We start from the raw sequence: 89168 nt of genomic DNA, 5'->3' as shown, positions 1-89168 counted from the left end.
ATTGACGCGTTCCGCGGGATATGCCGGTGAAATAGGCACATAAGCGCCACCCGCTTTCAGCACGGCCAGAATACTGATCACCATTTCCAGACTGCGGTCAAAATAAAGGGCGATCAGTGTGCCGGCTTGCAGCGGTGCATTTTTTTGCTGCTGGTAATGTTCGCGAATAGCGCTTGCTAGCTGGTTCGCCCGTTCGTTGAGCTGGCGGTAGGTCAGTGTTTCTCCCTCAAACACCAGGGCCACGTTATCCGGCGTGATTTCCACCTGTGCTTCAAACAATTGTTGCAGGGTTTTGTCCTGCGGGTAGGAAACATCGGTCTGGTTCCATGTATGCAGCAAGGTATGGCGCTCTTCTTCACTAAGGAACATGATTGACGTATGCGGCTGATGTGGGTCACAGGCCACGGCGTGCAGAATGCGCTCAAGCTGACCAAGCAAACGCAGCACTTGTTTATCTGTCAGCCAGCCTTCACCATAACCCAATTTTATGATTAAACTGTCGCCCTGCTCGTAGGCCATCAATGACAACGGATAATCCACTTTTTCGATGGCTTGGCGGAACTTCTGGGTATTTTCAATCCCTTTCTCGTTTTCGCTCACCACAGGAACCGGGTAGTTTTCAAAGACGAACAGGCTATGGAATAACCGTTCTCCGTCTGGCTGCAAGCTGGCGAGTGATACGGCACTGTGGCTGTTGAGTGCGGCGATATCCTTCTGTATGTCTTGTAAAACCGCAGAGATATTGTCCGCCTGAGTCCACTGCACCATCAACGGCAGGGTATTAATATACAAGCCGACACTGGACTCAATGCCCGCCACCGGTACATCACGGCCGGAAACGGTGGCGCCCACGATGGTCTGTTCATCCCCGGTGTAACTGTGCAGTAATTTATGCCAGGCAAATTGCAGGACCACATTGAGCGTAACACCTTGCATCCGGCACATGCTCCTCAGTTGTTCATAAAAATCTCCCTGTACAGTGAGCATCTGTTCGGCGGGTTTTTCAACGGTTTTAATCTGTGTTAAATCAACGTGATGGCTTAACAGGACTGACAAATCATTAGGTTCCCGGAAATGCGTTTTACGCTCAGCCCAATAAGCTTCAGATTCAGCCTGATGCTCCAGATAGTATTGCTGGGTTGCCAGATAGGCTTTATCTACCACTACTTGGGGGATGCGCCCCTGCGTGAGTTCGTTGTAATACTCATGTACGGTCTGCAATAAAATCGGGCCACTCCAGCCGTCGATAATCGCGTGGTGTTGTGTAATCAGGATTGTCGCCAACTGTTCATGTTGCTTGATGAACGTAAAGCGGGTTAAACCGGGCTGACTAAAATCAAAAGGCAGGGTACGGTCATGTTGTTGGATCGCTTCAATTGCCCGATCCTTCTCTTCTTCTGGTAATTGACTGATATCCTTGATGGTGAAATTAGCCGGACCAAGACTTGGACCCTCAGTCACAATCTGTAAAATTTCCCCTTCCCAATCAAATGCGGTTCTGAGGATAGGGAAGCACAGTGAAGTCAGCGCCCAGGCTTGTTGATAGGCGGCAAGATCGATATTGGTGTGATAATCCAACAATAGTTGCACACGATAGGCATCATCCTGTGGTTGAGCCAGATGGTGATAAATAAGTCCTTGCTGCAAACTGGTGGCAGGGTACAGGGTTTCCACCTGATAGCTTTGCTGCAAACGTTTTAGGCGTTCAATTGAAACGGCTTTAAATTCATAATCACTGGGTGTTTTCATTCCACCCGATTGAGCCTGTTTCTGACCGGCAGCGATGACATGATTGAGGGCTTGCTCAAAAGCCGTGATAAACATTTGTGTCTGGTCTGATGGCAATCGGGACATTACGCTGAATTGCAGTTTTCCCGCCTGAACAGCACCATTGATATCCAGCAGTAAATGACTGCCGTTCTCATTGGCGATCACTGAACCACAGCTATCGTCGATCAGCGTCCAATCCTGATGGTTGGCTTGTCTGGTCTCACCGCCGAATTGGCCGAGGAATTGGCCAAGATAGTTAAAGCTGATGGCAGGTAAATCTCCGGTCAGATATCCCGCCTGATGTAAGACACCGTAGCCAATGCCCCTATTGGGAATAGCACGCAGCATCTCTTTGGTGTGAATAATGGTTTCTGCAATATCATCCTGCACGGTCAGGCAAACAGGATACACAGTCGTAAACCAGCCAACGGTTTCGGAGATATCCAGCGTATTGTCGATGGTTTCCCGTCCATGTCCTTCAAGAATGATGGCGTTCATCGGTTGGGAGAAGGTTGTCTGCAATGCCAATGTGAGGGCGCTGAGCAATAGGTCATTGATTTCAGTGTGATAACCTGAATTGGCTTCACGCAGCAGGGTGCTGGTCAGTTCGGATGATAAGCTCAACTGTTGCGAGTTGATTTCTCCCATCACCGGATAGCTTTTTTTCCCTGTCATGACGCCCTGCCAGTAGGGCACTTCGTCTTGATGCTGTACTGCATAACGTTGGACAGCAGTGACCCATTGCCGGTAACTACTGGTTTTCGGTGGCAGCGTTGTGCCTTGTAGTAGCAGGCGCATATCTTCGGCGATAATTCGCCACGATACGGCATCAATAATCAGGTGGTGAAAGGCGAAAAATAATCGGGCACTGCCGTCGGCATATCCGGTCAGGTGAGCGGCTTGCCATAAAGGCCCCTCATAATAATCAAAACCACTCTGCCATTGGGTCAGTTGCTGGTATCGTTCAGCTTCATCCAGCTCTCTCACATCACAATGCAGTAATTCAGGCAACCGGAACGGCATTCCTGCGGGGTAACACTGACGATAGCCCTGTGCTGTGTTGATAAAACGGGCACGTAACATATCATGTCGCTCTGCCAGCGCTATCAGGGCCTGTGCAATATGTTTGTGCTGAATATTCCCGGGAAGCCGGAACATAAATGCCTGATTCCAATGGTGCGGATATGGCAGATTTTGATTGAAGAAATCTTGCTGGATAGGTAATAAATCAAACTCCCCGCTTAATAATCCCTGCTCAGCAACCACGGTGACTGCGGATGTTGTTTGTGTCAGGAGTTGCGCCAGACGCGATACTGTTGGTGCTTCAAAAATCGATTTGACCTGAAGAGAGAAACCTGCCTGCCGCAGTTTGGAAACCAACTGGATACTGATAATCGAATCGCCACCGATACGGAAGAAGTTGTCCTCAATGCCGATCCGCTCTAATCCCAAAACATCTTGCCAGAGTGCACACAATTGAGTTTCCAACTCCGTACGCGGTGCTATATAACGATCCCGGTTTTCCCATACTGGCGCTGGCAAGGCATGACGGTCGAGTTTGCCATTGGTGGTCAGGGGGATGGCCTCAATGCGGGTAAAGCTGGCGGGTATCATATATTCCGGCAAAAGGGCTGAAAGATATTCCAGCAGAGTATCATTGGTCAGCGTTTCGTCTGTCACCAGATAAGCGGCCAGTGCTTTATGGCCCGCATGCTCCTGGTCAATCACCACGGCTTGTTTCACCTGTGGGTGGGAGGATAAAGCCGTTTCAATTTCACCCAGCTCAATGCGGTAACCGCGGATTTTGACCTGAAAATCATTGCGCCCCAGATATTCGAGGTTGCCATCCGGCAGCCAGCGCACCAAATCACCGGTTTTGTACAGACGGGTATAACCGTTAGCCTTATCTTCAGCACTGGCAAACGGATTTTCGACAAAACGCTCAGCAGTCAGTTCCGGACGGTTCCGATATCCCCGTGCCAGTCCGGCACCGCCGATATACAACTCTCCGGGCGCACCAATAGGAGACAGTTTGCCATTACGATTAAGGACATACAGATGGGTATTATGATGTGCCTTGCCAATGGGGACATGGCCACTAAATTCATCAGTGACATCAAAGTGAGTGATATCATTTGTCGTTTCAGTTGGGCCATAGAGATTAATTAAAGTACTCGAACCCCTATTTATGGCTCTGAATGCGCTGACATGGGACATCGTCAACGCTTCTCCGCCGCATAGCACATAACGGATAGTGTCAGGCAATTGCTGGCCTAAATCCCGTATTGTCTGGCAGAAAGCACCTAACATGGATGGGACAAACTGCACAACCGTCACGCCGGTTTTCTGTATCAGTTGATGCAGGACTTCGGGTTGTTTATGCACATCCGGTGAGGGCATCACAATACTGGCACCAAACCAGTTAGCTGCAATCAGCTCCCAGACTGAAGCATCAAAGGTATAAGGGATTTGTTGCAGGACTTTATCCGATGCACTTAAGGGATATTGAGCCTGCATCCAACACAGGTGATTGATGACGTTCTGATGGGTCAGCTCAACACCTTTCGGCTGCCCGGTCGTTCCGGAGGTGTAGATAATGTATGCCAGATCTGTACTTTTGTTTACCGGCACTAAATTTTCCGCTGGTTGATCTTTGGTGATTGTACTGTCATCTGCGGCTATCAGCGCAGGTTGGATGGGTAAAATATGCGCACATTTTTCCAGTGTCGTCAGATATCGTTGCTGGGTTATCACACACGGGCTTCCGGTATCTTCCAGAATAAACTGGACTCGCTCCGGTGGATATTCGGGAGAAATCGGCACATAGGCACCGCCGGCTTTCAGCACCGCCAGAATACTGATCACCATTTCCAGACTGCGATCGAGGTAGAGGGCTATTGGTGTATCTGCCTGCATTGTTGCGTTATGTTGCTGTTGGTAACATTCGCGTATCACAACAGCGAGTTGATTTGCCCGTTCGTTGAGCTGACGGTAGGTCAGGGTTTCCTCTTCGAATATTAACGCCACATTATCGGGTGTTGCTGCGGCCTGAACCTCAAACTGCTGTTGTAGAATCATCTCTTGCGGGTAGGGGACGTTGGTCTGGTTCCAGCAGTGCAATAGGGTATGGCGCTCTTGTTCTAATAAAACAGGTAAGTCACTGACTAATACAGAAGAGGAGTTAAGCAGAGCAGTCAATAAGTTTTGCAATCGTTTAAATATTTTTTTTATATCTTGAGCGCTAAAATATTCCTGTAAGTAATCTATCGTTATTGTTATTTCCTGATTATGTCCAAAATCTTTTAATCGAAAAGCGATAGGATCAATATTAGAGAATCCGTCGATAACATGATATTGTGCCTGGCTGATTTCAGGTGTTGACCCTGCAAGTTTTTCATAGAATATAAATATATTGGGTAAAGCAATTCCATAATGATTAGCTATTCTGACCAAATGAGAACGAGGGAATTGACCGTGGTGATAACTCTCTTTTAGCGCTGATTCGGTTAGTTTAATCTGCTCAATCATACTGATTTCGTCAGAAACATGGCAATGTACGGGGTATATATTTGCCAGCATCCCTACGATATTTCTCTCTGATTTTGTCTTTCTTCCATGAGTGATGGTATTAAATGTTAATTCTTGCTGTCCTGTCAGTTCTGACATCATAATGGTGACCAGACTAGAGAAGACAGCGAGAAGATTCGTCTTATTTTCTTCACAAAAAGCGCGTAAATCTGCTTTAATTGACGATGGCAATACCAACTCATCGCTACCAGAACCCTTATTTTGATAATAAGGCGTTAATTGATGGATGTCATTTTTTGCTAAAAAATTATACCAGTAGCTTTTATCTTCTTCGTAATGGGAAGAATTCAGGTATTCTTTTGCTTTCTCTATTACATCTAAATATTGTGGAATTCCTGATAACCAAGTTGTTGATGTTCCATTTTTCAGGCATGAGTACAACTTAAAAACATATTCATGAAGTCGCAATAAACCGGTCCCATCAATGATAATATGGTGGAATTTATTGAAAAAATAATACCTTTCACTCGCAATGCGAATTAATGAAATCTGATACAAGATCTCATTTGGGAAGTTGATGGGCTGGCTTACCTGTTGCTGCATCCAATGCCGGGCTTTTTCTTCAGGATCAGGCTGCGTTGAAAAATCATGGAATAAGATTGACTCTGGATTGCTCTGATTTTCAAGATATTGCGTTGCTTCATTATCCGAATTAATCGAGAAACGTAATCTTAGGATATCAATATGTTGGTGCAGTAATTGCCAGGCTTGTTGCAAGATGACGATATCAATCTCACCTTCCATCAAGGTATACCAGCCTATATTGTGTAATGGAGTATTTTCATGAAGGGTTTGCTCGTAAAACACATCTTCTTGAGCGGGATGAAGGTCATATAAGTTCGAATTTAGCGAACCTTCAGTTGTTTTCATAATAAATTATACGAACGCATTCCGCTTGCAAGTTATTTGTAATCTATGATACAAATGGGTAAATTTCAGCGAGTGCCTAACCTTAATTTATTTATGTTTTTAGTATTAACATAATTTAGCAAACTATATTTTGTTCCTGATGGTTTAAATATTAATTTGTTATTTTTATTCAATAAGTGTTAGCATTATTCACCATGGTATCATTACAGCCAATCTTGCAACCTTTCAGCATTCTTCCTTATGCAAAATAGTTGATATTTATTTTCAGTCAATAGTTAGCCAATAGTTAAAGTCTTATTTCTGATTCTTTCAAGTATACATCCTTGTCACCCATCCTGTTCCGCCCAGATTCTTTTTATTTTCAATGATAATCATTGTGTTTCACTCATCATTATTGCATGGTAATAATTCTTTGTGCTGTAATAGTGATTGTCATTTGGATTGAAGTCTATATTATTTTTTATTTAATATGGTTAATTTTTTTTAATGGCCTATAAATCGCAAAATGATATAATTTATATTGTTTATGGTTTCAAGTTTATATTTTATTTGTATCGTTTTGTTTTTATTAAGGTAAACAGCCTTTCATTCTTTTTTATATTGAAGTAAATCGCTAGTGTAAGTAATTTTACCATTGGATTATTAATTCTTTTTAAATATATTTTTTATCAATCATGGGAAGTATTTTGATTAAAATTGTTGTGAAAGTGGTGTTATTTGTGATGAGGGAGGTGATGTTGATACATGTGGATAACTTAATAAAATAAATTTATAAAACCCGGCCTTATAACTGCATGATTTTACACCAATAATGATAGATAAAATGGTGTTTTTCGTTAAAGCGTTACACCCCGAATTGTGGTAGATTAACCCGTTTTTTTGGGAATGTGGTCTATCTTATTTTTAGGTTGGTGAGCAATATGGGCGTGTGGGGTTACTTATTTATCGCAATTTTGTCTGAAGTGGTAGCAACAACGATGTTAAAAACTGCGGATGGCTTTACTCGCTTAGTACCTTCGATTATTGTTGTGCTTGGGTATTGTTTATCTTTTTGGGCGTTATCACAAGTTGTTAAAGTAATGCCCTTGGGGATTGCTTATGCCGTTTGGTCTTGTCTTGGCATAGTGTTAGTTTCCATAGCAGGTATATTTTTATATCAACAGAAACTTGATTTACCCGCAATTATTGGAATCCTTCTAATTATTGCCGGCGTTTTAGTTATTAATTTGTTTTCTAAAAGTGCAGGACACTGATTTATATTGATCTATAGATTAACTCGATGATTCAACGGGAGAAAATATGCTTTTAAGGCGGAGAATTATTTTGTGTAGTTTGTTGTTGGTTTTCGGCATATTGGCTGGTTGCAGTGGGCAGCAAACAAATGCTTCATTAAATCGATACAAACATTATCACTACTCTGATCTGGGGATTCACTTGAGTAAAGATGCAAGTGAAACTTGCACTGACGCAGGAGGGATTCAGACACTGACTAATCAATTGAATGGTCAGAAAGTGCCTGTGTGCCAACTGGCTAATGGCCGTCGCTGTAATGAACAGGCTTTGCTGGATGGCGGATGTGCGTCAATTTAATTTTTTATGACAGAAATATGTCACTGCCAATATAAACATATTTCTGTCAACTTTTAATCCGCAGGATATTCATCCTTATAATGTTTTTCCTTAGTAAAAATGAAAGGCATTATCCAGTCTATAAAAATATTTATTTTTTTCTCTCGATAACTGACACGATACAGCTATAGAAGTTATTGGGTCAAATGACAATTATTTTTTAGCCACACAAATCTTATTTACAGAAAAATCATCAGATTATTCTGTGGTTGATATTGCAGTCTGAAAATAATGAGCAAGAATAATTAAGGTATTCCTTATAACTTCTTTTCAATTAATTATCGGGAGATAAAAAATATGCTAAAGCGAAAATATTTGACCCAGTCTGAAATTGATGTATTGCTCACTGCGTTGGATAAATATCCTCACGCAGCACGTAATATTTGTATGATATTTATGGGATTTATTCATGGTTTCCGGGTATCTGAATTATTGAATTTGCGAATTTCTGATGTTGACTTGGAAGGAAAAAGCTTGCGAGTACAACGATTAAAAAATGGTTTTTCTACTATTCACCCAATGGTATCCCGTGAAATTCAATTGGTACGTCGCTGGTTAGCTGAGCGTTCGAAGTATTTGCCGAAGAAATCCGCATTATTAGATGGTCAGGCAATTGATAGTAAAGAACCCGATTGGTTATTTTTATCTCGTAGTGGTCAACGTATGTCACGTCAGCAGATTTATAAAATTCTTCGGCAAACCAGCCAAAAGGCAAAATTGTCGATTTGCGCGAATCCGCACATGTTGAGGCATGCCTGTGGTTATGCGTTGGCAGACAATGGGGTAGATACCCGCTTGATTCAAGACTATTTAGGTCACCGGAATATTCGCCATACAGTCCGCTACACCGCGAGTAATGCGGGAAGATTTGAGACAATATGGGACGATAAAGGAAAACGAAAAAAGTTAACAATTAGTACCAAACTGTTAACTAAGGATTTTTCATCCGAAAAATAAAAAAATCGGCCGAATAAACCAACTTAAACAGACAATTAAGCAAATGAGTCTTTCGAATTTGAGTGACATACAAGATTGGGAAATTGTATAGAAAAAGTTGGAAAAAAATTTCAGGCTATAGAAATGGGATTAATCAAAAATCAATAATTTATTAATATTTTAATATCAATATGTTATTTGGCGTTTTGCAGATAATAAGAAAATGAACTACGTTTAAAAATAGCTGTTTTAGGTGACTTGACAGTTTGGTACTAATTGTCAATTCGCCGAGGGGATAGTCACAACGCTCCGGGATGAGTCAATAGCACCGGCGCCTGATGGTGTCTGGTGGGAATAATGTTGATTCGGAAGGTTGATAAATATGCTAAAGCAACAAAACAGGCAGTGGACAAAAAGACAACGCTACCGGCTGAAACAGGTGGCGTGGGTGAATATCGTTGCCCAGATTTTATTTCCCGTGGCGGGGGCGTTTACCCCTGCCGTGGCGGCCACCAGAACCGGCGATGAAATTGATGTGCCTCCATCCCAATCCCGTCAGATACTGGCGGACAGCCTGAAACAAGCCGCCAGCCATGACGACCCCCCCGCCAATACCGGAGACAATACCGAGCGCTGGCTGGCGAGTGCCGCTTCCCGTGCTGCGGGGATGCTGAAAAGCGGCAATCTGGTGGACAGCACCAAGAGCCAGTTACGCGGTATGGCGGTCAGTGAGGCCAATCAGGCGGTGCAGAACTGGCTGCAACGGTACGGTACTGTTAAATTACAGGCCAATGTGGATGACCGCGGGCGGCTGGACGGCAGCCAGTTTGATATGCTGTTGCCGCTGTATGACACGGAAAAACGGATGGCCTTTACCCAGTTCGGCCTGCGCCATATTGACAGTCGCACCACCGCCAACTGGGGACTGGGGCAGCGCCATTTCCTTGATGGCGGCATGTTTGGCTATAACGCCTTTCTTGACCACGACATCACCCGTGACCACACCCGTTTCGGGGTGGGTGCCGAATATGCCCGTGACTTTATGAAATTCGGGGCGAACGGTTATTTCCGTGCCAGCGGCTGGAAAGACGGCAAGAAACTGAAAGATTACGATGAGCGCCCCGCCAACGGGTTTGACCTGCGCGGCGAAGGGTATATTCCTGCCTACCCGCAACTGGGGGGCAAACTAATCTATGAGCAGTATTTTGGGGATGAAGTCGGGTTACTGAGCGAAACGCGCCGGCAGAAAAACCCGGCGGCCTTTACACTGGGGATGAACTATACCCCCATCCCGCTGGTGACACTGGGGCTTGACCGTAAACAAAGCACCTCTGGCGGCGGGGAAACCCTGTTTAACCTTGGCCTGAATTATGAAATTGGCACACCGTGGTCAAGGCAGGTTGACCCGTCTGTAGTGGCCTTCAAACGCAGCCTGCAAGGCGGGCGTTATGATTTGGTCGAGCGCAATAACCAAATCGTACTGGAGTACCGCAAGAAAAACCTGATACGCCTGATGATGGAAAATCGGATTAGCGGGCGTGGCGGTGCGGTCATCCCGCTGAATATCAATGTCAGTGCCAAACATGGCCTGAAAGAGATTGTCTGGGATACCGCCGGTCTGGTGGCAGGCGGTGGCAAGCTGGAAAGCGTGAATGCTTCGGCGCGGACAGCCGGTTTCGCCGCTGAACCCGTTCGCGGCGGCACCCATTACCTGCTGACCCTGCCACCGTTCCATGAGAAAGGTAATAATACTTATACCTTATCCGGTATCGCCTATGATACACAGGGTAATGCCTCTGACCGGATGGAAACGCAGATACAGGTGCTCTCTTCCGCGGTCAATCCGGCGGGTTCGGGATTCGAACCCGCCAATAAATCGATGGTGGCTGACGGAAAAACCCAGACGGTTATCCGCCTGAAACTGACCGACAAAGACGGCAAGCCGGTGACCGGGGCTGCGGGCAATATCAAACTGACCGATGACAAGACCAAACTGACCGGTGACGGCAAAGACCCGGCGCTGGGAACAGAAGTGAAAGAAGTGCCGGAAGGCAGCGGGATTTATGAAGTGACCGCCACCGCCGGGACTAAACACGGTAAATGGACTATCAAGCCTAACGTTGACGGCCATGCCCTGACGCCCACGGTCATTGATTTCGGTGATTCACTGGCGAACATGATAGATACCGACCGCACTGAGTTTAAGCCGGAAGCGGGCACCCTGAGCAAGGAAGGTGACACAACCGACATCATCTTGAACCTGAAAGACAAGGACGGTAACCCCATTACGGGTGCGGCCGATAAAATCACACTGGATAAGGACAACAGCGAACTGTACGGTGAACCGCCTTATCCTTCTTTGGGTGAGGTGAGAGAAGATCCGACCGGCAGCGGTATCTATAAAGCCAAGGTGACTGCCGGCAAGAAAAAAGGCACCTGGAAAATTACGCCGAACGTGGACGGCAAGGCGCTGAAACCCGCCATCATCACCTTTGGTCAGTCTCTGACGGACATTGTGGATACTAAAGGCTCACAGTTTACGCCGGAAACCAACGTACTGGCGGCCAATAACGAGGACAGCACCGTCCTGACCCTCCATCTTAAGGACAAATCCGGCAACCCTATCCCGAATGCGAAGGACAGTATCACATTCGAAGACAACGGCGATACGCTGACGGGTGACGGCAAAAATAAACCCACCATTGATAAGGTCTGGGAAGAGCCGGCAGGCAGCGGCATTTATAAGGTGAAGGTCAAAGCCGGCGATAAAACCGGCTCGTGGAAAATCACGACCAAAGTAGAGGGCAAGCCGCTGGAAACGCCGACAGAAATCACCTTTGGTGCGTCAAAGGCGGAGTTGGTTGACCCGGATAAATCCGAGTTTGTAGCGGAAAAAGGTGATCTGCCTAATGAGGGGGATACCACCATCATCAGGCTGAACCTGAAAGACATCAATGGTCATCCCATTACCGGGGCAGAAAACAGTATTAACCTGATACCGGATAATCATGAGTTGTATGGCAAAGGTGAAACCTTGCCGGCTTACGGCAAAGCCAGAGAAGTCCCGCCGGGCAGTGGCCTGTATGAAGTGCCTGTCACCGCCGGCGCGAAAAAAGGCAAATGGACGCTGACCCCCGAGGTGTTCGGCAAGCGGCTGAAACGCCCTGCCACCATTAACTTCGGGCAAACTCTGGCGGATATATTGGATAGCAACAGCCCCACCGTTGAGCCGACAGACGGCAGTAATGCACTGGCAGCGGATGGTGTTTCCACCAAAACCTTACGGGTTGTGCTGAAAGATAAACAGGGCAAACCGGTCACGGGGGCAAAAGACAGCATCAGGGTTTCTGCATCAGGGCAATTGCAGGGGGAAGGTAAAGATCCACAGATAAGTGACGTCAAGGAGGTGTCAGACGGGGTCTATGAAGTTGTCGTGACCGCTGGGCGGAAAACCGGTAACTGGACACTGACCACGGCCGTGGACGGTACGGACAGAAAGCAGGAGACGGTGATTGAGTTTGATGAAAACAAAGCCCCCGGCATCAGTGGCCTGCAACTGGAAGGGGTTTTGCATGTCAACGGCGTCCTGCATGCTCTCTATCAGTTTGAGGCCAAAGGCGGCAACACCACTGATCGCTCGTTCTATGTCTGGGGAGAAAAAGGCACGACAGCGAAACGGGTGATGAAGTTAGCCGATGAGGCGGGGGTAAAAGAGCCGATAGAATTGGTGCAGAAAAACGGCGAAGGGCGGGTTGCCACCGGTGCGGCTGATAAGGACAAGGTGAAATACACCATTGAAAGCAGCGATATCGGCAAGGTACTGGAGGTGTCGATACTGGCAGCGAATGAGGCGAATTTACGGGCTAATGCACCGCTGACTGCCGATGTGAATGATCCGAAATTTAACCAAGGCATTACCGGGAGCAATGGCAATGGCGGCGTGGCTGATCCGAAAGCCAAACCCGGCATCGAACAGATTGTGTTGAGCGGGGAGTTGGAAATCAATAAGCCTCTGACGGCTCAATACACTTTTAAGGATAACGGCGGGGATGCCACTGATCTCTCCCAATTTGCCTGGCATGAAAAAGGCACCACAGTGGCGGAAGCCGATTATCAGGCCGTGCCGGACAGCGGCAAAAATGCCCAAAATAAAACCGGTACCTTAAGTAAAACATTAGCGCAGGATGATGCCGGGAAAACCCTTGCGATTACCGTTAAGCCCATTAATGGAAACAGCGATCAGGGTGAGCCTAAAACGGTGGATATCAGCATGACTGACAGTGCCGTGAATAAAACGACCTCCATGGGCGGAAAACCGGGCACTATCCTTGATCCGGCAGCAAAACCCTCCATTGATAAACTGTTGTTGGAGGGCAGGCTGTACCTGAATGAAACCTTAAAGGCCAAATATGAATTTAATCCCAACAACGGGGATGTCACAGATAATTCCACCTATGTCTGGAAGCGTTTAAGGCCGGAGAATAAAAACGGCGGGCCAAGAGAAGAGGTACAGGACCCTGAAGCCAAAGGCACGGTTGATGGCAAAAAAATCCTGAGTGGTGATATTCCCTCTTACACACTGGGTAAAGAGGATACTGGCAGGCTGCTGGAAATTACCATCACACCGAAAAACGGTCTCAAGGAAATCGGGACTGATGCAGTGATAAATACGGGACAAGACCATACCCTTATCGGAGGAACCGATGACGGGGCAATCATTGATCCAAACAGAGGGCCCATCATTGAAGGATTAACGATTAACGGCACACTGGAAGTAGGGCAGTCCCTGACCGGTTCGTACATCTTTAAGAAAAATGATAAAGATGATGTGGATAACTCAGTGTATCTCTGGGGTATTAAATATTCCGATATTGATGATCCGAATGCTCCGACATCACCAGAGAAAAGGATCAACGACTTAGTTAATGATCCTGACCACCACATCACAATTTCTGAAACAGTGCCACCCTATATTCTGGAAGCAAAAGACAGTGGCCGGATTATCCAGCTCGCCATGGTTCCCCGCAGTCCGCTGAAGTCAGATGGTGATAAAATGATGTTGGGTAAGACAGTGGCGACAGATTCTGAGCAGGAAGCCAAGAAAGGTAATGTCACAGGGGGTAATCAGGATGGCACGGTAAAAGGTATCGCAGATGATTTTAGCGTAGATGCGGATAAAACCACCGCCAAAGCCAAAATCGATCTGGTTGATAATATAGCTGAGTCGATTGAGTTAACGATCAAAACCCAAAAGGATAAAAAACCGATTGGTGGTGTACCGGTGACCATTAAAATGACAGCGACCAACCGTCAAAATGGTAATGAAACACCTACCGTAAAACTGGATATTGAAAAAGGTATTTTATATGACAAAGGCGGCGTGCTGAGTGGTAATACGAAGACTTACAGCGGTCATACGGATGAGAATGGTGACTTCATTATCAAGGTAACTGACCCTAATGGGAAAGGAGTGAAAACGACATTGAAAGTGACTGCTGAAGGTGCTAGTGGTGCGCTTACTGAGCAGACAAAAAATGTTACCTTTACTGTGATTACCAGCCCTGATGTGTCTGTGGCTAATTATTGGGGGCATATGTTTAACACTATATCTGCGGGTGGGATGACTTTTAATCGACCTACATTAAAAGCGGAACTAGCCGGGGATACTCCTAGTGATCATGGTCTCATCAATAACGAGGAATGGACAACTGTTGCTACTGATAATGTTATCAAATTTTGCTCTGATCGAGGTCTACGGACGCCATACGCTTCCGAGTATCAGACATTAGCTAACCAATATAATGCAGGAGCAGAGAATATAATATACAAAAAATATGGATGGCTTAAAAATTGGAGTTACTATGCATACGATAAATTTACTTCAGGTGAACACCCAGGATACCGAAAGAAAGTCAATCTTGGGGATGGATCTCTTACCTATGGTTATCTGGATAATCCTGTAGCATGCCGTAACAAGTGAGAATATCAAAGCCATTAAATTTAATTTACAGGCTCTAATGGTCAGATAAAATCACCGAAACCAAACTGTCCCAAGTTATCATCTCCAACAACAAGGGGCAGTTTTTATTCTCAGAACCTATTTCTATTACGAACCTGAAAAACCTGACTGACCAGCACCAGTACGCCTACCACCAAATAAGCCGCAAAAATGCCAATCAACCATTGCGGCATATCCAATGTTAAAAATTCCCACTGTTTCACCGAGCAATCCCCATAGGCCTGAAACACTGAAGGCAGCCACTCATGCAGCGGTAACCAGGATGGGAAACTGACAAAGAAATCGCAGGTATTAAAGGGAGAAGGGTATAACTGCATCATGGTGTGATCCCATGCCAGTTGCAGTCCTTGCCATGCGCTGTAAATCCATAGCAGGATCGCCAGCCAGCGCAAAGGGGTTTTAGGGGCAATGGCACCAAGCAATGCAGCGCCTAAAATACCAAACAGGGCAACACGCTCATAAATACACATAACACAGGGCTGTAACTGCATAACATGCTGAAAATAGAGTGCGGTGGCTTCTAAGATAAGAGCTGTCAGCGCCATTAATAACCATGCACCTCGCCCTTGGGAACACTGTTTTAAAAATTGGAACATTGTTGTTTTCCCCATGTATGAATTAATTGGCTTATTGTGCCGTTTCATCCGTCATAAAAAAATAAAATTAAAGTTAACTGCGCTATTTTTTCAGGAAGAGCATTAACAAAAAACCGGATAGTGTGTAAAGCCACACTATCCGGCAGGATACAACAGTTAATTCTGTTAACAGTTATAACGGAGCAACCAAACCCAGTTTGGTGAGATATTCAGTGGCAGGAACCAACCAAAACTCAACGCTCAGAAACCCGACTAATGTCATCACAATAGTATAAGGCAGTGCCATCATCACCATGCGGCCATAAGAGAGGCGAATCAACGGAGACAGAGCAGAAGTCAGTAAGAACAGGAAAGCCGCCTGCCCATTGGGTGTTGCGACAGAAGGCAAGTTGGTTCCTGTATTGATGGCTACCGCCAAATATTCATATTGTTGTTGTGAAATCAGACCGTTTTTCAGGGCGGTCAGAGCTTCACTAATATACACCGTACCAACGAAGACATTATCAGAAACAGCAGAAAGCAAGCCGTTGAACAGATAGAATAAGGAAAGCTGTGAAGCCGGCGAAGACTGTAGGACAAATTGAATGAATGGCGTAAACAGTTGTTGGTCAACAATCACGGCAACCACAGAGAAGAATACCGTTAGCAATGCAGTAAACGGCAGGGCTTCTTCGAATGCTTTACCCAAGGCGTGTTCTTCAGTAATACCGCAAAATGCCGTGGTGAGAATAATCACTGACAGGCCAATCAAGCCCACTTCGGCTAAATGGAAAGCCAGTGCCACAATCAGCCAAATACCAATTAACGCCTGCACAGCAAGCTGGGCTTTTTCCTGACGGGTACGTTTTTCACTGGCTTTCTGGTCATAGTCTTCTAACACTGAACGAACACGTTCCGGTAATTCAGCGCCGTAACCAAACAGTTTAAAGTGTTCAACCAGCACACAGACCAGCAAACCGCAAACAAATACAGGAATAGTGACTGGCGACATACGAATAAAGAAGGTGACAAAATCCCAGCCAACATGCTTGGCAATAATCAGGTTTTGTGGCTCACCTACCATGGTCATTACGCCACCCAGAGCAGTACCAATACCCGCGTGCATCATCAGGCTGCGCAGAAAGGCACGAAACTGTTCCAGTGTCTGCTTTTTATCTTCGTTATCAATGAACTTATCGTCATTGAGTTCAGAATTGCCATTTTGGGAAAGGAATTGATGGTAGATGGCATAAAACCCGACTGAAACACTGATCACAACGGCAATGACGGTCAGGGCATCAAGAAAGGCAGATAAAAAAGCACTTGCCAGACAGAAAGCCAGTGCCAGCATTTTCTTGGAGCGGATGCTTAATAACAGCTTCGTAAAAACAAACAGCAAGAGCTGTTTCATGAAATAAATACCCGCAACCATGAAAATCAAGAGTAAAATGACTTCCAGATTGTTGCTGATTTCATGGCCTATCTGGTTTGGCGACGTCATTCCGATGATGACGGCTTCAATGGCAAGTAACCCGCCGGGTTGCAAAGGATAGCACTTCAATGCCATTGCCAGAGTGAAGATAAACTCAACAACGAGCATCCAGCCAGCAATAAAAGGGCTGACAAAAAAATAAACCAGTGGATTGATGATAAGAAAAACAATGATAGCCAATTTGTACCAATCCGGCGAATTGCCGAGAAAGTTTTTCACCACTGCACGTCGTATACTGATTTCCATTATTGTTAACTTTCCTCTTTAGTAGATACGTGGAATAAGTCTAAATAGCCAAATCTGGACAATCCAAAACTAAGCCATAGTACGCTCAACAAGATAGCAATTTAAGGGTATCAGCGCATAATTAATCCGTGAATGACTGAGTTTTTTATGAGCCCTTTCACTCTTTCACGGTTTATTTACCAGGTAACTATGTCGGACAAACACATTCTGGTATGATCAACAGCTATTATTAGCCAAGAAAACTGCTTTGGAATAATTAAAATTATGGTAATTAAGGCTCAAAGTCCTGCGAGTTTTGCGGAAGAGTATATCATTGAAAGTATTTGGAATAATCGCTTTCCACCCGGTTCCATACTGCCAGCAGAACGTGAATTATCTGAATTGATCGGTGTCACCCGTACGACTTTGCGTGAAGTGTTGCAGCGCCTTGCCCGTGATGGCTGGTTGACTATTCAGCATGGAAAACCAACAAAGGTCAATAACTTCTGGGAAACATCCGGTCTTAATATTCTGGAAACCTTGGCGCGTCTTGATCATGATCGCGTTCCCCAGTTAATCGACAATTTATTGGCGGTGAGAACGAATATCGCCGCTATCTTTATTCGTACTGCGTTCAGACATAATCCTGAAAAATCACTGGAAGTTCTGGCAGAAAAAGAAAATGTGGAAGATACCGCCGAGTCTTTCAGTTCTGTGGATTATAATATTTTCCGTGGCTTGGCCTTTGCATCAGGCAACCCGATCTATGGTTTGATTATTAATGGGCTGAAAGGGTTATATACCCGTGTTGGTCGTTATTATTTCTCCAGCCCTGAAGCACGTAAGCTGGCAATGAATTTCTACCAACAGTTGGGTTTACTGTGTCAGGAACAATCGTATGACAAGATCATGGATTGTGTGCGTAATTATGGTAAAGACAGTGGGATTATCTGGCATGGTATGCAAAGTGCCATGATCAATGAATTAACAGAAGCACATTTCGGCTGATTATACTTTTTATATTATTCTTTGACTTGATGCGTTGTTGACGCTTGTTCTCCCCAGTGACATAGTCATGTTCTATAAAGTTTTCTATGTTTCTGGGGATGTTCCTTTATCCCATCATTTCTCTTATCTTGGCTCAAGACGAGACAGTAACCCGGTAGCTGTGATAACCGCCAATAGATGCTTGACGTTTTCTCAATAATGACCGTATCGCCTTTAGCTAGCTTAACGAACCGATTATCGTATTGGCTCGCAAAGAAATTGCCCGTACCTCCCATCAATATGCGCTTGTTGCACACGGCTGGTCTCGTTTACCTTTTTATTTTTAGCAAATCAAACCCCATCTGCAATTTCTATCATTTTTATTGCGTTGACCATGGTCATAAACAGCTTGCCCTTTTCCCGAGGAAACTCATCAAACCCCATATTTATGTACAACCTTTTTACTATGTCGTTCTTAGCGTCAACAATAATCATCGGAGTGGGGATGATTTTTGATGACTTTATGGCTTTGCGAATTGCATCTATCAGCAAAATTTCGCCAAATCCTTGGCGTTGAAATGACTTACTTACAGCTAATCGACCAATAAGAGCACAATGCAGTGCTGACGGGTATTTTTTCGCTATTTTTTCTGGTAGTTCATCTAATTCTATAGTGCAAAGTGCCAAGGAATAGAATCCCTTTATTTGATGTTCATTCTGGCTACTGGTGAGGACAAATGTTCTTGATAGAGCTTTTTTATCATGCTGCCCTGAAACGGTTTTCAAGTAATTGTTTAGCTCAGGCTCACCACAATCAAAATTATTTCTATCATGTTTGTTTTTATCTAGAGGTTTTATCTGCATCTATTGTTTCCTTATGTCTACGAGCAGCACGAAGGAAACGCTCATTGATTGGTTTTTCGTTTTCCAATGCATTAACAAATGCCAGTGCATCCTCCTGACACAATCGAATACGCATGTTCTGTTCAATCAATCGCTTTGCCTCCGCAATAGCTGCATTGGCAATAAAACTATTCAGGCTTGCATACCCTGATAATGACAGTGCTATTTCTAGTAGCTCTTTGGTTTCTGAGCTCACCCTAGTAGTGATTCTCTCATTGATTAATGTGGCCATGTGCCTACTCCTCTGAAATACGAATCTTCACTCACTGTTTAATTTAGCATTGTTTTTAACAAAATTCAATGGATGTGCCAAAATGGCGTCATATTTGATTGTGGAATAAATCAAATTAAGTGGGACCGTGATCCTTCCTTTATGTTTTTGGCTCCTTAATTAACGCTGAAAATTCATCCAAACTGTATAATTCAATTTTTTAAATTATTATTCTACCCAATGAATATTTAATCGAAATTTTATTTTGTATTTTCTATTTTTGTTGGTTTTTTATGTAAATTCGTGTTGTGAATTTAATGTTTATTTTTTACCGCAAAAATCACTTTGAAAGATGAAAATCAAAGGGGGTTGGCAGAATTTAATCCCATCTTATTTCATTGATTTAATTTAAAATTTATTAATTTCTGCATTTATTTTAAATAAATGCCTTATCTTGAGTTTGTAATGGAGTTGTGACTTGAATCCTAAAAATTGATTAATTATGTTACAGCCTATTATTCTGTATTGGATTTTTATCTTTAGCATATTATGCTTGTGAGGATGATTCACCAACGGAGTACAAAATGAAGGTTCTTATTTTAGGCAGTGGCGTTATTGGCGTAACCAGTGCGTGGTATCTTGCGCAGGAAGGTCATGAAGTTATTGTAATTGATCGCCAGAATAGTGCCGCTGAAGAGACGAGTGCCGGTAACGCTGGTCAAATATCACCAGGGTACGCGACACCTTGGGGAGCACCTGGGATCCCACTTAAAGCCATAAAGTGGATATTTCAACGACATGCACCTCTGGCTATTCGTCCTGATGGTTCATTGTTTCAATTACGCTGGATGTGGGAAATGCTGCGTAATTGTGATGCAAGCCATTACGCTATGAATAAAAGCAGAATGGTACGTTTGGCAGAATATAGCCGGGACTGTATTAAGCAATTAAGGGCTGATACCGGTATCCAGTATGAAGGGCGTCAGGGTGGAACGCTGCAACTGTTCAGAACAACTAAGCAATTTGATAATGCTGCCAATGATATTGCTGTGTTAGAGCAGGAAGGGGTGCCTTATCGGTTATTGACTGCCGAACAATTAGCAACTGTGGAACCTGCTCTTGCCCATACTTTCCATAAACTGACCGGCGGGTTGCAATTACCAAATGATGAAACCGGTGATTGCCAGATTTTTACCAAGAGATTGGCAAAAATGGCAGAAGATGCTGGTGTGAAGTTTATTTTTAATAAGCACGTTAAGCAGATTTTGGTGGATGGGCATAAAGTATCGGGTATTCAATGTGATGATGGCATCATGACTGCTGATCATTATGTGGTCGCGATGGGTTCTTATTCCACAGAGATATTGAAAAATCTCGTCAAAATTCCGGTTTATCCAATGAAAGGCTATTCATTAACGATGCCGATTATGGATGAATCAAGGGCACCTGTATCAACTGTGCTTGATGAAACGTACAAAATTGCTATTACCCGTTTTGATGATCGTATTCGCGTCGGAGGTATGGCAGAAGTTGTCGGTTTTAATTTGAACGTTCTTCAAAATCGCTGTGAAACATTGAAGATGGTTGTGCAAGATCTTTACCACAATGGTGGCAAGATTGAAGAAGCTTCATTCTGGACGGGGTTACGTCCGATGACGCCAGATGGAACGCCTATCGTTGGCCCAACCAAATATTCGAATCTATATTTAAATACCGGGCATGGAACACTAGGCTGGACAATGGCTTGTGGTTCAGGAAAGTTATTGGCTGATTTAATTTCAGGCAAGAAACCTGATATTGCGGCAGATGATCTCTCTGTATTTAGATATATCAATGGGTTCAATATAAAAGTGTTTCCAATGAATCCTCATTTACATACTGCATAAACCATAGAAAAGGAGTCGTTATGCCACGTCCTATTTTGGCAACGATCCATCTCGAAGCATTCCACCATAATTTATCGGTTATTCGCCAAAGGGTTGGTAACAGTAAAGTCTGGTCGGTAGTGAAAGCGAATGCGTATGGGCATGGATTGGACCGAATATGGCAATCACTCATACAGACAGATGGGTTTGCACTGCTCGACATGAATGAAGCTATTTATTTAAGAGAACAAGGATGGCAGGGACCAATCCTATTATTGGAAGGTTTTTTCAAATCATCGGATTTAGACATTATTAATGAGTACCGTCTGACAACCGCAGTACATAGTCATTGGCATCTTGAGGAGATAGAAAAAACCAGGTTGGACAATCCCATTGATATCTATTTGAAACTTAATAGTGGTATGAATCGGTTAGGATTCACGCCAGAAGAGTTTCCGCAGATAGTTTCAAAAGCGAGAGGAATTAAAAACGTCAATTCAGTGACTTTAATGACCCATTTTGCCAATTCTGATAATGGAGTTGGTGTTAATGAGCAATTTGCGGTTGTTGAACGCTTGCAAATGAACTCACTTCCTCATTGTTTGGCGAATTCTGGCGCTGTTTTGTGGTATCCGAAGACACATGGCGATTGGGTTCGTCCGGGCATTATTCTCTATGGTGCATCCCCAAGCGGAAAGTGGTGTGATATTGCGGATATTGGATTGAAACCAACTATGACGTTGCAAAGTGAAATCATTGCGGTCCACGAGCTTCCCAAAGGAGAAAAAATTGGCTACGGCAGCCGCTATACAACTCAGAAACCCATGCGTGTAGGCACAGTAGCATGTGGCTATGCGGATGGATATCCGAGACATGCTCCAACGGGAACCCCTGTCATGGTTGATGGTATCCGTACTCAATTATTGGGCGCTATATCAATGGACATGATGACCGTTGATTTGACTCCATGCCCACAGGCAAACATAGGCAGTACTGTCGAATTGTGGGGAACAAAACTACCAGTGGATGAAGTTGCAGAGTCGGCAGGCACTATTGGATATGAACTTCTGTGTGCTTTAGCGAAAAGAGTCCCTGTCACTGTTACTTAATTTCTTATTCTTAACGGAATACCCTCTTCTGAGGAAGTCATGTTGTTCGGTTAAAGTATTTTGAATAGTCTTATGTCGCTGAAGTAATCCAGAGGATTTTGCTTTCTCTGGATTATTCTATGCCTAATTATTTTATGCCTAATAAATTGTCTTGTTGGGTAGTTCTTATTTTTGAGTAACTGTGCTGATCACAATATTTGATATGATTTTTTCAGAGTGGCGGGCAGTACAAAATATATCTAATACTGTATGATTAATCGTTAAACTGAGATGCCGTGGGAGCTTTTTCAGCCCCTGCATATTGGAGTTTGTTTTTTTAATACGAATGTTTTTTAGCTATTTGTTTTACAGGAAACTAAATTAACAAAGACTCATTAAAGTGGAAATAACTTAATATGAATAAAAATAAGGTATTTGTTGCTGTAGCTGGTCTGTGCTTATTTTCTTCTGTGACATATGCTGGTGAATGGTCTGTTGGTTTGTCGGCAGTGTATGAGGCTAAACCTTACAAGGGCGCGAAAGCGCAGGATAATTTCCTGCCTGTTCCTATGGTTTCTTATGAAAGTGAAAACTTTTATTTTCATACGTTGACTGCTGGTTATTACCTCTGGAATCAACCCAAAGACGAACTTTCTGTTGATGTATTTTATTCTCCGCAAGCCTTTCATCCCAAAGATAGTAAAAATGAACAAATGAAAAAGTTGGATCGCCGTCGTGACACGATGATGGGTGGCTTTACTTATCAGCATCATGAAGACTGGGGAACACTGCGTGCTTCTGTTGCTGCTGATATGTTAGGAGAGAGTAAAGGGATCCGAGCTGACTTTTCCTATTTATATAATATTGAGCAAGGTGATTGGGTATTGAAGCCTGGCATTGGTGTGATTTGGGATAGTAAAAAACAGAACCGCTATAGCTATGGCATAACAAAAAGAGAGTCAGTACGTAGTGGGTTAGCTGAATACACACCAGGAGATAGCTGGAGCCCTTATTTTGAATTATCTGGTTATTATTCTCTTAATGAAAGTTGGACAGCCTTCATGGCAGGGCGTGTTGAATACTTACCCAATCAAATTAAAGATAGTCCGATGATCAATCGTTCATACTCCGGTATTATCTGGTCCGGTATTACTTATACATTTTGATTTTTCTTCCAGATAGCTACTGAAAAGCTGAATGTTTGCAATTGTTATGGCAAAGTTCAGCTTTTCATTACCTTGACCTAATAACCGTCAGGAATTTTTCGGCAGCGAATAATAACGGACAACCTATCTGGATCGCCATTTCTGGGGCGCAATGGGTTATTGATACGAGCAGTTTCGATACAGGCCATGTTTTTATAACCTTCCCGGCTCATGTCTTTCATATTATTGGAAAGTTCAGCGCCAGGGTTCCAGCATACTACATCGCTATGGTGGTAGTGGTGTATTTCAATTGTTCGCTTCCACATGGAGTCTCTCAATAAGCTGAAATCGTCCGGCTCTGTATAAATGCGGTCTGTTCGTCCCTTAAAAATTAAATCTTCATGGGCGTACATTTCTCTGTCTGTAACAGTATCAATAAAATGAGCACCAAGCCCACTGACTCGAATTTGATTGATGTCACTGACATTGAAATAAGAGTGAAGGGCGCCAGTCGCTTGATATTCACCATGACACTCCAGCTCTATTTCGCAGGTTTCCCCTAATTTAAAGCGGGCAATTAGCGTGAATTCATGTGGCCATAATTTATGAGTATAAGCGCTACTCTGGAGAGTAAATGTCAAAATAACGCCATTTTCGTTTTCATGGTGTGCTTTGAGCTCCCAGGGCAGTATTCGGGCAAATCCGTGGCTGGGAGCCGAAACTGGACCGAACCAGGGCCAACAGATGGGAATCCCACCCCGAATTGCTGTACCTGCCCTAAAGGCAGTTTGATCACTTAACCATAAGACGGGTTTTTCACTATCAGGCTGCCATGTGAGCAAATGTGCCCCTTGAATGCTAATCGCACCGCGTACTTTAGGATGGGAAACAACAATCAAGGGAAAGCCGTCAATGTTTCGTTGACTGATATAAGGGGATATCTGTTCTACAACCGGTAATGAAAAAATTTTATCAAGCATTTGTCATAACCTTATGTAAACCTGAATAGGTAACATCTTGAATGAGTAGTGGTGATAAGGCTCAAGAATAGCTCAATGTTCTGAAAATATAAATTTTGGGATAAAAAAACCACCCGTAAACAGGTGGTTTTTGAATATGGAGAAAGCTCGATTATTTAGAAATATGAGCGATCAAATCCAAAACTTTGTTTGAGTAACCTGTTTCGTTGTCATACCAAGAAACCAGTTTTACAAAGTTGTCGTTCAGGGCAATACCTGCTTTTGCATCAAATACGGAAGTCAGTTTTTCACCGTTGAAATCGGTAGAAACAACGTCGTCTTCAGTATAGCCCAGGATGCCTTTCAACTCGCCTTCTGCTGCTTCTTTGATTGCGTCACAGATTTCTGCGTAAGTTGCTGGTTTTTCCAGACGAGCAGTCAGGTCAACAACAGAAACGTTAGGAGTAGGAACACGGAAAGACATACCCGTCAGTTTACCGTTCAGTTCTGGGATAACTTTACCTACTGCTTTTGCTGCACCGGTAGAAGATGGGATGATGTTCTGCGCTGCACCACGGCCGCCGCGCCAGTCTTTCGCAGAAGGACCGTCAACAGTTTTCTGAGTTGCGGTTGTTGCGTGAACGGTTGTCATCAAACCTTCAACGATGCCAAATTTGTCATTGATAACTTTAGCCAGTGGAGCCAGGCAGTTAGTGGTGCAAGATGCGTTAGAAACAATATCCTGACCTGCATAAGCGCTATGGTTGACACCCATAACGAACATTGGCGTGTTGTCTTTGGATGGGCCAGTCAGAACAACTTTTTTCGCGCCCGCAGCGATGTGTTTACGTGCAGTTTCGTCAGTCAGGAAGATACCTGTTGCTTCTGCAACAACATCAACACCCACTTCGTTCCATTTCAGGTTAGCTGGGTCTCTTTCAGATGTAACGCGGATGGTTTTGCCGTTAACAACCAGCTGACCTTCTTTAACTTCAACAGTACCGTTGAAGCGGCCGTGGGTTGAATCGTATTTCAGCATGTAAGCCATGTACTCTGCATCTAACAGATCATTGATAGCAACGATTTCAATATCTGAACGCTCTTGTGCAGCACGGAAAACAATACGGCCGATACGACCAAAACCGTTAATACCTACTTTGATAGTCATAGTATTCCACCAGCTATTTTTTAGTGAATTAAAAGTTGTTTCTAAAGTTACCAAAATCTTGCCAGCCGTCAAGCGGAATCGTGTCAACAATTGAAAAAGATCAATTTAATAATCACTATCTGAACGCTTGTTATACAGCCGGGACAAGCTCTACGCACACCATTATCGGGGTATAGGGAGATATTTAAAGTTACCATCGGTTAGATATGTGAGACTTATCACAATTAGTAAGGTAAATTGCTGTGTTGAATGGGTTAGAATGCGTTTTAACATGTTTATGTTGATTTTTTGTTGTTTTCGATGATTTTTTTATTGAAAATATTGGCCTTAAAAGGTGGTCATCATGGCTAAAAGTCAAAATATTTCCCTTTCTATAGAACAGCTTAGTACAATGCAGCGTCATGTTACGCAAGAAGCAGGCACTGAGCCGCCGTTTTCAGGAAAATTACTGCACAACAAAAAAAGTGGTATTTACCATTGCCTGTGTTGTCGCCAGCCATTATTTGTTTCAGATACTAAATTTGATTCTGGATGCGGATGGCCGAGTTTTTACCAGCCAATCGATGATGATTCTATCACTTACCTTGATGATTATTCACATAATATGCACCGGATAGAGGTGCGTTGTAGCCATTGTCAGGCCCACTTAGGGCATGTTTTTCCCGATGGCCCCAAACCGACAGGGGAGCGTTTCTGCATTAATTCAGCAGCATTGCGTTTTATCGATAAAGAAACAAGCGAAGAAACAGCAGGTTAATGTCATTTAAGGCTGTTTTTTGAACTCAGGTGAAACTATTGGGTTTCATAATGTAAAAGAAACGATTCAGCTCTGGTGTTAAAATTAAGCTATTAACTTGTGATGATATTGATTGAAATAGTGTCGGCTTATAGTCATTCTCAGTGTCATCGTGTAAATAATATAAATAGCCATGTAGCCGCTAAGGAATATTAATGAAGTTGGATGATTTAATTTCTGCCATGACACCCGAAATTTATCAGCGATTGGTTCAGGCTGTCGAATTAGGAAAATGGCAGGATGGCGTACCACTTACGCCAGAACAGAAAGAACATAGTTTACAGGCGGTGATGCTTTGGCAGGCCAGGCATAATCATGATCCTGAACATATGACGATTGGCACAGATGGTCAAATTACTATCAAAAGTAAACAAGAGCTAAAAGCGACATTCCAGTCCGAAATACGGTTCATTAATCAGCTTTAGTTATTAATAGTCAGTAATAGTTACAAACACACACCTTGTGTCACGAGAAATATGTACATCTTGCTTGTTGCTTGGTGTACATAAACTACAATCACCGCACCAAACCTGATTGGGTTCGGTGACCGCGAACTGCTGGTTGAGATGATTAATGTGCTGGCTGTTTCGGATCTGGTGTTGGAACTGGATAAATGTGTGCAAAAAGAAACCGTTAATCAAGTTGCTTAATTACAAAAGTCAGTATATTGTGATAAGGGTGATAGCAATGTCACATAGCTTATCGAGTGTTTAAAGTTTCGCGATTGCGTTTTTTTGTTTCTAGTCTATTTAATAGCAATACAAAATAGATTTGGAAATAAATTTTACATAAAACAAACAATATCAAATCAATATCATTAAAAATATTTAATTGTAATTTATTTTCCTTTGTTATTATATTTTTTTGATATTTCCATCTTGATTTATTCTGATATGGTTAAATCTGTAAGCAGTTTAGTGTTTAAATATAGGCCTGTTGTTATTTTGGTTTGCGAATAAAAAATAATAATACTATTAACTAATGAGGGTACTATAATGGCGAATGTGATCGATATATTAGTTACTGTGGACGCGCAATCTATTATGGAAGATTATGGTAAGATTAGTAATAATATTAATGCACCTACTTTCCTTAGTAATGGAAACAAATATATTCATATGTTAGCTAAGTCAAAATATGTTATACAGGGTCAGGGTGGAAGTGACTTACAAGTTAAAGCTAAGAATGGTGATACTATTCGTTGGCGTGGGGTTACTTTGTCTAAAGATTCAGAGTATTCAGCTGCATTATTGAAACTTTACCCGGTTTTTCAGACACCAACTGAAGCAAGTTATTTTTTCGTCCCCCCAGAAGTAAAGCCGATACATTCTTATGTCCCTGTGTTGAAGTCAGATAATCCAGTACCAAACCCAAATCCGCTTGAAGTAGATCTTCAGGAAATATTTAGCTACTATTGGGATATCACCGTTAAAAACATGCCTCCTCCTGGAAATGCAGCTACAGAATATTATGCGTTCATTGTAGGTATATATGATAATGGTAATTTCAGGGGATATGTTAATTGGGATCCAGCTATTATTCTGGACAATAGATGATCCATTGTGTAATTCCCAATTATAAATAAAGCCTCACTAACCATGTGGGGCTTTTTCATTTTCTTGACCTCTTCTGTTTTGTGACAATAACGACAAACCACATTAACTTTCGCCATAACTCACCAATAATAAAAAAGAGAGGCATCTATCACAATATCTAATTATTGGAATCATGGCCTGAATATTATTCAAATAAGCATGCTATACATGATTCAATAAATTGATGTCATGGCCGCTAATTTATAGAAATGTGATGAAAAATATATTTCAAATAAAAACTGTTTCCATTTTTCCTATTTGGTATGAATAATTAACCCGCAGAAAGTTGCGGGTTAGAGTTTTAATTATTTATTTTATTTCTTCGAGAAGAGAATAACGTGACTCTATTTTAACATTAACATAAAAGTCACCTGAGTTATCACTGTAGTTGCTATCAAAACTCAGCACAGTAAAAATCCCTGTCCCTGTGACAGAAATAAGCAAAATCAACAAGTTTTATAAAGGTGAGAAATCTCACCTTTAACCCTCCAATCTTCTGCATGATGCAGAAGATTGGAGATTAAAACTCAATCAACATTATTCAAGTGGGATTTCCGCAATGATTGAGTCAACGTGACGGTCTCGGATAAATCAATGAGTTATAAACGACACAGGAGAGCTTGAGTTTAAGCTGTCCAGTACATGCAGGGTTATCCCGTATGTTAAAGGGCAGATTGCTGCCCTATAGTGATAGTAACTTCCTTCTTATCCTCACCTTGAAACCGATCTCAATTTTCCCTATCTAACCAATGTAAGATCAATTTTTATGTACAACATTGTGTACGTTTTTAGTTTGTACATAAAAACCTCGTCCTGTTTGCTAAAAATAATTTTAGCCAAGGACGAGGCGATTTTTGGTGTTTACAAAATCGATACTATTTCGCTTTGTGAGATTAATTTAGCACCCTTGGATGCCATTTCCTCAAAAGCATGCTGGCTGTCATCGGGCTGAATATTGACACCACGACAACCATCTGTAATCACATAGGTTTCGTAGCCGAGAGCCAGAGCATCAAGTACAGTAAATTTAACGCAGTAATCAGTAGCAATGCCCAATACAAGTAAGCGCTGTATATTATGTTCAGTCAGCCATCCATGCAGTTGAGTTTCGCTTTTATGGTCATTGTCGAAAAACGTACTATAACTATCTATCTGGGGATTTTCGCCTTTTTGAAAAACTTCCTGGATAGCTGATTGATTCAATAAAGGATGAAATTCTGCTCCAAATTGCCCCTGTACACAGTGAACCGGCCACCATATTTGGGGAATGCCATTAAGTTCGCCTAATTCCCCCATTTTTTGCCCGGAATTTACGGCAAAACTCATGTGGTTTGTTGGGTGCCAATCCTGACTGGCAATAATAGCAGTATGATTCTTCTGGCTATTATTTTCCTGACAGAGGGCGATAACCTCATTCGCTACTTTAATGACAGTCTCACTCTCTTTAACCGCCAGTGCGCCCCCAGTACAGAAATCATTTTGCAGATCGATAAGTAATAATGCTGTTTTCATCATATTTCTCGATTTACCTTTTTATTAATCATCTGAATAGCTCAATTCACCGCGCAAATTCTGCTGCATCAGGTAGCGAATTTCTTCGGGTGTGTAAGATTGGCTCAATAAATAGTGCAATTTCGTCAAGGCGGCCTCGAAAGTCATGTCATAACCGCTGATAACACCTGATGCGGCCAGTGAGTGACCGGTAGCATATCCCTCCATATTGACCCGGCCAGAAATACACTGAGTCAAATTAACCACGATAATTCCTCGCTCGGTCGCTTCTCTTAATGTTTTTAGCAAAGAGGCACATTGCGGGGCATTGCCAACTCCATATGATCTTAAAATCAATGCCTTAACCGGTTGCATCAGGATGTTTTCTACCACTTGGCTGGATAAGCCTGGGTAGATGGTTACAACACCAATCGGTTGTGATGTGATCGGATTGACGACAAACTCGCTGTGCTTGGCAGGTATGGGGCTTGTTTTGAAAGTGCGAATATTGATGCCTGCTTCCATTAATGGTGAACAGTTAGGGGATGAAAAGGCATCAAAACCATCAGCGTGGGCTTTAACTGTTCTGTTTCCACGAAACAATTTGTTGTTGAAAAACAGGCTGACTTCGTTGATAGGGTAGTTTGCAGCAAGATACAAGGCGTTAAGTAAGTTTGTCTGACCATCAGAACGTAATGCTTCTAAAGGTATTTGTGACCCTGTCACAATAACCGGCTTGTTGAGGTTCTCAAGCATGAAAGAAAGCGCTGAGGCAGTGAAAGCCATGGTGTCGGTGCCATGCAGAATAACAAAGCCGTCATAGTCATGATAATTCTGGTGGATATCATTTGCGATAATGCCCCAGTCATCAGGACTCATATCAGAAGAGTCAATCAGGGGTTGATGTTCACGGATCGTAAATGTTGGCATTTCTGGTCGGTGGAATTCAGGCATTTTTGCGAGTTGCTGTTGCAAATGGCCGGAGACAGGAATGTACCCATTAGGAGAATGCTGCATCCCGATTGTGCCGCCAGTGTAAACAACATAGATAGATTTCTTCTGCATGATCACGTCTCAATAAAAATATTTAGCCGGATTATAGGGAGTATGGGGAATAAAAAAAGCCTGATCGTGAAATCAGGCTTCAAATTTGAGGTATACCCGTCGCGACACAACTTGAAATCTATTGGGTATAGATAAGTCGTTTTTAACGGATATCGACACAGTTCAGACAGAATGTATAAATATGCTGCGGATCATTCATATTGTTATAAAACACAGCCTGTTTTTTCATGTCTTGAGCAACCTGAGAAAACGGAGCTGGCAACATTGACTGTAATACATTTGGCAGCAGGGCTTGTGCTGATGAAGTGAAACCTAACATCATTCTTTCAGAGAATGAGAGTTCAGGCTGCATCCAGTTCAGTGATACGTTTTTAACGCCTGCCAGTTCAGAGGCTTTTTTGACAGCATCATCAAAATCACCCAACTGATCGACTAAACCCAGTTTTTTGGCATCAAAGCCGCTCCAAACACGTCCTTGAGCAATTTTATTGGTTTCATCCAGCGACTTATTACGTGAATGTGCAACCAGTTTGATAAACTTACTGTAGCCATTTTCGATAGACAACTGTATTACATCGGAGGCGATTTGGTTAATGCCTTTGGTTGCGGAGATATCTGCCAGTGGCGTTGTTGAAACACCATCAGTATTCACACCGATATAATTTAGGCTTTTTTCAAAAGTTTGAAACAGACCAAAAACACCGATAGAACCTGTTAATGTATTTGGATCTGCAATGATGTAGTTGGCCGGGGTGGATATCCAGTAGCCGCCTGATGCTGCTAAACCTCCCATTGAAACCACAACAGGTTTAGCGCCTTCACCATTATTTTTTCCATTGCCATAGCGGATGGCTGCGATTTCGCTACGAATAATCTCTGATGCACCGATACTGCCACCAGGGCTGTTTACCCGCAATACGATCGCTTTTATGTCAGGATTATTGCGTGCTTCACGTAGCTGCTCCACAATTGTGTCACTTCCTACTACGCCTGGCTCTTCTTTACCATCCAGAATCGCGCCTTCAGCAATAATAACGGCAATATTACCTTGATTATTGCCCAGGGTTTGTACTGGTTTCAGGGCAATATAATCATAGATGCTGATGTAGTTGAAATGCTTTCGTTCCGCATCCCAACCGAAGATTTCCTTCATTTTGTTTTCAATAGTACTGCGTGGCTCAATATAATTGACCAGCTTGTTTTGATACGCATACAGTGCGGCATCACCATCTGCTTTACGAAATTTTTCAAGGAAGTTAGTTGCAGCAGGGGATATTTGTTCGGCAGAAGTCTTCCTGTTAGCGGCAATGGTATTTAAGTAATTATTCCAAAGCTCGTTGAGCCACAGGCTGTCAGCTTGACGTGCTTCTTCTGACATATCATCCCGTAAAAAGGGCTCCACTGCCGATTTATAGGTTCCTACACGAAAAATATGGTTAGAAACTTTCAGCGTGTCCAATAATGATTTGTAGTACAAATGATTGGTCGAGAAACCATGGATATCAACGGTTCCTTGTGGGGACAGGTATATTTCATTTGCATAACTGGCTAAATAATATTGTGATTGACTGTAAGTATCACCTATTGCAAAAACAGGTTTGCCCGCCGCTTTAAATTCGCTGATGGTTTTGCCGATATACCTCATGGAAGGCTGATCTGCACCGATAAAGTTATTCAGCTTTAATACCATTCCAGTAATTTTGGGATCATTTTTGGCACGACGAATGCTGTCAACAATGTCAAATACAGAAGTTTCCTGTGAACTTTTACCGGAGGAGTCGAAAAGGCTTTTTCCCAATAGATCAAGCGGGTTGCGAGAGGATACTCGGTCAAGAACTATACCAGATAGATCTACATATAATGCGCCTTGGTAGTTATCGTTAGAATTAGATTGGTGCTGGTAAGCGATTATGCCAACGGCAACGACAACAATCAGCAGGATAAAGATAAAATTAGAAATAAGTTGGCGAACGAAATTTAGCAGCTTCCAACTCCATTTAAATAATGACGCTATAAACTTCCATAAAGTACGCATATCGTCTCCAGTTATGGTATCAAATGGGGTTATCCTAATCAGCTTATTTGTAAATGTCAGCCAGAAATCACGTGAGTGGTTGAAAAAACGATTTCTGTGCTTTCATTCATTAACAAATAAACAGAGAATGTTGGTTTGTGACAGATTATCTTATTCAGGAGGAAATCATGAATGCTTTGGAACTTTTGTTGAATCGTCGTTCAATTGCCCGCTTAACGACACCCGCCCCAGAAGGAAACGAATTACAACATATTTTGGCCGCAGGGATGAGAGCACCTGACCATGGGGCATTGCGTCCTTGGCATTTTGTTGTGATGCAGGGAGAAGGCATTGATAAATTTAGCGCACTTCTTGAAAAAGCGGCTATTGAGGGAGAATTAGGCAAAGAGGTTGAAGCAAAAGCAAAAAATGCACCTTATCGTGCTCCGATGATCATCACGGTTATTGCTAAAGTGGTTGAACATGCAAAAGTACCTGCATGGGAACAAGTTGTTGCTGCGGGCTGTGCCGTTCACGCCATGCAGATGGCGGCTGTTGCCCAGGGTTTTGGCGGCATATGGCGCTCAGGCTCATGGACAGAAGATCCTATTGTCAAAGCGGGTCTGGGATGTAATGAGAATGACAAAATTGTGGGGTTCCTCTATTTAGGGACGCCGGAACTCAAGGCTCCAGTAAAAGTAGCCACGCCAGACTTAACACAATTTGTCAGTTACTTCTAACGGAGTGAACAACAATGTCAACAGAAATCCGTCTGACTCAGTATAGCCATGGCGCCGGATGTGGCTGCAAAATTTCTCCTAAGGTATTGGAAACTATTTTGCATAGTGAACAAGCAAAATTTTTCGATCCTAATTTGCTGGTGGGTAACGAAACCCGTGATGATGCTGCTGTGTATGATATTGGCAATGGCACAGGCATCATTAGCACTACGGATTTCTTTATGCCAATTGTTGATGATCCATTTGATTTTGGTCGTATTGCGGCGACTAATGCCATCAGTGATATTTACGCGATGGGAGGCAAGCCGATAATGGCGATCGCAATTCTGGGGTGGCCAATTGCTAAATTGCCCCCGGAAATTGCCCAAAAAGTCATTGAGGGGGGGCGGGCTGTTTGTCAGGCGGCAGGTATTTCCCTTGCTGGCGGGCATTCGATTGACGCCCCTGAGCCCATTTTTGGTTTGGCAGTGACCGGTATCATCAATATTGAGCGTGTGAAGCGTAATAATCAGGCAAGGGCAGGCAGCCACCTGTTTTTGACTAAGCCTTTAGGTATTGGCGTATTGACCACCGCTGAAAAGAAAGGTTTGCTTCGGCCTGAACACCAAGGTGTTGCGAAAGAAACCATGTGCAGGCTGAATAAAGCAGGCGCAGATTTTGCAGGTATTGAAGGTGTCACGGCGATGACGGATGTAACAGGTTTTGGCCTGTTAGGGCATTTAGGTGAAATTTGTGAAGGCTCAGGCGTTCAGGCAACGGTCAAGTTTTCGCAGATACCAAGATTGCCGGATGTTGATGTTTATATTGAAAAAGGTTGCGTACCTGGTGGCACGGGGCGCAACTTTGACAGTTATGGGCACTTAATAGGAGAAATGACTGTTCGTCAACGCCATCTCCTGTGTGATCCACAAACGTCGGGCGGTTTATTGCTGGCTATTTTGCCGGATGCCGTGAAAGAGGCGGAAGCCATTGCACGCAACCACGACATTGATTTGATAGCGATTGGTGAATTGTCTGAACCAAGCTCAGACAGGGCATTAATTGAAGTTGTTGAATAAATAACCACAATTACTCATTTAAAAGCCATTATCCGAGTAAGGAAGCTTAGAAAATTTGTTGAAATAGTATGATGTATTTAAAGTATATTTTTTACAGGTAAATATTGAATAATTCCATGCGTCTTTTTATTGCAGAAAAACCCAGCCTAGCGAGAGCTATAGCGGATGTGTTACCGAAACCTCATCGGCGTGGGGATGGGTTTATAGAGTGCGGTAATAATCAGTTTGTTACCTGGTGTGTTGGTCATCTATTAGAGCAGGCTGAGCCAGATGCTTACGATACCCGTTATGCCCGCTGGGTATTGGCTGATTTACCGATCATTCCTGAAAAATGGCAGTTAAAGCCACGGGCTGACGTGGCTAAGCAGCTCAATACAATTAAATCCCTACTGGAAAGGGCGAACGAAATTGTCCATGCAGGTGACCCGGATCGTGAAGGGCAATTGCTGGTGGATGAAGTACTGGATTTTTTAGCGCTGGATACGGAAAAAAAGCAAAATGTCCAACGTTGCCTGATTAATGACTTGAATCCTCAGGCAGTCACAAAAGCGATTGAACGTCTGAGAAGCAACAGGGAATTTGTTCCTTTGTGTGTTTCTGCACTTGCCAGAGCGAGAGCAGATTGGCTTTATGGCATCAATATGACCCGTGCTTATACGTTATTGGGCCAGAATGCAGGTTATCAGGGGGTGTTATCTGTTGGGCGTGTTCAAACACCCGTTTTAGGGTTAGTTGTTCGTCGTGATGAAGAAATAGAGCATTTTGTGCCGAAAGATTTTTTTGAGGTTAAAGCACATATTGTCACGCCAAATGAAGAGCGGTTTACGGCATTATGGCAGCCAAGTGAATCATGTATTGATTTTCAGGACGAGGAAGGAAGGGTAATTCACCGTCCATTAGCAGAGCATGTTGTAGCGCGTATTACAGGGCAACCTGCCTATGTCGCAGCCTATCAGGATAAACGGGAATCAGAAACTGCACCATTGCCATTTTCGCTTTCTTCCTTGCAGATTGAAGCAGCCAAGCGTTTTGGTTTGAGTGCCCAAGAAGTACTGGATATTTGTCAGCGGCTCTATGAAACCCATAAATTGATTACTTACCCACGCTCGGACTGTCGTTATTTACCAGAAGAACATTTTGCAGGGCGTCATGCGGTCCTGAATGCTATTTCAGTGCATGCTGCACATTTGCTTCCTCAAGATGCTTTGGATGTGGATAAAAAGAATCGTTGTTGGGATGATAAGAAAGTGGATGCGCATCATGCCATTGTTCCTACTGCCCGCAGTAGCCAAGTTAATTTGACAGATAATGAAAGTCACATTTATGGCTTAATTGCCCGGCAATATCTGATGCAATTTTTCCCTGATGCAGTATTCCGTAAGTGTACGATTGAACTCGATATTGCAGGTGGAAAATTTATCGCTAAAGCACGTTTTTTAGCAGAAGCGGGCTGGAGAACTTTGCTTGGTAACAAGGAGCGGGATGAAGAGAACGAAGGTACTCCATTACCGATTGTTGCTAAGGGCGATGAGCTTTTGTGTGAGAAGGGGGAAGTGGTGGAAAGGCAGACACAACCACCACGACCTTTTACCGATGCAACATTATTGTCTGCAATGACGGGTATCGCCCGATTTGTCCAGGATAAGGCATTGAAAAAGGTTCTGAGGGCAACAGATGGTTTAGGTACGGAAGCAACCCGGGCAGGGATTATTGAGCTGCTATTTAAACGGGAGTTTTTATATAAAAAAGGGCGTTATATTCATGCCACACCTGCCGGGCGAGCGTTGATCCATGTATTGCCGGATATGGCTGTATTACCCGATATGACAGCACATTGGGAATCCCGGCTGACGCAAATCAGTGAAAAGCAATTCCGCTATCAGGATTTTATGTTGCCTCTTCAAGAGACGTTGCAACAATTAATCTGGCAGGCAAAACAATACCGAAATTTGAAGGCGTTCAGGGACTTACCTCCTGCTCCTGCAAAAGGTAAAAAAGGGAAACAGACAAAATCCCGTCAGAATAAGACAAAGACAGATAAAGTTAATCGGACGTAATAAATGTGATAGCACAGCACCATAATTCATGGTGCTGTGTTTCATAATTTGGTAATTATATTTCAAATTCTGTCCAGACAGGAGCGTGATCAGACGGTTTTTCCATGCTGCGAATGGCATAATCAATGCCTGAAGAGATACACCGTTCTGCTAAGGATTGGCTGGCAAGCAACAAATCAATGCGTAATCCGCGATTATCATCAAACCCTTTTGAGCGATAATCAAACCAAGAGAATTGGTCATTGATTTCGGGATGTTTAGCCCGGAATGTATCGATTAATCCCCAATTCTTAAGGCGTTCCATCCATTCTCTCTCTTCTGGCAGGAAAGAGCATTTCCCCGTTTTTAACCAGCGTTTTTGATTGTTTTCTCCGATTCCTATATCAAGATCAGTAGGGCTGATATTCATATCTCCCATGATCAGAATGTGTGATTCTGGGGTATGGTGATTGACTAAGTAGGATTGCAGATCCTGATAAAAATTTTCTTTTGCCGGAAATTTGACTGGATGATCACGACTTTCTCCTTGAGGAAAATAGCCGTTGATTACAGTTAATAAACCGAGAGGTGTTTCGATATCAGCCATAATGATACGACGTTGTGCATCTTCACCATCTGTAGGGAAACCCTTGCGAACTTCTACGGGTTGCTGGCGGGTAAGCAAGGCAACACCATAGTGTGATTTTTGGCCGTGATAGAAGACGTGATAGCCCAGTTTGCTCACTTCTTCTAAGGGAAACATTTCATCGTGAACTTTTATTTCCTGTAATCCGATCACATCTGGTTGGTGTTGTTCAACAATGGCAGCAAGTTGATGGGGGCGTGCTCGCAATCCATTAATATTGAATGAGATAAATTTCATATCGTTATAATCACCTTGAGAATGTACTGGTTTTTAATGTTAACAGATATAAATAAAGATGTAACTATTTATTAAATAATAAATTTTACCTAACTAACTTGATATTTCGCTACTTTACTCCTATATGTAATACTATTATGAGTATAATACTCTTGCTACCCCAAATTTATAGTGTCGAATCGTTTTATAAATAATAATAAAACACAAAGATAACAAGTAATGAATTAAAGGATATATGATAATTCACTAGTTTTAATATGTTATATTAAACGAGTGATATTATAATCCTTGTTAGGTTTTTTATGCTTTGAATTTATTTTATGTTGTGCGTTACAAAAATTAATTAATGAAAAAGTAGAAGAGTTAATCAATCTCTGATAGAAATTTGGACTTGTAGGTCATGGTTATATTTATTAATGGCTTACAATCACGGTGGAATATTCATCATGATATAGATGAATTATATAGTTCATCTAAACCGCATTATTGCATCAGGGGCTGGCATTTTATATAAATGTCATTTGAAAAATATCTATTTTTATTGTACAAAATTGTACCTTCATAATATCAAGTTTGATTTAGCGGTTACCTGATGAGAAGGCCATTTCAAGGAAATTATTTTAGCCACAAGTTACATAGGAACGGTGAATTATGTTTTTTTCTCGTAAATTAGAAGCATTCATGGCGGTGGTGGAAATGGGTTCTTTAAGCAAGGCGGCAAGAGTGATGAACCGTACTACTCCCCCAGTCGCTAAATCAATTAAAGACTTTGAAGCGACGTTAGGAAAGCGCTTATTTAAAAGGGAGAAGTTTGGGATGATTCTGACCAAAGACGGAGTGGAGTTATATAATGACCTAAAAGAGCTCTATTTGAAAGAGAAAGAAATTACAAAGAAACACATCAGCGGGAGTATTTGTAATGTGGTAAATATATACCATGATTGGGGTAAGAAAAAGCATCTGATTTCGCTTTATAAAGCAGCGGACAGAAATAATGCTCAAGTAAATATATTACGCTTCAGTTATGATAACATTGATGAAATAGTTGACTATGAGGGTAATACGATAATTTTAAGCTCAGAAAAAGTACTTAGTGATAGATTCAGTCTTGTACGGAAAATTGATGGGCCAAATTTAGGGATCTGCTGCCGTAAAGAGTTATTGAATGAAGTGAATGGGGACTTTACTCAATTACTGAAAAAGAGAACATGGTTATGTGATCCCGTACTCTACAAAGGTAATTTGATAAAGAATTTGGAAGAGGAAATGATAAAAAATGGAGAGAAGGTCAATATTCGACAGATGGACAATATAGAATGCTGTCTTAATTTTATTCAGTCAACCGATTATATTTGTATTACAGATTCCCACTCCGGCGCATTGGAAGAGGGAGAAAGCTTAGGCTTCATTCCAATATCACGACCTGATGCAGTGAATCAGTGTTATGTCTACAAATCAAAGTCTCATTCAAGCGTGTTAAATCGTTTCATCGACTCTGTTAGCGATATGGAGTAGCCGATTACATAAGCGGAGCGAACTCCAGATTTCCCAGCTCCGCTATTGGTACTTATCCAAAGGCATTTATTGCTTTTGTAATGCACTCAGGGCTTGGGGTAGATTTTTGATGGTGGTGAGGAAGGGTGATTCGTCATTTTGTTCCTCACCTTCGGATTAGCACATCACGCACGCCACACTATATCCATACCTATACATTTCATTATCTCATTCCGTGTAATTCTATACGCTATAGGCATTATCATTACGCTGTATTCATTCGAATTTTGCTCAAAGGGTTTTGGAGCTTCTCTAAAGCAGGATATGTTGAATTATTGGGTGATGTAAAGTAAGGGTGATTCTTTGATGGTGGTGGGGGAAGGATTCGAACCTTCGAAGTCTGTGACGGCAGATTTACAGTCTGCTCCCTTTGGCCGCTCGGGAACCCCACCAGATTTTTGAATTGTTCGCTGTCGTTAGCAGCGGACGGCATAATACCAAATAAGCCGCCGCTGTAAAGTAGTTTATTGAAAATAAAGTATCGAACGATGTTTTTTTAAACCTCATGAGCAGATTATGCTCTAACGTCCAATAACTTCTTACTTTTTAAAGGATAATAGTGCGGTTACCATATACAAAGACTCGTTGAGAAAAAACAGAGTGCAATGCCTGACTCAAAACATTTTTTTCAACATCTCGCCCTGCACGCATCATCTCTTCCGCAGTATAGGTGTGATCCACATTAATTACATCCTGAGTAATAATTGGGCCTTCGTCTAAGCTATCGTTTACATAATGAGCAGTGGCGCCAATGATTTTTACACCACGCTCATAAGCCTGATGATAAGGGCGTGCACCGATGAATGCCGGTAAGAATGAATGATGGATGTTGATTATTTGGTTTGGATAATGCTGAACAAATGCGGGTGTTAAAACACGCATGTATTTAGCGAGCACAACATAATCGGGTTCATATTGATCAATTTGAGCCATGAGAGCTTCATCATGTTGCTCACGAGTTAAACCTTCATGGCTAATGTAATGGAATGGAATACCAAACTGTTCAACCAAATGTTGCAGGGTTGTGTGATTGCCGATAACAGCAGCAATTTCAACATCCAATCCACCATAGGCGCTTTTTACTAAGATATCGCCAATACAATGTGCTTCTTTTGTCACCATGATAACGATACGGCGGCGACCGGCTGTATTTAATTCGCGGTTTGAACCGACTGGCAGGGCATCATCCAAATCTGCCAGAAGTGTTTCATCGTTGAAAATACCCTCTAGTTCTGTGCGCATAAAAAAACGTCCAGTACGATGATCTACGAACTCATTGTTTTGAACGATATTTAATTGATGTTTGTAACAAATATTTGTGATTTTTGCGATTAATCCTTTAGCGTCAGGACAGATTGTACGCAAGATTTTTTTTTGTATGTTTGTGTTTTGCATGGATTACGAGATCCCCGAATATTCTTCACTACTTGTGAATTGTTATGTTTAATACTTAGATACTGATTTATCCACAGCACTTCTTGTATTTTTTGCCTGAACCACACGGACAAGGGCTATTACGGCCTGTCTGAGGGCGAACGCCATCGATATAAAACCAACGTTGTTCAATGCGCAAAAAACGCGAACGCTCATGAATCAATTGTCTATCTTGCTTTCCTTGTTCAATAAAGCAAGCTGAAAATTCAACATAGGCCTCGTTATTATGTTTACCTTCGCTCGTTTCGAGGACGTTCAGTCCCAGCCATTGTACGCCCGCGAAACTTTTCTCTATTTCTGTACGCCAATTTTCAGCCTGACAATCAGGATGCCAAGTAGCGATAAGATAGTTTGCATTTTGCGTCACATAAGCACTATATCTGGAACGCATCAAAGATTCGGCATTTGGAGCAAGACGATGATTTTCGAGATAGGGGCTACAACAATGAGTGAAAGGTGAACCACTGCCGCAGGAACACATGTTTGTCAAAATAACTCCAATTATTCAAAGTGGTTGCTGTCAATATGAGCAATATTGCAAAGATATGTAAGACTATAATAAATGTAAGAATATAATAAATAGTACAGGTCTATCGAGCTATCATTGGCTGATGATACTCGAATATGGGCAACCGTCGCAACGCTTGCTAAGTGTCCGCTATGGTGGAGCAGGGTTCGAATATGATTATCATGAATGATTTTGAAATTATGAGTTATATCACTCTTTACAGAGAAAACATTTTATTGTTGCCAACCAGATTAAATACATATATTAAGTTCCGTAATTATTAGATGCCGTGAGATAACAAATTGTCTTCTCTGTATTGAAGAATATTCATTCAATTTAAATCGCTGAGCACAGTCCTTTTGGTAATACAACTCTTTTGCTAATACAGCGTATAGCATAATAGAAATAAAACTGATGTTTTTTTCATCTCTTTATCAGTTGGTTTATAACATTTATGTATCATTTTATCGTGATACTAAATATTGAATCACTGAAGTGCGATTAAATGTTTTCGTACTGTATATCTAGTTGAATTAACTGGTATACTCATGCGCGTTATTTTTTTGCAAGTACGATTTTCTTCACACATACCATTTTTTTAGAGAGTTAATGCTATTGTTTAAGCTGTAAAGGATTTTGTCAGTGACAACAGAGCAGTAGGAGACAATGTAATGTCAGTAATAAATAAAAAGGTAAAAAAGGCTGTTATACCCGTTGCCGGTTTGGGAACTCGGATGTTACCAGCCACGAAGGCCATTCCTAAAGAAATGCTCCCTCTTGTGGATAAACCACTTATTCAGTATGTCGTCAATGAATGTATCAAAGCGGGCATTAATGAAATTATTCTGGTTACACATTCATCCAAAAACTCGATAGAAAACCATTTTGATACCAGCTTTGAACTGGAGGCGATTCTTGAGAAAAGAGTGAAACGCCAGTTATTAGATGAAATACAGTCTATTTGCCCAAAGCATGTGACCATTATGCAGACCCGCCAAGGGATTGCAAAAGGGTTGGGGCATGCCGTGCTATGCGCCAAGCCGCTTATTGGTAATGAGCCATTTGCAGTGATTTTGCCCGATGTTATTTTGGATGAATATAGTACTGATTTGTCAAAATATAATTTGAGCGAAATGTTGTCACGCTTTAATAGTAGTGGCGCAAGCCAAATTCTGGTTGAACCTGTTCCTGTAGAGAGTGTTTCGGATTATGGTATCGTCGATTGTTTAGGTGAAGAACTAAAACCGGGTGATAGCAAGCCTATTGTTCGCGTTGTTGAAAAGCCAAAACCAGAAGAAGCACCCTCAAATCTTTCTATCGTTGGGCGCTATGTATTATCTGAAAATATTTGGCCGTTATTGGCAAAAACTGCACCAGGTGCAGGAGATGAAATACAATTGACAGATGCAATTGCCATGCTGATGGAAAAAGAACCTGTTGAGGCTTATCACTTGCAGGGGCGTAGCCACGATTGTGGTAATAAATTAGGTTATATGCAGGCATTTGTTGAATATGGCATGAAACATAAGGAACTGGGTAAATTATTCACGGATTGGGTCATGACTTTGCAAAATCGGATTGAAAAATAATCTACTGGTGATTTAAGGTGTGATATGAAAGTTACTGTATTTGGTATTGGCTATGTGGGCTTAGTTCAGGCAACCGTGTTTGCAGAAGTTGGGCATGATGTACTTTGTGTTGACGTTGATGCAAAAAAAGTCGAGAACCTGAAAAATGGTCAGATCCCTATTTTTGAACCGGGTTTGACGCCTTTGGTAAAGAAAAATCATGCAGAAGGGCGTTTAAATTTTACAACGGATGCCAAAGCCGGTATTGCTCATGGCAAATTACAGTTTATTGCAGTAGGAACACCTCCCGATGAAGATGGATCAGCCGATCTTCAATATGTCACTGCGGTAGCCAGAACCATCGCGGAAAATATGGATGGCTATAAAGTCGTTGTTGACAAATCAACAGTACCCGTGGGCACGGCTGATAAAGTCAGGGCAGTGATGCAGGCAACACTGGCAGAACGCAATGTAGAACTCCCGTTCGATGTTGTCTCTAACCCTGAATTTTTGAAAGAAGGTGCGGCAGTTGCCGATTGCATGCGACCTGAGCGCATAATCATTGGTTGTGATAACGATAATGTAGTTGATGTAATGCGTGAACTCTACGAACCTTTTAATCGTAACCACGATCGCATGATAGTCATGGATATTCGCAGTGCTGAGCTGACTAAATATGCAGCTAACTGTATGTTGGCAACCAAAATTAGTTTTATGAATGAAATTGCTAACCTGGCAGAGATATTGGGAGCGGATATTGAGAATGTACGTCAGGGAATTGGTTCTGATTCGCGCATCGGATATCATTTTATTTACCCTGGATGTGGATATGGTGGTTCATGTTTCCCGAAAGATGTTCAGGCATTGATTCGTACTTCTGAACAAATTGGATATACGCCAAAAATTCTTCAGGCCGTTGAGCAGGTTAACGAAAAACAGAAAACAAAATTGCCTACTTTTGTAAAACGTCATTTTGGTAATGACTTATCTGGCAAAACATTCGCTATTTGGGGGTTATCGTTTAAACCTAATACGGATGATATGCGTGAAGCATCAAGTCGTGTCTTGATGGAAACATTATGGGAATGTGGCGCTAAAATACAGGCATATGATCCCGAAGCCATGCAGGAAGCCCAACGTATTTATGGACAGCGTGACGATCTTTCTTTAATGGGTACCAAAGAGGCAGCATTAAAAGGTGCCGATGCTTTGGTTATATGCACAGAATGGCAAAACTTCAGAGCGCCTGATTTTGATGTGATTAAGGATTCATTGAAAACGCCAGTGATTTTTGATGGACGTAATCTTTATGATCCTGAGCGCCTGCAATCGCGTGGATTTACATACTATGGAATTGGGCGCGGGGCCTCAATCAATCCGGTTATTTGAGTTATTATATGAAATTTTTAGTTACAGGTTCCGCTGGTTTTATTGGTTTTCATGTTAGCCAGCGATTATTGAATATGGGGTATGAGGTTGTCGGTATCGATAACCTCAATGATTATTATGATGTTAATTTAAAACAGGCGAGATTAAATTTATTACTCCCTTATTCGAATTTCAAATTTGAAAAATTAGATTTGGCCGATAGAGTTGCCATCCCGGAATTGTTTACTAAGCATCAATTTCAGCGAGTTATCCATTTGGGTGCTCAACCTGGCGTGCGTTATTCTATCCAAAACCCAATGGCATATATTGATGCCAATATCATCGGTCATATCAATATCCTTGAAGGATGTCGCCATAATCATGTGGAACACTTATTATATGCGTCTTCAAGTTCAGTATATGGTTTAAATAGAAAGCAGCCATTCTCTACTGATGATTCTGTTGATCACCCTGTTTCTTTATATGCAGCCACGAAAAAAGCTGATGAGCTAATGTCTCACAGTTATTCGCATCTTTATCACCTTCCTACTACCGGGTTGAGATTTTTTACCGTATATGGGCCATGGGGACGCCCTGACATGGCTTTATTTAAATTTACTAAAGCTATGTTAGAAGGCAAACCAATCGATATTTATAACCATGGGAATATGGTGAGGGATTTCACATATATTGATGATATTGTTGAATCTATAATCAGATTGCAAGCTGTCATTCCTGCTTCCAATAAAAATTGGTCAGTTGAAGATGGTCAGATATCTGCCAGCTCTGCGCCATACTGTGTTTACAATATTGGTAACGGCCAACCGACAAAGCTGGGGGATTTTATTGAAGCCATTGAAGATTCATTAGGAATTGAAGCAAAGAAAAACTTTATGGAAATTCAGGATGGCGATGTGTTATCAACATGCGCAGATTCTAGTGAGCTTTACGCTAAAATTGGCTTTTCACCTGATACTCCGGTGAAGGAAGGGGTAAAACGCTTTGTTGATTGGTACTTAAACTTTTATCAGGCAGCGTAATGGTGAAATAAAAAAGGAGCGATTAGCTCCTTTTTATCAGTTTATGTTAATAAAAAACTAAGTTAGTGTTAAGTTCTTCTTTAGCACATGAGAATATGAAAGCGACTTAGTCGTTAATATAAATCTCGGTGTTTTTTTACATCAGCCAGTAATTAACCTAGTTAGTTGTATTAAGCATAAAAACAAAAATACCCGATAAGGGGTATTTTTGTTATTGAGTCTACAAGACAACTGATTAGATCAGGAAATCTTCCAGTTTTTTGCCTTGTTCATCAATTGCTTTTTTGATTACAGCTGGTGTACGGCCTTGACCGGTCCAAGTTTTAGTTTCACCTTCGTCAACGTATGAATATTTAGCTGGACGTGCTGCACGTTTAGATTTACCAGTAGATTTACCGCTTAAAGCATCTACTAAATCACTTAATTCAATGCCGTCTTTTTCCAGCATTTCACGGTATTCTTGAAGTTTACGTGTACGCTCTTCTATTTGTGCACGAGCATGGCTTTCTTCATCGCGACGTTCTTCAACAACAGTCGTAAGTTTTTCCAGCATTTCTTCTAAAGTAGTAAGTTCACATTCTCTTGCTTGTGCGCGCAAGGTACGGATGTTATTTAAGGATTTTAAATTTTCGCTCATTGTCCTGGTCTCAAATTATAATGATGATGGCTGATGTAGGGATAATAATAGAATGCTATTTTATTTTCTGCAATAGTGAATTTACTTTCTCAGGCTAAAACATGTCATTTTAAAATGCAATTTTTTTGATAATCGATATATTGCGTTTTAATCACGCTATTCAGATTGCCATTTTTCAATAAGCATTGAGGACGGATTACTGTAAAGTTGAGTAAGGGATAAACTGAGACGTATAAAACTAATTTATAGTCAATCCGTAAGAAATGTTAACTGTTCTTCTGGAAATAAGTTGAAGAATTTAGTGTGAGCTGAAAGTTTTTTATGGGTAATCTATTGGTTATGATTATAGTGACCGAATTGAGCAAAAGTAAACCGCTATGATTATTAATATGCAAAGAGTGGAAGGATAAATAACTATTTCTTTTTGATGTTAATTTCGTTCATTTGTCATGCAGAATGTGCTTGTGTGCTGATTTTATATGCTCAAATGTGATGATTATCATGAAAATAATATTTTCTTATTTGTTCTAATTTGTTTCTGCTACTCCACATTTAGCAATAACAGGGAGCAATCTCAATCAGAGTTTGTGGTAAACTTACCGCGATATACCGACTGATTAAATTTGACAAGAGGATGGACGGGCCAATGGCTCAGCTTTATTTTTATTATTCTGCCATGAATGCAGGGAAATCAACTTCCTTATTGCAATCATCCTATAACTATAACGAAAGAGGAATGAGGACGCTGATTTTTACAGCGGAAATCGACACTCGGTTCGGTAAAGGAAAGGTAAGTTCCCGTATTGGTTTATCCGCTGAAGCTTTGCTGTTTTCACCCGAAAAAAATATTGCCGAGCTTATCAGAAGTGAAAATGAGGCGGAAAAAGTTCATTGTGTTTTGATTGATGAATGTCAATTCTTGACGAAAGAACATGTCGAACAGCTATGTGAAATTGTAGATTATGATGATATCCCTGTTCTTTGTTATGGTCTGAGAACCGATTTTCAAGGGGAGTTATTCAGTGGAAGCGAATATCTTCTCGCATGGTCAGATAAGTTGGTGGAGTTGAAAACAATTTGCCATTGTGGGAGAAAAGCCAGCCGTGTATTGCGCTTTGGCAGCGATGGGAACGTTGTTTACGACGGGGCTCAGGTTGATATTGGTGGTAATGAAAAGTACGTCTCTGTGTGCCGTAAGCACTATAGTGACGTTATTCGTGAGGCTAAGGCAAAAAAAGCTTAATACGACAAACGTTGCGATCTAAGAATGGGCATAAAGTTATTAAACCAGGTAAATGTAATAATAGAAAAAGGCGTTAGGGTAACCTAGCGCCTTTTAAATTACATCAGCCTATCATTTATTATTGTTTCTTATTATTTTTTCTATTTGGTCTTATTGCCTCCTGAGGTCCGCTTTGTTCTGCGAACTTACGACCATAAAAAGAATCCAATAGCAATTGCTTCAATTCAGAAATTAATGGATAACGTGGATTGGCCCCAGTGCATTGGTCATCAAACGCATCTTCTGCGAGTTTGTCAATTTTTGCCAAAAAATCAGCCTCTTGAACACCTGTTTCGCGGATAGAAGCGGGAATGCCTAACTGGGATTTTATCTCTTCTAGCCAGGTCAACAGTTTTTCAATTTTTGCCGCAGTACGATCACCTGATGCGGTTAGTCCTAGATGATCTGCGATTTCCGCATAGCGACGTCGCGCCTGTGGACGGTCGTATTGACTGAATGCGGTTTGTTTCGTTGGGTTGTCATTCGCGTTGTAGCGAATCACATTGCAGATTAACAGCGCATTGGCTAAACCGTGTGGAATATGGAATTCGGAGCCAAGTTTATGGGCCATAGAGTGGCATACGCCTAAAAATGCGTTGGCAAAAGCAATGCCGGCAATGGTCGCTGCGTTATGGACACGTTCGCGGGCAACGGGATTTTTTGCCCCTTCGTGGTAACTGGCAGGCAGAAAATCTTTCAATAGCTTCAGTGCTTGCAGGGCTTGTCCATCAGAATATTCATTAGCCAGAACAGAAACATAGGCTTCCAGTGCGTGTGTTACTGCATCCAGACCACCAAAAGCACACAGGGATTTTGGCATGTCCATAACTAAATTGGCATCGACAATCGCCATATCAGGAGTCAGTGCATAGTCTGCCAATGGGTATTTTTGCCCGGTTATGTCATCAGTGACAACCGCAAAAGGCGTTACTTCTGAACCTGTTCCTGACGTCGTGGTAATAGCAACCATTTTGGCTTTTACGCCCATTTTCGGGAACTTATAGATGCGTTTACGGATATCCATAAAGCGCAGGGCCAGTTCTTCAAAATGTGTTTCTGGATGCTCATACATCACCCACATAATTTTGGCCGCGTCCATGGGGGAACCGCCACCAAGAGCAATAATGACATCCGGTTTGAACAGATGCATTTGTTCAGCGCCTTTACGGACGATACTCAAAGTAGGGTCTGCTTCAACTTCGAAAAAGACTTCAGTTTCTATACCGTAAGATTTCAACACATTGATAACCTGATCGGCATAACCGTTATTGAATAAGAAGCGGTCTGTAACAATAAAAGCACGTTTTGCGCCGTCTGTAGCGACTTCTTCCAACGCAATCGGCAGAGAGCCGCGTCGGAAATAGATTGATTTTGGAAGTTTATGCCACAACATATTTTCGGCTCTTTTAGCGACTGTTTTCGTATTGATCAGATGTTTTGGCCCCACATTTTCGGAAATGGAGTTACCGCCCCAAGATCCACAACCCAGCGTAAGAGAAGGGGATAGCTTGAAGTTATACAAATCGCCGATTCCACCTTGGGATGCTGGTGTGTTAATCAAGATACGGGCAGTCTTCATTTTATCGCCGAAATATTTAATGCGCTCAGCCTGATTATCTTGTTCAGTATAAAGGCATGAAGTATGCCCGATACCGCCCATTTCAACTAATCTCTCAGCTTTTTCAACGGCATCTTCAAAGTCTTTACCACGGTACATAGCAAGTAGCGGCGATAATTTTTCATGAGCGAAAGGTTCAGTCTCATCGACCAGCGTGACTTCACCGATAAGAATTTTAGTATTTTCAGGTACATTAACCCCAGCCATTTCAGCAATGTTTGTTGCTGGCTGGCCAACAATTGCAGCATTTAAGTTACCATTTTTTAAAATAATATCTTGAACCGCTTTCAGTTCTTTTCCTTGCAGAATATATCCACCGTGAGTTGAAAAACGTTCACGAACTTGCTCATAAACAGCATCAACAACAATCACTGATTGTTCCGAAGCACAAATCACACCATTATCGAAGGTTTTTGACATCAGAATTGAGGCGACGGCACGTTTGATATCTGCTGATTCATCAATGACCACAGGGGTATTACCGGCACCGACACCAATTGCAGGTTTGCCGGAACTATAGGCTGCTTTCACCATGCCAGGGCCACCGGTTGCTAAAATCAAATTAATATCAGGGTGATGCATTAAAGCATTTGAAAGCTCGACAGAAGGTTCATCTATCCAGCCAATGATGTCTTTTGGCGCCCCTGCTTCAACTGCTGCCTTTAAGACGATTTCGGCTGCTTTATTGGTTGCCTTTTTAGCTCGTGGATGGGGGGAGAAAATAATGCCATTTCGGGTTTTCAGGCTGATAAGTGCCTTGAAAATGGCTGTAGATGTCGGGTTTGTTGTTGGAACGATACCGCAAATTAGGCCAATAGGTTCCGCAATAGTAATAGTACCGAACGTATTATCTTCAGATAAGATGCCGCAGGTTTTATCATCTTTATAGGCGTTATAAATATACTCAGAAGCAAAATGATTTTTGATCACTTTGTCTTCTACTATTCCCATTCCAGATTCAGACACCGCTAATTTTGCCAGTGAAATACGAGCATCTGCGGCAGCAAGGGCAGCAGCACGAAAAATTCGGTCAACTTGTTCCTGAGAAAAGTTAGCAAATTCGTGTTGGGCTTTTTTTACGCGAGCAACTAATTCGTTGAGTTCAGCAAGTTGAGTTACAGCCATAAAAATTACTCCTGATAAATGTTAAATTTTTTAAGGTAATTAGCTGCGAGATTATTAAATTATCAAATAGTGTAATGAGATTAATTTTTTAGATTTAATCAAAAATACGGCTAATTGCCTTAAAAAATTGCTTAATGAAATGATCGATATAGGAATAATTCCTTGTCTTGAAATTTTACGTTGAATACAGATTACCATTTACAGGCTTTTATATTGTGATTTAGATCATGAAAACATTAAGCTGACACAATTCAGCTTTTGTTTTGGAGGGCAATTACCAATTGATATATTGGTATAAATTTACATTTTCAATTAACCAATTTAATACAATTCATTAACTTTATTTTTATTGTATTTCTTATTGATAGGCTGAGCTTATTGATAAAAATTTCCGAATTAGTTGATTTAACGTAACGAATTGATTTCGATTTACTGTATTGTTTAGTTATTGCTATAAGTTTTATTTATTTGTATGAGAAGGGGTTGATTGTGGGTGAGTCATTACTGGGATTTTCTGGTTATATTAAATTTTTTATGGGATTGTTTGCATTAGTCAACCCGATTGGCGTTTTACCTGTTTTCATTAGTATGACTAATTATCAGACACCTGCGGGACGTAATAAAACCAATTTCATAACAAACTTATCTGTTGCCATTATCTTATGTATTTCCTTATTGGTTGGTGATTCGATCCTCTATGTGTTTGGTATTTCAATAAACTCGTTTCGTATAGCAGGTGGGATGTTGATAGTTACAATTGCAGTAGCGATGATTAATGGCAAATTGGGAGAAGATAAACAAAATAAGCTGGAAAAATCGGAGGCCGCAGTGAGGAGTAGTGTTGCTGTTGTGCCATTGGCGTTACCCCTTATGGCAGGCCCAGGGGCGATTAGTTCTTGCATGGTATGGAGCGCACGTTATCAAGGATGGCAAAATTATTTTGGATTGGCATTAACCAGTGTGCTGTTTGCTTTTTGTTGTTGGTTGTTATTCCGTTCAGCATCTTTGTTGGTGAAATTTTTGGGGCAGACCGGCATTAACGTGATTACCCGAATTATGGGATTATTGTTAATGTCGTTAGGTGTTGAATTTATTGTCACGGGAGTAAAAGTGCTGTTTCCAGGATTATTATGATACAGTCAAGATCACTTATGTATTTATTTAAATCATTAATGTAATAAGATGAAATTTTTTACTCAAAAAGAGAGTAAATCAGCCAAAACTCAATCAACAGGTGACCAATTAAAATACAATTGGTCAATAACACCATTTCGAATAGTTTCTTAAATATCTTTGCTCATATTTTATTCTTTTCTAGCCTGACTACCTCAAAATAATACTGTAATTTTCCACACTATTTTACTTTTTATAATCTTATTTAATTGGTAGCTTGCTTAGCTATTTTGTGATGAAGGTGGATTTTTACTCTGTGGTGATTGCATTTTGTTAAAATAATGTTTATTTTCTCTCGTAATCGCATTTTATGATCATTGCCTTGGGGTAACAAAATAAAAACTAATATTATTAATGCGTTACATTGGTATTGTGAATGGATTGTATACAAGGGAAATGAATAACCTTAATCCTTTAATAAATTTATTATAAAAACTATATAACAATTATTATGTGAGCATAGCTTTTTAGTAGGTTAATTACCACTTGTTAACGCGATAAGTAAATTATTGGGGTTAGTAGATTAAAAACGATTCATTTGCTGTTTATCGCTTGGAGGAAAAAATGGGGAAAAAACCATCAAAGTTGAGTCGGTTGATTTCGAGTATCGTTTTATTATCGGTTCCTGCCGTACAAGGAATTGCGGCGACCGTACCAGCAGGGATCACGCTAGCCGAAAAACAAGAACTAACCGTTAACAATGGCGTTGAAGTCACTTCACTGGACCCACATAAAGTTGAAGGTGGTCCAGAAACGGCCGTTATCCGTAATTTGTTGGAAGGGTTGGTCACGACAGGCCCAAATGGCGAGACAATTCCGGGGGTGGCAGAAAGGTGGGAAAATGAGGACCATAAGCTATGGACATTCTATTTACGTAAAGATGCCAAATGGAGCGATGGTAAGCCTGTGACTGCGCAGGATTTTGTCTATAGTTGGCGTCGCTTGGCTGATCCAAGCACAGGGTCACCTTATACCAGTTATTTACAATATGCCTATATTCAGAATGTCGATGAGATTTTAAAAGGAACAAAATCACCGGATCAATTGGGTGTTAAGGCGTTAGATGATCATCGTCTTCAAGTCACTCTCAGTCACCCAGTTTCCTATTTTGTTGATATGTTGAGCCATACGGCAGTGAAACCCGTCAGGCAGGATGTGATCGAAAAATGGGGTAATAAGTGGACGTTACCAGAAAACTATATTGGTAATGGGGCTTATATTTTGAAAGACTGGGTAGTTAATGAGCGGATTGTGTTAACGCGTAACCCTCAGTATTGGAATAATAAAGAAACCATTATTGAAAAAGGGACTTTCCTGCCGATTGTTTCAGGAATCAGCGGTGTTAACCGCTATCGCAGCGGAGAAGTGGATATTACTGACAACGCTATTCCACCCGATCTGTATAAAAAAATGAAACGGGATATTCCCGACCAACTGCAAATTTCACCTTACCTGTGCACATTTTACTATGAAATCAATAACCAAAAACCGCTGTTTAAAGATAAACGGGTACGGGAAGCCATAAAACTGAGTCTTGACCGGGATATTATTGTTGAAAGGATTATGGGGCAGGGACAAATTCCTGCGTATGGTTTCAGCCCGACTTATATTGGTAGCGGCCTGACGATTAATCCCGAATGGGCAAGCTGGACACAAGAGCAACGCAATCAGCGGGCAAGGGAATTATTGAAAGAAGCGGGTTTTGATGCCCGTAATCCCCTGAAATTTACCTTGCTATACAACACATCAGAACAAAACAAACAACAAGCCATTGCTGCGGCTTCTATGTGGCAGAAAAATATTGGTGCAAAAGTCACTCTGCAAAATCAGGAGTGGAAAACCTCTCTCCAGAATCGTCATCAGGGAAATTTTGATGTCGCAAGAGCGACATGGTGTGGCGACTATAACGAACCTTCTTCTTTCCTGAATATGTTGTTGTCAACGAGCAGTAACAACACCACTTTCTATCAAAGTGAGGTTTTTGATAATTATCTGAGTCAGGCACTTGTCGCTAAAGACGAAGCAGTGCGTAAGAAACTTTATCAGGAAGCTGAGGCTCAACTCGATAAAGACTCTGGGCTGATACCGGTTTATTACCGTGTCAGTGTGCGCCTTATTCGTCCGACGGTTGGGGGAATGACAGGAAAAGACCCCCTTGATTATATCGATTTAAAGAATCTGTATATTAAAAAAGCGATTAACTGATCGTTATCACAAAATATTATCTTGCTGTAAACAAAATAGTTCCTTTAGGGTACGAATAACAACCATTCTAATGCGTGGATATCGCATTCATGGATCAGATGATATTAATAGGAGTAAGAATAAAATGGTAAACACAACAAAGAAAAAACTTGCTACTGGCATTGCTGTAGCATTAGGCATGTTGATAGGGGGGCAGGCATTTGCAGCACAAGTACCGGCTGGTGTGCAACTGGCAGACGCTGCAAAACAGGTACTGGTTCGCAATAATGCCTCTGAACCGCAATCACTGGACCCGCATAAAATTGAAGGTGTTCCTGAATCCAACATTGCCCGTGATTTGTTTGAAACTTTGGTCATCAATGAGCCTGACGGTAAAATTATACCAGGAGTGGCAGAAAGCTGGGAAAATAAGGACTTTAAAGTTTGGACATTCCATTTGCGTAAAGATGCAAAATGGTCAAATGGTGACCCTGTCACCGCACAGGATTTTGTTTACAGCTGGCGCCGAGTAGTAGATCCCAATACGGCATCTCCCTATGCAAGTTTTATGCAATATGCCCATCTTCTTAACGTTGACGATATCATCAAAGGCAAACAAAAACCTGAATCTTTGGGGGTGAAGGCATTAGATGATCACACATTACAGTTAACCCTCAGTGAATCTATTCCTTATTTAGTTAGATTGTTTGTTCACCCGACCACATCTCCTGTCCATCGTGCAACCGTAGAAAAATATGGTGATAGATGGACACAACCGCAAAACTTTGTAGGTAATGGCGCTTATAAACCGAAAAGTTGGGTGATCAATGAGCGACTGGTTCTCGAACGTAATCCCCAGTATTGGGATAATAAAAACACCATCATTAATCAAGTCACTATCTTGCCAATTTCCTCTGAAATTACAGATGTTAACCGTTATCGTGCTGGTGAAATTGAGATGTCCTATGACAACTTACCTGTTGAGTTGTTCCAAAAACTGAAAAAAGAGATCCCTGAGCAGTTAGTTGTTAATCCGAAACTGTGTACCTACTACTATGAAATTAATAATGAAAGGCCACCCTTTAATGATCCACGAGTACGTACCGCGCTGAATCTGGGTATAGATCGAGATATTATGACTAATAAGGTGAAAAATCAGGGGGATATACCCGCTTATGGTTATACACCACCTTATATCGCCGATTTTAAAGATGAAAAACCGGATTGGTATACCAAGCTAAATCAGCAACAGCGTAACGACGAAGCGAAAAAACTTTTGGCGGAAGCCGGGTTTACCAAAGATAATCCCCTGAAAATTAAGTTACTGTACAACACTTCCGATCTGCATAAAAAATTAGCTATTGCTGCTGCTTCCCTTTGGAAAAAGAATATCGGTGTTGATGTTTCCCTCGAAAATCAGGAATGGAAAACGTTTCTGGATTCTCGCCATCAGGGTAATTATGACATTGCCCGTGCCGGATGGTGTGCTGATTATAACGAAGCCTCTACCTTCTTGAATTCAATGTTATCCAATAGCAGTAATAATACCGCTCACTACAAGAGCAAAGAGTTTGATGCGTTATTGAAACAATCACTTCAAGCAAAAACTGATGAAGAACGTGCGGAAATTTACGCCAAAGCGAATGCTCAATTAGATAAAGATTCTGCAATTGTTCCAATCTTCTACTATACCAATTCTCGTTTAGTGAAGCCTTATGTTGGTGGCTATACCGGCAAAGATCCATTGGATAACTTCCATGCGAAGGATATGTACATAATAAAACATTAGGAATCAGTAGGTGGCTCAATCTATTGGGTCGCCTGCTTGTCAGATAATTTAAGGCTATGGTTTGGCTAAACAATAGGAACGGGCAATGCTAAAGTTTATTTTACGCCGCTGCTTAGAGGCGATCCCGACACTTTTTATTCTTATTACTATTTCGTTTTTTATGATGCGGCTTGCACCGGGTAGCCCATTTACAGGGGAAAGGAAGCTACCGCCGGAAGTTATGGCAAATATTGAAGCGAAATACCATTTGAATGACCCTATCTATAAACAATACTTCAATTACTTAATCCAACTTTCCAAAGGGGATTTTGGCCCCTCATTTAAATATAAAGACTACAGTGTCAATGATCTGGTTGCAGAAGCGCTGCCAGTTTCGGCCAAATTGGGATTTGCTGCTTTTATTATGGCAGTCATATTTGGTGTCAGTGCAGGGGTTATTGCAGCATTAAATCAGAATACAAAATGGGACTATACGGTGATGGGGTTTGCCATGACGGGGGTTGTTATCCCCAGCTTCGTGGTTGCCCCCTTATTAGTGCTTATATTTGCCATTACCTTAAAATGGTTGCCGGGTGGGGGCTGGAATGGCGGGGCACCTAAATATATGCTTCTGCCGATGGTTGCACTTTCCCTTTCTTATATTGCCAGCATATCCCGTATTACCCGCGGTTCTATGATAGAAGTTCTGCACTCCAACTTTATTCGCACAGCACGAGCCAAGGGTTTGCCATTGCGAAAGATTATTTTCCGTCATGCGTTAAAACCCGCCCTGTTACCCGTCATTTCTTATATGGGACCTGCATTCGTAGGTATTATTACAGGTTCAATGGTCATTGAAACTATTTTCGGTTTACCGGGCCTGGGTCAATTGTTTGTTAATGGCGCATTAAATCGTGACTACTCACTGGTACTCAGTTTGACGATTCTGGTGGGAAGTTTAACCATCATGTTTAATGCTATCGTTGATGTGCTGTATGCCGTCATTGATCCGAAAATTCGTTACTGAGACTGGAGCACGCAATGTTACTGAATAAAAAAAATAGCGAGGCTCTGGAAAATTTTTCTGAGCAGCTCGAAATTGAAGGCCGCAGTTTGTGGCAGGATGCCCGTCGTCGTTTTATGCATAACAAAGCAGCGATTACGAGCTTATGTATTTTATTTCTGATTACATTATTTGTGATTTTAGCGCCAATGCTGTCTCAATTTGCCTACGATGATACAGATTGGAACATGATGACGATGCCACCGGATTTTGAATCCAGCCACTATTTTGGCACCGACTCATCAGGGCGTGATTTATTGGTGCGTGTTGCCATCGGCGGACGAATTTCGTTGATGGTGGGCATTGCCGCAGCCTTGATTGCCGTGTTATTCGGCACTCTGTATGGTGCAATGTCAGGCTATCTTGGCGGTAAAGTTGATATGGTCATGATGCGCTTATTAGAAATCCTCAACTCTTTTCCATTCATGTTCTTCGTTATCCTTCTGGTCACTTTTTTTGGTCAGAACATCCTGTTAATTTTCGTTGCGATAGGAATGGTGTCATGGCTGGATATGGCACGTATCGTCCGTGGTCAGACATTGAGCTTAAAGCGCAAGGAGTTCATTGAAGCCGCTTTGGTTTGTGGTGTTTCTACCCGCCATATTGTTTTACGTCACATCGTGCCAAACGTATTAGGTGTTGTGGTGGTTTATGCCTCATTGCTCGTACCCAGCATGATCCTGTTTGAATCCTTTTTGAGCTTCCTTGGTTTGGGAACTCAGGAGCCGCTCAGTAGTTGGGGCGCTTTGTTAAGCGATGGCGCTAATTCTATGGAAGTCGCTCCATGGTTGTTGTTATTTCCGGCAGGCTTTCTGGTAATGACCCTGTTTTGTTTCAATTTTATTGGTGACGGCCTGCGAGATGCCCTCGATCCGAAAGACCGTTAAGGAGAGCCTATGAATAGCGTAGAAACTGCAAAAAATACTGAGTCACTCTTGTCGGTGAAAGACCTGAATGTGACATTCAGCACTCCTGATGGCAACGTGACAGCCGTGAACAAACTGAATTTTGACTTACAGGCAGGGGAAACACTGGGGATCGTGGGAGAATCTGGCTCTGGTAAATCTCAGACTGCATTTGCATTAATGGGATTATTGGCCAGTAATGGTTCTGTCAGTGGCTCTGCTAACTTTAATGGGCGAGAAATTCTCAATTTGCAGGAAAAAGAGTTAAACAAAATGCGGGCAGAAGAGATCTCGATGATATTTCAGGATCCCATGACTTCCCTCAATCCTTATATGCGAGTTGGTGAGCAATTAACGGAAGTGCTGATGCTGCATAAAAATATGAGTAAAAGCGAAGCCTTCGAAGAATCTATTCGTATGCTGGATGCGGTTAAAATGCCAGAGGCGCGTAAGCGGATGAAAATGTATCCGCATGAATTCTCTGGCGGTATGCGTCAGCGCGTCATGATTGCCATGGCATTATTGTGCCAGCCTAAGCTATTGATTGCAGATGAACCGACAACGGCATTGGATGTGACGGTTCAGGCGCAGATCATGACGTTACTTAATGAACTGAAAAAAGAATTCAATACCGCCATTATTATGATTACCCACGATTTGGGTGTAGTGGCAGGTATCTGTGACAAAGTATTGGTGATGTATGCAGGGAGAACGATGGAATATGGCACGGCGCGTGACATATTTTATCATCCCACACATCCGTACTCCATCGGGCTATTGAACGCTGTTCCTCGTTTGGATGATGATGAAGAATCACTGACAACCATTCAGGGTAATCCTCCCAACTTGTTGCGTTTGCCGAAAGGATGTCCATTCCAGCCACGTTGTCAGTTTGCCACTGAGCGTTGTGTTCACGAAGAACCACAGTTGGAAAAATTTAACCTTGGGCGTTTGCGTGCCTGCTTTAAACCCCAGGAGGAATTAGTATGAGCACAATAGCTGAAAAACGTGTCCTATTGGAAGTCGATGATCTCAAAGTTTATTTTGATATTAAAGATGGAAAGCAATGGTTCTGGCAACCAGCTAAAACCTTAAAAGCCGTAGATGGTGTGACCTTGAGATTATACGAAGGTGAAACACTGGGCGTCGTAGGTGAATCGGGTTGTGGAAAGTCAACGCTTGCCAGAGCCGTTATTGGGCTGGTGAAAGCCTCTGGCGGGGCAGTGACGTGGCTCGGGCAGAACCTGTTGGAAATGGGTGACAAGCAATGGCGGGATATTCGCAACGATATTCAGATGATTTTCCAAGATCCTTTGGCATCGTTGAACCCGCGTATGACCATTGGGGACATTATTGCTGAGCCATTGAAAACTTATTACCCCAAAATGAAGGATGGGGAAATAAAAGAAAAAGTGAAACAGATGATGATGCGGGTGGGGTTATTACCTAATCTGATTAACCGTTATCCTCATGAATTTTCAGGCGGTCAGTGCCAACGTATTGGGATTGCCCGTGCTTTGATCCTGGAGCCTAAATTAGTTATCTGTGATGAACCCGTTTCTGCACTGGATGTTTCCATTCAGGCGCAAGTTGTTAACTTATTGCAGGAATTGCAACGGGAAATGGGGCTTTCCCTGATATTTATTGCGCATGACCTGTCGATAGTGAAACACATATCAGATCGGGTATTGGTGATGTACTTGGGGAATGCGGTAGAGTTGGGAACGTATGATGAGGTTTATCATAATCCGTTACATCCTTATACCCGGGCGCTGATGTCGGCAGTACCGATTCCTGATCCAGACAAAGAACGTAATAAGCATATTGAATTGCTGGAAGGGGAACTACCTTCACCGATTGATCCCCCATCCGGGTGTGTATTCCGCACCCGCTGTCCAATGGCAGATGCGGAATGTGCTAAGACCCGTCCATTGCTTGAAGGCAGCTTTAAGCATGCAGTGTCTTGTCTCAAAGTTGATCCGCTATAGTGAGTGATGCGGAAAACATACATTATGTGACGCTGTCACTGATTTAAACTAACATAAATAAAATGCCCTCATCCTGAGGGCATTTATCTGTTAATAATATCCTGAGGAGGAAGTGAATTGTTATTTTTTCCACAAGATATGGTAGACAGGGTGAGACTTTTCCCGGCAAATCAAAATGCGGGCAAAAACATCATCAATTTCAGCATTTTCTGATTCTGCCAAGCCAATAATGACTTCTGAGAAAAAATCTGGATCCAATTTGAAATCAACATGCTCAAACCAAATATCAGAAGGTTCCAGTAATTCTGCTCCACCCCGTTCTTCAAATTGCAAATTAAACAATAGACTATCAGCCGGATCGAGATTAGAGAGCGCTTCTTCCAGAAAGATATCGTAGGCTTTTTCAAGCGCCTCATCCTCAGTCATTCGGTTGTTAATATCTAATTGCATAGAATGTGTCGGTTGATTTTCCATGATGGCAGTATCCGAGATTAATAACAGAGTGAAATTAAAACATGTTCTATATTGCATGAATACTTTTTCTGTCACGAATTATAAGAGAGGACTGAAAAAGTAGCATACACGTTCAAGAATACGGCTCCAAACTGGGCGCTTTTCCCACTGATTGCTGGCAAGCAGCGTTGAACGCATAATATAGTCTTGTTGAACCAGCGTTAAATCATTTCCAAAGTGTTCATCGTCAATCACAACCGTGATTTCAAAATTCAACCACAAACTACGCATATCCAAATTGACTGAACCGACCATGCTAAGCTGTCCGTCGACCAAAACACTCTTGGTATGTAATAGCCCATCCTCAAATTGATAAATTTTTACCCCGGCTTCCAGTAATTCAGTAAAAAATGCCCGGCTGGCCCAGCGCACAAGAAAGGAATTGTTTTGGCTGGGCACAATGATACTTACATCAACACCACGCAGGGCCGCGGTACAAATCGCGTGCATTAAATCATCACTGGGAACAAAATAAGGGGTGGTAAGAATAAGTTGCTCACGGGCAGAAAAAATCGCAGTCATCAAGGATTGTTGGATTAATTCATCAGGAAATCCCGGCCCGGAAGCAATAACTTGAGCTGTATGCCCGCTGGCTTGCTCAAAAGGCATGATGGTGCTGTCAGGCGGCGACGGCAGATAACGCTGTCCTGTTTCCATTTCCCAGTCAAACGCATAGACAATTCCGAGTGTTGTCGTGACCGGGCCTTCCATTCTTACCATGATATCAACCCATTGCCCGACCCCTGCATCTTGTTTGAAAAAACGAGGATCAACCATATTCATACTGCCAGTGTATGAAATATGATTATCGATCAGAATAATTTTTCTATGTTGACGTAAGTCCATGCGCCGCAAGAACAAGCGAAAGATATTCACTTTTAGCGACTCGACAAATTCAATGCCGACCTTGCGCATAATATCAGGATATGGGCTGCGAAAAAATTGCCAGCTTCCGGCCGAATCCACCATGATACGACATTTAACGCCGCGTTTGGCCGCACGCATCAAGGCATCGGTAACCTGATCGACCAACCCGCCGTATTGCCATATATAAAAGACCATCTCAATATTATATTTGGCATTTTCAATATCATGAATAATGGCTTTCAGGGAGTTATCATAAGATGTCATTAATTGCATTTTGTTGCCCCTGACACCTTTGATTTTTTGACGACGTTCGCACAATTGAAATAGCGGCGTGGCCACCTCACTATTTTCATCGGTAAAAATATGGGAGGATTTTCTTAACTCCGCAAGCCACTTGGCGACAGATGAACGCATTTGTTTGGCTTGCTCAACTCGGCGTTTGCCAAGATGTAATTCGCCAAATGATAGATAAGCAACAATGCCTACTAAAGGAAGAATGTAAATAATCAGTACCCAAGTCATTGCTGATGTCACTGGACGGCGTTTCATCAAAACACGAATAGTGATACCAGCAATAATCAACCAGTATAAGAAAATCGCCAGCCAGTTAAGTACAGAATAAAAGGTTGTCATACGTGGCAATCAATCCTGTTTATTTAAGTATTTCATACTGTCATTACCACAAGTTTCTAGAAATTTGAGCAAACGATCAACCTAATATCATTAATTTAACAGGTAGTCATCAAAGATAATTATAGAAGTTACAGTGTATTATTGATACGCCGAGCTTTTTATGATTTCTTAATCTATCTTTCATCTTAGGACTGATTCTAATTCCTTCTATAGTGATGGTGTAAGATCAGTTAATACACCTATGTATTAGACGTTTTATATGACAAGACTATTAAAAGTGTTTGCAGTGATAGTGATTGTGCTGGTGTTATTGGTATTGGCGGGGTGGTATACACTTCCACGCTGGCTACCATCAATTGCCGGTCATTGGCTGCCACAGGGAGTAACGCTTTCTTTGAGCCAACCAACATGGAAAAAGAATGCACTATGGTTGGATAGGCTGTCATTGAAGGCAAAGACATGTGAATGGATAAATGTATCTGGATTATCCATAGAATATTCACGTCGAGAAAATACCGAGGGCCGTCATTGGAATATTCATGTTGCCAATGTTGATACTCAAAGCCAATGTTTGGTTCACTTGCCCGTGATTGAAAAACAGTCAGCACCATTATCTGTACAAGAGATATTATCCCATATCCCAGCAATTAACCTTGTTGTTGACCATCTTGCTGTTATCCCATGGCAAGAATTCGCCGGCAGACTCCAATTTGATTCCTCATCCCAGAGCCAAATGCTCTCTTATCAGGGTGAGAAATTAACGCTAAACGCAAATATTACAGATAAAAAGACGCTCATTATTAATCAATTTTGGATGAAATTGCCTGAACAGGAAATTAGCTTGAATGGAGATATGGCCTTACCTTTAGAGATTAAATCACTCCCTGAACAAGGGCAAATAACAGCTCATTTATCTGTGAGCCAATACCCAGAACCTTTGCTGCTGGCATTGAAATGGAAGGGGAAGAGTGGATTGTTTACTGTTATTGAGGAAAAGGGACAACAATTACTCGCGGAGTTGCCTTGGTCATTCAATGCCTCTCAATTCTTGATCAGTAATGGTAAATGGCAATGGTTGGCAGCAAACCAACCGTTGTCTGGAGGGATTAATATCAGGCTTGAACAATGGAAAAAAGGGTTAGCAGGCATGTCTGTCAGTGGGCGGGTAAATCTGGTGACTCAAAATGAGAGAGGTAAAGGCAATGTCGTTTTGTCAGTGCCATCAACACCAATCAATGTGATCAATGTACATATTCCATTCCAGTTAACCGGACAAATCAATAGCGGGGAAATGATCATGACCATGTCATTACCTGCTGTTGTCACTGGGTCTTGGGTGGCACCCAAGATCACTTTTCAATCAGGAGCATTGTTTCGTGCATGGGGAAAGGTGAGTGAGACTTTTACTGTCAAAGAAGCTCGTTTGCCTTTAGCAGGCACGTACTTGACTCGTGAGGGTTTTACTGGCCGTCTACAGGCCATTTTACGGGCGCAAGATAGCTATTGGGGAACATTCAAATTACACCTGGATGGGTATGCAGAAGATTTTATGCCCGATCAGGGAAACTGGAAATGGCGTTCTTGGGGAAATGGAAATTTACCCCCTCTACAGGCTAAATGGGACCTTGCAGGTACAGGAAGCTGGAAGCAATCACAGATAACAGTGGATGGATTAAATACAGGGTTTAATCGTATTCAATATGGTCTTGTGCAAATGAAATCACCCCGTTTAAAACTGACTAAGCCATTAGTTTGGGAACGTTCGGCAAGTCGTCCGGCATTTACGGGGGACTTGCAATTATCTTCTCAAAAAACCGAATTTCGATCGGGTGGTTTTTTACCGCCATTTGATTTTAAGGCCACATTGACTGGGCAATCACCAGATAATTTTATGCTAAATGGCAAATTACATTCCAAAGGTATTGGCCCGATTCCATTTTATGGGCGTTGGGATGGGGAACGATTAAGGGGAGAAGCGCGTTGGCCTCAGCAGTCTTTATTAGCATTTCAATCCTTAATCCCACCCGATCTGGGAATTACAGTGCGTGGCGGTAAAATTTATGCTCAGGCTGCTTTTTCAGCCGCGAAAGGGCAAGGACTGCGCGCTGGTGGTCACTGGGTAGTAAAAGAAGCGAATATGTGGCTGAAAAACGGGGAAGTTGATGGTTTGGAGTTTGTGCTTCCATGGCGTTTGCAGGAACAGACTTGGCAGTTGGGATTAACATCACCAGTCCAGCTTCGCATCAAAGCCATTAAGGGGCTGTTTGACATGCAGAATGTAACAGCCGATTTGCTGGGTTTTTATCCACCAACCCATGCACAGCCGTTGGCATTGACTAATGTGAATGTTGATACGCTGGATGGTCAGTTGAAAATGAACAAATTGCAGCTTCCCCAAAAAGAAGCTGCGGTATTGCGATTTAACAAACTGAACCTAAGCAAATTGTTTGGCGTATTAAAAGTGAAGCAAATAGCAATGTCAGGAAAAATCAGTGGTGAATTGCCAATCTTATTAAATGACGAAAAGTGGATTATTCAGCGAGGCTGGGTATCTAATGAAAGATATCTGACCTTGAGGTTGGATAAGGATACGGTTGATTCTATAGGAAAAAATGACTTCTCAGCCGGTATGGCAATGGATTGGTTACGTTATTTAGAAATCAGCCGTTCAAAAGCCTATGTGACCCTCGATAATTTGGGCATTTTGACATTACATGCTGAGATCAGTGGGGTTAATCCCGTGGTCGACAAAAAGCGGGAAGTCAGGCTCAACTACCGTCATGAAGAGAATATTTTTCAGTTATGGCGCAGCTTACGGTTTGGCAGTAATCTGGAAGAGTGGTTACAGAAAAATATATCGGTGATGTAGGGGTTAATTAGATGGAAATAAAACGGCAAGTAGGGTTGTCAGTAATAAGGCAATGGATTAAAGATTCTTATTTGTTTTGGGCTGTTCCTGTCAACTGGGAGTGATAAATGATAACAAAAGTTGGATGCAGAATACCATCCGTCAGAATGGGCATGGCGTTAGTAAGCATAATGTTGATTAACATAGTATTGGTGGGTTGTGTCAGGCTGGAAGTCGCGACACCTGATAAACCCATCAATATCAATATGAATGTGAAAATTGAACATGAAATTCATATTAAGGTCGATCGGCAAATTGAAGATATGCTCAAAAACAACTCTAATTTATTCTAAGGGTTAGAATATGAAAAAAGCAGGAATGGTCTTTATTTTGAGTCTGCTATTCAGCTCTTTTGCTGTGGGAATGACATTGAACGAAGCAAAACAACAAGGGCTGGTGGGGGAAACATTCAGTGGCTATCTGGCACCCGTAAAAAATACCAAAGACGCTCAGTCTGTAGTTAAAAAAATTAATGAAGAACGGGAAAAGAAATATGCTGAAATTGCGGTCCAAAACAATATGACAACAGATCAGGTCGCGAAAATTGCGGGTGAAAAATTAGTCAGCCGGGCGACGTCAGGAGAGTATGTTCTTGGTATCAATGGCAATTGGGTGAAGAAATAAGCGCGCCGTTCGGCGCACTTAATCTTTATCAAGCTACCTTTTATTAGGCTACGGCTTTTTCGAGTTGCGCCTGTCCCATTTTTTCTATGACATCATCTATCGCATCATGGGCATTCTGATGTGCTTGGTTGGCAGGTTCTGCGCCGAATGCCAAACCTTCAGCAAACACAAATTCCATATCGGTAATGCCAATAAATCCGAGAAAAACACGCAGGTATGGTGTCATCAAATCTGTAGGGCTATCTTTATGAATGCCACCACGGCTACTCAAGATAATAGCGCGTTTGCCTTTTAGCAAACCTTCAGGGCCTTTCTCGGTGTATTGAAAAGTCAGACCAGCACGGGCAACCAAATCAAAATAGGTTTTGAGCTGAGTAGGGATCGTGAAGTTATACATTGGTGCCGTGATGACAATAACATCGTGTGTTTTTAATTCTGCAATCAACTCATCTGACAGTGCTAATGCTGATTTTTGGCGTTCTGTCAATTCTGCATCGCTTGGACGCAAGGCACTGACCAATTCTCCATCCAGTACTGGAACCGGATTTTCAGCGAGATCGCGTGTGGTAATGTTGCTCTCTGAGTGATTAGCCAGCCATTTTTCAGCAAAATAGTCAGCCATTTTATTACTTTGGGAATATTGCGCCAGAATGCTGGATTTCAGAAGCAGTACTTTATTCATTCTTTACTTCCTTAGTTATCTTAAGAACTATAACTTTATTTATGATATCGACTGTGTTCTATTTTATAGAGAGAATTGTTCAGTCAATAGCTCAATATTTTGAGGTAAGAATTCAAATTCATTGAATGATTGAAAAGGGTTTAAGCGAGTAAAAATTGTACTCCATTAATTATATAGAGATTGGAGTTCAAATTCATTGAATAGCGGGTGATTACCCATTAAATTTATCGCCAATAAAACGGTAAATTGACTAAACTGAGAGTGTATATAAAATACATAGAGCTGCATAAGATATGTTACACTTCTCTGATAGTTAAGTCATAAGAAATTATCCTCTGAGCCTGCAAAGACAGCGCTACCCAGTTAAAAACGTCACAAGGATTTATCACGTGGAATCACCTTTGACAGCACCACTTGCTGAATTATTCGCTGAACTTGATCACACCCCGCTGCGCGATCAGTTCCGTTTAAGAAAACGCCTGCATGGAGCAGCAAAAATCAAAAATCAAGCTTCTTTGCAGGCTGTGGCACAATCTATTTCTGCGGATATTGCGACAGCAAAACAGAAAGTGATTAACCGTCAGGCATCATGCCCTTCGATCCAATACCCTGAAAACCTACCTGTTAGCCAGAAGAAAGATGATATCTATAAGGCCATTCGGGATAATCAGGTTGTTATCATTGCAGGGGAAACGGGTTCGGGTAAAACAACTCAGATCCCGAAAATTTGCCTTGAGTTGGGCAGGGGCATCAAAGGGCTAATCGGGCATACTCAACCCCGTCGTCTGGCTGCCCGTTCAGTTGCTAACCGCATTGCGGATGAATTAGAAACCCCGCTTGGATCAACGGTCGGTTATAAAGTGCGTTTTAATGATCAGGTCAGTGATAATACGTTGGTCAAGTTAATGACGGATGGTATTTTGCTGGCGGAATTGCAACAAGATCGTTTGTTACTGCAATATGATACGTTAATTATCGACGAAGCTCATGAACGTAGTCTGAATATTGATTTTATTCTCGGCTACTTGCGTCAATTATTACCAAAGCGCCCGGATCTGAAAGTCATTATTACTTCTGCAACCATTGATCCTGAACGTTTTTCCCGCCATTTCAACAATGCACCGATTATTGAAGTGTCAGGGCGGACTTATCCGGTGGAAGTGCGTTATCGGCCCGTGGCCGGTGATGGTGATGATAATGACAGTGATAGGGATCAGCTTGAAGCCATCATTGATGCCGTGGATGAGTTGGGACGAGAAAGCGCTGGAGACATACTGGTTTTCATGAGTGGTGAACGTGAAATCCGGGATACGGCGGATGCACTCAGTAAGCAAAAATTCCCACATACTGAAATCCTGCCGCTTTTCGCACGGTTGTCTAACAGCGAACAGAACCGGATATTCCAGTCCCATGTTGGCCGCCGGATCATCTTGGCAACTAACGTAGCGGAAACATCGCTGACTGTACCCGGAATCAAATATGTGATCGATACCGGCTTTGCGCGCATTAGCCGATACAGTTATCGGACTAAAGTCCAGCGCTTACCGATAGAACCTACTTCTCAGGCATCTGCCAATCAGCGAAAAGGGCGCTGTGGTCGTGTTTCAAACGGAATTTGTATTCGTCTCTATTCGGAAGATGACTTTTTATCACGCCCGGAATTTACTGATCCTGAAATTTTGCGCACTAACTTAGCTTCTGTTATTTTGCAAATGACCTCTATTGGTTTGGGCGATGTCAGTGCATTTCCATTTGTTGAGGCGCCGGATAAACGCAATATTCAGGATGGCGTCCGTCTCTTGGAAGAACTGGGCGCTATTGATCCTGAATCCCTGTCAGAAGGAAATTACCGGCTGACTGCGATGGGTCAGCAATTGGCACAGTTACCTATCGATCCACGCTTGGCTCGTATGGTTTTGGAAGCTAAAGCACATGGTTGTGTTCGTGAAGTCATGGTGATTACTTCAGCATTATCGATCCAAGACCCACGAGAAAGACCACTGGAAAAGCAGCAAGCCTCCGATGAAAAACATCGTCGTTTTGCGGACAAAGATTCAGATTTCATTGCGTTCCTGAAATTGTGGGATTTTCTGCTGGAACAGCAAAAAGCGCTTTCCAGTTCCCAATTCCGCAAGCTTTGCCGTCAGGATTATCTGAATTATCTTCGCGTTAGAGAATGGCAGGATATTTACACCCAGCTACGCCAAGTTGTTAAAGAAATTGGTTTACCGATCAACAGCCAAGAAGCGGATTATAAAAGTATTCATATTGCTTTGCTGACAGGTTTATTATCCCATATCGGGCAAAAAGATACGGATAAACAGGAATATACAGGTGCGCGTAATGCCCGTTTTTCTATTTTTCCTGGCTCCGGTTTATTTAAAAAGCCACCTAAATGGGGAATGGTAGCCGAATTAGTGGAAACCAGCCGATTGTGGGGACGTATTGCTGCACGTATTGAACCTGAATGGGTAGAGCCGTTGGCCGCACATTTAATTAAGCACCATTACAGTGAACCTCATTGGCAAAAATCGCAGGGCGCAGTAATGGCAACGGAAAAAGTCACCCTGTATGGTTTGCCCATTGTGGCGGGGCGTTTGGTGAATTATAGCCAGATTGATCCCCTGTTATGTCGTGAATTGTTTATCCGTCACGCGTTGGTGGAAGGGGATTGGCAGACACGTCACTCATTTTTCCGCGCTAACCTGAAACTGCGGGAAGAAGTTGAAGAACTGGAACATAAATCCCGCCGACGGGATATTCTGGTGGATGATGAAACGTTGTTCAGTTTCTATGATCAGCGAATTGGCAAAGATGTTATTTCATCCCGCCATTTTGATCGCTGGTGGAAAATAACAAGTAAAGATCAACCAGAATTGCTCAATTTTGAAAAGAGTATGTTGATCAAAGGCGACGCCAATAAAGTCAGTGCGTTGGATTATCCGAATTATTGGCATCAGGATAATTTGAAATTCCGTCTGAGTTATCAGTTTGAGCCAGGAACCGATGCCGATGGCGTGACTGTGCATATTCCGTTACCGGTATTGAATCAGGTTAGAGATGAAGGATTCGACTGGCAAATTCCGGGCATTCGTCATGAATTAGTCGTCGCGTTGATTAAGTCATTGCCAAAGCCAATACGCCGTAATTTTGTACCTGCGCCTAACTATGCACAGGCATTTTTGGAGCGGGTTACCCAACCTCAGGCTACCTTACTGGATAGCCTTGAGAAAGAACTACGTCGCATGACTGGTGTGACAGTGTCACGTGAAAATTGGCAATTGGAACAAGTTTCTGACCATCTTAAGATCACATTCCGTGTTCTGGGCGAGAAAAATAAACTGTTAGCGGAAGGCAAGGATTTGTCGGAGCTGAAACTAAAATTAAAAGGGAAAGTTCAGGAAACACTTTCAGCAGTAGCGGATGATGGTATTGAACAAAGTGGGCTGCATATTTGGAGTTTTGGTGAATTGCCTGAACGCTATGAGCAGAAACGTGGTGGCTATTCTGTTAAAGCATTTCCGGCATTAGTGGATGAAAAAGACAGTATTGGCATTAAATTGTTTGAGACTGAATCTGAACAGCGAAATGCGATGTGGGAAGGAACTCGTCGTTTGTTATTGCTGAACATTCCATCACCGATCAAATACCTGCATGAGAAATTACCGAACAAATCCAAATTGGGGCTGTACTTTAACCCATATGGAAAGGTATTGGATTTGATTGATGATTGCATCTCTTGTGGTGTGGATAGATTGATCGCCGAAAATAGTGGGCCAGCGTGGAATGAGCAGGCATTTTCTTGTTTGCAGGATAAAGTCCGTGCCGATTTGAATGATGCAGTCGTTGATATTGCCAAGCAAGTGGAGCAGATCCTGACAGCGGTCTTTAACATCAACAAGCGACTGAAAGGGCGGGTAGATATTGCCCTCGCACTGGCGTTATCGGATATTAAAGAGCAAATTTCCGGTCTGGTCTTTAATGGATTCGTGACTTCCCATGGTTGGAAGCGTTTGGCAGATGTTCTGCGTTATTTGAATGGCATTGATCGTCGTTTGGAAAAATTAGCGGTTGATCCTAACAAAGACAGGGCGCACATGAGCCGGATTGAGCATATTCAGCGCCAATGGCAACAATGGCAGGCAAAATTGTCTAGCCAGCAGAAACAATTGCCGGAAGTGAAAGAAGTTCGTTGGATGATTGAGGAGCTTCGGATTAGCTTATTTGCCCAGCAATTGGGGACGGCGTATCCAATATCAGATAAGCGTATTTTGCAGGCGATGGAAAATATCACACTGTGATCTTGAAGCTTATGGGCTGCTTTTGTTTTATGGCAGCCCATAAATTTGTTGGGGAAGCGCTATCAATACATTTATAGCTACAACACATTTATAGTTACAACATACTTGTATACATAAACACTACATCCCATATTTATATATTCCCTCATAAATAGCCTATGAGGGAATTGTAGAATTATAATTGTGTGGCGGTCTTCATGGCACGGACAAAAGTCATTAACTTTTCCAGCATCACCTGAGGTTGGTGAAGATTTTCTTCGATGATTTTTACAATGGCAGAACCTGAAATCGCACCTGTAGCACCGTTATTGAGTGCAATTGCCACCTGTGAAGGTTCGGAAATACCAAAACCTTGTAGGGCAGGAGCCGCATGATATTCTTTAAGCTTATCGACAAGATGGTTCAATGGCTGCTTGGCGCGATTTTCACTACCAGTCACTCCCGCCCTTGATAGCAGGTAAGTATATCCACGTCCAAATGAAACAATTTCACGCAGTAAATCATCATCTGCATTCGGGGGACAGATAAATATCGGGGCAATATCATATTTCATGGCGGCTGAGCGGAAAGGTAACGATTCTGATATCGGTACATCAGCCACCAAAACGGAATCAACGCCAGCCTCTTTGCAGCAGAGGTAAAATTTATCAATCCCATTGTGGAATACTAAATTCGCATAAACTAACAGACCAATTGGGATATCGGGATGTTTAGCGCGAATTTTTGCCAGCAGACTGAAGCACAATGCAGGCGTGACCTTAGATGATAACGCACGTAAATTGGCATTCTGGATGGTTGGGCCGTCAGCGAGGGGATCTGAAAATGGAATACCTAATTCAAGCGCATCAGCGCCACCAGCGATTAATGTATCAATGAGTTCCAGTGATAATTCAGGATTAGGATCGCCCAGGGTGACAAAAGGAACAAAAGCGCCTTGATTTTGATTTTCCAGCTTCTTGAAAAGTTGTTGATAACGTTCCATCAGATTTCCCCTCTGGATTTTAGAATATCGTAAACGGTGAAGATGTCTTTGTCGCCACGGCCAGATAAGTTGACGATTAACAACTGCTCTTTATCGGGTTCCTGACGGATCATTTTCAGAGCATAAGCCAGCGCATGAGATGACTCCAAGGCAGGAATAATGCCTTCATTGCGTGATAGTTCCTGAAAAGCAGCCAGTGCTTCATCGTCAGTGATTGAGACATAATCAGCTCTGCCGATGCTGTTTAAATAAGCATGTTGTGGACCGACTGAAGGAAAATCTAACCCGGCCGAGATAGAGTAAGACTCTTCAATCTGCCCGTCTTCCGTCTGCATAATCGGGGCTTTCATGCCAAAGTAAATGCCTAATTTTCCGTGTTTCAATGGAGCGCCATGTTCACCCGTTTCGATACCATGTCCGGCAGGTTCAACACCGATCAGGCGAACGGTATTTTCTGGAATAAACTCAGCAAACAGGCCGATCGCATTCGAGCCACCGCCGATACAGGCAATAACTGCATCGGGCAGGCGCCCTTCTTTTTCTAAAATTTGCGCCTTGGCTTCTTCACCAATCATGCGTTGAAATTCTCGTACCATCGTCGGGTACGGATGAGGGCCTGCTGCTGTTCCCAATAAGTAATGGGCTTTTTCATAGCAGCCAGACCAGTCACGCATTGCTTCGTTGCAGGCATCTTTCAAAGTTGCTGAGCCGCTGTGAACAGGGATCACCTCAGCTCCCATCAACCGCATGCGAAAAACATTGGGGGATTGACGTTCAATATCTTTTGCGCCCATATAAATACGGCATTTCAATCCCAATAACGCGCAAGCCAACGCGGTTGCAACTCCATGCTGACCTGCGCCTGTTTCAGCAATGATTTCGTTTTTTCCCATCCGTTTAGCTAACAATGCTTGTCCCAGGACCTGATTGGTTTTGTGAGCGCCGCCGTGCAGTAAGTCTTCACGTTTTAGGTAAAGACGAGTTTTTGTACCCTTAGTCAAGTTATGACACAGGGTTAAGGCTGTGGGCCTGCCTGCGTAGTTTTTCAATAAATCTTGAAATGCCTGCTGAAATTCAGGATCTCTTTGTGCATCAATAAAAGCTTCTTCTAATTGATTAAGTGCAGGGACCAAAATTTGAGGAACAAATTGTCCGCCAAAGTCGCCAAAATAAGGATTCAATTTACTCATTATTCTACTCATCCATTTTTGTCTGAAAAATTAGTGATAACAGCGTAATTGTTGAAATACCTGTTTGATCTTTTGACTACTTTTGATGCCTGGGGAAACTTCGACTCCAGAGTTAAAATCCAGCCCATAACAACCAAGAGTTGCCGCCTGTTGGCAATTTTCTGCATTCAGGCCGCCAGCCAACATATTGTTATATTGAAGTTGTGGATTAATTAACTGCCAGTCAAATGGTTTCCCTGTGCCTCCTGACCCATTATCCAGCAATAAATGATCCACATTAGGTATTTCGGAAAATTCCGCAGTTTTGGACATATCAATAGCTTTCCAAATTTCGCAGTGTTCAGGTAGTACAGTACGTAATGTATTGATGTAATCTTCGTTTTCATGCCCATGTAGCTGAACGGCGGTAAGCGAAAGAGTACGGGCGATATCACTGACAACATCAACGGGTTGGTTTTGAAATACCCCGACATATTGTAAAGACGCTTCATTGATGATCTGTTGGGCTTTTTGCAGGCTCACTTTACGCGGTGATTTTTCTGCAAAAATAAGGCCACCGTAGACTGCACCCATCTGCAATGCTGTTTTGGCATCTTGTGGGCGGGTTAAGCCGCAAATCTTGTTATTACCTAAAATCAGGCGGCGTAAAGCGAGATCTAAGTTTTGCTGTGCCATTAAAGAGCTGCCAATGAGAAAACCGTGAGCAAATTGGCTTAATTCACGCACTTGACGATGCTGATGGATGCCGGATTCACTGATAATGATAGTATCTTTGGGTAAACCAGCCGCCAGTTTGCGGGTGCGTTCCAAATCAATGGACAAATCGCGCAGATCCCGATTATTGATACCAATAACTTTTGCACCTAATTCAATTGCCCTTTGCTGCTCATTTTCATTACTGACTTCGGTCAGTACACCCATATCAAGGCTGTGTGCCAGTGCAGATAAATCACGATACGTATCGTCATCAAGAACGGAAAGCATCAATAAAATAGCGTCAGCCTGATAATAACGGGCGAGGTAAACCTGATAGGCATCAATAATAAAATCTTTGCATAGAACCGGTTGGTGTACGGCAGAACTGACCATTTTGAGAAAATCATAATTGCCTTGAAAGTATTTTTCATCAGTCAAAACAGAGATTGCAGCAGCATAAGGCTGATAAGTTTTAGCAATGCGAACAGGATCGAAATCTTCACGAATTAATCCTTTTGAAGGGGATGCCTTTTTACATTCTAAAATAAAAACAGTCTGATTAGCGGATAAAGCCTGATAGAACCGACGATGACTCGGTATAATGGCATCAATAAAACTTTCCAGTGGCTGTTTTGCTTTACGAGTCATCAAGTATGCTGCTTTATCATCAACAATTTTCTGTAATATGCTGGTTTTCATGATTAAATCCTTGCCGCCAATGCTGTCACTTTTTCATAAGCATGACCGCTATAAATGGTATTGAGTGCCAATTGTGTATTTTCTCGTAGATCTTCGTGCCCATGAATTTTCATCAAGAGAGCAACATTCGCTGCTACGGCATCGGCATGGGCTTTTTGCCCCCGGCCTTGCAGTAATAGTGCCAACATATCGCGATTTTCTTCCGGGGTTCCGCCTCTCAGTGAAGATATAGAATGGCCCGGTAAGCCAAAATCTGCGGCCGTTAACCGGTACTGTTGAATCTCGCCATGATTGAGTTCTGCAACATAGGTTGGGGCATGTAAAGCGACTTCATCCATACCGCCACTGTGTACAACGGCGGCGCGTTGATAACCTAAAACCTGTAGGGTACGAGCTATGGGTTCTACTAATTCAGAACTGTAAACTCCAATGAGTGATAAGGGAGGACGAGCAGGATTAATCAATGGGCCAAGTACATTGAATAATGTCCGGGTTTTTAATTGCTGGCGAACTTGTGCCGCATGACGAAAGCCACTGTGATATTGAGGGGCAAATAGGAAACAGACACCAATATCATCCAGAGCGCGGCGTGAATCTTCGGCACAAATATCCAATGCAATGCCGAATGCCGCCAGTAAATCGGATGATCCAGAACGGCTGGAAATACTGCGGTTACCATGTTTTGCCACTTTAAGCCCACAAGCTGCGGCAATAAAGGCGCTGGCCGTTGAAATATTGATGCTGTTTGTACCGTCTCCGCCTGTGCCGACGATATCACAAAACATGTAATCAGGACGAGGAAAGGGAACAGCATTTTCCAGGAATGCCTGGGCCGCACCTGCAATTTCTTGTGGTTGTTCACCATGTAGTTTCAGACTAATTAATACAGCAGCCAATTGTGCATCACTCAACTCACCATGAATAATGGCAGTGAATAGTTGCTGGCTTTCTTGCTGTGTCAGTGTTTGGGCACTGAATAATTTTTCAAAAATCAATTGCATTTTCCCATTCCTTCAAGTTTAGTGCCTTTAATTCGATACCTTCAAACCTAACATTTTTAATTCAGTGCCCACGCCAGAGTTTGTTCAAGCAACTTAGCGCCTTGGGTAGTTAAGATAGATTCGGGATGAAATTGAAGCCCACAAATCTTGTGTTCATCATGACGCACTGCCATGACGGTATCTCCGCATGATGCCGAGACTGTCAACATCGCAGGAATATGCACAGCGGCAAGAGAATGGTAACGAGCAACAGGTAAGGGATTTGGCAGACCGGAAAACATAGCTTGTCCATCATGAGTGGCTGATGTTGCTTTACCATGCAAAATTTCCTGGGCAGCAGAGACTTCTCCTCCATAGGCTTCAATAATTGCCTGATGTCCAAGGCAAATGCCAATCACCGGAATTTTTCCAATCACTTGCTTGACTAATTCAGGCATACAGCCTGCTTCTGATGGTTTCCCCGGGCCGGGTGACAGCATCAACAGGGGAGATCCCATTTCGTGGAGTTTGGCAATAATGATATCTGTAGCCACAGTATTGCGATAAATAATGACTTGATGACTGTGGCTTCTCAGTTGGTCCACGAGGTTATAGGTGAAGGAATCAACATTATCGAGCAGAAGAATATTCGCCATTAGAATGTCACCTCTACTTGATGGGCTTGGGCAATAGCGCGAATGACGGCTCTGGATTTATTGTGTGTTTCATCTACTTCTGATTGGGGAATGGAATCCAAAACAATACCGGCTCCGACTTGTACAGTAGCTTGGCCGTTTTCCACATAGGCAGAACGAATGACAATGCAGGTATCAAAATCTCCTTTGCCAGTGAAATAGCCGACTGCGCCACCATAGCTACCACGCCGTTCGCCTTCATGTTCTGCAATGAGCTGCATGGCCCGAACCTTAGGCGCTCCTGTCAACGTACCCATATTCATGCAGGCCTGATAGGCATGGAAAATATCCAAATCATGGCGAAGCGTACCGACAACACGGGAAACCAAGTGCATGACAAACGAATAACGATCGACTTTGGTTAAATCGGCGACATATCGGCTTCCCGGCTCACAAATGCGAGCCAGATCGTTACGGGCCAAATCAACCAGCATCACATGCTCAGATATTTCTTTCGCGTCAGTACGCATTTCCAGCTCAATTCGGCTATCAAGGTCGGCATCTAATTCTCCGTTGGCATTGCGTCCGCGTGGGCGTGTACCGGCTATCGGATAAATTTCTATCTGGCGATTGTTGGCATCATATTTAAGGGCACTTTCTGGTGAGGCTCCGAACAGGCAAAAATCCTGATCTTGCATAAAAAACATATAGGGGCTTGGATTTTGTTTTTTCAGTGTGTGGTAAGCGTTTAATGGAGAAGGGCATGGCAAGGTAAAACGCCGTGACGGAACAACCTGAAAGACATCCCCTTGACGAACTGATTGCTGCAATTGCCGCACAATATCCGCATATTGCTCATCACTCCGATTGCAATCAATGGTTATGTCAGACAGTTTGACAGGCAAGAATGGCTGAAGCGGTTCTGAAATGGCGGAAGCCAATGTTGCCATACGTTCGTTAAGGCGTTGCCTTTCCGTATCGGATTCTCCAAACAGTACAGTTTGTAACGATGAGTGCTCATACCGATGGTCAATCACCAATAGTGTTTCTGCAAGATAGAAACAGAAATCCGGACAACGCTGGCGGTTTTCTACTGTGGGCAATAGTTCAAAACCAGCGACTAAATCGTAAGCAAACAACCCGCCAACGAAGATGGCATCGGGGGATTCTGTAAACGATGCCAATGCTGTTAAAGCCCGCAATGCGTCAAAAACTGAATCAGATTTTAACCGACTATCTTCATCCAGATTGTGTTCGGCAGCAGGGAATTTTGCTTGAATAACTTGAGAATTCACACTCAATTCGGCTTTTTCTGAGAGTAAATTGGCAAGTATAGGGAGTAGATTTTGGCCATTTTCGGTAAGTGCTTCAAAAGTAACCTGACGATTGTTGGCTGTAATACGCATGGCACTATCGATGATCAAGATGCTTTTGATATTATTTTTGCTTTGAATTTCAGCAGACTCTAATAATAATGTAGAGGAACGATGACCACAAAGTTGATGGAAAAGCAGTGTTGGATCAGTTTTGTAAGCAGTATCTGTTTGATTTATTGAAATATTAAATTCTTTGTCGTCAGTCATTTTACACCCCGTCATTACCTTCATTGCAAAAATTCAATTTATAAAAAAACCCGCTTGTTAGGCGGGTTTCGGCACTTGCATATCTGTACTTATGTGCATGAGCCAACCGTCCTGAATGGGAAGTTGTGCCACCAACCACGGTTTTTCATCGCTTTTTGCATAAGTACGATCATTGTAAAGTGCCTCATTTACTGAATGGTATTTTTGGTTAAGAATGTTTGCCTTACCTCTGTACTAGTAAACTGGTTCAAGTTCGACTTGTCAATGATTTTTTTCTTGTTTGTAAAAATGAGGTTATTAGGTTGGGTGAAGAAGGGAAGGTTGTGAAACGGTTATATAAAATTTGTTGGGTAACCTATCTACAGTTGTGTGTATAGTCAAAGCTATTCAAAAACAACGATAATGAATGGAATTTTTTATAAAAAACTAAAATTCTATTCAATTTTATACCAATCCAACTTCAAGATGCGTGTTATATCTCCCCACACCGCGGGGAAATATAAGGCTTCACGTTATCTTGCTGGTTGCAACTTGAAGCTTATAGAGTATAGATACATTAGTGTGTTTTTTAATGTTTAATCTGCATGACATATAATTATAACAATTTAAAATCGTTTGGTTTTTTATAAGTTTTATAAGAGCAATCCAGTTGCAAATTAGCCTTAATAAGCTTAGCGTGATTTAAAAGTGTCATCATTAATTTAAATAACAATGTTATTTTTAATTGAGGGTTGTCTTTATGAAAACAAAAAGAATAAAATTATATAATGTGTTGTTTTTTATTATTCTAATTATTTTCAATAATGCTTATGCAAATGAATTGATGAGTAATAATGTTACTTTAGATTACAATTACAGTAAATCAAAGGGAAATGGAAAAGTAAGCGATTTATCAGAAACTTATAATCTAACTTTTGAGAATAAAAATCAGCTTTATGATTTGCAAATTAAAGTGTTAAATTTTTCATGTATGTATGAAACGGGAGATAAAAATATCATTTTAAAACCTAACAGCATACATCAAGAGGAAATTGAAGATTCCAATAGCTTTAAACCCTTTTGGTGGTGGCCGTGGGGATGTGAGGGGGACGATAAATTTCTAAAGTGGAATGTTGCTATTTATGAGTATGGTGGAGTATATAAATCATGTGACATTGAAATTAGAGTATCATTTGATATATGGGCTTTAAAGTGGACAACTGCCGTTAATATTGAAAATAACAATAATTGTCAGCTTACTATCACAGCAACTTGCGATGGTGAAGATTGTAAGAATATGACAGTTTTCCCTGCTGCTAAAAATATTGCTATAACTATCGATGATTATAACGCTTGGGCACCTCCAATAATTACCTCACCTAAACCGAACTCAACAGTTGAGAACAACTATATTACAATTTTAGGAAAAGGTTTAATGGAAGACGGTACTTTTCCTAAAATTAGGACAAATTTTAATTCGTATAATTATTCAGTTCAATCTACAGGGGATGATAAAAATTGGATGGGTCAACTCTGGATAGGTTGTGGCATTACCGGAGAAATTAGCATTGTAGAAATAGAAAATTCTGAAGTCACTTTAAATGGCCCGCCATGTGGAGCAACAATCACTTCTATCCAGAATGGACAAACTATTCCGGCAGGGAAATATAGTTTATCTGGTCGAGTGAACAGTGATACGGCTGATCATGACAGAAATATGCAAGTGGAAATAACAGGCTATAAAAGGGATGGGACTATTTATTCACCAACAGCGAATTATACTCCAAATGTTGATACTGGAACGGGTAAATGGAGTTTGGAGGATTTAGATGCTGTTTGCGGGATTAATTATAATGTATCTGTTAATGCATTTTTTATGCTTTCTGATAGTAAACCAACTTTACCCAGTTTAGTAGGAACAAATATTTCCTATCGTACACCGGATTGTTCGATTGAAATAACCAACCCTAAAGATCATGAAGTTGTTTCTTCAACAATTTATGATGAACAGAACATCTCAATTAGTGGTCATGCTGCTGATGGCAAGGTTACTGTGGAACTTTTAGATGATACTGAAGAGGAAATTAATATCATAGAAGGAAATGCTGTAAATAATAAATTTGAAGTTAAAGATATAAAAATTCCTATAGGTTTTATAAGCATTGAAGCGAGTGATAGTTCTAATCAAAAAAGTAAAAAAGTGACTATATTGAGCTCTAAGGTTTTTTCCGTAGAAGCTAAAAATGACAGTGTATTCACAGTATTTAGTGGAACATCTATGCAAAATATTATAGGTGGAGATAAAGATCAGGATTTTATACCTAAAGTTGAAATATCATACGATGAACTTGATTTTTCCGAAGAAGCGGATCCTGATGAGAAAGGTAATTGGAAAGGAGAAAGCAAACATTATGCTAAGAGAGGAGTATATATCTTTACTTTTCAGGAGAGTAACAATAATAGGGATTATGCAGTACGGGATGAAATAACACTAAAATGTACAGGTAGTGATCTTGGAATGAGTTGTGTTATCCAGTAATAATAATTATTTTTATATTAAATGAGGTTGCTATGACTATTTTTAGAACTGTTTTCATACTATTTTTTTTATTTTATTTAGACCAGTCATTTTCTGACTCTGCATTAAAATCCTCGCCTTTAAAGGCTATTTATGGAGGTGAAAAAAGTTGTATAGACATTGGAGGTGATAAGTGTAAATCGTGGATTGTTAATATTTCTGAAAAAAAATCAGATGATGAATATACACCACTCTGTAGTGGTTCGTTAATTTCACAAGACTACGTTTTAACTGCTGCACATTGTAAAATAAAAGGTATTAAAGAATATTTTATCTTAAATGATAAAAAAGATGTGATTAGTTCTGTAAAACCTGAGGATTTTATAATACCTAGCATTGATAAAGATTTCGCCCTTATGAAGTTAGAAAAACCAGTGTCATTAGATAATTATGGTCGTATCCGTCGTTTTTTTAACTATGATGAGGTTTATGGAAAATTAAATGAAGATTATTATAATGCTTCTATTTATGGCTATGGTAATCTAGGCATTAATGAAGAAACAGGTGAGGAAATAAGTAATGATGGAACCCTGCGCAGAGCTGATGTGAAATTTTTTGCTAAGGCTTTAGATACTAAAGGATGGCAGGGATTTATGATAAAGGAAAATGAAAAATTAAATTCAGGAATTACTCAAGGAGGAGATTCTGGTGGGCCAATCATTTGGAATGATACAATTATTGGTGTTACTTCTTGGGGGTATGAAGTATTAAAAATAAAAAAGGAAGAAGATAAGGATAATTATCCTTTTTCTTTTTTTTCAGATGTAACTAGTAAATCTGCCTATTTGTTTGCTGAAAAAATGAAACAAATTTGGATTAACAGTCCAGATTGGAATGGTCATTTAAGAAAGAGAGGGAAGCATGTTATTGTTAAAGGCCTGGGAAGAAAAAGTAGCAAAATAGAGGTTGTTTATTCTATTGGGAATGGGAAAAAAAACGTATATGATTGTGGGAATATTCCGCTTAATGGAAAATGGGATTGTCATATTCCACATGAAGAATTCTTTGCTGAAGATATTAATGAAATGGAAGATTATGTAATAACAATTACCGCCAGGGAATCATCAAAATATTCACCGGAAGAACGAGTAAAAGAATGGAGAGAAGATACTGTAAAGGCAAAAATACCTTCTATTTCAAAAGAATTTGGTATTGATTATCCAATTGATAAATCGACTATATTTACTAAGGATTTTATAATACGCGGTTATGCTGATCCTTATTCGGGTGTTAAATTGATACTAAAATCTCATTTAAATAAAGAAAATTATTATACTCAAGATAAACTATGTAAGGAAATAAAAGATGGAGAGGTAATAAAAACAAATGAGTATGGATATTGGTCATGTGCTGTAAAATATGAAAAAATAATCAATATTAATAAAGAGACTGATTATAAGTTGAATGCAATACAACTTACAGATAATAAATACATTTATGATGAGGTTAACATAAGTTTAAAACCAAAAGAATTAACTAAGTTAAAAATTAAACGAAATGAAGAGGATAAAAGTAATGTATATAGGAAAAAATTAGAATATGATGTTAATTATTCTAATGAGGCGAATATTGTTTGTATTTTTAATACTAAATCTTTCGATTGTGCAAATAAACATAATGATAAACATAAGTTTTATTTGTTAAATGTTTCAGGGGGTGATGTTTATAATAAAATCGAATCCGAAATTAATGTGGGTGGAATACAAAAGATTGAGAATAGTGATCCTTTGGATGAAAAATTACGGGATTCTATGGCGGATAGACTTGAAGGTGGGTATTTCAAACCTAATTTTATTCGTTCAAACGACATTAAAAATGCGCGTGAGGTTTTATCTGGAAAAATTAAAAGTGAAAGTTTTTTTGGTATTGGAGGTGATGATAAAAGATACATTGATCCGAATGAAGATATAATCTTGCCTTCAGAATATTATATATGTATGAAGAAAGAGAATAATTCATCTTCATTTGCTGAAAGAAATCAATGTGATGGAGAAGGAAAAGGGGGTACTTATCAAGAAATTGAGTTAGAAAAAGGTAAGTATGTTGCTGATATTCCAATAGAATATGCAACCTATTTAGAGAAGGATAACTTCCCAACTTGGCGTCTTTCTCTCCCTTCCACATTGCAAGATGGACTTTATTATATTGCGGTAGCAGATAAGTATCATCCAGTGGGATTAACTAGATTCAAAAAGAATTGGTTCAGATTAACTCCTGAAAGAAGCTATTTTAGTATAAAAACCCCGGAAGTTAAGATTAATACTCTTTCTGAAGGAGAAACAGCTACTGTAGGTAGCTCAAGCTTTTTGTCAGGGAGTTCTAATGTACCAGGAGATGAAGTTGCTATTAAAAGACGTAAGATTGCTCACTCATTAGAGTTGGAAAAAAACAATCAAAATCTGAGTAATGAAACAGTTATTTGCACAGGAGCTGTGGTTAGTGACAATGGTAACTGGCAATGTGGTAAACCAATTATTTTCCCAGCAGGCACCTATGAATTAACCGCCGAATTGATAAAAGAAGGAAAAGTTGTTGCCACCGATATCACACACATCACGATTAAAGATAAAAATGATGATGATGAACCTGAACAAAAAAAATTTGAAATAAATAACCCCAAGAATAATTCAACGGTTGACCCAGATAATCCCATCACTTTTTCTGGTACGTTTAGTGGTCCTGCTGGCGGTGGTTTTGGTGGTTTTATAAGTAGTCTGATTGGCGGGCTTTGGGGGGTAATTGAAGGGATTGCTTCTGCATTCAGTGGTGCTCTGGGTTTCTTTTGGGAATTCACAATTCATCCGGGAGATATTTTTGGGGGCGATACCTATATGATGACATTGCAGGAGACCCAAAATGGCGTAAACGTTGGTGATCCTATTAAATGGGCTTTTACTGTCCCAATGCGTATTACTGAGCCTAAACTAGGGGCACAGTATAGATTAAATGACAAAATCTCTATTAAGGGTCAGGGAAGCCCCGGTCAATTCGTTTTTGTCGCGGGTTCAGAATATCTCCTGCCACCAGAAAAAGTAACTTTTCCGATTTCAAGTAGTGGGTTCATTTGTACAACAACGGTGGATGAAAAAGGAAAATGGGCATGTCCTGATAATCCCGTTCTGACAGCAACCAACGAAGGAAAGTTTTTCCTTTATGCCGCTCAATATAAAAAAATAGGTTCAGCTCAGTTGGGAGAATTAGGCGATACTTATGAAAGAACTTCACAGGTTACGCGTAGATACGAAGTCACTAAAACAAAAATACAAATCACAAACCCGGAGCATGGAGCAAAAATAGCAAAACTGCCTTTTACTGTTTCAGGCACGGGAGAAAAGGGCGCTCAGGTATATATTGAGGGCTTCGGTGGTGCTGATGATTGTAATACCACCGTTGATGCTTCATCGGGTCAATGGTCCTGTGGGCCTTATCAGCCCGAAGAAGGTAAATATACCCTTTCTGCTGATCAATTTATCAGTGATCAATTAAATTCAACATCGCAAATCTCTTTTGAAGTTCAGACTAAAACCATTAAACCTGTTGTTATCACTCAACCACATAATGGTGGGGTATATCGGCATCTTGACAATATTTTACCGCAGGGAACAGGTGAACCGGGGACAACGGTTTGTTTGGCTGAGAAAGTGCTTTCCCAGATCTGTCAAACGGGTGTCACTGTGGATGAACAGGGCAATTGGGAATGGATTGATGGTCTGGATACCGCAGTTAAAGGTGAACAAAAACTGGTGGCAATGGCCTTTTTGGATAACGTGCGTCAATCTACAGCGAAGGTGACATTTAAGATTGAACCTACTGCTGGTGAAACAGCGTTAACAGTAGAAACGCCCAAAGAAGATGAAGTGATAAAAACACCTTCATATACCTTTAGCGGTACGATACCAAGTAATGCTAAGACAGTTACGGTGAAAGCATTTAGTGGTCATGATGATTGCTTGGCGAAGCTCAATATGGAGGATTACACGTGGACATGCGGGCCTTACAGCTCTGTACCGGGGGATTATGATGTAGCAGTGGTAGATGATGCTGGTTCCCAGATTAACAGAAGTTTTAAGGTGCGTTATGGGGACAATTTGCAAATGCGAGTACTTGAACCCACAGAAGGAGAACAAATTGCAACTCCAACGCATACCATTAGTGGCAAAGGGCAGGCTGGCGCTATCGTCGTCGTTTCTATTGCAGGTAAGAGGATCTGTGAAGTTTACGTTGATGAGAATCAATACTGGGCGTGTCCGGATGCCGTGAAGTCTATTCCCGGTGATTATCGACTTTTCGCACAGCAGTGGGTGGATGATGAATTCCCAGGTAAGCCAGTAATACGAAACTATGAAGTGATATATGGTGTACGTGATATTGCTGTAATTACACCGACAGAAGGGGAAAAAATTACGACAAAAACGTATGAGATTAGTGGGAAAGGGCAAATTGGTGCAAGAGTGACCATTTCTTCTTCTGGCAAGAAGCTTTGTGATATTTTGGTAGATGAACAGCAAAACTGGAGTTGTCCTACAGTTCAGTCTGTACTAGGAGAATACCAGTTTTTGGCCCAGCAATGGGTGGACGGAACGCCTTCTGTAAGATCTATCACTAGAAATTATGAAGTGCTCTATGGAATACAAGATATTAAAATTGATACTACAGCAGATGCATTTTGTTTGGATCAAAATTCATACAGGCCGACCTCCGCGTTTGTGGTGGGAACGGCAACAAAAGGTGCATATGTCTCTTTAAAAGTAGAATCCGATGGTGGATATTCCTCAACTTGCATAACACAAACGTTAGAGACGGATGGTAGTTGGAGCTGTCGTGTCGATGATATTGAATTAGGAGGATATAATTTAACAGCGAGACAATCAATTACATCAAATGGTCATTCAATAAGCCCCATAGTAAATCAAAAGGTGAATATTACTTATAACAAAGATCTTCGAATTACTGAGCCTTTTAATAGAGAGAACTATGAAACTACCTCTTGGACCAGGAATTCAGGTTGGGTTAATGTGTCAGGTACAGGAACCCCTGAATCGCAAGTTCTTATTGAAGTAGTTGAATCGTCGTCAGGAAATAAGAAGACGGCCAAAGTTAACGTTGGCAAAAAAGGAGAATGGAATTATGGGGAACCTTTTTGGGGCGGGTTTTTATTAGATATTGGAAATTATACTTTAAATGTTTCCAGCCAATCTTGTGGACAAAATCAGTCAGCGAATGTTTATTTCTCAGTTGCACAAGCTCCACCCCCAATTTATTGCCCACCTCATGCCATTTGTTACGGTAAATAAAGCTGAGCCAGCTCTCTATTATGAGAGCTGGTTTTTTAGCCTTAAATTCACTCCCCTTTAATTTCATCCCCTGTGTTATCATTTCCGCTTCGTACTCGATATCACCCGATAGAGAGTACCTTTGTTTTCCCTTTCAACAAAACAGGTACAGGACAATGACTGAAGCCGCCAGTGAAATGACAAGGCGCTATGATCTGCATAGCCATACGACTGCTTCAGATGGGGTTTTATCGCCTGAACAGCTCGTGGACAGAGCTATTTCTATGGGCATTGATGTACTGGCAATCACTGACCATGATACGACGGAAGGTATTCCATCGGCCTTAAATCATATTCAGCAAAATGATTTGTCTTTGACATTGGTATCCGGTGTTGAAATTTCGACATTATGGGAGAATTTTGAAATCCATATTGTTGGCTTAAATGTTGATATTCACTCTCTTTCTTTCAGAAAATTTCTGGTTAATCAGGTTGATTTAAGGCAACAACGTGGCATTGAAATTGGGCGGCGATTGTCTAAAGCAGGTATCCCTGAAGCGTGGGAAGGAGCATCCCGGCTGGCTAATGGGGGGCAGGTCACTCGCGGTCATTTTGCCCGTTATCTCATAGAAGCTGGCATTGAACCCACTATCCCTAAAGTGTTCAAAAAGTATCTGGCGAAGGGGAAAATCGGTTATGTTCCCCCACAATGGTGTACAATTGAGCAGGCGATTGAAACCATTCACCAGGCTGGCGGGCAGGCGGTGATTGCCCATCCCGGCAGGTACGATTTATCAATGAAATGGCTAAAACGATTAATAGCCTGGTTTAAACAACATGGCGGTGATGCAATGGAAGTTGCACAGTGCCAGCAAGCCCCTAATGAAAGGCAACAACTTGGTCAACTGGCAAGAGAATATGGGTTGAAAGTGTCATTAGGATCGGATTTTCACCAGCCTTGTTCATGGATAGAGCTTGGGCGCAATTTGTGGTTACCCGGTGATGTTGTACCGATATGGGACGACTGGACGCGGCTTGGGACTGCATAGAAGTAGAGGTTATCGTTATGGGCCAGTTTTTTTATATCCACCCTGATAATCCACAAAAACGTCTTATCGACCAGAGTGTGGATGTATTGAAAAAAGGTGGAGTTGTCATTTATCCAACTGATTCAGGTTACGCCATTGGTTGCTGCCTTGAAAATAAAGATGCGCTGACTCGCATTTGCCGTATCCGTCAATTGGAAGGGCGCCACAATTTTACGCTGATGTGCCGTGATCTGTCTGAAATCGCCACTTATGCCCATGTGGACAATCAGGCATTCAGGCTGATTAAAAATAACACGCCGGGCAATTACACCTTTATTTTACAAGCGACGAAAGAAGTTCCTCGTCGTTTGATGAATGAAAAACGTAAAACCATCGGCCTGCGTGTTCCTTCTAATCCTATCGCTTTGGCAATTCTGGAAGAGATGGGCGAGCCACTGATGTCATGTAGCTTAATTTTACCGGGAAATGACTTTGCCGAGTCCGATCCGGAAGAGATTCAGGATACATTAGGTAAACAGGTTGATTTAATCATTCACGGTGGTTATCTTGGGCAGCAACCGACGACAGTAGTGGATTTAACTGGTGATTCACCAGCCATTCTTCGCGAAGGCGAAGGTGATGTAACACCTTTTTTATAAGGTGATTTTTTTTATTTTAAATACGACGCCTGTGAAGGCGACAACAGAGGTTGCTCAATGAGCGATAAAACAGAAAAGTTACAAAAAGTTCTCGCGCGTTCTGGTCATGGTTCCCGTCGCGAAATTGAAGGATATATTCAACAAGGGCGCATTAGCATTGATGGCAAGACCGCAACGTTGGGTGATCGAATCGAAGTTAAACCCTCAGTAAAAGTTCGTCTGGATGGGCGAATTTTAAATATCAAAGAACCACAGAAAACTGTTTGCCGTGTTCTGGCTTATTACAAGCCGGAAGGTGAATTGTGTACCCGCCATGATCCTGAAGGCCGTCCGACTGTCTTTGACCGCCTGCCAAAAATGCAGGGTGCGCGTTGGATCGCTGTAGGGCGTCTGGATATCAACACCTGCGGATTGTTGCTGTTTACCACTGATGGGGAATTGGCAAATCGCCTGATGCATCCACGCTGTGAAGTTGAGCGTGAATATGCGGTTCGTGTTTTTGGTGAAGTGGATAATGTAAAACTTCGTCAATTGACACAAGGCGTGCAGTTGGAAGATGGGCCAGCTTCATTCAAAACTATCACGTTCAAAGGTGGAGAAGGCATCAACCAATGGTACAACGTGACTTTGACAGAAGGCCGCAACCGCGAAGTCAGACGTTTGTGGGAAGCGGTTGGTGTGCAGGTTAGCCGCCTGATACGGGTGCGTTATGGTGATATCAATCTGCCGAAAGGTTTGCCGCGCGGCGGTTGGACTGAGTTGGGGTTGGAGCAGACTAACTATTTACGTCAACTGGTCGGTTTAGGCGAAGAGGTTGTGACCAAAGTCGCCGTTGAACGTGATCAACGTCGCATCAAGGCTAACCAAATCCGCCGTGCAGTAAAACGACATGCGCAGGTTGCATCCCGTCCAGCGGGGAAACGTCCTGCAAGCAGTTCTCGTCAGAATGCAGGAAGAAAAACAACGCCTAAAGGTCGTTAATCTTCTCAAGCCGCTGTTTCAGTTGACGTCAGCATTGATGCTGATTCTATTTGAAACAGCGGATTTGTTTACCAATCAACGCCTTTTTGCGCTTTGATTCCAGCATCAAAAGCATGTTTTACCGGACGCATTTCTGTGATTGTATCGGCGTACTCCAACAATTCCCGATGGCATCCTCGTCCGGTGATAATTACACTCTGATGTGAAGGCCGTTGTTTTAGGGCTGTCAGGACATCGGTTAGTTCCAGATAGCCGTAACTGACCATATAAGTCAATTCATCTAGTACGACAAGGTGCAACAAAGGATCAGATAACATCCTCAAGGCATGTTTCCATGCCGATTGGCAGGCTGCGGTATCTGTTGCCCGGTTTTGTGTCTCCCATGTAAAACCTGTTGCCATCACCTGAAATTCAACCCCCTGTTGTGCCAGTAAGTTCCTTTCCCCGCTTTCCCATGTCCCTTTGATGAATTGGATAATGCCAGCACGCTGTCCATGCCCAATCGCACGCGTGACAGTGCCAAATGCAGCGGTGGTTTTTCCTTTACCGTTTCCGGTAAATACGATGATTATACCTCGTTCTTGTTGTGCTGCTTCAATACGGGCATCGACTTTCTCTTTCTGGCGTTGTTGCCTTTTTTGGTACTGGCTATTATTTCTGGTCATTATTCGGCAGGCCCTGCTTTGCGACCGGGTTGGGCATCAAAACTGATACCAGAATCATTGCGACTGTCATCGCCCATGACATAAAGGTAGACAGGCATGATATCCGCCGGTGTTTTTAATTTGGTTGAGTTTTCATCAGGAAAAGCACTGGCTCGCATATTGGTGCGGGTGCCTCCCGGGTTGATACAGTTAATGCGCAGGGAAGTATGTTGATATTCCTGCGCCAAAACCTGCATCAGACCTTCCGTGGCAAATTTGGAAACAGAATAGGCTCCCCAACCGCTTCTGCCTTCCCGACCAACACTGGAGCTGGTAAAGACTAAAGAACCACAGGTGGATTTCAATAAAAGGGGAATTAATACCTGAGTCAGCATAAAAGTAGCATTGACATTCACTTGCATGACTTCGTGCCAAAGCTGGGCAGGTTGCTCTATGATCGGTGCAACAACACCAAGCAGCCCTGCGTTGTGCAAAACACCATCTAAACGGGAATAATGCTGTGCCAATTCACGGGCAAACGCCTGACATTCTTCTACGGTCACAGTCAGCAAATCCATCGTATAAATATCGGCCGGTAAACCGCCATCGTTTTCAATTTGCTGCTTGACGGCTTTCAGTTTTGCGGTAGTACGCCCGAGCAAAATAACCTGAGCACCATGACGGGCATAAGTCAGTGCGGCTTCGCGTCCAATGCCATCGCCAGCACCGGTTACTAAAATGATTTTTTGTTGCAGCAGGTCACTATTGGGGTGGTAATCAAACATCGGGCAATTTTCCTGTGTTGCTTGTCAATCTATTTATTTTTACATATAGATTGCCATCTCAAGATGGCATATGTGGCCTTCACCAGAACAAAGCTTAAAGTTTCCGTCAAATTTACCGGAATTGGCAAAAGAGTAGCACGCTAATTGAGATAAGGTTAAGTAAACTGTTAGAGCGCGGCTTTCGGTTTTTGGTTAGAATGAAACATATTGTTCATCATAAGTTAATAAAGGTGGATCTGTGGAATATTTGTCTCTATACGGATTGTTCTTAGCCAAAGTGCTCACGGTTGTTTTAGCCATCGTCGTTTTGGTGGTAGTTTGTATTGGATTAGGCGTACGTAAAACAATTCACAAAGGGGAATTGAAACTTACTAATCTTGGTAAGTCATATAAGGAAAAACAGCGTCAGATGCAGCAGGCTCGAATGAGTGAAGAAGAGAAAAAAATCTGGCAAAAAGCGTTGAAGAAACAGCAAAAAGATGATGCCAAGCAGAAAAAAGCAGAGGCTAAAGCAGGGCTGAAAGGTTTACAGAAGCCGAATCTTTATGTCTTGGATTTTAAAGGCAGTATGGATGCTCATGAAGTTGATTCCCTTCGTGAAGAGATCAGCGCAGTACTCGCCGTCGCAGATAAAGAAGATGAAGTTCTATTGCGTCTGGAAAGCCCGGGAGGCGTCGTCCATGGCTATGGGCTGGCTGCATCTCAATTGGCTCGTTTACGGCAGAAAGGGATACGCCTGACGATTGCCGTGGATAAAGTGGCTGCGAGTGGTGGTTATATGATGGCTTGTGTGGCTGACCGCATCATTGCTGCACCGTTTTCCATTATTGGTTCTATTGGTGTTGTTGCACAATTACCCAATATTCATCGGCTCTTAAAGAAAAATGATATTGATGTAGAACTGCATACTGCCGGAGAATATAAACGTACCCTGACTGTTTTGGGTGAAAACACCGAACTGGGGCGGAAGAAGTTTCAGGAAGATCTGAATGAAACGCATAAATTATTTAAGTCGTTTATCCATCAGCATCGTCCATCTTTGGATGTAGAGAAAGTGGCTACGGGTGAATATTGGTATGGCACACAAGCAAAAGAAAATGGGCTGATTGATGAAGTGGGTGTCAGTGATGATTTCCTGATCGAAAAAATCAAGCATTGTGAAGTTATCAGTGTCAGTTATTCCCGTCGTAAACGTGTAGTTGAACGTTTCATGGGCAGTGCGATGGAGAATGTTGATAAGTTATTGATGCGCTGGTGGCAAAGGGGAGAAAAACCACTGTTATAATAGCGTGAATCGTTATAGCAACCAGATGCAACGAGCTGGCAAAAGATTATGCGTTAATCCCGTCTTAAGGCAGACGTTGTGAATATAATGCGATCATGCGGGTAAATAGGGGGAATTATGATTATATCCTTTATTACCCGCATAATTATTGATAACTGGTTAGGAATAATGCGATTCGTTTTTTAATCGACTAGAGAATACTTTTCGGACAGTATATGTGCTAAATGTTTAAACATATTAAGAGCCTGTCCACCATTTTGTGTAAGTGCCATTTCTTAGTAATGACCGTCAAGGCGATCACCAAACTCAATAATAAAACGACTCATTGCCATTCGCCAGT

63 protein-coding genes, 1 tRNA gene and 1 other annotated feature are annotated in these 89168 nt (G+C 41.9%); of the genes, 36 read left to right on the top strand and 28 right to left on the bottom strand.

Annotated features, from left to right (window positions below):
* Window positions 1-6228: non-ribosomal peptide synthetase (locus Xmir_RS16955; RefSeq protein WP_145956904.1), on the bottom strand; the 6228-nt coding region annotated here is incomplete at its 3' end.
* Between the two features lie 920 nt (window positions 6229-7148).
* On the opposite strand from Xmir_RS16955, the gene Xmir_RS16950 reads away from it, so the two are divergent.
* The 4 genes from Xmir_RS16950 to Xmir_RS16935 all read left to right on the top strand — a co-directional run bounded on the left by Xmir_RS16950 (window position 7149) and on the right by Xmir_RS16935 (window position 14773).
* Complete coding sequence (locus Xmir_RS16950) at window positions 7149-7481, top strand: DMT family transporter (protein WP_099114856.1); 333 nt, start codon at window positions 7149-7151, stop codon at window positions 7479-7481.
* 46 nt (window positions 7482-7527) lie between these two features.
* On the top strand, window positions 7528-7818 hold the full coding sequence (locus tag Xmir_RS16945) for a putative hemolysin (RefSeq protein WP_099114855.1): 291 nt from the start codon (window positions 7528-7530) through the stop codon (window positions 7816-7818).
* A gap of 336 nt (window positions 7819-8154) precedes the next feature.
* A complete protein-coding gene (locus Xmir_RS16940) occupies window positions 8155-8814 on the top strand; it encodes a tyrosine-type DNA invertase (protein WP_099114854.1) in 660 nt (219 codons plus the stop codon).
* Between the two features lie 361 nt (window positions 8815-9175).
* Window positions 9176-14773 (top strand): inverse autotransporter beta domain-containing protein, encoded by a 5598-nt coding sequence (locus tag Xmir_RS16935; RefSeq protein WP_099114853.1) that lies wholly within the window; start codon window positions 9176-9178, stop codon window positions 14771-14773.
* 110 nt (window positions 14774-14883) lie between these two features.
* Here Xmir_RS16935 and dsbB read toward each other — a convergent pair whose 3' ends face one another.
* Both dsbB and nhaB read right to left on the bottom strand, forming a co-directional pair.
* Entirely contained in the window at window positions 14884-15408 is a 525-nt protein-coding gene (gene dsbB / locus Xmir_RS16930) for a disulfide bond formation protein DsbB (protein ID WP_099114852.1), read from the bottom strand.
* A gap of 172 nt (window positions 15409-15580) precedes the next feature.
* Complete coding sequence (gene nhaB / locus Xmir_RS16925) at window positions 15581-17125, bottom strand: sodium/proton antiporter NhaB (protein WP_099114851.1); 1545 nt, start codon at window positions 17123-17125, stop codon at window positions 15581-15583.
* Window positions 17126-17389: 264 nt separating this feature from the next.
* Between nhaB and fadR the strand changes: the two genes are divergently transcribed.
* The gene (gene fadR, locus Xmir_RS16920) at window positions 17390-18112 is read left to right on the top strand and encodes a fatty acid metabolism transcriptional regulator FadR (protein ID WP_099114850.1); all 723 of its coding nucleotides are present in this window, start codon (window positions 17390-17392) and stop codon (window positions 18110-18112) included.
* Between the two features lie 330 nt (window positions 18113-18442).
* Here the strand turns inward: fadR and Xmir_RS16910 are convergent, their stop codons facing one another.
* Both Xmir_RS16910 and Xmir_RS16905 read right to left on the bottom strand, forming a co-directional pair.
* Window positions 18443-18955, bottom strand: a complete 513-nt coding sequence (locus tag Xmir_RS16910) for a GNAT family N-acetyltransferase (RefSeq protein WP_099114848.1) — start codon at window positions 18953-18955, stop codon at window positions 18443-18445.
* Window positions 18933-19226 (bottom strand): type II toxin-antitoxin system TacA family antitoxin, encoded by a 294-nt coding sequence (locus Xmir_RS16905; protein WP_099114847.1) that lies wholly within the window; start codon window positions 19224-19226, stop codon window positions 18933-18935. Before Xmir_RS16905 ends, Xmir_RS16910 begins: the two co-directional genes overlap by 23 nt.
* A 563-nt stretch (window positions 19227-19789) precedes the next feature.
* Here Xmir_RS16905 and Xmir_RS16900 point away from each other — a divergent pair.
* The 3 genes from Xmir_RS16900 to Xmir_RS16890 all read left to right on the top strand — a co-directional run bounded on the left by Xmir_RS16900 (window position 19790) and on the right by Xmir_RS16890 (window position 23324).
* Entirely contained in the window at window positions 19790-21091 is a 1302-nt protein-coding gene (locus tag Xmir_RS16900; protein ID WP_099114846.1) for a D-amino acid dehydrogenase, read from the top strand.
* 20 nt (window positions 21092-21111) lie between these two features.
* Window positions 21112-22179: a catabolic alanine racemase DadX gene (dadX, locus tag Xmir_RS16895; protein ID WP_099114845.1), complete on the top strand. Its 1068-nt coding sequence runs from the start codon at window positions 21112-21114 to the stop codon at window positions 22177-22179.
* A gap of 395 nt (window positions 22180-22574) precedes the next feature.
* Window positions 22575-23324 (top strand): MipA/OmpV family protein, encoded by a 750-nt coding sequence (locus Xmir_RS16890; RefSeq protein ID WP_099114844.1) that lies wholly within the window; start codon window positions 22575-22577, stop codon window positions 23322-23324.
* A gap of 77 nt (window positions 23325-23401) precedes the next feature.
* Here the strand turns inward: Xmir_RS16890 and Xmir_RS16885 are convergent, their stop codons facing one another.
* Both Xmir_RS16885 and gapA read right to left on the bottom strand, forming a co-directional pair.
* On the bottom strand, window positions 23402-24283 hold the full coding sequence (locus tag Xmir_RS16885) for a D-hexose-6-phosphate mutarotase (protein WP_099114843.1): 882 nt from the start codon (window positions 24281-24283) through the stop codon (window positions 23402-23404).
* A 151-nt stretch (window positions 24284-24434) separates the two neighbouring features.
* Entirely contained in the window at window positions 24435-25430 is a 996-nt protein-coding gene (gene gapA, locus Xmir_RS16880) for a glyceraldehyde-3-phosphate dehydrogenase (RefSeq protein ID WP_099114842.1), read from the bottom strand.
* Between the two features lie 343 nt (window positions 25431-25773).
* Between gapA and msrB the strand changes: the two genes are divergently transcribed.
* From msrB to Xmir_RS16865, 3 genes are all read left to right on the top strand, one after another.
* The gene (gene msrB / locus Xmir_RS16875; protein ID WP_099114841.1) at window positions 25774-26187 is read left to right on the top strand and encodes a peptide-methionine (R)-S-oxide reductase MsrB; all 414 of its coding nucleotides are present in this window, start codon (window positions 25774-25776) and stop codon (window positions 26185-26187) included.
* 194 nt (window positions 26188-26381) lie between these two features.
* Window positions 26382-26651 carry a YeaC family protein gene (locus tag Xmir_RS16870; RefSeq protein ID WP_099114840.1) on the top strand — a complete coding sequence of 90 codons (270 nt, stop codon included), beginning with the start codon at window positions 26382-26384 and terminating at the stop codon, window positions 26649-26651.
* A gap of 570 nt (window positions 26652-27221) precedes the next feature.
* Window positions 27222-27782, top strand: coding sequence for an inclusion body family protein (locus Xmir_RS16865; protein WP_099114839.1), 561 nt, complete (start codon window positions 27222-27224; stop codon window positions 27780-27782).
* 900 nt (window positions 27783-28682) lie between these two features.
* Here Xmir_RS16865 and pncA read toward each other — a convergent pair.
* From pncA to sppA, 3 genes are all read right to left on the bottom strand, one after another.
* Window positions 28683-29333, bottom strand: coding sequence for a bifunctional nicotinamidase/pyrazinamidase (pncA, locus tag Xmir_RS16855; RefSeq protein ID WP_099114862.1), 651 nt, complete (start codon window positions 29331-29333; stop codon window positions 28683-28685).
* Window positions 29334-29357: 24 nt separating this feature from the next.
* Window positions 29358-30377: an asparaginase gene (gene ansA / locus Xmir_RS16850; protein WP_099114838.1), complete on the bottom strand. Its 1020-nt coding sequence runs from the start codon at window positions 30375-30377 to the stop codon at window positions 29358-29360.
* 142 nt (window positions 30378-30519) lie between these two features.
* Complete coding sequence (gene sppA / locus Xmir_RS16845) at window positions 30520-32412, bottom strand: signal peptide peptidase SppA (protein ID WP_099114837.1); 1893 nt, start codon at window positions 32410-32412, stop codon at window positions 30520-30522.
* A 167-nt stretch (window positions 32413-32579) separates the two neighbouring features.
* On the opposite strand from sppA, the gene Xmir_RS16840 reads away from it, so the two are divergent.
* From Xmir_RS16840 to Xmir_RS16830, 3 genes are all read left to right on the top strand, one after another.
* Window positions 32580-33131 carry an NAD(P)H nitroreductase gene (locus Xmir_RS16840; RefSeq protein ID WP_099114836.1) on the top strand — a complete coding sequence of 184 codons (552 nt, stop codon included), beginning with the start codon at window positions 32580-32582 and terminating at the stop codon, window positions 33129-33131.
* Between the two features lie 14 nt (window positions 33132-33145).
* On the top strand, window positions 33146-34189 hold the full coding sequence (gene selD, locus Xmir_RS16835) for a selenide, water dikinase SelD (protein WP_099114835.1): 1044 nt from the start codon (window positions 33146-33148) through the stop codon (window positions 34187-34189).
* A 116-nt stretch (window positions 34190-34305) separates the two neighbouring features.
* Window positions 34306-36246, top strand: coding sequence for a DNA topoisomerase III (locus Xmir_RS16830; RefSeq protein ID WP_099114834.1), 1941 nt, complete (start codon window positions 34306-34308; stop codon window positions 36244-36246).
* A gap of 55 nt (window positions 36247-36301) precedes the next feature.
* Here Xmir_RS16830 and xthA read toward each other — a convergent pair whose 3' ends face one another.
* On the bottom strand, window positions 36302-37108 hold the full coding sequence (xthA, locus tag Xmir_RS16825) for an exodeoxyribonuclease III (RefSeq protein ID WP_099114833.1): 807 nt from the start codon (window positions 37106-37108) through the stop codon (window positions 36302-36304).
* Between the two features lie 651 nt (window positions 37109-37759).
* On the opposite strand from xthA, the gene Xmir_RS16820 reads away from it, so the two are divergent.
* Window positions 37760-38623 carry a helix-turn-helix domain-containing protein gene (locus tag Xmir_RS16820; protein WP_099114832.1) on the top strand — a complete coding sequence of 288 codons (864 nt, stop codon included), beginning with the start codon at window positions 37760-37762 and terminating at the stop codon, window positions 38621-38623.
* Between the two features lie 346 nt (window positions 38624-38969).
* On the opposite strand, the gene Xmir_RS16815 is transcribed toward Xmir_RS16820, so the two are convergent.
* From Xmir_RS16815 to Xmir_RS16805, 3 genes are all read right to left on the bottom strand, one after another.
* Window positions 38970-39054 (bottom strand) — tRNA-Tyr (locus Xmir_RS16815).
* A 154-nt stretch (window positions 39055-39208) separates the two neighbouring features.
* Window positions 39209-40057 (bottom strand): formyltetrahydrofolate deformylase, encoded by an 849-nt coding sequence (gene purU, locus Xmir_RS16810; protein WP_099114831.1) that lies wholly within the window; start codon window positions 40055-40057, stop codon window positions 39209-39211.
* A 67-nt stretch (window positions 40058-40124) separates the two neighbouring features.
* On the bottom strand, window positions 40125-40586 hold the full coding sequence (locus Xmir_RS16805) for a YchJ family protein (protein ID WP_145956903.1): 462 nt from the start codon (window positions 40584-40586) through the stop codon (window positions 40125-40127).
* A gap of 689 nt (window positions 40587-41275) precedes the next feature.
* Here Xmir_RS16805 and galU point away from each other — a divergent pair.
* From galU to Xmir_RS16790, 3 genes are read left to right on the top strand one after another with little or no spacing between them, the layout of a single operon-like run.
* Window positions 41276-42193, top strand: a complete 918-nt coding sequence (galU, locus tag Xmir_RS16800) for a UTP--glucose-1-phosphate uridylyltransferase GalU (protein WP_099114829.1) — start codon at window positions 41276-41278, stop codon at window positions 42191-42193.
* Between the two features lie 24 nt (window positions 42194-42217).
* On the top strand, window positions 42218-43561 hold the full coding sequence (locus Xmir_RS16795; RefSeq protein WP_099114828.1) for a UDP-glucose dehydrogenase family protein: 1344 nt from the start codon (window positions 42218-42220) through the stop codon (window positions 43559-43561).
* An 8-nt stretch (window positions 43562-43569) separates the two neighbouring features.
* Entirely contained in the window at window positions 43570-44580 is a 1011-nt protein-coding gene (locus Xmir_RS16790; RefSeq protein ID WP_099114861.1) for an NAD-dependent epimerase, read from the top strand.
* Window positions 44581-44815: 235 nt separating this feature from the next.
* Here the strand turns inward: Xmir_RS16790 and hns are convergent, their stop codons facing one another.
* The gene (gene hns, locus Xmir_RS16785) at window positions 44816-45217 is read right to left on the bottom strand and encodes a histone-like nucleoid-structuring protein H-NS (protein WP_099114827.1); all 402 of its coding nucleotides are present in this window, start codon (window positions 45215-45217) and stop codon (window positions 44816-44818) included.
* A gap of 646 nt (window positions 45218-45863) precedes the next feature.
* On the opposite strand from hns, the gene Xmir_RS16780 reads away from it, so the two are divergent.
* Complete coding sequence (locus Xmir_RS16780; protein ID WP_099114826.1) at window positions 45864-46460, top strand: thymidine kinase; 597 nt, start codon at window positions 45864-45866, stop codon at window positions 46458-46460.
* Window positions 46461-46578: 118 nt separating this feature from the next.
* Here the strand turns inward: Xmir_RS16780 and adhE are convergent, their stop codons facing one another.
* Window positions 46579-49242, bottom strand: coding sequence for a bifunctional acetaldehyde-CoA/alcohol dehydrogenase (gene adhE / locus Xmir_RS16775; RefSeq protein ID WP_099114825.1), 2664 nt, complete (start codon window positions 49240-49242; stop codon window positions 46579-46581).
* Window positions 49243-49731: 489 nt separating this feature from the next.
* Between adhE and Xmir_RS16770 the strand changes: the two genes are divergently transcribed.
* The 7 genes from Xmir_RS16770 (at window position 49732) to oppF (ending at window position 58323) form a co-directional block, all read left to right on the top strand.
* A complete protein-coding gene (locus tag Xmir_RS16770; RefSeq protein WP_099114824.1) occupies window positions 49732-50376 on the top strand; it encodes a YchE family NAAT transporter in 645 nt (214 codons plus the stop codon).
* Between the two features lie 603 nt (window positions 50377-50979).
* Window positions 50980-52620, top strand: coding sequence for an ABC transporter substrate-binding protein (locus Xmir_RS16765; protein ID WP_099114823.1), 1641 nt, complete (start codon window positions 50980-50982; stop codon window positions 52618-52620).
* Window positions 52621-52744: 124 nt separating this feature from the next.
* Window positions 52745-54388: an oligopeptide ABC transporter substrate-binding protein OppA gene (gene oppA, locus Xmir_RS16760; RefSeq protein WP_099114822.1), complete on the top strand. Its 1644-nt coding sequence runs from the start codon at window positions 52745-52747 to the stop codon at window positions 54386-54388.
* An 85-nt stretch (window positions 54389-54473) separates the two neighbouring features.
* The gene (gene oppB / locus Xmir_RS16755; RefSeq protein ID WP_099114821.1) at window positions 54474-55394 is read left to right on the top strand and encodes an oligopeptide ABC transporter permease OppB; all 921 of its coding nucleotides are present in this window, start codon (window positions 54474-54476) and stop codon (window positions 55392-55394) included.
* 14 nt (window positions 55395-55408) lie between these two features.
* Window positions 55409-56317: an oligopeptide ABC transporter permease OppC gene (oppC, locus tag Xmir_RS16750; protein WP_099114820.1), complete on the top strand. Its 909-nt coding sequence runs from the start codon at window positions 55409-55411 to the stop codon at window positions 56315-56317.
* Between the two features lie 9 nt (window positions 56318-56326).
* Window positions 56327-57325: an ABC transporter ATP-binding protein gene (gene oppD, locus Xmir_RS16745; RefSeq protein WP_099114819.1), complete on the top strand. Its 999-nt coding sequence runs from the start codon at window positions 56327-56329 to the stop codon at window positions 57323-57325.
* Window positions 57322-58323 (top strand): murein tripeptide/oligopeptide ABC transporter ATP binding protein OppF, encoded by a 1002-nt coding sequence (gene oppF, locus Xmir_RS16740; RefSeq protein ID WP_099114818.1) that lies wholly within the window; start codon window positions 57322-57324, stop codon window positions 58321-58323. Before oppD ends, oppF begins: the two co-directional genes overlap by 4 nt.
* A gap of 120 nt (window positions 58324-58443) precedes the next feature.
* On the opposite strand, the gene Xmir_RS16735 is transcribed toward oppF, so the two are convergent.
* Both Xmir_RS16735 and cls read right to left on the bottom strand, forming a co-directional pair.
* A complete protein-coding gene (locus Xmir_RS16735) occupies window positions 58444-58773 on the bottom strand; it encodes an HI1450 family dsDNA-mimic protein (RefSeq protein ID WP_208620441.1) in 330 nt (109 codons plus the stop codon).
* Between the two features lie 102 nt (window positions 58774-58875).
* Complete coding sequence (gene cls / locus Xmir_RS16730; RefSeq protein WP_099114817.1) at window positions 58876-60336, bottom strand: cardiolipin synthase; 1461 nt, start codon at window positions 60334-60336, stop codon at window positions 58876-58878.
* Between the two features lie 259 nt (window positions 60337-60595).
* Here cls and Xmir_RS16725 point away from each other — a divergent pair, with 259 nt between their 5' ends.
* From Xmir_RS16725 to Xmir_RS16715, 3 genes are all read left to right on the top strand, one after another.
* Window positions 60596-63205, top strand: a complete 2610-nt coding sequence (locus Xmir_RS16725) for a YdbH family protein (protein ID WP_099114816.1) — start codon at window positions 60596-60598, stop codon at window positions 63203-63205.
* Between the two features lie 146 nt (window positions 63206-63351).
* Window positions 63352-63537, top strand: a complete 186-nt coding sequence (locus Xmir_RS16720; protein WP_244170935.1) for a YnbE family lipoprotein — start codon at window positions 63352-63354, stop codon at window positions 63535-63537.
* A 10-nt stretch (window positions 63538-63547) separates the two neighbouring features.
* Complete coding sequence (locus Xmir_RS16715; protein ID WP_099114814.1) at window positions 63548-63868, top strand: YdbL family probable chaperone protein; 321 nt, start codon at window positions 63548-63550, stop codon at window positions 63866-63868.
* Window positions 63869-63911: 43 nt separating this feature from the next.
* On the opposite strand, the gene Xmir_RS16710 is transcribed toward Xmir_RS16715, so the two are convergent.
* Complete coding sequence (locus tag Xmir_RS16710; RefSeq protein ID WP_099114813.1) at window positions 63912-64550, bottom strand: FMN-dependent NADH-azoreductase; 639 nt, start codon at window positions 64548-64550, stop codon at window positions 63912-63914.
* A gap of 389 nt (window positions 64551-64939) precedes the next feature.
* Here Xmir_RS16710 and hrpA point away from each other — a divergent pair, with 389 nt between their 5' ends.
* The gene (gene hrpA, locus Xmir_RS16705; protein WP_099114812.1) at window positions 64940-68851 is read left to right on the top strand and encodes an ATP-dependent RNA helicase HrpA; all 3912 of its coding nucleotides are present in this window, start codon (window positions 64940-64942) and stop codon (window positions 68849-68851) included.
* Between the two features lie 175 nt (window positions 68852-69026).
* Here the strand turns inward: hrpA and trpA are convergent, their stop codons facing one another.
* From trpA to Xmir_RS16675, 6 genes are read right to left on the bottom strand one after another with little or no spacing between them, the layout of a single operon-like run.
* Window positions 69027-69833, bottom strand: a complete 807-nt coding sequence (gene trpA, locus Xmir_RS16700) for a tryptophan synthase subunit alpha (RefSeq protein ID WP_099114811.1) — start codon at window positions 69831-69833, stop codon at window positions 69027-69029.
* Complete coding sequence (gene trpB / locus Xmir_RS16695; protein WP_099114810.1) at window positions 69833-71023, bottom strand: tryptophan synthase subunit beta; 1191 nt, start codon at window positions 71021-71023, stop codon at window positions 69833-69835. The genes trpA and trpB overlap by 1 nt, the downstream gene beginning before the upstream one ends.
* Before the next feature lie 30 nt (window positions 71024-71053).
* Entirely contained in the window at window positions 71054-72418 is a 1365-nt protein-coding gene (gene trpCF, locus Xmir_RS16690; protein ID WP_099114809.1) for a bifunctional indole-3-glycerol-phosphate synthase TrpC/phosphoribosylanthranilate isomerase TrpF, read from the bottom strand.
* Window positions 72419-72420: 2 nt separating this feature from the next.
* Complete coding sequence (gene trpD, locus Xmir_RS16685; protein ID WP_099114808.1) at window positions 72421-73419, bottom strand: anthranilate phosphoribosyltransferase; 999 nt, start codon at window positions 73417-73419, stop codon at window positions 72421-72423.
* A 56-nt stretch (window positions 73420-73475) separates the two neighbouring features.
* Window positions 73476-74054, bottom strand: a complete 579-nt coding sequence (locus Xmir_RS16680; RefSeq protein ID WP_099114807.1) for a glutamine amidotransferase-related protein — start codon at window positions 74052-74054, stop codon at window positions 73476-73478.
* Complete coding sequence (locus Xmir_RS16675) at window positions 74054-75616, bottom strand: anthranilate synthase component 1 (RefSeq protein ID WP_099114806.1); 1563 nt, start codon at window positions 75614-75616, stop codon at window positions 74054-74056. The genes Xmir_RS16680 and Xmir_RS16675 overlap by 1 nt, the downstream gene beginning before the upstream one ends.
* Before the next feature lie 40 nt (window positions 75617-75656).
* Window positions 75657-75756: a sequence feature (Trp leader region), on the bottom strand.
* A 599-nt stretch (window positions 75757-76355) separates the two neighbouring features.
* Here Xmir_RS16675 and Xmir_RS16670 point away from each other — a divergent pair.
* The 5 genes from Xmir_RS16670 to rluB all read left to right on the top strand — a co-directional run bounded on the left by Xmir_RS16670 (window position 76356) and on the right by rluB (window position 86114).
* Window positions 76356-78134, top strand: a complete 1779-nt coding sequence (locus Xmir_RS16670; RefSeq protein WP_099114805.1) for a hypothetical protein — start codon at window positions 76356-76358, stop codon at window positions 78132-78134.
* A 32-nt stretch (window positions 78135-78166) separates the two neighbouring features.
* On the top strand, window positions 78167-83467 hold the full coding sequence (locus Xmir_RS16665; protein ID WP_099114804.1) for a trypsin-like serine protease: 5301 nt from the start codon (window positions 78167-78169) through the stop codon (window positions 83465-83467).
* A gap of 155 nt (window positions 83468-83622) precedes the next feature.
* Complete coding sequence (gene rnm / locus Xmir_RS16660) at window positions 83623-84495, top strand: RNase RNM (RefSeq protein ID WP_099114803.1); 873 nt, start codon at window positions 83623-83625, stop codon at window positions 84493-84495.
* A 17-nt stretch (window positions 84496-84512) separates the two neighbouring features.
* Window positions 84513-85133 carry an L-threonylcarbamoyladenylate synthase gene (locus tag Xmir_RS16655; RefSeq protein WP_099114802.1) on the top strand — a complete coding sequence of 207 codons (621 nt, stop codon included), beginning with the start codon at window positions 84513-84515 and terminating at the stop codon, window positions 85131-85133.
* A 57-nt stretch (window positions 85134-85190) separates the two neighbouring features.
* The gene (gene rluB, locus Xmir_RS16650) at window positions 85191-86114 is read left to right on the top strand and encodes a 23S rRNA pseudouridine(2605) synthase RluB (protein WP_099114801.1); all 924 of its coding nucleotides are present in this window, start codon (window positions 85191-85193) and stop codon (window positions 86112-86114) included.
* A gap of 68 nt (window positions 86115-86182) precedes the next feature.
* Here the strand turns inward: rluB and cobO are convergent, their stop codons facing one another.
* On the bottom strand, window positions 86183-86779 hold the full coding sequence (gene cobO, locus Xmir_RS16645) for a cob(I)yrinic acid a,c-diamide adenosyltransferase (RefSeq protein WP_099114800.1): 597 nt from the start codon (window positions 86777-86779) through the stop codon (window positions 86183-86185).
* A complete protein-coding gene (locus Xmir_RS16640; RefSeq protein ID WP_099114799.1) occupies window positions 86779-87543 on the bottom strand; it encodes a YciK family oxidoreductase in 765 nt (254 codons plus the stop codon). The genes cobO and Xmir_RS16640 overlap by 1 nt, the downstream gene beginning before the upstream one ends.
* 238 nt (window positions 87544-87781) lie before the next feature.
* Here Xmir_RS16640 and sohB point away from each other — a divergent pair, with 238 nt between their 5' ends.
* Window positions 87782-88828 carry a protease SohB gene (sohB, locus tag Xmir_RS16635; protein WP_099114798.1) on the top strand — a complete coding sequence of 349 codons (1047 nt, stop codon included), beginning with the start codon at window positions 87782-87784 and terminating at the stop codon, window positions 88826-88828.
* 182 nt (window positions 88829-89010) lie between these two features.
* On the opposite strand, the gene Xmir_RS34490 is transcribed toward sohB, so the two are convergent.
* A complete protein-coding gene (locus Xmir_RS34490) occupies window positions 89011-89100 on the bottom strand; it encodes a DUF2498 family protein (RefSeq protein WP_145956902.1) in 90 nt (29 codons plus the stop codon).
* Window positions 89101-89168: the final 68 nt, after the last annotated feature.

The organism is Xenorhabdus miraniensis, assembly GCF_002632615.1.
Note: the sequence above shows the minus strand (reverse complement) of the source record. Positions and strands in the feature narration are given on the sequence as shown.

Coding starts and splice junctions, on each gene's coding strand:
- trpCF (WP_099114809.1), bottom strand. CDS start 72,418: ATGAAAACCAGCATATTACAGAAAATTGTTGATGATAAAGCAGCATAC.
- pncA (WP_099114862.1), bottom strand. CDS start 29,333: ATGAAAACAGCATTATTACTTATCGATCTGCAAAATGATTTCTGTACT.
- Xmir_RS16820 (WP_099114832.1), top strand. CDS start 37,760: ATGTTTTTTTCTCGTAAATTAGAAGCATTCATGGCGGTGGTGGAAATG.
- xthA (WP_099114833.1), bottom strand. CDS start 37,108: ATGAAATTTATCTCATTCAATATTAATGGATTGCGAGCACGCCCCCAT.
- oppC (WP_099114820.1), top strand. CDS start 55,409: ATGTTACTGAATAAAAAAAATAGCGAGGCTCTGGAAAATTTTTCTGAG.
- Xmir_RS16710 (WP_099114813.1), bottom strand. CDS start 64,550: ATGAATAAAGTACTGCTTCTGAAATCCAGCATTCTGGCGCAATATTCC.
- oppB (WP_099114821.1), top strand. CDS start 54,474: ATGCTAAAGTTTATTTTACGCCGCTGCTTAGAGGCGATCCCGACACTT.
- Xmir_RS16940 (WP_099114854.1), top strand. CDS start 8,155: ATGCTAAAGCGAAAATATTTGACCCAGTCTGAAATTGATGTATTGCTC.
- Xmir_RS16725 (WP_099114816.1), top strand. CDS start 60,596: ATGACAAGACTATTAAAAGTGTTTGCAGTGATAGTGATTGTGCTGGTG.
- oppA (WP_099114822.1), top strand. CDS start 52,745: ATGGTAAACACAACAAAGAAAAAACTTGCTACTGGCATTGCTGTAGCA.
- Xmir_RS16945 (WP_099114855.1), top strand. CDS start 7,528: ATGCTTTTAAGGCGGAGAATTATTTTGTGTAGTTTGTTGTTGGTTTTC.
- oppD (WP_099114819.1), top strand. CDS start 56,327: ATGAATAGCGTAGAAACTGCAAAAAATACTGAGTCACTCTTGTCGGTG.
- gapA (WP_099114842.1), bottom strand. CDS start 25,430: ATGACTATCAAAGTAGGTATTAACGGTTTTGGTCGTATCGGCCGTATT.
- trpB (WP_099114810.1), bottom strand. CDS start 71,023: ATGAGTAAATTGAATCCTTATTTTGGCGACTTTGGCGGACAATTTGTT.
- adhE (WP_099114825.1), bottom strand. CDS start 49,242: ATGGCTGTAACTCAACTTGCTGAACTCAACGAATTAGTTGCTCGCGTA.
- ansA (WP_099114838.1), bottom strand. CDS start 30,377: ATGCAGAAGAAATCTATCTATGTTGTTTACACTGGCGGCACAATCGGG.
- Xmir_RS16735 (WP_208620441.1), bottom strand. CDS start 58,773: ATGCAATTAGATATTAACAACCGAATGACTGAGGATGAGGCGCTTGAA.
- dsbB (WP_099114852.1), bottom strand. CDS start 15,408: ATGTTCCAATTTTTAAAACAGTGTTCCCAAGGGCGAGGTGCATGGTTA.
- Xmir_RS16765 (WP_099114823.1), top strand. CDS start 50,980: ATGGGGAAAAAACCATCAAAGTTGAGTCGGTTGATTTCGAGTATCGTT.
- Xmir_RS16830 (WP_099114834.1), top strand. CDS start 34,306: ATGCGTCTTTTTATTGCAGAAAAACCCAGCCTAGCGAGAGCTATAGCG.
- Xmir_RS16870 (WP_099114840.1), top strand. CDS start 26,382: ATGAAGTTGGATGATTTAATTTCTGCCATGACACCCGAAATTTATCAG.
- cls (WP_099114817.1), bottom strand. CDS start 60,336: ATGACAACCTTTTATTCTGTACTTAACTGGCTGGCGATTTTCTTATAC.
- cobO (WP_099114800.1), bottom strand. CDS start 86,779: ATGACCAGAAATAATAGCCAGTACCAAAAAAGGCAACAACGCCAGAAA.
- Xmir_RS16720 (WP_244170935.1), top strand. CDS start 63,352: ATGGGCATGGCGTTAGTAAGCATAATGTTGATTAACATAGTATTGGTG.
- selD (WP_099114835.1), top strand. CDS start 33,146: ATGTCAACAGAAATCCGTCTGACTCAGTATAGCCATGGCGCCGGATGT.
- Xmir_RS16900 (WP_099114846.1), top strand. CDS start 19,790: ATGAAGGTTCTTATTTTAGGCAGTGGCGTTATTGGCGTAACCAGTGCG.
- msrB (WP_099114841.1), top strand. CDS start 25,774: ATGGCTAAAAGTCAAAATATTTCCCTTTCTATAGAACAGCTTAGTACA.
- Xmir_RS16670 (WP_099114805.1), top strand. CDS start 76,356: ATGAAAACAAAAAGAATAAAATTATATAATGTGTTGTTTTTTATTATT.
- Xmir_RS16865 (WP_099114839.1), top strand. CDS start 27,222: ATGGCGAATGTGATCGATATATTAGTTACTGTGGACGCGCAATCTATT.
- purU (WP_099114831.1), bottom strand. CDS start 40,057: ATGCAAAACACAAACATACAAAAAAAAATCTTGCGTACAATCTGTCCT.
- fadR (WP_099114850.1), top strand. CDS start 17,390: ATGGTAATTAAGGCTCAAAGTCCTGCGAGTTTTGCGGAAGAGTATATC.
- Xmir_RS16905 (WP_099114847.1), bottom strand. CDS start 19,226: ATGGCCACATTAATCAATGAGAGAATCACTACTAGGGTGAGCTCAGAA.
- Xmir_RS16675 (WP_099114806.1), bottom strand. CDS start 75,616: ATGACTGACGACAAAGAATTTAATATTTCAATAAATCAAACAGATACT.
- Xmir_RS16655 (WP_099114802.1), top strand. CDS start 84,513: ATGGGCCAGTTTTTTTATATCCACCCTGATAATCCACAAAAACGTCTT.
- oppF (WP_099114818.1), top strand. CDS start 57,322: ATGAGCACAATAGCTGAAAAACGTGTCCTATTGGAAGTCGATGATCTC.
- Xmir_RS16665 (WP_099114804.1), top strand. CDS start 78,167: ATGACTATTTTTAGAACTGTTTTCATACTATTTTTTTTATTTTATTTA.
- rluB (WP_099114801.1), top strand. CDS start 85,191: ATGAGCGATAAAACAGAAAAGTTACAAAAAGTTCTCGCGCGTTCTGGT.
- Xmir_RS16950 (WP_099114856.1), top strand. CDS start 7,149: ATGGGCGTGTGGGGTTACTTATTTATCGCAATTTTGTCTGAAGTGGTA.
- trpA (WP_099114811.1), bottom strand. CDS start 69,833: ATGGAACGTTATCAACAACTTTTCAAGAAGCTGGAAAATCAAAATCAA.
- Xmir_RS16890 (WP_099114844.1), top strand. CDS start 22,575: ATGAATAAAAATAAGGTATTTGTTGCTGTAGCTGGTCTGTGCTTATTT.
- Xmir_RS16885 (WP_099114843.1), bottom strand. CDS start 24,283: ATGCTTGATAAAATTTTTTCATTACCGGTTGTAGAACAGATATCCCCT.
- trpD (WP_099114808.1), bottom strand. CDS start 73,419: ATGCAATTGATTTTTGAAAAATTATTCAGTGCCCAAACACTGACACAG.
- rnm (WP_099114803.1), top strand. CDS start 83,623: ATGACTGAAGCCGCCAGTGAAATGACAAGGCGCTATGATCTGCATAGC.
- Xmir_RS16715 (WP_099114814.1), top strand. CDS start 63,548: ATGAAAAAAGCAGGAATGGTCTTTATTTTGAGTCTGCTATTCAGCTCT.
- Xmir_RS16790 (WP_099114861.1), top strand. CDS start 43,570: ATGAAATTTTTAGTTACAGGTTCCGCTGGTTTTATTGGTTTTCATGTT.
- Xmir_RS16795 (WP_099114828.1), top strand. CDS start 42,218: ATGAAAGTTACTGTATTTGGTATTGGCTATGTGGGCTTAGTTCAGGCA.
- Xmir_RS16780 (WP_099114826.1), top strand. CDS start 45,864: ATGGCTCAGCTTTATTTTTATTATTCTGCCATGAATGCAGGGAAATCA.
- Xmir_RS34490 (WP_145956902.1), bottom strand. CDS start 89,100: ATGGCACTTACACAAAATGGTGGACAGGCTCTTAATATGTTTAAACAT.
- Xmir_RS16640 (WP_099114799.1), bottom strand. CDS start 87,543: ATGTTTGATTACCACCCCAATAGTGACCTGCTGCAACAAAAAATCATT.
- dadX (WP_099114845.1), top strand. CDS start 21,112: ATGCCACGTCCTATTTTGGCAACGATCCATCTCGAAGCATTCCACCAT.
- Xmir_RS16680 (WP_099114807.1), bottom strand. CDS start 74,054: ATGGCGAATATTCTTCTGCTCGATAATGTTGATTCCTTCACCTATAAC.
- galU (WP_099114829.1), top strand. CDS start 41,276: ATGTCAGTAATAAATAAAAAGGTAAAAAAGGCTGTTATACCCGTTGCC.
- Xmir_RS16935 (WP_099114853.1), top strand. CDS start 9,176: ATGCTAAAGCAACAAAACAGGCAGTGGACAAAAAGACAACGCTACCGG.
- sppA (WP_099114837.1), bottom strand. CDS start 32,412: ATGCGTACTTTATGGAAGTTTATAGCGTCATTATTTAAATGGAGTTGG.
- hns (WP_099114827.1), bottom strand. CDS start 45,217: ATGAGCGAAAATTTAAAATCCTTAAATAACATCCGTACCTTGCGCGCA.
- Xmir_RS16910 (WP_099114848.1), bottom strand. CDS start 18,955: ATGCAGATAAAACCTCTAGATAAAAACAAACATGATAGAAATAATTTT.
- Xmir_RS16840 (WP_099114836.1), top strand. CDS start 32,580: ATGAATGCTTTGGAACTTTTGTTGAATCGTCGTTCAATTGCCCGCTTA.
- nhaB (WP_099114851.1), bottom strand. CDS start 17,125: ATGGAAATCAGTATACGACGTGCAGTGGTGAAAAACTTTCTCGGCAAT.